Genomic DNA, 115,343 nt, shown 5'->3' with positions numbered 1-115,343 from the left:
ACCCAGCTCCGGGTGGGGCAGCCGGACGTGGTGACCGAGGTGGGCGAGCTGCGGGTCGCGCGCCAGGTCCCGGCTCGATGCGGACACGTGCGCCGCGATGCCCACGTCCTGGAGCGCGCGCTCGGCCTCCTCCGCGGTGCGGCAACCGGTCCACGCCGCGACCGCCGTGTCGAGTTCCTCGAGGTGGGCGATCCGGCCGGGCAGGTCGCGCAACCGCGGGCAGGCCAGGTCCGGGCGGCCCATGAGCCGGACCAGCGCGGCCCACTCGCGATCGTCGCGCACCGCGACGGCGACGTAACGATCCTCGTCGTCCTCCGGCAGGCAGGGGTAGACGCCGTGCGGGGCCATCCCCTCGTCGCGGTTGCCACGGCGCTGCGGCACCACCCCGGTGCGGTCGTGCGCGGCGAGCTCGGCGGACAGGAACCACACACCGGCCTCCACCTGACTGACGTCGACGTACCGGCCCCGGCCGGTACGTCGACGGTCGTCCAGCGCCGCCAGCAGCGCCACGAGCGAGAGCCGCGGGCCCACGAAGTCGGTGTAGGGCCCGAACGGCCCGAGCGGTGGCAGGTCCGGCCACCCGGTGAGGTGCATGAAGCCGGCGAGCGACGCGCCGATGTTGCCGTAGCCGGCCGTGCGCGCCAGCGGCCCCGTGTGGCCCGCGATCGAGGTGCTGAGCATGATCAGGTCGGGGTTGTGCTCGCGGAGCGCGTCGTAGCCGAGCCCCCACTTCTCCATGGTCCCCGGGGAGTAGGACTCGATCACGACGTCGGCCTGTGCCGCCAGCGCGCGCACCACCTCGCGGCCCTCGGCGCGGCCGAGGTCGAGGCTCACGCCCAGCTTGCCGGCATTGCCGTTGCCGTAGACGACCGAGCGCTCCACCCCCTCCAGGCCGTCGTAGTAGGGACCCATGGCGCGCGCCGTCTCGATCCGCCCGCCGGACTCGACCCGGACGACCGTCGCTCCGCAGTCGGCCAGCGCCCGGCCGATCATCGGCCCGGCGACGACCCACGACAGGTCGAGCACGCGCAGGCCCGCGAGCGCACCGTCGGACGCGACGCGTCCGGGCGGGGCGACGGTGCGCCACGGGTCGGCGGCCGCGGAGTCGGCCGCACCCCACCCCGGCGCGACGGGTTCGCGGCGGCCTCGCGGTGGGCCGGACAGCCACTCGTCGACCACCTCGGCCGTGTGCTCGCCGCAGAGCGGAGCCGGGCGGTCGTGCCGGAAGGCGTCGTCACCCATCGCGGCGATCGGACCGGGCACCCGCACCCGGCGCTCCCCCGCTCCGAGATCCGCCCAGAAGCCGCGCGCAGCCAGTTGCGGCGACCCGACGATGTCGCTCAGGTCGCAGATCCCGGCCGCCAGCACCCGGTGCGTGACCGCGGCCTCGGCGATCTGGGCCTTCGTCCGGGTGGCGATCCCGGCGGCCACGGCGTCGCGGACCGCCTCGACGTCGGCGTCGTCGATCGCGCCTTCGGCGAGCAGACGCGGGATCTCCCGCCAGTCGAGCGCGACGGCGTCGTCCCCCACCACCCCCTCGGCGTGCAACCAACCGACCAGTGCGTTCGCGAACTTGCCGGAGGCGGGCCCCATGCCGAGGTGCATCTCGACCATCCCGTCACGGCAGACCCACTTCTTGCGGCGCGGGGATGTCGCCGACCCGCTGCCGCTCAGGTCGACCCGCCGCCTGGACGTCGACTGCCACATCGACACCGCGAAGTCGCCGGCGGCGTGGGAGAGCGCGACCCCGATCGTCGCCAACCCCAGGGAGACCTGCGCGGACACCTCCACCGCCTGGCCCCGCCCGGTACGCACCCGGTACAGGTGGGCGAGCAGAGCCCCGCCCGCGGCATCCGCGCCGGCGTGCAGGAACGCCTGGGCGGAGCTGATCCGCACGGGTGGGCGGTCCTCGTCCCGGTGCGGATCGAGCGCCCCACCCGCAGCCCACACGACGAGGTCGCTGTCCTGGTAATCGGCCTTGGGGCCGTCGGCACCGAACGCGCTGACGTGCACGTGGACCAGGCCGGGGTCGGCCGCCAGCAGGCTGCGGGCGTCGAGCCCCCAGCGGCGCAGGGTGGCGGGCGGCGACGATGTGAGCACGATGTCGCTGCGCGCGGCCAGATCCCGGGTGAGCCGACGCCCCGCGTCGGACTCCAGATCCGCCTCGACACCGCGGCGGCCCGCGGCGAACGCCTCCCAGTACGCCGACCCCGATCCCGCGACGAGCGGTGGAACCCGGCGGGCCGTCGACCCACCGGGGGGTTCGAGGATCACGACATCGGCGCCCAGGTCGGCGAGCAACCGCCCGGCCACCAGACCACGTTCGTCGGTCAGGTCCAGAACGCGACAGCCGCCGAACAGTGCCATGGGTTCTCCCTCGTCGCGACTTCGTTGTCCGCAGATTGTCGACGGTATTGTTGCTAATATTGGTTGCGATCGCTAACGTGACGAAACCGGACACCGCGACGTGCCGAGGTGATCAATGCGACCGGTCCGCAGGTCGTTCGCCCGAGCCGCCGTGGCGGTCCTGGCCGTCGCGGCGATCGCGGCGTGCGGACAAGCCGTCGCGCCGGGCACGTCCTCGCCGGTCGGCGCCCGTGATCCCTACGGCGCGCCGTCCGACTCCGAGGGCGCACCCGTCCGGGGTGGATCGCTGGTGCTGGCCATGGACCGTGACGTCGTCAGCTTCGACCCGACGGTCCAGAACTCGAACATGGTCGCGACCGCGGTGTACGACCTGCTGATGCGGTTCGACGAGAACGGCGTGGTGAAGCCCTATCTCGCCGAAGGGATGAGCACGCCCGACGGCGGGTCGACCTGGCTGCTCCACCTGCGCGACGGCGTCCGCTTCCACGACGGCACGCCGCTCGATGCCGCCGCGGTGATCGTCAATACCCAACGGCACGTCGACATCGCGTCGTCGCCTGCCAACCGCTTCGCGCGTCAGATCACCACGATGCGCGCGAGCGATCCGCTGACCGTGGAGTTCACGCTCGTCGAACCCCTCGGCGACTTCCCGGTGGCCTTCGCGCAGCCCCTCACCTCCGGCACGCTCGGCATGATCGCCTCACCGACCGAGCTGGCCCGGCCCGGATCGGACATCGCCCGCAACCCGGTCGGCGCCGGTCCGTTCCGGTTCGTCGGGTGGCAGCCGGGTGCGAGTGTGCTGGTGGAGCGGTACGACGACTACTGGCAGGAGGGCATGCCCTATCTCGACGCCCTCGAGTTCCGTCCCTTGACCGACACCGAGTCCCGCTTCGCGTCGGTGGCCAACGGCGACGTCGACGTGTCGTTCGGCGCCTACAACCAGGAGCTGGTGCGCGCGGCCGAGGACCCCGCGCTGCGGGTCTACTACGGCCCGGGCAACGGTGGGGAGTTCCTCTACTTCAACCACACCCGCGCGCCCTTCGACGACCGGCGGATGCGAGAGGCATTCATCCGCGCGATCGACTTGAACGCCATGGCCGTTGCCGAGTACCGGGGCAGCATGTCCCGGGCGGTCACGATGTTCGCTCCGGGCAGTGCCTACGCCAACCCCGAGGCGGAGCAGGCCTGGCCGGCGTTCGACCAGGCGCGGTCGCGCGCTCTCATCGACGAGTACCGCGCCGACGGCGGGAACCCGGACTTCCTGTTCGTCACCAGCCAGAACCGGGTTCCGCTCGCCGAGTTCATGCAGGCCCAGCTCGCTGCCGTCGGGGTGGACATGCAGGTGCAGTTCTTCGACCTGGCCCAGTTCTCCTCAGCCGTCGGCCAGAGCCGGGACTTCCAGCTGGCCCAGTGGGTCGGCACCTTCGACAACCCTTACCCGGCGGTCCAGCGCCTGCTGCGCAGCGACGGCAACTCCAACTACGGGAACTACTCCAATCCCCGAGTGGACGAGCTGCTCGACATCGCCGAGACCTCCACCGACGGTGGGGAGCGGGCGCAGGCCTACCAGGAGGTGGAGCTGCTGGCCGCGCAGGACCTCTCGCACATGTGGTTCAGCCGCAGCTACCTGTCGACGATCACCAACCGGCGCGTCCACGGGATGGATCGCTACACCACCCGGGACATGTTCTTCGCCACCACCTGGCTCGAACGGTGATGGCGGGGAACGCAGCGAAGGCCACCAGCTGTCCGCCGACGTGGTCGGCGGCGGGCTGAGCGAGGATCGTGCGCACCGCGGCGGCCACCACGCTCGAAGCAGCTGGGCTCGACGTCATCGTGGACCGGCGGGTGCAGGACTGACATCCGAGCCCTATCGCGCGGCGATCTCCGCCGAGATCGCCTCGGCGTGTTCGATCACCATCGGCGCGCACCGCTCGCGCAGCTCCTCCGCCGAGAGCCGGGCCGCGTTCGCCGACACGTTCAGCGCGGCGATCACCCGGCCGCGGTAGCGGACGCCGGCGGCGACCGAGCGGACGCCGATCTCCCGCTCCTGGTCGATCAGCGCGTATCCGTCGCGACGGATGCCGTGGAGGATCGTCCGCAGCTGGTCCCGGTCGGTGATGGTGTACGGCGTGAGCGGTGCGAGATCCACCGTCGCCAGGTAGGCGTCGAGCTCGCCCTCGGGCAGCGCGGCCAGGAGGACCCGGCCCAGCGACGTCGGGTAGGCGGGCAGCCGGGAACCGATGTTGAGCGTGATCGCGACGCTGCGCGGGCTCGGCACCCGGGCCACGTACACGATCTCCCCGCCGTCGAGGGTGGCCAGCGACGAGGACTCCTGCAGCTCGGCCGACAGGCTGCGCATGTGCGGTTCGGCCGACTCCCACCACGGCGCCGACGACAGGTAGCCGTAGCCGAGGCGCAGCACCTTCGGGGTGAGGCGGAAGCGGCGGTCGCGCATCTCGGCGAACCCGAGCCGCTCGAAGGTCAGCAGGAGCCGCCGGACCGTGGCCCTGGTGAGGCCGGTCAGCTCCGCGACCCGGCTGACCCCGAGCTCCGGGTTCTCAGCGGAGAAGACCATCAGAACCTGGAAGGCCTTGTCGACCGAGTCGATGAAGTCCGGATCCTCTCTGGACACCGGGGCAGTCTCCCATCGCGCTTGACATCCGGACTTCAAGGCCCGAAGGTCTGTACGTCCGTCGAGCAAGTGTACGTCAGTCGCACAAAATCTGGAGACACTGATGTCCGTCCGCTCCCTGCTCCGCAGTGCCTTCACGACGAAGCTGTACGTCACCGTGCTCGTCGCGATCGTGGCCGGGGGCGTCCTCGGCCTCGCCGCACCCGGGGTGGGGGCATCCCTGGAGCCGGTCGGCACCGGGTTCATCGGCCTGATCCAGATGCTGATCGCGCCTGTCGTCTTCTGCACGATCGTCACGGGGATCGCGTCAGCCGGCGAGCTGACCTCAGTGGGCCGCGTCGGGGTGAAGGCGCTGGTCTACTTCGAGGTGGTCACCACCATCGCGCTCATCGCCGGCCTCGTGGTGATGGACGTCTTCCGGCCCGGCTCGACGCTGCACGCCGACCCCGCGTCGCTCACGATCTCCGGCTCGGCGGAGCAGTACGTGCAGCGGGCCGAGAGCACCCACTGGTACGACTTCCTGCTGAACATCATCCCGAACGGCGTGGTCAGCGCGTTCACCGAGGGCAACGTGCTCCAGGTGCTGCTGGTCTCGATCCTGTTCGCCGTCGCGTTCAAGGTCATGGGGCCGGCGGGCGAGCCGATCGTGCGCGGCGTGGCCCGGGTCGGCGACGCCACCTTCGTCGTGATCAAGCTCGTCATGTACCTGGCTCCCCTCGGCGCGTTCGGGGCCATGGCCTACACCACCGGGAAGTTCGGCGTCACCACGCTGGTGAGCCTCGGGAGCTTCGTGCTGCTGTTCTGGACCAGCGGCATCGTGTTCTGCCTGCTCGTCTTCGGGGTGGTCGCCCGCATCTGCGGTCTGCGGATCCTCAAGCTCTACCGGTACTTCAAGGACGAGCTGCTGATCACGCTGGGCACCTCGAACTACGAGGTGGTCATGCCGGCCCTCATGCGCAAGCTCACCCACCTCGGCGCGCCGAAGCAGATCGTCGGCCTCGTCGTCCCGTCAGGCTACGCGTTCAACGGCGACGGGGTCTGCCTCTACCTCGGGTTCGCCTCGCTGTTCATCGCCCAGGCCTTCGACGTCGAGATGTCGCTGTGGCAGCAGATCGGCCTCCTCGCCGTCTTCATGATCACGTCGAAGGGCAGCGCCGGCGTCGCGGGTGCGGGCTTCGTGATCCTCGCGGCCACCTTGAACACCACCGCCGTGGTGCCGGTCGTCGGGATCATGCTGATCATCGGCGTCGACCGGTTCATGTCGATCATGCGCGGCCTCGTGAGCCTGTCCGGCCAGATCATGGGCAGCCTCATCGTCTCCCGCTGGGAGCGGCGGCTCGACGTCGACCGCGCCCGCGCCGTCCTCGACGGCGCCGACCTGCCCGACCCCGCCGACGCGCGACCCGACGCCGTGCCGACCGCCTGACGGCGCTCGCCCGACACCGACCGACCCCAACCGGCAAGGAGATCCATTGGCCCGCCTCGATTACGCCGCGTCCGACCTCACGGGCCCGGACGGCGACATCGCCGAGCGGATCCGCGCCCGCCGCGGCGGCGGCCTCACCCCGCTGGACCGGATGCTGCTGCACAGCCCGCCGCTGGCCGAGGGCTGGAACGGCCTGCTCGGCGCCGTGCGCACGGCCTCGACGCTTGCCGCCGACGTCCGCGAGCTCGCCATCCTGCGGATCGCCGCCCTCAACGGCGCGGACTACGAGTGGCGCGCCCACGAGCCGATCGGGCGCGACGGTGGGCTCACCGACGACGACCTCGCCGTGCTGCGCGGCGAGCGGGAGCCCGACGCGCTCGCCCCGCGCCTCGCCGCCGTGCTCGCCTACACCGACGCGATGACCACCCGGGTCACCGTGCCCGACGACGTGTTCGCCGAACTCCGCGACCACTTCAGCGACCGGGAGGTCGTCGAGCTGACCGTGACGGTCGGCACGTACAACCTGGTGTCGCGGTTCCTCGTCGCGCTCGAGGTCGGCAGCGAGCGGGATCGCGAGGCCGCGTGATGGCGGGTCGGCTGGAGGGCAAGGTCGCCATCGTCACCGGGGCCGGCAGCGTCGGCGACGGTTGGGGCAACGGCCGCGCCACCGCGGTGGTGTTCGCCCGGGAGGGCGCCCGCGTGCTCGCCGTCGACCGCGATCCGGCGTCGCTGCAGTCCACCCTCGACCTGATCAGCGCGGAGGGCGGTACCGCCACCGGGCACACCTGCGACGTCACGGACGCGGCCGACGTCCGTGCGATGGTCGCCGCCGCGGTGGACGCGTTCGGCGGGCTGGACGTGCAGGTGAACAACGTCGGCGGCTCCCGCCAAGGCGGCCCCACCGAGCTCGACGAGGCCGGCTGGCGGGCCCAGCTCGACCTCAACCTCACGAGCGTGTACCTCGGCTGCCGCCACGCCATCCCGGCGATGCGCGCCCGCGGCGGCGGCGCGATCGTCAACATCGCGTCCACCTCGGGGATGCGGTTCACCGGCTCCCCGCAGGTCGGCTACGCCTCGGCGAAGGCCGGGGTGATCCAGCTGTCCCGGGTGACCGCGGTGCAGCACGCTCCGGAGGGGATCCGGGTGAACACCGTCGTACCCGGCCAGCTGCACACCCCGATGGTGGAGGCGCGCCTGGCCCATCAGCGCGCGGGAGGCGACGTGGAGGCACTCCTCGCGCAGCGGCAGGCCCGGATCCCGCTCGGCTTCATGGGAGACGGCCGCGACACCGCGTACGCGGCGCTGTTCCTGGCCTCCGACGAGGCCCGCTTCGTGACCGGCACCGAGATCGTCGTGGACGGCGGCATGACCGCCCGCTGCGACTGAGGAGGAGACGTGACCGGCCCCCAGAACCCCGGACCGCACCCGAACCCGCACCGCCCCGCGCTCGCGCTCCCGGCCGGCGCCTGCGACGCGCACTGCCACATCTTCGGCCCGACCGCGCGGTTCCCCTACGCCCCCGACCGGACGTTCACGCCGCCCGAGGCGCCCCTGGCCGACCTGCAGGCGCTGCACCGGCTGCTCGGCCTGGAACGGGCGGTGATCGTGCAGTCGGCCGCCCACGGCGTCGACCACGCGTCGCTCGAGGCCGCACTGGCCGAGGGCGCCGGGCGGTACCGGGGCGTCGCGCTGATCCGCCCGGACACCCCGCCGGCCGAGGTGGCCCGTCTGCACGCCGCCGGGGTGCGCGGCGCCCGGCTGCACTTCACCCCGCACCTCGGGAAGGCGCCATCGCCCGAGGAGATCGACGCCGTCGTGCGGCTGGTCGCCCCGCACGGGTGGCACATCGCCCTGCACGTGGCGGGCGACGGCATCGCCGAGCACACCGACGTCGTCCGCTCACTGCCGTTGCGCGTGGTGATCGACCACATGGCCCGGGTGGACCTGCGCCAGGGGCTCGACTCGCCCGCCGTCACCGCGCTGCGCGAGCTGCTGGACACCGGCGACGTCTGGGTGAAGGTCTCCGCAGCCGACCGCCTGGCGGTCGCGCCGCCATCGATGGCCGACTCGGCCGCCCTCGCGGCCCTGCTCGTGCGCAGCGCGCCCGAGCGGGTGGTCTGGGGCACGGACTTCCCGCACCCCAACACCTACGGCTTCGTGCCGGACGACGGTGACCTCGTCGACCTGCTCGCAGGGATCGCCCCCGACCCGGCGGTCCGGAAGCGACTCCTGGTCGACAACCCGACGACCTGCTTCGAGTTCCCGTGAGCGCCCGCGGAGACGGCTTGCTCTTCGTCCTGTCCGAGCCGGGCGGGGTGCCGCTCGACGAGTTCCACCACTGGTACGACACCGAGCACGCGCCCGCCCGGCTGCGGGTGCCCGGGATACACGGCGGGCACCGGTTCCGGGCAGCCGACGACCGCTCGCCCGGCTGGCTCGCCGTCTACCCCCTCGACCTGGCGGCCCTGGACTCCCCCGAGTACGCGGTGGCCCGGGTGCGCAGCCCCTACGAGCAGACGGTCGTCGACCGGCTCGCGGTGCTCGATCGCCGCGTGTACGCGCGCATCGACGATCCCGGTGATACCGACGATCTCGCTCCCGGCGCCTGCCCGCTGCTGCTCACCGTGGGGCTGACCAGCACGGATCCTGCGAGCCTCGACGCCTGGTACTCGGGTGAGCACGTGCCCATGCTCCGGCACGTTCCCGGCTGGCGGCGCACTGTGCGTTACCGCCTGGTCGAGGGCGCGGGGCCGGACCGGCTCGCGGTGCACGAGCTGGACGACCGAGCGGCCTTCGACTCCCCGGAGTACGCGCGAGCGGTGTCGACCCCGTGGCGGGAGGCCGTGATGCGCACCATCAGCGCCCGGGAGCGCCGCCTGTTCACCCACCACCGGACGCTCGGCTGAGCGGGATCACCGCCCCGCGCCTCGGCAGGCCCCAGCGGCCGCGCGCCGTTGCCTGTTCAGCACACGCCGCAGCCGACGCGCGCCGCCTGCAGCCTTGCCACCGCTCCCGCCACTCCGACGAAGGACGTGCATGCCCGGACGACGACGCGCAGTCCGCCCGGCGGCTGCCACCTCCGTGATCTTCGCGATCCTCCTGACCACGCTCGGGTGCGCGCAGGGCCCCGCCGGCAGCCCGTCGAGCCGGTGGCCGAGCCGGCAGCGGCGGCCGAGCCGCACTCCGGTCATGCCGCGGTCCCCGGGGCCCGGATCCGGTACAGCGACACCGGGGGCAGCGAGGTGCCGATCGTGCTCCAGCTCAGCACCCCGAATACCTACACCAAGCTCGGCCGGATCACCGCCCCGCTGCTCATCGTCGCGGGCGGCGCGGACCTCACCGCACCACCGGAGCTCATGCGCACCTGGGCCCGGCACGCGCCCCCTCACGACTTCGCCGTCGTCCCGGACGCCGGGCACTCGCTCTCCTACGAACGACCCGCCGAGTTCAACCGGATCGTCCTCGAGTTCCTCAGCGGGCGTTGACCGCCGAAGCGCTGCCGGTCCGCCGAGCATCCGACAGGCATCGGATGTTCTCCCGCCGCCACCCCGGCCCGTACGCCGGCAACACGTCCTGCTCGGCGAAGGCCGCCTGGTCCCTCACACGGCTGCTCCCTGGTCGGCGCCTGCGGCCTCCTCCATGCGGATGAAGTCGCGGGTGACCTGCTTCTCGATCTCGAAGAGGCGGTCGTCCTCCGGCACCCGCGGGTACGGGACGTCGATCGTGATGTCCATGTGCGTGGTGCACGGCCGCGCGGTGACGACGAGCATGCGCGTGGACAGGAACACCGCCTCGCGGATGTTGTGGGTGACGAACAGGACGGTGCGGCCGGTCGCGCGCCAGATGTCGGTGAACTCCTGGCGCAACTTGCGGGCGGTGATCTCGTCGAGCGCGGAGAACGGCTCGTCGGCGAGCAGCAGGTCGGGCTCGATCGCGAGTCCGCGGGCGAGCGCGACGCGCTGCTGCATACCGCCCGACAGCCGCAGCGGGTAGTAGTCACCGAAGTCACCCAGGCCGACGAGGTCGAGGTAGCGCTGCACGCGCCGGTCGGCCTCCTCGCGTGGGACGTCGAGCTCGTCCAACGGCAGGCGCACGTTGTCGCGGACGGTGCGCCACGGCAGGAGCCGCGGCTCCTGGAACACCACGCCGATGCGCACGGCCGAACGCGACCGGACGCCCACGGTGTGCCCGTTGATCACGATGCGCCCGGATGTGACGTCGTCCAGGCCGTTGATCATGTTGAGGAGGGTGGACTTCCCACAGCCCGACGGGCCGAGGATGGACAGCAGGGAGCCGTGCTCCACTGCCACGTTCAGCCCGTCGATCACGGTGAGCGGTGGCTCGCCGCGCCGCGGGAACTGCTTGCGGACGTTGTCGATGACGAGGTAGGGCTCGGCCACGTCGCCTGCTCCTTGGGAGGTTTTTCAGTTCTGCATGGAGGGACGCCACCGGGTGAGCCAGTACTCGGTGGGCTTGAGGATCACGAACTCGATGAGCAGCAGGACGATCGTGAACATGAGCGTCCACGCGAGGACCTGGGTCATGTTGAACAGCCCGAACCAGTAGCCGAGCTGGTAGCCCACACCGCTGGACAGCCCGATCAGCTCGACGACCGTGGCGATCTTCCAGGCCAGGCCGAGCGCGTAACGCAGCGCGGCGAGCAGGAACGGGATCACCTGGGGCACCACGAGCTTGCGCAGGATCGACGCGCGGGAGAAGTGGAAGGCCCGGCCCATGCGGATCAACGAGAGGTCGATGGCCTTCACGCCCTGCCACATGTTGATCGCGACCGCGGGGGTGGCGGTGACGCCGATGGCGACGACCGCGGCGACGTCGTTCAGCCCGAACCAGAGGATCGCGAGGATGCCGTAGACCACCGACGGCACCGTGAAGGCGACGAGCACCCAGCTGTCGAGGAACTCCTCGCCGAACTTCGACAGGCCCATGATCAGGCCGATCACCAGCCCGGCGGCGACGGCGATGAGCATGCCTGCCACCACGCGGTACACGGTGGTGCCCAGGTCGACGTAGGTCTCTGGCTCACCGAGGTTGTCGATCATCGTCGCGACCACCGTCACCGGGCCGGGCAGCACGTTCGGCGACAGGAACAGCGATGCGACGAACCAGACGACGACGAGGGACAGCAGCGACAGCGCGCGCAACCACACCCCGCGCCACGAGCGGCGCTCCGGGGTCACGAGGTCGGCCTTCCCCGCCACCTGTACGACGGGCGCCACGTCGCCCGCGGTGACCTCGCCGGTGCCGGTCGTTCCCGTGCTCATGCCGCTCCCGTCCGCAGGTCCGTGCGGAAGAGCCCATCGGGCACGGCCGGCACGAAGTTGTCGGCGCCGAGCACCGGGATGAGCTGCTCGATGAGCGCGGCCTCGGCGTCGGCCTGGTCCTCGTTCCAGTCGGCGATGTAGCGCGAGGCCACCCGCTCCTGCATCAGCTGTGGCGCTCGTGGGTCGGTGAGCTCGATCTTCTTCGCGTAGTCGGCCCACACGGTCTGATCTGTCTGGATGAACGCGACGGTGTCGTCGAGCGCCGCGCTGAACGCGTTGAGCACGCCGCAGTGCGACTCGGCGTAGTCGTCGGTGGTCGCGGCCATCACGTGCCCGGGGGGCTTGCCGAACGTCGCCTGGTAGTCCTCGGAGATGTCGCTCAGCACGCGGTACTCGTCCGACAGCATCGCCTTGACGGTGGCTGTGGTGCCGATCAACGCGGCGTCGATCTTGCCCTCGTCCAGCAGCCCGAGCACCGCCGCGTCGGGGCCCTCGATGATGTCGACGTCGTCCTCGAGGCTGTCGATGCCGTACTTGCCCTTCGCGACGATCGACATGATCGCGAACGTCGCGCTGGACCGGCCGCCGAAGATTCCCAGCTTGCGTCCGCGCAGGTCGGCGAGGGTCTCGAGGTCGGAGTCGGCACGCGTGACGACGACGTTGGACGGGCCGGTCAGTACGTCGAAGATCATGGCGCCGCGGCCCTGCTGACGCGCCGTGGCCATGGCGGTGAGGCCGCCGAAGCCGACGTCAACGGCCTTCTGGCCGATGGCGGCGTGCAGGGCGGCCGGGTTCTGGAACGACTTGACCTCCAGCTGGAGCTTGTGTTTCTCGGCGAAGCCCTGCTCCTGCATGACGTACGTGACGAGGTCCTGGGCGCCCGGATTCACCCCCAGGTTCAGGGTCTGCGGCTCGGTCAGCGGTCCGCAGCTCGCCGCCGCGCCCGACGCCTCGGGCTCTCCCCCGCCACCGCACGCGGCGAGTGCGAGGCCTACGACCCCCAGCAGAGCCACCCGCCGGCGCCACCCTCTGATCCCGTTGGACAGCGAACACTTCATCGTGATCTCCTCTCGGGCCGCAGCTGCCGGGCAGGGCCTCAGGTCTCGGTGGGGCGAGCCGCGCCCGCCGCGGCGGGCGCGATGGCGTCCGGTTGCCGGAAGGCCTCGGTGGCCGCGCCGTAGAGCGACGCCAACGACTCCTCGAGCACCTGCCGGTGCTCGTCGGGGACGGCGCGGAGCAGGCGGCCGTTCACACCCTCGAGCGCCACGTCGCCCGCCTCCTTCGCCCTGCGCCCCTCCGCCGTCAGGCTCAGCACCATCTGTCGCCGGTTCTGTGGGTTCACCTGCCGGTCCAGCAGGCCACGCCGAACGAGGCCCTCGACGCTCTCCGACACCGTCGGGACCGTCAGGTTGCCGATCTCCGCGAGCACCGCCATCGACGTGTGCCCCTCGGACACGCGGCGCAGGAGGCGGTGCTGGCGGTAGGTGAGCGAGATGTCGAGCTGCCCGAGCACCCGCCCGTACAGGCGGCTGAGCCGGGCGGACACCGAGACGAGCAGCTCGCCGAGATCCTGCTCGCGCTGATCGTCCATGTCGCTCCTCAGCTAAGGGTCCTAACTGTTAGGATCCCATGCTGTGTAGCGTGGCCTGCTCTCGTCAAGAGGGCATCGAGCCGCCGGTGCGGGCTCGTCGCATCCATCGAGATCCCTGATCGATCGATCGGCCGCGGCCCGTTGTCCTGCACCGGGAGGGCTTCCTACGGTCGGGGGGACGGGTCCGGGGCCGCCAACGGGGCGCCCCGGCACCGCGAGGCGGGAGCGACGATGGTGTTCCGGATTCAGCCCCACGTGCGGTTACACGAGTGGGTGGCGCATGAGCTGGGCTTCTTCACGCAGGAGGGGCTCGAGTACGAGTTCGACGCCGGTTTCGCCGGCGGCTCGGCGCCGGGGGTGAGCGCGGCGAGCGACGCGCCGCTGCAGGTGCGCACGGGCGCGTTCGAGGACATGGAGGCCGGGCGGTCCTCGGACGTGTCCTGCGCGTGCCACTGGGCGGTCAACGCGGCCGCCACCGGGCAACACGGGAAGATGTACGGCCGCGCGTACTCGGTGTGCCCCGCCGGGATCTACGTCGCAGCCGACTCACCGCTGCTCGACCCGGCCGACCTCGCCGGTGTCGAGGTGGGCGTGGGGTACCACTCGGGCAGCCACTACTCCGCGCTGCAGGCCCTCGAGGCGTTCATGCCCCGTGAGCGGATCACGCTCGGGTTCTACGGTTTCCCGTTCGACCGCACCCGGTTGCTTCTGGAGGGCAAGGCGCCGGCCGTCAACGCCTGGGGCGCGTCGGCCTACGTGCTGGAGCAGCGCGGCTTCCGCAAGCTCGTGGACACCACGTTCGTGATGGGGTTCCTGCTCTCCGCCGACGTCGACCCCGAGGACGTGGAGCGCTACTTCAGGGCGCTACTGCGCGCCCAGCAGGAGATCGATCTCGAGCCGCACCGCTACACGCGACACTGGGCGCAGGAGATGCCCGCGGACCTGCTGGATTTGGTGGACGTGCGCCGCTTCGGACCTGGCGAGCGGATCGTGCCGCAGCCCTACACGCGGGAGATGTTCGACCGGACCCAGGGCTGGATGCGGGAGTGGGAGCTCCTCGACGTCGCGGGACCCGTCCGGTACGAGGCGGCCGTCCTGCACTGACCGCGGCCCGCCGCAGACCTTCGCACCGAACCCGCTCAGGGCGAGCGCCTCGGCGCGTCCCGTCCCGCTGGACGCACACGGCGTCTCGGCCGTCGTCCCCGGCGGCCGCGAAGGCGCGCTCGCCAGCATCGGCGTGTCGGCGTTCCAGGTCGACGACGAGGTCGCGCTGGCATCGTGCACCCCTCCGGCGGCGCGGGCGCTCGGGACCTGCGACCCCACGACCTGCGCATGCACCCGGAGCTCGGGGTGACGCCACTGCGGAGCGGTGAGCCGCCGGCTCACGCCGCGGCCTGAGCGTGATCAGCGGACAGGCGCGTTTCCCGACGTCAGGTGTCGGATTTCGCTCCAGGCCGGTGATCATGGGGACGTCTCTGGCCCACAGCTCTCTCACATGTCCTGCTGACCGGCCACACAGACCTCTCGCCTGTACTCGGCCCTGTCGATCAGCTGTGGTGGGTGAGGAGTCGTGGATGCGCTTCCGGCGTCGACGGGCGCCGAGCTCGCCGCCCGCAACCGGATCCTCGACGAGGCGGCCGAGGCCGCCGGGCGCGCCCCGAGTGAGGTGCGCCGGCAGCGGCCATCGCGGCGATCCTCGGCGGCGTCGCGGACGGCCGCACCAGGCCGCGAGGTTGACGACCATCGCTGAGCCGCGCCGCGTCTGTGCTGACCGCCTGGCACGCCTGCTCGGCACCCTCGAGGAGCTAGGCCGTGTTTAAGAAGTCTGGGCGGCGAGGGCGCGTAGCCAGATGTTGATCGTGGCGATGTGCAGGGTGGCTTCGTAGCGGAGGGCGAGTTTGTCGTAGCGAGTGGCGAGTGCGCGGTGCTGTTTGAGCAGGTTGATGCCGCATTCGACGGCGTGGCGCTGCCGGTAGATCTGCTCGTCGAACGCCGGTGGGCGTCCACCGGTTGAGCCTCGTCTGCGTCGGTGGGCTTGCTGGTCGACCTTGACCGGGATCGTCGCGGCGATCTTGCGGTCGCGCAGGTGGGCGCGGTTGGCACGCGAGGAGTAGGCCTTGTCGGCGAGGACCCGGTCGGGTCGGGTGCGTGGGCGTCCCGGCCCGAGCCTGGGCACTCGCAACGCCTGCAGGACGGGGATGAACTGCGGCGAGTCACCACGATGACCTGCGGTGATGAGCGCGGCGAGCGGTCGGCTGCCCTGTTCGCAGGCTAGGTGGATCTTGGTGGTCCAGCCGCCGCGGGAGCGTCCGAGTCCGTGGTCGAGTGGCTCGTCGCCGGGCGGTTCGATCTGCTCGTGCGGGCGACGTCGGGCTCCGGCAGCGTGCTGGTGGGCGCGGTTGATCGTGGAGTCGACCGAGACGTCCCATCGGATCAACCCGCCGGCATCAGCCCAGGCCAGCAGCGTGGACCACACCAGCGCCCACACGTTCTGGCGCTGCCAGCGGCGGAACAGCGAGTAGATCGACTGCCAGTGGCCGTAGCGCTCGGGCACGTCGCGCCACGGGGCGCCGACCCGGGTGCGCCACCGGATTCCGTCGATCAGCTGGCGATGGGGCCACTTTCGGGGCCGGCCTCGGCCCGTCGGGGCCGGGAGCAGCGGTTTCAGGATCCGCCACTGCCGGTCTGTCAGGTCCTTACGTGCTCCGATCGATAGGCTGCTCGACGAGGTCTCCGGGCGGGCGGTCTTCTTGGTCGTTGATCACCTACCGGAGACCTCCCTCATGCCCGGGCACCGACACGCGTCCGCCGCGACCCACCTCGCCGACTTCGTAAACAGCTCCTAGCTCGATCGGTCCGAGTCTCGCGCCTCCCGAGCCTCGGCCTCGTCGTCGAGCGCATCGTCGATGAGCGCCTCGAGCGCTGCAAGGCTGTGACGCTTCCCATCGGTACGGAGTAGAACCGCGCCGTCGTCGTCCACACCGGCCTCGGCCAGCGCCTCCGTGATGCCGTGGGCGGCGAGCAACGCCTCCTTGCCGAAGCGGTCACGTGCCAGGTGCTTCGGGTGGACGGAGGGGCGCTCCGGGTTGTCGTCAGCCATCGACCGACCTCCGTTTCAGCCCCCGTTACGTCCTCCGATTGTCACCCATGCGTGGACCGCACGCACCGGGCCGGCACACGGGTCCGCGCCTCCGCGCAGAGCGACGCCGCCGTGGTCGGCCGACGGTCGCCCCGGGGTCGGCGAGGTCGGCCGGGCCTGTGCGGCCGACGGCGTGGCCACGGCCTCGCTCGGGGCGATCTGGTCGGCCGCGGCTCCGGAAATCGCGTTCGCCTCCGTGGTGGTGGCCCGGCTGCACCAGCTCGGTCCGGACCCCGGCAAGGTCAATCCCCCGCGGCGGCGCGACCGCCCTCGGCCACCCGCTCGGCGCGCCTCGGGTGCCCGTCTGATCTTGCCCGGGGTGAGCGAGCCGGTGACGTGACTGCGTGACCTGCAGCAGGGCCTGACCCGCCTGCTCCTGCAGGATGTGGGGCCTCTCGGCATCGCGGACTCCCTCGACCCTCACAGCGGCCATACAGCCAGTCGACCCACGACGCCGTCGACCCGCGACGCCGACCCGCCAGCCGAGTCGTCAGGGCTGAATGCGGGAGTGGGAGCTCCTATGAGGCCGATCCCCGTGTACGTGGCGCACTGATCGCGGAACCTCCCCGGCGAGACCCGGATCGCTGTTCCACCGCTCCGGTGACCGGTTCATCCGCTGCCCCCGAAGGGTGGAGACGCGGCCGGAAATCATCACCTGCCAGGCGCAGGTCATACGACCGACGATGGGTCACAGTGGGCATCGGTCGCAGGCACAACACGGAGACGGTGGCGTGGTTGTGAGCGCCACGGGAGACGCCACGTTCGACACCGCCCTGGAGAAGCGGACGACATCCTGAAGCAGATCGAGCAGGCCTACGACTGGCCGGAGGAGCGCCGCGACCAGTCCTGCACCGCCCTGTCGACCGGGGGTGGGACCGAGCGCGCGAGGAAGTCCAGCCATCACCTCATGTGGCCGACCCTGGCCCACGAGTGGCGCTCGGGACGGGGGCGAACTCCCACCACGCGAGGGGCAGCCAGTCACCGCCCACGAACGCGTCGACCGCCGCTCCCCGACCAGGGACGACCACCTGCGTCCCGGCAGGGTAGGTGGTGCCGGACAGTCCGGAGACGGGGACGAGCAACGTCCCGAGGCGCCTTCCCACGTCACGTCCTCCAGGAGGCGAGCGGTCGACGTGACCTCTGACATGCATGAGAGACCAGGCCATGGATCGGAGGCGGTCGCACGTGAAAGCAGTTGTGTACGAAGAGCCGTTCAAGGTGGCCGTCGAGGACGTCCCCGACCCGCGGATCCAGCACCCGAACGACGTCCTCGTTCGAATCACGTCCACCGCGATCTGTGGATCCGACCTGCACATGTACGAAGGGCGCACAGCAGCGGAGCCCGGGATCGTGTTCGGGCACGAGAACATGGGGATCGTCGAGGACGTCGGCGGAGGGGTCACGTCGATCGAACGGGGCGACCGCGTGGTGATGCCCTTCAACGTTGCGTGCGGGTTCTGCAAGAATTGCGTGGCGGGCAACACCGGCTTCTGCCTGACCGTGAATCCCGGCTTCGCCGGCGGCGCCTACGGCTACGTCGCCATGGGCCCCTACACCGGCGGGCAGGCCGAGCGGCTACGCGTCCCCTATGCGGACTTCAACTGCCTGAAACTGCCCCCGGGGACCGAGCACGAGACCGACTTCATCCTTCTGGCCGACATCTTCCCGACCGGATACCACGGCTGTGAACTCGCCCGGGTGTCCCCTGGCGAAAGCGTCGCGGTCTACGGCGGCGGTCCCGTCGGTCTGATGGCGGCTTACTCCGCCCTGCTGCGCGGCGCCTCGAAGGTCTTCGTGGTCGACCGGATACCCGAGCGCCTGCAGAAGGCCGAGCAGATCGGCGCGATCCCGATCAACTTCGCCGAGCGCAACGCGGTCGAGCAGATCCAGGAGCAGACCGCCGGCGAGGGCACGGACAAGGGCGTCGACGCCGTCGGGTACCAGGCGCAGGCGGGGCGAGAACACCGCGAGGAGCCCGCGGTCGTGCTGAACTCGCTCATCGACACGGTGCGTCCGACCGGCACGCTCGGCGTGCCCGGCCTCTACGTCCCAGCCGATCCGGGCGCGCCGGACGAGAACGCCAAACGCGGGATGCTACTGGTCTCGATCGGGCGAATGTTCGAGAAGGGCCTGGGCATGGGCACGGGGCAATGCAATGTGAAGAGGTACAACCGGCAGCTGCGCGACCTCATCATCGAGGGCAGGGCGACGCCGAGCTTCGTCGTCTCCCACGAGCTGCCCCTCGATCAAGCCCCGGCGGCGTACGAGAAGTTCGACAAACGGGTCGAGGGATACACCAAGGTCGTGCTGCACCCATAGCAGCAGGCGGCGGACTCGGGAGGACGGGCGATCGACCGCCGTGGTCGACCGCCGGCCGAGCCTCGCGCGTTGCGGGAACGTGGCGGCACGCATCGCGACGGTCGTCCTGCCCAGCGCCACCCGGGGTGTGAAGGAGGTCACCCGAACCAGCGATCCGCTTCACCCTGTCATGCCGACGTGAGTGGACCTGCGGGGCCGAGGCCCAGTCGTCGGACACGCATAGCCTGGGTACACGCGCCTCGGGATCCTTCGCAAACGAGGCCGTGGGGGCCATACCCCACCGATCCGCACCGCACCTGGAGGCGGCAGTGGCTGACCAGGACAGAACGCGGTCCGACGGCCCGGGCGGGACGCCATCGGAGCGCCCCTTGCGCGAGGTGCCCAACCGGCCGTGGCGTACCGAAGGGCTGCCGAGGCAGGGGCTACCCGGGCAGGGCGACGGTGGGCGTCGAAGGCGCCCGGACTGGGGGCGGCTGGCGCCGTGGTTGGCCCTCGGCTTCCTCGGCATGTTCCTACTGCTCAGCGCGCAGGACAGCCAGTCGCGGCTGCCCTCCGTCCCCTATACGGAGTTCACGGCGCAGGTGCAGGCGGGCAACGTGGCAGAAGTGTTCGCCCAGGGTGAGACGATCGACGGGACGCTGCGCCAGCCGCAACCCCTTCCCGACCAGCCCGACCGCACCTACCGGGCGTTCTCCACCGTGCGCCCTGCCTTCGCCCACGACGATCTGCTCGCCGACCTGCAGCGGACCGGGGTGATCGTGCGCGCCACGCCGGTGAACCAGCAGCGCGGCGTGCTCGCCAACCTGCTGATCTCCCTCGCGCCGATCCTGCTGCTGCTCCTCCTCTACTCCTGGATGTTCCGCCGCCAGGAGCAGCTGATGGGCGGTGGCCTGCTGGGTAGCGGACGACGCAAACCGGTTGATCCTGAAACCGTCCGCGTCACGTTCGACGACGTCGCGGGCATCGACGAGGTCGAGGAGGAGATCTCCGAGGTCGTCGACTTCCTGCGCGACCCGGGCAAGTACCGCCGCCTCGGCGCCCGCGTACCGAAGGGGGTGCTGCTCGCCGGGCCGCCGGGAACGGGCAAGACGCTCCTGGCCAGGGCCACCGCGGGCGAGGCCCGCGTGCCGTTCTTCTCCGCGAGCGCTTCGGAGTTCATCGAGATGATCGTCGGGGTCGGCGCCCAACGAGTCCGGGAGCTCTTCAGCGAGGCGCGCAAGGTCGCACCGGCGATCATCTTCATCGACGAGATCGACACCATCGGCCGCGCCCGCGGCCGCGCGACCGCCGTCGGAGGCCACGACGAGCGGGAGCAGACGCTCAACCAGATCCTCACCGAGATGGACGGGTTCTCCGGCGCCGAGGGCGTCGTCGTGCTCGCCGCGACCAACCGCCCCGACGTCCTCGACCCAGCGCTGCTGCGGCCCGGCCGCTTCGACCGGACGATCATGGTGCACCCGCCGGACCAGGCGGGCCGCGAGGCGATCCTGCGCGTGCACACCCGCAAGGTTCCACTCGCCGACGACGTCGACCTCGCCCAGCTCGCCCGGGCGACCCCCGGCATGACCGGGGCCGACCTCGCCAACCTCGTCAACGAGGCGGCGATCCTCGCGGCGCGGCGCAACCTCCCGGCCGTGGGAAGCACGGAGTTCGATCAGGCGCTCGAGAAGGTGCAGCTCGGCAGGGCACGCAGCGTCGTCGTCCCGCCAGAGGAACGCCGCCGCACCGCCTACCACGAATCCGGCCACGCCCTGCTGGGAATGCTCCAACCCGGCGCCGACCCGGTACGCAAGGTGTCGATCATCCCGCGTGGTCGGGCCCTGGGGGCGACCCTGTCCGTTCCCGAGTCGGACCGCTACGGCTACGACGAGCACTACCTGCGCGGACGGATCATCGGTGCCCTCGGCGGAATGGCCGCCGAGGAGATCGTCTTCGGGGTCGTCACGACCGGCTCCGAGAACGACCTGGAGGTCGCCACCCGGACGGCCCGCGCCATGGCCGGCCGCTGGGGCATGTCCGACCGCATCGGCCCCCTCTCCGTCCTGCCTCAGGAGGGCGACCCACGCACCGTCGCCTCGGACGCCCTGCTCGACGCCGTCGACGCCGAGGTGCGACGCATCATCGAGGAGTGCTACACCCAAGCCCGGCGGACGCTGACCGAGCACCGCACCAAGCTCGACGCGATCGTCGAACTGCTCCTCGAACGCGAGACACTCGACGAGACCGAGGTGTACGCGGCCGCCGGGATCCCCCGCGGCGGTGACACCGCGGCCGGGGACCGCCGGCAGCTCGGCCCATCCGAGTCGAGCGCTGCGGCGGTGCCTGCGTCGACCCCGGGTGACGAACCCGGCCGCTAGCGGGCACCACAGAGGTCGCGCGAGTAGGCGGGTCGTCGCAGCGTCGTGGGGCTACGGACGGCGAGGTCCGCGTCGATTCCGCTCAGCCGAAGCCGAATGTGGCGGCGATCGCGATGATGGCGGTGGTCACCACGAGGAGGACGACGAGCAGTGGCCAGACGAACTTGAGGTAGCGGTCGTAAGGCACCCCGGCCAGGGCCAGGCCACCCATGACGACTGCTGACGTCGGGGTGAAGAGGTTGACCCACCCGGAGGCCGACTGGTAGGCGGTGACCACGAGCGATCCGCTGACGCCCGCGAAGTCCCCGAGGGGTGCGAGGATCGGCATTGCGAGCGTCGCGTGCCCCGAGCTCGAGGGCACGAGGAACGCCAGCGGGATGTTGAAGATGAACATCAACGCGCCGAACAGTCCTGCCGACGTTCCCGCAATCGCGATCTCCAGCCCGTTCAGGACCGTGTCGATGATCGTCGCGTTGTTCATGATCACGGTTATTCCGCGCGCGAGAACGATGATCAGGGCGGCACCGAGGAAGTCACCCGCGCCCGACACGAGGGTTCCGGTGAGTTCCTTCTCTCGCATACCGGCGACGATTCCGACCACGACCGCCATCACGATGAAGAGTGCGGCCAACTCGGGGAAGTACCAGCCGAGCTCCCACGGGAAGGGTTCGGAATCCGGTCCGCGGAAGATCTGGGACCAAGGCACGATCGCAAAGATCATGAAGGCGAAGGTCAGACCCACCAGCCCCAGCACCGCACGGCGCCGGGGGGTGAGCTCGGGGGCCTGGGCCGGCCCCGCCGCGGCGCCGGGCGCCTGCTGCGAGCCGACGGCAGATCGGCCGGCAGCGCCGACCCCGACGAGCGAGGTCTCCGGGCGCGTCCTGACCCTGTTGGCGTAGCGCAGCACGTAGGCGATCGCGATGGCGGTGAGTACGACGTACAAGATCAGGCGCAGCCCGAGCCCGTCGACGATGCCGATCTCGGCGACGCCCGAGGCGACGCCCGTGGCGAAGGGGTTCACCGTCGAGCCCATGGTCCCGCTGCCCGCGCCGAGCAGGATGACGGCCGCCCCCACCAGCCGGTCGTACTTGAGGCTCAGCAGGAGGGGGACGATGAGGCCGTAGAAGCCGAGTGTCTCCTCGGCCATACCGTAGGTCGTGCCCCCCAGCGAGAAGATCGCCATCAGAATGATGATCAGGGGGACCCCGCGTCCCCCGTACCGCTCCGCGATACGGGCGATGACGGCGTCGAGAGCGCCCGATCTCATCGTCATCGTGATGAACATCCCGATGGCCAGGACGAACAGGAACACGCTGGCAGCACCGAACAGCTCGCCCACCTCGTCGGGGCCGACGTACCCCGTCTCGGCGGACCGGATGCCGTACAGACCGTTGACCGGCGCCAGGAACAGCTCGTAGAGCCGGTCGCCGAACGAGAGGTCGGCGGGAACCCGCTGGTACGTGCCCGCGATCGGTCGTCCCTCGGGGTCGAGGGCGTACCTGCCGGACGGGATGACGAACGCGAGCAGCCACACGGCGAGGGTGACGATGAGGAGCACCGTGAAGGCGCTCGGGAACCGCGAGGTGACTGGCTGTGTGTCCGGCCGGCCGGTGGTGTCGTCGCTGGTCATCCGGGACTCCTCTCCGTGCCGGGCCCCATCGGGTGCCCGCCGCGATCTCGTTGCAGATGGCCGTCAGATCGTTCTGGAAGATCACGTGCAGCGGGTCCATCGCTGGACCGGCGATCGCGGCGCGCGCACAACGGCGTCACGTCCGGGGACTCATTCAGATCGGGGTGGGACCGGGCCGATCGACCCGCATGGTTTCGTGTTCGACATCATCGGGAGTCCAGGGCCTCTGACGGCTTGGCGGTGATGACCGCGGCTCCCTCGAAGGTGGTGAACAGGGGATGTAGGCCGACACGTCGTTGGCCTTCGTCTCGACGATCGGGAGACCGGTCATGTCTGCAGCGGCTCGCGGACCCCCTGCCGCTGCACCACCGGCGCCGCCGGCAGCTCCAGCACGCGGTCGGTCTCGGCCTCGATGTCGCCGAGCCCGTCGATCGGCTTGCCCAGCGGGTCGACGACCCGGCCGAGGAAGTTGTCGCCGACCGGCAGGATGAGACGTAGCCGGAGATCGCGCGTCGGATCTCCTCGGGCGAAATGGTCAGCTCAACCATGGCTCTCCTTCCGGCGCCACCGTTCCTGCGGCCGCAGCAGGTGTCTTTCACGACGCAACTCGGACGACCATGACGAGGTCAGCTGGTGGCCGCGTCGACCTGCCCGCCTGAAACTCGCGCTCCGGCTCGACACGCTGGGTTCAGATGCGTCGGTGTCGTCGAGCGCGCCACTCACGGCCGACCGCAGAACAGTTGCGATCCGCCTCCGCCCCCGCAGCACGCTCCAGTTACCGGAGCCACTGGCGTCGTCCGCAGAAAATGAGGGCGACCGGCCTGGCGGGCCCGTACAGGCCCTCCCGCTTCGTACGAGAAGGACGAGGCTCTGCGATTCCGACACCGTGCACGATGACCGCACACGGACGGCCGTGATCGATCGCCGCCCCCCGGTCAGCACCGCCTCGGTCTCGGCCGAGTGCGACGGGCCCGGGACGACGAGGAGTGAGCGAATGAGCTACCGGGTCGACTCGGAAGTGGGAACGCTTCGGCAGGTGATCGTGCACCGGCCAGGTCTCGAGCTGAAGCGCCTGACCCCGAGCAACAAGGACGAGTTGCTGTTCGACGACGTGCTCTGGGTGAAGCAGGCCCGCATCGAGCACGATGCTTTCGTGGAGTCACTGCGGGAGAAGGGCGTGCAGGTCCACCACTTCGGCAACCTGCTCCGCGAGACCGTCACGCAACCGGAGGCGAAGAAGTACATCCTCGACAGCGTGTTCGACGAGCGGGTCTACGGTCCGTCGGCCGTGGATCCGCTGCGCAACCTGTTCGACTCGATGAGCGACGACGACCTCACGACGTACCTGATGGGTGGCATCTCGAAGCGCGAGGTGCTCGAGCGGATCGACGAGCCGAAGTCGATCCCGTTCCGGGTGACGGACATGGACGCGCTGGTCGTCACGCCGTTGCCCAACCTGCTCTTCGCGCGAGACACCTCATCATGGATCTACGACGGCGTGTCGATCAACTCGATGCGCAGGAAGGCGCGCGTTCGCGAGACCGTCCTCTACGAGGCGCTGTACCGCCACCACCCGGCGTTCGCGAGTGCGAGCTTCAACACGTGGTTGCCGGGCACCGCCAGCGGGGTCGCCACCACCGAGGGAGGCGACATCCTCGTGATCGGCCGCGGAGCCGTGCTCGTCGGCATGAGCGAGCGCACCCGGCCCGCAGGGGTCGAGCGGCTGGCGCAGAGCCTGTTCGCCAGAGGCGCCGCGCGGCGGATCGTCGCGATCCGCTTGCCGGAGGCCCGCAGTTTCATGCACCTCGACACGGTGATGACGATGGTGGACGCGGACACCTTCACGAAGTACGCGGGTATCGGCATGCTGCCCACCTACACGATCGAGCCGGGCGACACGGAGAAGGAGCTCGAGATCACCTCGCACGCGCCCGATGAGATGCACCGCGTCATCGCCGACGCGTTGGGGCTCGACAGCATCAACGTCCTGACCCCGACGCAGGACGTGTGGGAGGCCGAGCGCGAGCAGTGGGACGACGGCTGCAATGTGCTGGCGGTCTCCCCTGGCGTCGTCGTGGGGTACGACCGCAACGTCATGACGAACACGCACCTGCGCAAGAACGGCATCGAGGTCATCACCATCAGTGGACACGAACTGGGCCGCGGACGGGGTGGTCCGAGGTGCATGAGCTGCCCGATCCAACGGGACGGCATCTGATGTCGGGCTCAAGCCCGTTCCCCACAAGACCTGGAGCGTCGTCGGTGCCGTACAACCTGCGCAACCGCCACTTCTTGAAGGAGCTCGACTACACGCCGCAGGAGTGGAACCACCTGATCCGGTTGGCCTCCGATCTGAAGGTCGCCAAGTACGCCGGCACCGAGCGACCGCGGCTGCGCGGCAAGAACATCGCTCTTCTCTTCGAGAAGACCTCGACCCGCACCCGATGCGCGTTCGAGGTCGGCGCCTACGACCAGGGCGCCGCGGTGACCTACCTCGACCCATCCGGCTCGCAGATGGGGCACAAGGAGTCGATCGAGGACACCGCTCGGGTGCTCGGCCGGATGTACGACGGCATCGAGTTCCGCGGTGCCGAGCAGGCCACGGTCGAGACCCTTGCCGAGTACGCCGGCGTCCCGGTGTGGAACGGCCTCACCGACGACTGGCACCCGACTCAGACGCTGTGCGACACGATGACGATGCTCGAGCACAGCTCCAAGCCGCCCGGCGAGATCGCGTTCGCCTACTGCGGCGACGCCCGCAACAACATGGGTAACTCGCTGCTCGTGGCAGGGGCGATGATGGGCATGGACGTGCGCATCATCGGACCGCGCGCGCTGTGGAACAACGAGAGCGTCATCGCCGGGGCGAAGAGGCTTGCCGAGGCGACCGGCGCGCGGATCACCCACACCGACTCCGTGGCCGAAGGCGTGTGTGGCGTCGACTTCCTCTACACCGACGTGTGGGTGTCGATGGGCGAGCCCGACGATGTCTGGGACGAACGGATCGGCCTGCTGCGCGACTACCAGGTCAACATGAAGGTGATCGAAGCCACCGCCAACCCGAACGTGAAGTTCATGCACTGCCTGCCGTCGTTCCACAACCGCAAGACCACCGTCAGCGAAAAGATCTTCCAGCGGACGGGCATGGAGTCGCTGGAGGTCACCGAGGACGTGTTCGAGTCGGAGCGCTCGATCGTCTTCGACCAGGCCGAGAACCGGCTGCACACGATCAAGGCGGTCATGGTCGCCACCCTGGGCAACTGACGATGCGGATCGTCGCAGCCCTCGGTGGCAACGCTCTGCTGAAGCGCGGTCAGAAGCCCGAGGCGCAGGTGCAGGAGGTCAACGTGGCATCCGCCGTCCAGGCGCTCGCCCCGCTGGCCGAGGACCACGACCTCCTCGTGACGCACGGCAACGGGCCGCAGGTCGGCGTGCTGGCGTTGGAGCGCGCAGCCGACCCGAACTTGACCGAGCCTTATCCCTTCGACGTGCTCGGCGCCGAGACCCAGGGCATGATCGGCTATTGGCTGCTGCAGTCGCTGGAGAACCGGCTGCCCGACCGGCAGGTCGCGAGCGTGATCAACCAGACCCTGGTCTCGTCGGCGGACCCCGCGTTCGCCAACCCGACGAAGTTCATCGGACCCGTGTACGACGAAGCCGGCGCCCGTCGGCTGGCCGAGGAGCGGGGCTGGGTGATGAAGCCCGACGGCAGGTATTGGCGACGGGTCGTCCCGTCGCCCGAGCCGCTGCGAGTCGTCGAGACGGGCGTGATCCGGCTACTGCTCGAGAACGGCGTTGTCGCCGTGTGTGCCGGGGGAGGTGGTGTGCCCGTGGTTCACACCGACTCCGGGCTCGAAGGCGTGGAGGCGGTGGTCGACAAGGACCTGACCGCTGCCGTGCTCGCCCAGGCGCTCGACGCCGACGTGCTGCTCATCCTCACCGACGTGGAGTACGTGTATCGGGACTTCGGGACGCCCGAGCAGGAGCCGATCATCCGCGCGACGCCCGCGGAGATACGGCGTGCGAATTTGCCCGCGGGTTCGATGGGGCCGAAGGTCGAAGCGGCGGCTCGCTTCGCCGAGCTGACCGGAGGAATGGCGGCCATCGGCCGCCTCGAGGACGCGCAGGCCATCCTGGCCGGCACCGCCGGCACCCGGATCCGAACCTGAGCAGCCCTGCTGCCTGGACGACGCTCGAACACTCGGCCGACCTCAGCTGACGTGTACCGGCAGCGCAGGGCAGGGGGTCCCTGTTCGTCCTGCGGGGGTCAGGACCGAGGGCCGTGACGTGACGACAGTACGGCGGGAGCAGGATGTGTGGAGGTCGGTGACCCGTGACCAGGGAGTGGGGTCCGTGGCTGGTCGGTGGAGGACTGCTCCTGCTCGTCCTCGGCCTGCTCGCTTGGACCGGAGGGCTGTCCTGGTTGGGGCACCTCCCGGGCGACATCCGGATCAGCAGCGGGAACACCCGGATCTACATCCCGATCACGTCGATGCTGCTCGTCTCGCTCGCGTTGAACGTCCTCCTGTGGTTGTTCCTGTCGCTGTTCCGGGGCTGATCCGACGAAGCAACGCTGCGGCCCGACCACCGTCGGGGCGGGTCCACCGGCCTGGTGTTCCGCGACCCCCTTGACCCGGTACGGTCGGCGTGGATGCTCAATGCCGCAGGCCGGCTTGCGTGAGCAGTGGCATGACGTTCTCGCCGAAGTACTTCAGCTCCTCGTTGTAGTCGATGAGCCCGAAGATCATGCCCTCCATGCCCGCCTCGTTGAGCTTGCCGAGCTCTTCGGTGACCTGCTCCGGGGTGCCGACGATCGGATAGCCACCCCAGCCCGCGATGAACCGCTCCTGCATCTGCTTGACCGCGTGGTCGAAGGACTGGCTGGCCCCGGATCCGGCGATCTTGATGACGTTGCCGGCGGCACCCCAGTCGCCCTCGTCGACGACCTGCTGGAAGGCGCGCTTGGCCTCCTTCTCGGTGTCCCGGCAGACGACCAGGCCGTAGGTCATGACGTGGATGTCGCGCTGGTAGTCGTCGCGGGCCTTGTTCCTGACCTTGTCGGTGTAGGCCTTGATGTTCTCGAGCGTGTCGAGCGAGGCGAAGTTGAAGTCCACGTTGCGGGCCGAGAACTCGATCCCGGACGGCGAGTTGCCTGCGTTGAGCAGTGCGGGCCGCGGGCCCTGGTGGGGTTTCGGGTAGGCCTCGAGCAGTTCCGCGTCGAAGTACTTCGTGTGCATGCTGAAGGTGCCGGGTTCGGTCCAGAGCCGGGTCACGAAGTCCAGCCACTCCTGGCCGAAGGCGTAGCGCTCGTCGTGCTCGCGTTGCTCGGAGCCGAACATCTCCATCTCCGGTGGCACCCAGCCCATCACCAGGTTCAGCGCGAACCGGCCGCCGGAGATGCGGTCGATCGTGGTTGCCTGCTTCGCGGCGACGATCGGGTGGATCGTGGGCAGGTGGGAGGTCGCGGCGATCGCGATCCGCTCGGTCGCCTCGGCGATCCCGGCTGCCCAGGTGTAGGTCTCGAAGCAGTTGCCGTTGAAGTTCGTGGAGCCGCCGAAGCCCTTCCAGCGGGCGACGGGCACCAGCACGTCGAACCCGAGCCGGTCGGCGCGCTGGGCGATCTCCTTGGTGTGCTCCCAGGTGATCTCGTAGGTCGACGGGGCGTGGCTCATGATCAGCCCGTACGAGCAGTTGGTGCCGAACAGGCCCAGCTTCATCTTTTGGTCGCCGAACAGCGGGTTGGTCTCGGTGCGGTCGGCCGCGGGCCGGGTCTCGCTCGCGGGGCGGGGGTCGGTGGGGGCGAGGCCGAGGCGCTCGTTGGCGGTCACGGTCATGGCTGGTCGTCTCCTTCGACGGGGTCGGGGCAGGCGCGATCGGCCCGCCTGCCGTGGGCGGGCCGGATCGCGGGGAGGTGGGTGGCTAGCCGAGCTGGAAGGGGTCCCGGGTGCCCCCGGTCAGCTCGACGAACACGGACTTGTTCTCGGTGTACTCGTTGACGGCGTCGACGCCGTTCTCGCGGCCGATGCCGGAGGCCCCGAAGCCGCCGAAGGGCATGTTGGGGGCGATGACGCGGTAGGCGTTGATCCACACCGTGCCGGCGCGGAGTTTGCCTGCGACCCGGTGGGCGCGGTGCACGTCCTTGGTCCAGACCGCGCCCGCGAGGCCGTACGGGGTGTCGTTGGCGAGCTTGAGCGCCTCGTCCTCGTCGGTGAAGGTGTAGGCGGCCAGCACCGGCCCGAACACCTCCTCGCGGACGATCGTGTTCTCCGGGGTGACGTCGGTGACCACGGTGGGCTTGACGAACAGGCCGCCGCGCTCGGCGTCGGGCTCGCCACCGCAGGCGAAGGTGGCGCCCTCCGCGGCGGCGCCCTGCAGGTAGCCGAGGACCTTCTCGTACTGCGGCCGGTTGGCGACGGGGCCCATCTCGGTGTCGGCCTCGGTGGGGTCGCCGAGCACGATGGAGTTCGCGCGTGCGACGACCTTCTCGATCAACGCGTCGTGGACGTCGGCGTGCACGATCAGCCGGGAGCCGGCCATGCAGGTCTGCCCGGTGGCTGCGAACACGCCGGCGACCAGGCCGTTCGCGGCGGCGTCGAGGTCGGCGTCCGGGAACACGATCTGCGGGGACTTGCCGCCGAGCTCGAGGGTGACGCGGTTGAAGTTCGACACCGCGGCTTGGGCGACCTTGGCGCCGGTGGCCGACGAGCCGGTGAACGCGATCTTGTCGACACCGGGGTGGGCGGCCAGGGCCTCGCCGGTGGAGCGATCCCAGCCGGTGACGACGTTCAGCACACCGGCGGGCAGCCCGGCCTCGTGGAGCACCTCGGCGAAGGCCACCGTGGAGGCCGGGGCGTGCTCGGACGGCTTGACGACCATGGTGCAGCCCGCGGCGAGGGCGGGAGCGAGCTTGAAGGTCAGCAGCAGCAGCGGCGAGTTCCACGGCGTGATCGCGCCGACGACGCCGACCGGCTCGCGGGTGGTGTAGCCGAAGTAGTTCGGGTTGACCGGGGGCACGGTGCGACCCTCGATCTTGTCCGCCAGCCCGGAGAAGTAGTGGTACCACTGCGGGAGGCCGGTGAGCTGGCCGCGCATCTCGCGCAGCAGCTTGCCGGAGTCGTTGACCTCGAGGCGGGCGAGCCGCTCGGCGTTGGCGGCGATGGCGTCCCCGCAGCGGCGCATGATCGCGGCGCGCTGGAAGCCGGTCATCGCGCCCCACTCGCCCTCTAACGCGGCGCGGGCGGCGGCCACGGCCTCGTCGACGTCCTCCGGGCCGCCGTCGGCGATCCTGGCCCAGGGCTGCCCCGTGTACGGGTTGAGCGACTCGAAGGTCCGTCCCGAACGGGCGCCCACCGACCTGCCGCCGATGAACAGCGTGAACTCCTCCAGGGGCGTCGTCATCGACCTCTCCTTCGTCGGATCGCACATGGCCGCGGTCACGCAGCGAACGAGGGCGAGACTATGCGCGGGCGAGACCACCTCATATCCGCGACGTGCAGCGGTCCGATCCGTTCCGTGCAACGGATCGCCGCCCAGCACGGCTGCGCCGGGCGAAGCGCTGCACGGAGCGGATAGACGTCCGCACTGCGCGGCTGGTGGGGCCGCCCGACGACGCCTAGGGTTCGTCCGCGACGGTGCGTCGTTCGTGCGGTGCTACCCGGGTGGCACCGGCGGAGCGCGCGGGGTTCGACTCACGACGGCACGAGGAGGTGTCGGGATGCTGCGAAACCCTCCCGGAGAGGGGCCGGGGTCCGCGCCCGCCCGCCTGTCGCGGTATCCGGTGCTGGACACGCGCAGCCTGGAGCGGGCCCGTGACGCCGTCACCAAGGTCTACCTCGACCACGAGCTGACCGCTCCGAACGACCAACTCGACATGACCCTGAACGCGACGTCGGACCGTCTGTTCACCCTGGGCTACCTGACCTACAAGTCCAGCGCGAAGCTGGTGATGCCCCCGACCGAGGACTGCTACCACATCAACCTCACGGTGGAGGGCCGCACGGACGCCGACCGCAGCGACGGCGACCGGGCGACGACGCACGCCCGGAGGAGCGGCATCGTGCTGCTCCCCGATCAGGAGAACACCGTGCGCTGGTCCTCGGACGCCGAGCAGCTGATCCTCAAGATCCCGCGGCGCAGCCTGGAGACGCACCTGAGCGAGCATCTCAACCGCCCGGTCCACGATGTGCTCGACTTCGACTTCGGCATCGACCTCACCACCCCCGCGGGGCACACACTGCTGTCGTCGGTGGAGTTCTTCGTCCGCGAGCTGGACCGGCCGGGTGGACTGGCCGACATGCCGGTGGCGCGTGAGCAGCTCGAGGCGTTCGTGATGACTCAACTGCTGCTCACCGGTCGTCACCAGTACCTCGACGAGCTGCTCGCGCCGGCTGACACGGTGCGTCGTGGTCGGCTGGGCCCGGTCATCGACTACATCGAGCAGCACGCCGACGAACCGCTCAGCCCGCAGGAGCTGGCCCGGGTGGGCTGCATGAGCGTGCGGACGCTGCACGCCACCTTCCAGGCCGAGCTCGGCGAGTCCCCGATGGGCTACCTGCGCCGCGTCCGCCTCGACCACGTCCGAGCCGAACTGCTGCGCTGCGACCCGACGCAGACGCGCATCGTCGACGTGGCCTTGCGGTGGGGCTTCATCCACCAGAGCCGGTTCGCCCAGCAGTACCGGGAACGCTTCGGTGAGCTGCCGCGGGAGACGCTCCGCCACGGCGCGGGCCTCGACGCCGGCACGGCCTGATCGGCACGGCTCGATCGACACCGCCCGATCGACGATCGGTGTCAGGTTCCGCTCGTGATGCCGTAGGCGCCCCTGTGGAACAGCAGCGGGGCCCGTGAGGCGTCCGCACCCAGGTGCTGCACCCGGCCGACCACGATCGTGTGGTCACCCCCGGGGAACTCGTGCTCCAACCGGCAGTCGATCCACGCGGCAACGCCACTCAGCACCGGCGCTCCGGACGGAGCGGGCTCCCATTCGACGCCTGCGAACTTGTCGGTCCCCGACCGCGCGAACGCCCTGCTGGTCTCCACGTGGTGGGCCGCCAGGACGTTGACGCAGAAACTGCCGACTGCACGCAAACGGGGCCAGGTCGATGACGTACGTGCCGGGGAGAAGGACACCAGCGGCGGTTCGAGCGACAAGGAGGTGAACGACTGACAGGTGAATCCGGCCGGTCCGTCGGGCGTCATCGCCGTGATCACGACGACTCCCGACGCGAAGTGCCCCAACACATCGCGCATCCGCTCTTCGTTGACCGGGGGCACCTCGACGTGCTGCCGCTCGCTCATGTCGCGCCATGCTAGGACCGCGAGCGGTCCACGGATATCCGCCGACCGCCGAGGCAATATCCGTCCGGCGAACCTCGCCGCAATTCTGCATCGTACGGATATTCGTCCTCCGGCAACGGATACCACTCCTGCCGGCCGCTTCCTACCGTTCCCATGTGCTCGACGACCACCCATCTCCCGCTGTCGACGTCGCCTCGCCCGGAGCGCTCGCGGGGGTCCGTGTGCTGGAGCTGGGCACGCTGATCGCGGGGCCGTTCTGCGGCCGCCTGCTCGCCGACCACGGCGCCGACGTGATCAAGGTCGAGGCCCCGGACCGCCCCGACCCGCTGCGCGTGTGGGGCCAGGCCGCGCAGGACGGCCATCACTTCTTCTGGACCGTGCACGCGCGCAACAAGCGATGCATCACCCTCGACCTGCGCCGTGACGAAGGCCGCCACCTGTTCCTGAAGCTGGTCGACACCGCTGACGTGGTGGTCGAGAGCTTCCGCCCCGGCACCCTGGAACGCTGGGGCCTCGGGTACGACGTGCTCGCCGAGAGCAACCCGGGTCTGATCCTGGCGCGGGTGTCCGGTTACGGGCAGACCGGCCCGCACGCCGAACGTCCCGGGTACGCCTCGGTCGCCGAAGCCGTCAGCGGGATGCGGCACCTCAACGGGTTCCCAGGAGGCCCACCGCCGCGCGCAGCCCTGTCCATCGGGGACTCGTTGGGTGGGATGTTCGCCATGCAGGGCGTGCTCACCGCTCTTCACGCTCGTGGACAGAGGGGCGGCCCGCACGAGGGCCGCGGCCAGGTCGTCGACGTCGCGCTCACCGAGGCATGCCTGGCCATGCTGGAGTCGGTCATCCCCGACTACGACGCCACCGGCCTGGTCCGCCAGCCCTCCGGAACCCGGTTGGACAAGTTGGCTCCCTCGAACCTCTACCGGTGCGCCGACGACCGATGGTTGATCATCGCCGCCAACCAGGACACGGTCTTCGCCCGGCTCTGCGAGGCGATGCAGCGCGAGGACCTGATCACCGACCCCCGGTTCGCCACCCACGTGGCCCGGGGCGACAACCAGGACGAGATCGATGCGATCGTCGCCGAGTGGGCGGCCGGCCACGACGCCGACAGCCTCACCACGCTCCTCGAAGACGCCGGCGTCGTCGTCGGCCCCGTCGACACCGTTGCCGAGGTCGTGCAGAACCCGCAGTTCCGGGCCCGCAACATGCTGGTTCCGCATCATGACCCGGCCATCGACCGCGACATCCTCGGCCCCGGTGTCGTCCCGGTGCTCGACGGCACACCCGGGTCGATCCGCTGGGCCGGACCCGCACGCCCCGGCACCCACAACGCCGACGTCTACACCGGCCTGCTCGGGCTGTCCGGCCCCGAGCTCGCCGCGCTGACCGACGCCGGCGTCATCTGACCACGGCTACATCGACCCGATCCGGAGGTGCTGCATGACGACGACGCCCGCATCCATCGATCTCCGTGAGGTGGGAATGCGTGACGGACTGCAGCTCGAGGCACCGATCCCGCTCGAGACGAAGCTGGAGATCCTCGACGCGATCGCGGCGACCGGCGTGCGGCGCGTCGAGGTCACCTCCTTCGTCTCGCCTGCGGCGGTTCCTGCTCTCGCCGACGCCGAGCAGGTCGTCGCCGAACTCCAACGGTGGCCTGACCTGCACTTCTCGGCACTCGTCGCCGGCCGCGGCGGAGCACGGCGCGCGGTCGCCGCAGGGATGCCGCACCTGGAGTACGTCATCTCCGCCTCCGACGGCCACAGCCTGGCCAACGCCAGGCGCACCACGGACGAGGCTGTCGACGGCGTCGCGGACATCGCCGCGCTGGCCCACGACGCGGGCGGCCGGCTCGAAGCCATCATCGCGGTGGCCTGGGACTGTCCGTTCGACGGGCGTACCCCGCTGCGCCGCACCGTCGACATCGCCCGTCGGGCCGTCGAGCTCGGGGCTGACCAGCTCTGCTTCGGCGACACGATCGGCACGACCGTTCCGGGCCGGGTCACCGACCTGGTCGCCGCCGTGCGCGACGCCGTACCCGAGGTGCCGATCGGGGTGCACTTCCACAACACCCGCGGTTCCGGCATCGCCTGTGTCCTCGCGGCCGTCCAGGCCGGCGTCGTCCAGATCGACGCGTCCGTCGGTGGGCTCGGCGGTTGCCCGTTCGCGCCGGGCGCGAGCGGCAACATCGCCACCGAAGAGGTCGTCTACCTCCTCGAAGAGTCCGGGATCGCCACCGGGATCGACCTGAGCCGGGTGCTCGACGCCGCCGCGCTGGTCGAACGAGCCGTCGGGCACGAGCTGCCCAGCAACCTCTACCGAGCCGGTGGGCCGAACCAGCCTCGTGGACGGCGGGACGCGAGTGCTCAGAACGGCGCAACGACGAGGAGCTGACGATGCCCCTTCACACTCCCACCAGCCGGGTCGGCGGCCTGCCCGCGACGATCGCCGTGCAGCGCGCCGCCACCGCTCTCGCGGACGGCCGGATGGTGGTCGTGACCGACGACGCGGACCGCGAGGACGAGGGCGACCTGGTCCTGCCCGCCGCCACCGCGACTCCCGAGCAGATCGCGTTCATGGTCCGGCACACCACCGGCATCCTGTGCGCCCCGATGCCCGCCGACCGGGTGGACGCCCTCGGCCTGCCGCAGATGGTCAGCGACAACACCGACGCCCACGGCACGGCCTTCACCGTGACCGTCGACCACCGGGACGCCGGTACCGGCGTGTCCGCCGCGGACCGCACCCGCACGCTGCGCGCGCTCGCCGACCCGGCCACCCGGCCCACGGACCTGCGCCGACCAGGGCACGTCTTCCCGCTGCGCGCCCGCGACGGCGGCGTCCTGGTCCGCGCCGGGCACACCGAGGCCGCCGTGGACCTGTTGCGGCTGGCCGGGCAGGAGCCCGTCGGCGTGATCGGCGAGATCGTCGACACCGACGGCTCCATGGCCCGCGGCGACCGGCTGCGCGCGTTCGCCGCCGCGCACGAACTCCCGGTGCTCGCGATCGCCGATCTCGTCCGTTACCGACGGGCGTACGAGCAGGTCGTGGAACACGTCGCCACGTCGGCGATGCCGACGGTGTTCGGCGAGTTCCGGGCCGTCGCCTACCGGTCCACCACCGACGGCATCGAGCACCTCGCCCTCGTGCACGGCGACGTCGCGGCTGCGAGCCGCACCGAGCGCGGCGCGCTGGTGCGGGTGCACAGCGAGTGCCTGACCGGCGACATCATCGGCTCGCTGCGCTGTGACTGCGGCGCCCAACTCGAACAGGCCCTGCACGCGATCGCCACCGAGGGTGCGGGCGCGGTGGTCTACCTGCGCGGCCACGAGGGCCGCGGGATCGGGCTGGCCCACAAGATCAGCGCCTACGCGCTGCAGGAACGCGGGCTGGACACCGTGGACGCGAACACCGCGCAGGGCCTGCCGGTGGACTCCCGCTCCTACGGCACCGGGGCACAGATCCTGGCCGACCTGGGCATCACCCGGCTGCGGCTGATCACCAACAACCCGGCGAAGTACGGCGGGCTGGACGGGTACGGCCTCGAGGTCGTCGGGCGGGTCAGCCTGCCCGCAGCGCCCTCCCCGCACAACCTGCGCTACCTGCGAACCAAGCAGGAGCGAATGGGACACGTGCTCACACTCGACGAGGGCGCCGGCTGAGCGACGCCAAGAACCCACCAGTGCCCACCACCTGATCACGACCGATGACCAGGAGGTGATCGCACCTCGGCCGGATCGCGGGACCTACCGGGCGCCCGCGCGGGTAGGTGCACCACACCCTCGGTCGGGACGTGCGACGTCCTTAGCGTCGATCTGGTCAGGAACGCGGGAACCTCGGCCCGCCGGGATCATCCGAGGAGACGGGAAGCGTCATGTCACGCAGGTGGCTCATCACCGGATGTTCGGGCGGGCTCGGGCGGGTCCTCTCCGAGGCGGTCCTCGACCGCGGTGACCAGGTCGTGGTCACCGCGCGCGATCCGCGCTCGCTGGAGGACCTCGTCGCGGGCCACCCGGAGACGTGCCGGGCGACCGCACTCGACGTCACCAGGGCCGGGGACGCCGCAGCCGCAGCCGAACTGGCGGAGCAGGAGTTCGGCGGCGTCGACGTGCTGGTGAACAACGCCGGGCACGGCATGATCGGCGCGATCGAGGAGGGCACGCCGGAGGAGTACCGGCCGCTGTTCGAGTCCAACGTGTTCGGGCTGATCGAGACGACCCGAGCCGTCCTTCCGTTCCTGCGCCGGGCCGATGGCGGGCGGATCGTCATGATGTCCTCCGGCGCCGGGATCGCCGGCGACGGCTACTACAACGCGACGAAGTTCGCCGTGGAAGGTCTGTCCGAGGCGCTCGCCCAGGAGGTCGCGCCGTTCGGGATCGCGACGATCATCGTGGAGCCCGGCCCGTTCCGCACCGAGTTCCTCGGTCGGTCCATGCGGATGGCCGCTGCGGAAATGCCGGAGTACGCCGGGACCGCTGGGGTCCGCCGCCGGTATCGCGTCGAGCACGACGGGCAGCAGGCCGGGGATCCGCACAAGGCGGTCGACGTCGTCCTCCAGGCGGTCGACGCCGAGCGTCCGCCGCTGCACCTCCCCCTCGGCGAGCGGGCCTACGCGCTCGCCCGCACGAAGTTCACAGCCTTCCTGAAGTCGATGGACCAGTGGGAGCCCCTCGCCCTGAAGACCGGCTTCGACGACCCCTCCTGAGAATGCAGCGGCACTCAGAAGATCGAGGACTTGACGGCGGCGGAGACCGCCTGATTCGAGGGACAGCAATGACGAATGGACGTTTCGCCGGCAAGGTCGTGATCGTGACCGGGGCCGGTGTGGGGATTGGCGCAGCGACTGCGCAGCGTTTCGCGGCCGAGGGCGCGACGGTGGTCGGCGTCGGGCGGACCGAGGAGACGTTGAAGCGGACGGCTGCGAACGCCGACGGTGTCGTCGAGGTCGCGGTCGGCGACGTCACGGACCAGGAGGCCATCACCGCGATCATCGACGGGGTGGCGGCGCGCCACGGGCGGCTCGACGTGATCGTCAACAACGCCGGCATCGCGGCGCCCGGGACCGTCGAGCAGCTCGACGCCGCGACGTGGCATCAGGTCATGGCGACCAACGTCGACGGTGTCTTCTTCTGCTCCCGGGCCGCGCTTCCACACCTGCGCGCCGTGGGCGGCTGCATCGTGAACGTCGGGTCGGTGTGCGGGCTCGGCGGGGACTGGGACCTGGCCGCCTACAACACGTCGAAGGGTGCGGTCACCAATCTGACGAACGCGATGGCGCTCGACCACGCAGCCGAGGGCGTACGGGTCAACGCCGTGCACCCGTCACTGACCGTCACCGACATGGCGGCGCCGCACCTGGAGCGGCCGGAGGTCTTCGAGGACTTCATGGAGCGGATCTCGATGGGCCGTCCGGCCCAGCCCTCGGAGATCGCGGGTGTCATCGCCTTCCTGGCCAGCGACGACGCGTCATTCGTGACCGGCGCGCACATCGCGGTCGACGGCGGGCTCCGCGCCTCCAGCGGGCAGCCGAACATGCGCATCCCTTCGCTCCTGGGATGAGTCGACGGCACCCGGGCGTTCATCCGCGGCGCCGAGGACGGCGCGTTCGACCGGGAGCGCCGACGAGGCGGATCACGGAGTCACGGCCGGGGAAGACCCCGAGTTGCCCTGAAGACCGGTCGGAGCTTTCGGAACTGCGGGAGACGGTGCTGTTCGAGGACTGGGCGGAGTTCGTCGGGTCCGGGTCAGCGACGCAAGACCTGCCCGTCGTCCGCCCGGCGGATCCCGCGCAGATCCGGTACATGTCCGGCGAAGGTGTAGAACAACGCCTGCATGGGGAGCTGAACCGAGAGCAGGATCCCGCCGTCGAGCGGACCGAGGATCCCACCCAGCCGCCCGACCGCGAGCGCCGTGCCGATGGCGGTCGCGCGGATGCGGGTCGGGTACCGGCTCGCGATGAAGACGTTGATCAGGATCTGGGTGCCGACCGTGCCGATGCCGGCGAGGACGACGGCGAGGTAGAGCACGACGAGGGCTGCCAGGCTGCCGAGCACACCGGCCTGGGCGACCGTCGGGTTCCAGCCCGGTCGGCGAGCTCAGGTCGGCGGGGCGAGGGGGAAGCGCTTGTCCAGCCAGCCGCGGATCTCGTCGGCGGCGAGCTGGTTGCCCGTGGGCTCGCCCTCGGCGATGGCGCCGCCGAAGTGCGTGCCGCGGACGGTCGCGGTGGTGAGGTCGTCGGTGCCGAGGGCGCCGGTCATGCGCCGGCTGTCGGCGGGGAATGCGGCCTGATCCCCCGTGAGCTCGACGAACAGCGTCGGCACGGTGACCCCGGGAGCGCAGCGGACGAGGTCGGCGTTCGAGCTGAGCCCGGACCAGGTCGACAGCCAGGCCTCGGGGGTGGTGAGCCGGCCGAAGCCGACCTGCCCGTAGTCGATCAGGTCCGGCCGCTGGCCGAACAGCGAACCGTACGGCCGCTCGCTCGGGTCGAGCGAGAGGTCGACCGTGCGCGGATCGGCATCCGTCCGGAAGATCGTCATGATCGTGGGCGCGAGGCTGCGGCGCCGATCGGCGGCCGCGCCGCTCTTCTTGAACGCCGCACGCGCCTCCGCGGTCCGCGCCAGCGCCTCCCGGGCGACCGCGTCGATCCGGGCGACCCGGTCACGCTGCGCGGCGCGGTAGCGCGCCAGGAACTCCGCCGAGTAGGAGGAGCTCTGCGGCGGCTCCGCGAACCCGTTCGCCGGGTTCCACGGGTCGAGCTCGGGCACGACGGACAGGGGGTCGGCCTCGTCGGCCACCGAGGGGTCTATGCAGGCCAGCAGCAGCTGGCCCTGACCGGGGTGCGGGGCCAGGAAGACTGCGGCGTCGGCCACCGGCATGCGGGCGTCGGCGAGTTTCGTCGGCCGGCCGCCGGGGGTGGTGGCGATCCGGTCGGGAGGCGCGAGCGCGGTCTGCTCCAGGTAGTAGGCGAAGAGCGTGCCGCCGCCGGAGTGCCCGAGGACGACCACGTGCTCGAACCCGAGGTCACGCAGGAAGACCTGGCCCGCGGCGACGTCGTGCAGGGCCTGCTCGTGGATCAGGTTCAGGTCGTTGTTCACCGAGCGGGTGTGCTGGGTCCACACCGCGACCCCGGCGTGGAGCAGCAGCGGGACCAGCGGGTGGTGGGTGACGTCCTGGCGCGGGTGCATCAGGCAGACCACCGTCTGCGCGCCCGGCACGGTGGCCAGCACGCCGCGCACCGTCGCGCCGTCGGCGGTGGTCAGCTCGTGCACGGAGGTCGCCGTGGCGGCGGGCCGCTCCCCCGCCGCCAGGTAGCGGCCCGCCCCCAAGCGGCCCGTCACGCGGGCTCCACCTTCAGCGCGTCCTTGTCGTGCTGGGTGATCCGGCCATCCCGGCCCACCCCGGCGATGCACGAGTACCAGACGGCGTGCCGGCACCCGGTGGCGCGGCGGTCGATCACGATCGGCCCGGCCGCGCTGATCGCGAAGTACGGCCCGATCTGCCCCACGGTCACCGTCGGGTCCTCGGCCGCCACCTTCGCCACGGCGGTGTTCTCCGGGACGTCCAGGACGTAGAGCGTGGTCACGGCGCCACCTGCTCCCAGTCCGCGGCCCGCTCGACGATCAGCTCGGCCTTGCGCGCCAGCAGCTTGCCGAAGCTCGGTTCCGGCTCGGCGACGACGTCGAGCAGGGCGTCGATCGTGAGGTTCGCGTCGAGGTCCTCCTGCGGGGTGACCGGCCGCATGGCCCGCGTGATCTCGAAGAAGTAGCCGTTGGGGTCGTGGGTGTAGATCGACTCGATCGTCTCGTGCTGGATCTGCATCTCCACGGGCCAGTCGCTCGCGTCCAGGCGACGGCGGTACTCCAGCAGGTCCTCCTCGTTGTCCACGTGGATGGCGAGGTGGCGGGACCGGACGAAGTACTCCGGCACCTCCCCGCCGAAGCGCGCGTAGACGTCGCCCTTCTCCCCGGACGCACCGCCGACCTCGGGCGTGGTGCCGAAGTAGTAGAAGAACGCGATCCGGTCGTCGTTGCCGATGTCGAAGAAGAAGTGGATGAAGTCCGGGTGGTCCTCGGGGCCCCAGCCGGCCGCGCAGATCGAGTGCACCACCGGGAAGCCCAGGACGTCCCGGTAGAACCGCACCGTCGCGGCCGGGTCGAAGGTCGGGAACGCGACGTGGTCGACCCCTCGCACCCGGTGGTCCTGCTCTGTCATCACTTACCTCCATGGCGTCTTCCGGTGTCACCTCCGACCATACGCCGTGATTGACACATGAGTCCAGAGTTTGACTATAGAGACGATTCATTGGGCGTGCGCGAGCCCGGACGCGGGTCGGGTGGCAGATCAGATGTCGAGGATGCGTTCCAGGTGGTCGAGGTCCTGGCGCAGGAGCTTGATCGCCGCCGCCGGGCCGTTACCGCCGGGAACATGGTGGTCGGGCCGTACCAGAGCGGCGACCGCCATGTCGGCGAGCTGCTCGATCACGCCCTCGGCGCTGTAGCGGCCGCCGGGGTGGAACCACCAGGCCACCCAGTTGCACATGCCGAGCACGCCGAGGGCCGCGACCCTCGCGTCGACGGGCCGGAACACCCCGGCGTGCGCGCCGTCGTCGATCACGCCGGCGATGGTCTTCAGCACGGCGCGGCGCCCCTGGTCGTACGCCTCGGCCAGCTCCTCGGGCAGCTCGGCCTCGGAGCGGATGAGCAGCCGGAACCGCTCGGGCTGACCGGCCCTGCGCCCCACGAGGACCTCGACTATCCCCCGCAGCGTCGCGACCGGATCCAGCCCGCGCGCGACCAGCGCGGTGAGCTCGTCGAGCGGCCCGTTGGTCACCTCGGTGACCAGCCTGGCCAGCAACTCGTCCTTGCTCTTGACGTAGTAGTAGAGCGCGGGTCGGGTGATCCCCAATGCGTCGGCGATGTCCTGCAGGCTGGTGCCGGCGAACCCGCGCTCGGCGAACAACCGCGTCGCCTGCTCGTAGAGCTCGTTCTCCACCAGTTCCCGACGTGCGGTACTCGCCGCGCCGCGCTTGCGCCCGGTCCCGTTGCCGCTCATGCGCTGATGGTAGGGGCCGGGGTCACCTGTCCCCGGCGAGCAGCCGGCCCGCGCCGGGCAGCGCCGCCTCGAGGCCGAGACCGGTCCAGCAGCGCGTACGCTCCCGCGGTGGCCGCGGAGAGCACCGGCAGCCCGAACTCCTCCTCGGCCGGCGCGACCAGGTCGAGCGAGGGCATCTGCACGCAGGCCGAGATGACGAGGGCGTCCACGCCGGAGAGGTCGAGCCCACGGGCGGCGTCCATTACCCGCTCGCCGGGGATGCAGCCGACCTCAGTGTTGTCCCCGACCTCGAGCGCCACCCAGTCGACGACGGTGAACCCCTCGGCCTCCAGGTACGCCACGACCTGTTCGGCGAGCGGGCGCACGTACGGCGTCACCAGCGCGATCCGGCGGGCACCGAGCGCGGTCAGCCCGTCGACCAGCGCACCGGCGCTGGAGAGGACCGCGGCGTCCGGCAGCTGCTCGCGGACGGCCTTCTCCACGCGCTGGTGCTCGCCGGGGCCCTGCGCCATCAGGGCGACGAGGCAGGCGTAGAGCAGGGCGTCGACGTGGGCGTCGGCGAGCTCGTCGACGCAGCGCTCGCGCTGGGAGTTCATCGCCTTCAGCTCCTCCGGGGACACCTGGTGCATCCGCATCCGGCTGGAGTGGAAGGAGAAGCTGTCGGGATGCCGCGCGAGCAGGGCCGGGATCTCGGTCTCGACGGTCACGTTGGAGCTGGGGACGACCAGCCCGATCCGATGGGTCACGAGGTGCTCACCTTCCGGGCGATGTCGGCGGCCAGGCGCTTCTTGTCCGTCTTGCCGACGAGCGTGCGGGGGATCTCGGGGAGGTGTTCGATGCGTTCTGGCCATTTGAACTTGGCAACCTCGAGCGCGGCGAAGTGCTCCTGCACCTCCGGCAGGGTCAGCTCCGCCCCGTCGACCACGACGTAGGCGCAGGTCCGTTCACCGAGTCGCGGATCGGGCATCGGCACGACCGCTGCCGCCGCGACCCGCGGGTGGCGCAGCAGCAGCAGCTCCACCTCCTCGGTGTTGATCTTCTCGCCACCGCGGTTGATCAGGTCCTTGATCCGACCCTCGATCGAGACGTACCGCTGGCCCTCGATCCTCCCGTACGCGGCCAGGTCGCCGGTGCGGTAGAAGCCGTCAGCGGTGAAGGCGCGGGCGTTGTGCTCGGGCGCGTCGTAGTAGCCGTGCAGCGTGTACGGACCACGGGCGCACAGCTCGCCGACCTCGCCGTCCGCGACATCGGTCTCGGACCCGGGCTCGAGGATCCGCACCTCGTCCAGCGGCGAGAGCGGAGTTCCCACCGTCGTCAGTCGCGCCTCGCGTGGCGCGCCCGGCCGGGTCGTCAGGAACAGCCCCTCACCCATCCCGAACAGCTGTCCCGACCAGAGCCCGCGGGCCTCCAGGGCCTCGAACAGCGCGGGCGGGACCTTCGCCCCGGACAGGACGATCTGAGTGACGGCCTTGGTGGCGGCGTCGAAGTCGGGGTGGTCGACGGCGCGGTAGTGCCCGTGCCCGATCAGGACGTGCGTGGCGGCCTCGCGAGCCAGCAGCGGGAGCGACTCGTCGAGGTCGGGGGTGCCGAGGACCAGGCAGGCACCCACGCTGTGCGGGGCGTGGACCGCGCAGACGATGCCGGCGTTGTGGATGATCGGAATCAGGTGCGCGACCCGGGTCTCGGCGGTCCAGCCCCAGGACCGGGCGTACTCCGCGCCGTTGTACCAGTACTCCGCGTGCAGCCGCGGGATCACCTTGGGCACGCCGGTGGTGCCCCCGGAGAGCTGGTGGACCGCGACGTCGTCGGGATCGATGCCCGCCTGGATCTTCTCGACCAGAGCGCGGGCCTCGGCCGGGTCCGTGTCACCGCCGAGCGCGGCGAGCGAATGGCCCCGCGGGTCGTCGCCTACCACGAGCACGTGCCGCAGCGTCGGGTGGCCGCGTCGCTGCTCCTCCGCGAAACCGACGAGGTCGAAACCGCGCAGCCCCGCTTCGACCAGGTGCGCGACCGCACCGACGCGGCGGCTGATCTCGCCGATCTCGTGCCCGCGGTGCGCGGCGAGCGTGGCGACGGGAACCAGCCCCGCCTTCAGCACGCCGTACCAGGTGACCACGGAATCGAGCCGGTTGGTGACCTGGAACAGGACGGGATCACCGGGGCGCAGCCCGAGCCCGGCCAGGCCCGCGGCCAGCAGGTCGGTCCGCGCGTCGAGCTCGGCGAAGGTGAGCCGCCCCTCGAGCGCGACGACGGCGTCGCGGTCCGGGTGGGCGCGCGCGACCCGGTGGAACTCGGTCGCGATCGTTGCGGTGCCCCACAGGCCCGCCTCGCGGTAGCGGCGGACGGCGTCCGGAGGATACGGGACGAGTGTCATACAGGCTCCTCGATGAGCGCTACCAGGTCCGTGCGGCCGCTGACCAACCCGGCCACGAGATCGTCGCGCAGCGCGGCCGCACCTTCCACCGCGGTCAGGACGCCGGTCTCCAACCGGACTCGTTCGGCCAGGTCGAGCCGGGTGAGCAGGGCGGGGCGGGCCGCCGGTCCGGTGACCAGCACCCCGCCCGTCCCCCGGGCCCGTGCGACCAGCGCGTCCCCCTCGGGTGACCAGGGGTCGCGCAGGTCCACCTCCAGCCGCTCCAGTTCGGGAACGGCGGTGCGGTCGGGGAACGTCCGGTCGCCGTGGACGAGCTGCCGGTCGAGCACCCAGTCGGCGAGCTCGCCCTCGGGTGCGGGTTCGCCTCCGAACTGCCGCAGGGCAGCCTCGACCACGTCCGGGCTCGTCTGGGCGAACCGGTCCAGCAGCACGTTCCCGGCCCGGGACATGTAGGCCACCATCAGCCGCTCCACCGGCAGCCCGGTCCGTGACGGGAAGGACTCCCACCACAGCTGGCTGCGCCGGGCCAGCTCCTGCAGCCGCTCGACGGCGGGCCGGCGGACCCCCTCGTAGCGGGCGAACGCGGTGGTGGCGTCCGGCGCCTCGCGCAGGGCGTCCACCAGCGCGATCGCGTCCTCCATCGCCAGCTTGGTGCCCGAGCCGATGGAGAAGTGGGCGGTGTGCGCGGCGTCGCCCAGCAGGACCGTGTTGCCGTCCGCCCAGCGATCGCAGCGGACGGTGCGGAAGCGCAGCCAGCGGGTCCGGTTGCCGATCAGCGGGTGGCCGCGCAGCTGCTGCGCGAATACCTGCTCCAGGAACCGCAGGGAGGTCTCGTCGGAGGCGTCGAACGGCGTGCCCGCCGTTTCCAGCGCCGCGGTGGTGGCATCGAACCCGGCCCGTCGCCACGTCTCCTCGTCGGTCTCGATCAGGAAGGTCGACCGGCCTCCCGAGTAGGGGTAGGCATGGGTGACGAACACCCCGTACTCGGTCTCCACCGGCGCGAACATCGCGTCCTCGAGCGCGAACTCGGTGCCGCACCACAGGTAGAGGCCCTTGCCCACCTCGACCCGGCCCCCGAACGCGCCGCTCTCGCGGGTCGCGCTGCTGACCCCGTCCGCGGCGACCACCAGGTCCGCGTCGAGCTCGTCGGCGGTGCGCCGGACGCCGAACTCGAGCTCGACTCCGGCCTTCTCGGCGTGCCGTTGCAGCACCGCGAGGAGATCGGTGCGCGCGACGCCGATCAGCCGGCTGTTGTGCACCCGGGCGACCGCGTCGCCGACCCGCATCGTCATATCGTGGCGGAGGCCGGTGACGGCCAGGTCGTGCAGCGTGTCGGGGTCGGCGGCCTCGAGCTTGCGCTGCGTGCCGCCGGCGAGCCCGACCCCGAACCCGAAGGTCGCGTCGGGATAGCCCTGCTCGTACACACGGACCTCACAGGCGGGGTTCGCGAGCTTGAGCAGGCGCGCGGCGTACAGCCCACCTGGGCCCCCGCCCAGCACAGCAACCCGTCGTGGCTGCATCACCGGACCTCCGATGGCATGGATTGACTAGTTCGTTGAGTATTCGACGGCATGGCAAGCCGGAAGTCAAGGTTGACTGTCATCGGCTCTGTTGAATAGTCTACGCATCCGTTAGCCACCTCCGTGCGCGAAGGAGCGCCTGCCATGGCCTATGTCATCGGCGTGGACGTGGGAGGCACGTTCACCGACGCCGTGCTCGACGACGACGCCGGGACCGTGCTCGCCGCGAAGTCCCCGTCCACACCGCCGGACTACTCCCGGGGTGTGCTCGACGTCCTGGAACTGCTGGCCGAGCAGCTGAGCAAGACGCTGCCGGAGCTGCTCGCGGAAACCCACCACATCGCGCACGGGACGACTTCGTCGCTCAACGCCCTGGTCATGGGCAACGTGCCCCCGGTCGGGTTCCTCACCACCAAGGGGCACCGCGACTCGATCTTCATCATGAACGTGGAGGGCCGCTACCTCGGCCGCTCGCCGCACGAGCTGCAGCACGTGCTCGGGCAGAGCAAGGACCACGCCCTGCTGCCCAAGCGGCACGCGCTCGAGGTCACCGAGCGGATCGACCGGGACGGCACCGTGGTCGTCGGACTGGACGAGGACGAAGCCCGCCGCGCGATCCGGGCCCTGCTCGCAGACGGCGTGCAGGCCATCGCGGTGTCACTGCTGTGGTCGTTCCGCAACCCGGTCCACGAGCGGCGCCTGCGCGAGCTGATCGCCGAGGAGGACCCGTCGGTCTTCGTGGCGCTCTCCAGCGAGGTCAGCCCCCGGATCCGGGAGTTCGCACGCAACGCGACCACGATCATGAGCACCCAGATCGGCCCGGGTCTGCGGGACTACCTCGGCACGCTGGAGGCCTCGCTGCGGGACAACGGCCTCACCGGCCCGCTGCTCGTCATGCAGTCCAACGGCGGCGCCGTGGCCGCGAAGGAGGCTCCGGCGGCGGCCATCAGCACCGTCGGTTCCGTGCTCACCGGCGGCGTCGTCGGTTCGGTCGCCCTGGGTCGCCAACTCGGCCACCGCAACATCATCTCCACCGACGTCGGCGGCACGACCTTCCTCGCCGGCCTGATCGTGGACGGCGAACCCGTCCGCGACACCAGCACGGTGATCAACCACCACCCGATCAACGTGCCCACGCTCCGGGTGGACGCCATCGGCTCCGGCGGCGGCGCCATCGCCTGGCTCGATGCGGGCGGCAACCTGCGGATCGGCCCGCGCTCCGCGCAGGCCGTGCCCGGCCCCGCCTGCTACGGCAACGGGGGCACCGAGCCCACCAACACCGACGCCAACCTCGTGCTCGGCATCCTGCCGGAGAAGGGGTTGCTCGGCGGGCGCAAGCCGCTCTCGCTGGAGCCGGCGCGCCAGGCCATCGACACCCAGATCGCCAAGCCACTGGGGCTGTCGGTGGAGGAGGCCGCCGCCGCGATCTACACCGTGCAGAACGCCCAGACCGGGGACCTGCTGCGCAAGACCGTCGTCGAGGCCGGGCACGACCCTCGCAACTTCGTGCTCTACGCGTTCGGCGGTGCGGGCCCCGCCCACTGCGCCGGCTACGCCGCCGAGGTGGGCTGCGACGAGGTCGTCGTCCCGCTCGGCCCGGTGGCCAGCGCGTTCTCGGCCTTCGGGCTGGCCTCCTCGGACATCGTGCTGGCCGCGGAGCTCTCCGACCCGACGACGGTGCCGTTCGACCCCGCGCGGGCCGAGCGGAACTTCGCCGAGCTGGAGCAGCGGGTCCGCGCGGGCCTCGAGCGCCAGGGCGTCAAGTTCGAGACCGTCGAACTGTACCGCGAGATCGACATGCGGTACGCGATGCAGCTCGCCGAGGTCACCGCCCCGGTCGCCGCCGGCCCGTTGGGCACGGCCGAGATCGAGACCGCAGCCTCCGCGTTCGAGAAGCGCTACGCCGAGCTGTTCGGCAAGGACGCGGGCTTCCGCGAGGCCGGCATCCAGGCGATCACGTTCCGGGTGCGCGGGATCGGGGTGCTGCCGTTCAGCCCCGAGCTGCCGGAGGTGCCACCGGCGACCGGGCCGGCCGAGCCCGTCACCACCCGTCCGGTGCAGCTCGACGCCCGCCTCGGCTACGTCGACACGCCGGTCTACGACTACCGCGAGCTCCGGGCGGGCCACGAGCTCGTGGGCCCGGCGATCGTCGAGGTGCCGACCACCACGGTCGTCGTCCCCGGCGGGAGCACCGGCACCGTCGATCACCTGGGCAACCTCACGATCAGGAGGACCGCATGACCATGTCGATCCCCGGCTCGGAGGTCTTCTCCAGCCGTCCCGTCGACCCCGACGAGCTGGCTCGCTCGCTGCCCTCGTCCCTCGAGGTCCACACCGTCACCCAGGAGCAGATCGACGGCCTCGACCCGCTCACCTACGAGGTCATCCGGCACCGGCTCTGGTCGGTGACCGACGAGATGGGCGAGGCGCTCAAGCGCATGTCCGGCTCGCCGATCGTCACCGACGCCAACGACTTCGACTTCGCCATCTCCGACGAGCTCGGTCAGGAGGTGCAGGTCGGCCTCTACAACACCATGCTCGTCGGGGCCGTCGACCTCGCCATCTACTGGACGCTGCGCCACCGCGCCGAGAACCCCGGCATCGAGCAGGGCGACATGTTCCTGTGCAACGACCCCTGGGTCGGCGGCGGGCTGCACCAGAACGACGTGATCGTCTACCAGCCGGTGTTCCACGACGGCAAGCTGTTCGCCTGGACCAGCGCGATCGCCCACCAGCCCGACCTCGGCGGCGTCGGCCTCGGCTCCTTCTCCCCCGCCGCGCAGGACGTCTTCTCCGAGTCCCTGCCGACGCCACCGATCAAGGTCGTCCGCGGCGGGCAGCTGCAACGCGACGTCGCCGACGCCTGGGTGCGCCGCTCGCGGGTCCCCATGCTGGTGGGCCTGGACCTGCGCGCCAAGATCGGCGCGAACAACGTCGGCGGCGAGCGCCTGCAGGCGCTGATCGCCCAGTACGGCGCGGACACGGTCAAGGCCGTGATGAAGCGGATGATGTCCGACGCGGAGTCCCGGCTGCGCAGCAAGCTCCGATCGCTCCCGGACGGCAGCTGGACCGCCACCGGCTACCAGGACCAGTCCCACGAGGGTGACCGGGACCTGCACAAGATCACCGTGCGCACCACGAAGACCGGTGACCGGCTCACCTTCGACTTCACCGGCACCGACCCGCAAGCCGGCGTCATCAACTGCACCTACGCCGGCATGCGCGGCGGGGTCATGCTCGCGCTGCTGCCGATCCTGGCCCACGACATCCCGTGGTCGGCAGGCGGGCTGATGCGCTGCTTCGACCTGATCACCGAGGAGGGCACCCTCAACAACGCGACCTTCCCCGCCGCCGTCGGACGCGGGCCGATCGGCCCGGCCTGGCTCACCGGCAACCTCATCGCCGAGTGCCTGTCGCAGATTCTCGACCGCGACCTGGAGCTGGGCGAGAACGTACAGGCAACCTGCTGCGGCACCTGGGACACCGCCGTCATCGCCGGGCTCGACGAGCGCGGCGAGCAGCCCGCCCCGTTCCTGTCGATCATGATGGAGCCGATGGCCGGCGGGTACGGCGCCCGACCGCACGCCGACGGCGTCGACACCGGCGGGCTGTTCTGCATCCCGATGGGCCGGGTCCCCGACGTCGAGATGACCGAGTTCCTCTACCCGCTGCTCACCTTGTGGCGGCGTGAGGAGCCCGACTCCGGCGGGCCCGGCCGGCACCGCGGCGGGCTCGGCGCGTCCATCGCCTTCACCCCGCACGGCACGTCTCTGCCGATGGGACTTGTGCTCGCGAGCGCGGGCAAGGCCGTGGCCCAGAACGCCGGGCTGGCCGGCGGACATCCGGGCAACAGCGGGCTCGACGTGGTCGCGCGACAGAGCCGGGTCACCGAGATCCTCGCGTCCGGACGGATGCCGTCCTCGCTCGAGGAGGTCAGCGACACCCTCGAACCGGGGCAGAACTACGCGTCGAGCTACCTGGCCCCCGGCGAGGTCTTCGCAATGACCTGGCAGGGCGGCGGCGGTTACGGTGACCCGCTGACCCGCGATCCCGAGGCCGTGGCCCGGGACGTGCGGGAGGAGAAGATCACCGAGGCCGCGGCGAAGTCCGTCTACGGCGTCGTCCTGGGAGACGAGGCCGCCACCGAGGCCGAGCGGTCGCGGCTGCGGAACGCGCGTCGCGACCGTTCCCGGGTCGCCGGCGAGACCCGCGGCAAGGCGGACCTGGCTTCGATGAGGCGCATCGACGACAACCTCGTCGAGGTGGGGTCGGACATCGCGTGCAGGCACTGCGGCGAGGTCCTCGGTGACACCGGCGACGGCGCGCTGGCCCTCGCGGTTTACGACGGCGCCCCCACCGACGCCGGTCCGCAGATCATCGCCACCGCGTGCGACTACGTCGACACGCCGGTGGTGTTCCGGCAGTACAGCTGCCCGTCCTGCTGGACGGCCCTGTCCTCCGCGGTCGTCCCCGCCGACCACCCGGACGTCGCCACCAGTCTCGGACGGTCGACCGTGACCGCCGGCTAGCGCGGTCGACCACATACGTTCGCCGGGTTTGATCATGCGGCTGCTCGGGGGCGGCCCCAGCGCTGCCGGCGCTCACTGCGGACACGGGCCTGTTCTCGGCGTTCTCCGGCCAGGACGTCGGGCCGTGCGTCGGCCGCGGCACGCACGGTGGCGCCGAGCTCGTCGAACGCGCTCTCCGGGAGGCGGACGACCGGCCCCTGGACCTCCACCCCCATGCGCACGTGCCCCCTGGCGCCGAAGACCGGCGCCGCCACGCCGCGCAGCGCAGGGTCGTGGGGGTCGTCGCGCACCGCGTACCCGCGGAACTGGGTGGCGAGCAGATCGATCTCCGCGGCCCACGTGCCCACCCCGTCGGTGTCGATGCTGAGCACGGCGGCGGCCTCCGCGATCGGATCGGGCCCGAACGCCACGATCGCGCACCCGATCGCCGAGTCCAGCAGCGGCACGCGGGCGCCGGGCTGCCCCGTGTACCGCAGCGGGCGGGTCGAGGGCCCCGTCGCTGGTCACCAGCTCGACCCCGGCGCCGGATCATCCATCCGTTGCGCCGCTTCAGCAACAGCTGACATCGACCCTCCGGGCAACCCTGCCGAACGTTGCGGACGCCACCGATACCCCTCGTCGGCCCTTTCCGCTAGAGCCTTGTCTCAACGCCGGCGTCGTACTGCGCCCGTCTATTCGTTGCCCGCCAAGAACCGGTAGCACGCGCAATGAAGGTCTTGGTCCACAGGTGCGAAGGAGCCGGCTTGAACAGGTCTGAAGGCCGGTCGTCAGGACGTGGGGGTATCTGCACCGGAGCTCGTTCCCGCTTCAGCCCGCGGCCAGGGACCGTGAAGCGGATCGAGATGGGTGCGCAGGGTCGGACGACGGCTGTCGAGGTCGGCTGTCGAGGTCGATCTGGCGGCGCGGATGCGCGGGTGCGTGCGCTCGCGGACATGGCGCCGGCGGAGGCCGCGTCCGTCGGGGGCAAGGCGCCGACCTCGGGGAGCTGATCCGCTTCAACGCGCCTCCGGCCCGCAGCGCGAGGGGACCCTTGCTGCGCAGGGTGGTGATCACTTCGACCTACTGGTGCCGACCAGGCGCTTCGCGATGAGCCAATCGACCTGGTGCAGCTTCCACATCACCCACCAACGCAGGCACGGACGTCGCCGGCGTCGCAGGCAGGTGGCGGGATGCGCCAGTGGCGGTCCCCATGCGGGGGACAGGGCGCAGCCCCTGACCGACCGCTGCGCCGTCCCGACGCACACGGAACGCGATGGCCGGCGCCAACAGCACCTGCACCGGTGCTGCCCGCTTGACCGTTCGAGCCATCGCGCTTACCGTCCTGGGCGTTAATCGCATGACTGTGCGTTTTACGCCCACCCCCCTCAATCTGGAGTGTGATGGACCCGAGGAATGGAGAGTGGTCCGCGTCCGAGGCCGCGTCGACGCTTCCCGAGCTGCTCGAGCGCAGCGCCCAGCGGTGGCCGGATCGGGTCGCCGTGGTCGACGAGCGCGGCGCGTGGACCTACCGGGGTCTGCTCCTGGCCGCGACCCGGATGGCCGGTGGGCTCGCCGCAGCAGGCGTCCGCGAAGCCGATGTGGTCGGTCTGTGGTTGCCGAACTCCGCGTTCTGGCTTCAGACGCACGTCGCGCTCGCGCATCTCGGTGCGGTCGCGGTCGGGATCAACTCCCGCTACCCGGTTGCTGAGACCGCGCGGATCCTGTCTGCGGCGGACGTGCGCACCCTCGTCGTGGATCCGGGGAGCACGGGAGTCGCGGACTCGGAGACGGTCGCCGAGCTTGTCGCAATGCCCGAGGTCGAGTTGGCCACGGTGATCTCGCGCGCCGGCCGGCTCGCGCTGCCGGACGGGGTCGCGTCCCTCGACGCGAACACGCTGCCGACCCGCACGGCGCCCCTCCGGGCGACGCCGGAGACACCGAGCACCGTCTTCACCTCGTCGGGCTCGACCGGGACCCCCAAGCTCATCCTGCACAGTCAGGGCGGCGTCAGCCTGCACAGCGACGCCATCGCCGCGTCTTTCGGATACACCGCGCCGGATGCCGTCGTCCTCGGCCAGTTGCCGCTGTGCGGGGTGTGGGGTTTCAACACCGTGTACGCCGCACTGGCGGGCGGAGCGACCGTCGTGCTGATGCAGCGGTTCGACGCCGCAGCGGCGGTCCAGCTGGTCGAACGGCACCGCGTGACCCACGCCAACGGGCCTGACCTGTTCGTGCGCCAACTACTCGCTGCCGCGGAATCCGACCGGCAGTCGGTCGGCTCGCTACGGGCCATCGGCTTCTCAACCTTCAGCAACGACTCGCGGGAGCTGGTCGACCTCGGCGACCGGTTCGGGGTCACGCTCTTCCAGGTCTACGGGTCCAGCGAGCAGCAGGCGTTGATGGTCCACCAGCCCCTCGACGCCGACCCGGAACGGCGCGCGGTCCCGGGCGGTCCGCCGACCAACCCCGCCACCCGGATGCGGGTCCGGGACGCGGACTCGGGCGAGCTGCTCGGCTTCGATGCGCCCGGCCTGCTGGAGACCACCGGCCCGAACGTGATGCTGGGCTACCTCGGCCGGGACGGCATCGACACCTCGGCGTTCACCGACGACGGCTGGCTGCGGACCGGGGACATCGCGATGACGACGCAGGCCGGTCTGCACTACCTGTCCCGCGCGAAGGACGTGCTGCGGCTCTCCGGGTTCCTCGTGGACCCGGCAGAGATCGAGCAACGCATCGAGGAGTTCCCCGCCGTCGTCGAGGCGAAGGTCGTCGGAATCGACACCGCCCGCGGATCCCGATGCGTCGCCTTCGTCCGCACCGCCGACCCGAACCGGTTCGACGAGGAGCAGCTACTCACCGCCTGCCGGCGCTCCCTCGCCTCGTTCAAGGTCCCGGTCCGGATCTTCCCCGTCGCGGAGTTCCCCCGCGTAGACGGAGCGAACGGGCCCCGTATCCAGCGCCTGGCCCTGCGCACGATGGCAGCAGAGAGGTTGACGGCATGACCGCATCGACGGTGCCCGCGACGAGTCCCCGCGATCCGCGCCTGGATGACGACCTGCTGCGGGCGGTCTTCGCGCCGGCGTCGATCGCCCTGATCGGGGCATCGGACAACCCGGAAAAGCTCATCACCTTCCGCCCGATCCAGTACCTGCAGCGCTTCGGCTTCCGTGGTGCGATCTATCCGATCAACCCGAAGTACCGGACGGTGCAAGGACTGCCCTGCTACCCCTCGGTCCGCGACACCCCCACCCCGGCAGAGCTGGTCGTCGTCGCGCTCCCGCGGGAACGGGTGTTGTCCGCGCTGCAGGAGTGCGCCGACGCCGGTGCGAAGGTCGCGATCGTCTACTCCTCCGGGTTCGCCGAGGTCTCCGACGGCGCCGGGCTCCAGCGTGAGCTCACGGCGCTCGCAGCGAGGACCGGGATGCACGTCGTCGGCCCGAACTGCCAGGGCGTGGCGAACCTGGCCACGGGCTTCTACCCGTGTTTCTCCACAGCCTTCGCGACCGACTCCCCGGAACCGGGGCGGGCCGCGATCATCTCGCAGTCCGGCGCGGTAGCCGCGATGATCTACAACAGTTGGACGGCCGCCGGCGGGGGCGCGAAGTACTGGGCGTCAACCGGCAACGAGGCGGACGTCACCGTGGCCCGACTTGCCCGCGCCGCCGTCGAGGACCCCGACATCGACACGCTGCTGCTCTACCTGGAGAGCGTCCGAGACGCCGACGTCCTCGCCGCACTCGCCGAGCGCGCCGCGCAGCTCGGAAAACAAGTGGTCGCATACCGCTCCACCCACAGCGGCGACGCATGGTCAGCCGCGTCGCGACACACCGGCGCGGGCACCGCCGCCGAGGATGCCTTGTCTACGGCGGTGCCGACCGGACCGCACCTGCACTCGGTCTCCTCAATCGCACAGCTGGTCGGTGTGGGGCAGCTGGCCCGGTCGAGCAAGGCGCTCGCTGGTCCGAGGCTCGGGGTGATCAGCAACTCCGGTGGTCTCGGAGTGATGGTGGCGGAGGCCGCGGCCGCCGCGGGCTTCGATCTCGGCGCGCTCGCCCCGGACACGCGGAATGCGCTGGTCGACGTCCTACCGGGCTTCGCATCCGTCCAGAACCCGGTGGACGTCACCGCACAGCTGCTCAACGATCCCGCGCTGCTCGCCACCGCACTACCCGCCATGCTCGCCGACACCGAGGTCGACGCACTCGTCGTCGCGCTCGGCGCGGTCGGCGACGGCTACGACCTAGACCGCATCCGCGCCGACGTGCTGCGCGCCCATCAGGCGTCGACGAAACCGATCGTCGTCATCTGGGTGGGAAGCCGCATCGATGTGCGACGGGACCTCGGCGCGACAGGCGTTCCCGTGTTCACCGGCGTCGACGACGCGCTCACCGCGCTGGCGGCCGTCCGAGTGGGCCCGGCCGCGCCAACGCCACGGCCGGGGCCGGAACGACCCACGTTCGACGACCTGTTCGTCGGCGCCAACTACACATCAGCGCCGGTCGTGGTCACCGCAGCCGCGCTCGACCACTACGCCGCAGCCGCGCACCAGACCGACGACTGCGACAACGTCCACGTGAACCTCGATGCGGCCCGGGCTGCTGGACACCCCCGCCGGGTCGTGGCGGGCCTGCACACCCTCACCCAGATCACGATCATCGGGCAGCGTCTCGGGCTCTGGACGCACTCCTCGGCCGTCGCGGGCTTCCGGTCCGTGCGGTTCGCCGCACCGGTCTACGAAGGCGACCCGATCGCCCTGACTCTCACCGTCGACGAGCTCAAACCGCTGCGGCGTCGACGTGGCTTGGTGACGTTCCGGTTCGAGCTGATCCGAGACGCCTCGCCTGTGGCGACCGGTTCGGTCGACTACGTCTTCGACGCGCGGGGGCGGTGAGTCACGGTGCGTCCCTACGAGCCGTACTTCCTCGAGGACCTGGCCGTGGGTCAGGAGTTCGAGACCGCCCGCCGAACGGTGACCGAGACCGACCTGGTGACTTTCGCGATGCTGTCCGCTGACTGGAACGGGGTGCACACAGACGCGCTCGCGACTGCGGACTCCGAGTTCGGTGGGCGCATCGTCCACGGCGCGCTCGGCCTGGCCATCACGACCGGACTCGTGCAGCGCACCGGGATGTTCGAGGGCTCGGCCGTCGCCCTGCTCGGCTTCAGTGACTGGCGATTCGATCGACCGCTGCGCGTCGGTGACACGGTCTTCACCCGGCTGCGGATCGCCGAGCTGCGCCGAACGCGGCGCGGCGACCGGGGGGTCGTCACCCGCGAGCTCGAGCTGATCAACCAGCACGACGAGATCGTCCAACACGGACGCAGCGATTTCATGGTGCGCTGCAGGAAGGTGGGCTGAGCTGTGCAGACCCGAATCACCGAGCTGCTCGGGATCGAGCACCCCGTCGTACAGGGCGGAATGCAGTGGGTCGCGACCGCCGAGCTCGCGGCCGCCGTGTCCGAGGCCGGCGGCCTGGGGATCATCAGTGCGCTGACCCAGCCGACCCCTGAAGCGCTCGCCGCCGAGATTCAGCGCTGCCGCCGGCTGACCGACCGGCCGTTCGGGGTGAACCTCACCATCCTCCCCGCGATCGACCCGCCGCCGTACGAGCGCTACCGCGACGTCATCATCGCCGAGCACGTACCCGTCGTGGAAACCGCAGGCGCCAACCCCGCCGACCACATCGCCGCCTTCCGCGCAGCAGGGATCACCACGATCCACAAGTGCACGAGTGTGCGACACGCCCTGAAGGCCCAATCGGTCGGCGCGGACATCGTCACGATCGACGGGTTCGAATGCGCCGGTCACCCCGGCGAGGACGACGTGCCGGGCCTGGTGCTGCTCCCGGCCGCCGCCCGTCAGCTCGAGGTGCCGCTGCTCGCCTGCGGCGGTTTCGCCGACGGGCGCGGGCTGATGGCAGCGCTGGCGCTCGGCGCGGACGGCATCAGCATGGGCACCCGGTTCATGTGCACGGTCGAATCACCCGTCCACCCCGACGTGAAAGCCGCGATCGTGGCCGCATCCGAACGCGACACCGAGCTCATCCTGCGACCACTGCGCAACACCTCCCGCGTCGCGTCCAACACGGTGAGCCGGGAGGTCGTCGCCGTCCTGACCGACGGCGGGACGTTCGACGACGTGCGGGAGCTCGTCGCCGGCGCCCGAGGCCGCAAGGTCTACGAGCTCGGCGACACCGAGCACGGCATCTGGACCGTCGGCATGGTGCAAGGCCTCATCGACGACATCGCGACCTGTCGCGACCTGCTCACACGCATCGTCGACGAGGCAGCGGTAATCGCTCACCGCCAGCTGGCGGCCTTCCCGCTCTCCCAGGCCGGCTGACGGCCCGCCCTCAGCCGGTCTCCACACACGAAGGAGTGTGCGAACAGTGCAATCGGCACACGCAGTTCCCGGTCATCGCCCCCTCGGGCGGGTCGTCGGCGCTTCCCTGGTCGGCTCCTCCATGGAGTGGTACGACTTCTTCCTCTACGCGACGGCCTCAGCCCTCGTGTTCAACAAGATCTTCTTCGCCGCCGACGACCCCGCGGTCGGCACCCTGCTGTCGCTGGGCACGTTCGGGGTGGGCTTTCTCGCGCGGCCGATCGGCGCGGTGCTCTTCGGCAGCCTGGGCGACCGGCTCGGTCGCAAGCCCTCCCTCGTCGCCACGCTGATCCTCATGGGTGTGGCCACGACGGGCATCGGCCTCGTCCCCGACTACCACACGATCGGGGTGTGGGCACCGGTGCTGCTCGTGATCCTGCGCTTGCTCCAAGGCCTGGGAGCGGGCGCCGAGCACGCCGGTGCGACCGTCTTCGCCGCCGAGTACGCATCCCCCCGACGGCGGGGCCTGTTCGGCGCGATCCCAGGCTCCGGACTCTACGTAGGTGTGCTGCTCTCGTCGGGCATCTTCGGGCTCTTCGCCAGCATGCCCGACGAGGCGTTCCTGGCGTGGGGGTGGCGGATCCCGTTCCTCATCAGCGTGGCGCTGGTGGCCGTCGGGCTCTTCATCCGGCTGCGGCTCGACGAGACCCCCGAGTTCAAGGAGGCCGAGGAACACCACGAGATCGTCGGTTCGCCCCTGCTCACCACGTTCCGCAGCCAGTGGCGAAGCGTCCTGATCGTGATCGGTGTCGTCGCCGGGCCGTTCACCGCGACCTACGCGTACCAGACCTACTCACTCAGCTACCTGACCCAGCAGCTGGGTGGCTCCGGATCCACCGGCACTCTCGCACTCACCATCGCCTCCGTGGTGGCGATCGTCGCGGTCCCGCTCGCGGGAGGACTGTCGGACCGGATCGGCCGACGCCCCGTGATCATCGGCGGCTCGGTGTTCTCCGCAGCGTTCGCGTTCCCATTCTTCTGGCTGCTCCACTCGGGACCGGTCGGCGTCATCCTCGCGATGGTCGGCGGCGTCGGGATCGGTGTGCCGCTGATGCTGGGTGCGCAGGGCGCGCTTCTGGCGGAGCTGTTCAACGCCCGCAACCGGTTCACCGGGTTCTCGGTCAGCCGCGAGCTCGGCTCGGTCCTGTTCGCCGGCATGACCCCGTTGGTCGCTGCCGCACTGGTCGTCGCCGCCGGCGGTGCGTCCTGGCCGGTCTCGAGCTACGTGGTCGGCGCGTGCCTGCTGACCCTGGTCGTCGGAATCGCGATCCGCGAGACACGCCCCACCGATACCGCACCCACACCACCGCGGAGCACCTCCGTGGTGCCATGAGCCCGAGCGGGTCTCGCCTATCCTGCGGATCGCTCAAGACACGACGCCAGACACTGACGCCGTGCCGACACAGCGGAACGCGAAGGTAGGAGACTGCGGTGGTGGAGCAAGCCGCGCCGAGCATGCGCGCACTCGAGCGCGGGCTCGCAGTGCTCAAATCTTTCACCAGCACCGAAGGCCCGGTCTCCATCTCCGAGCTCGCACGTAGGACCGGCTTCGACCGCGCGGTGATACGCCGGATCCTCGGCACCCTCGAGTCGCTCGGATACGTGACCCGCCGCAACGGCGGGTTCATGCTGCTGCCGTCCGTCCTCGAGCTCGGCTACGCCTACCTGTCTTCAGACCCACTACCGGGGCTGGTCGAGCCACGGCTCGAACCGCTCGCCCAGAAGCTGCAGGAGTCCTGCTCCTTCGGGGTGTTGGAGCACAACCGAGTCGTCTACCTGGTGCGCGCTCAGATCAAGCGCATCAGCGGGCCGTCACTAGCCGTCGGCTCGGTGATGGAGCCGCACCTGACATCGATCGGACAAACGCTGCTGGCACACCTCGACGAGCACGCCGTTGACGCCTACCTCGCCGAGGTCCCCCTGGAGCCGATCACGCCACGAACGATCACCACCCCCAAGGCGCTGCGGCAGCGGCTCGCGCGGGTGCGCCAACAGGGCTGGTGCCTCGTCGACCAAGAGCTGGAGCTGGGCCTTCTGGCGCTCGCCGCCCCGGTGCGCGCCAGCGACGGTCGCATCATCGGAGCAGTCAACATCACCTCGCACACGTCCCGGACCACCCCTGACGATTTCGTCGAGAAGATGCTCCCCGAGCTCCACGAGACCGCGGCCCAGATCGAGACCGACCTCCGCCACGCCCACATGTAGCGGGGCACGCCGTTGTACCGTCGCTCGTCGGACCAAGCCATACCTCGGATGGCCCCGCTGCTCGCGACCCCTTCACTCCGGCGATTCGTCACGAACGAGTGGCCGGCCGACCCTTGCCGGCCGAGTTGTACCGACCCGAGCCGACCTGTAGCGACCGAAACCACACCGTCGACCTGGAGCAGTACGCGACCCCATTTCGCCCCGCCCGACACCGTGATCCAGATTTGCTCCAGGTAGGCCTGAACCGGCGCTGGTCAGGGAACCGGCGGACCACCTCGGCGATGCTCGCGACGTTGCTGCGGTCGCGGATCGACGAGTCCCCGATGCCGACCGCCACTTGGCGGCGAATTGGTCGAACGCACGCACGTTCCACGTGCCCACCGGAAGGTTGGTCGGAGTCTTGGCGGGGATCTGCCGGTCCAGCGCGCCAGACAGCTCAGCGAGCTGCTTGGCCACATCAGCAGGCATAGCCGCATCGGCCAAGTCAGGCATCCCAGTCCTCCTCGACCCCTCCCGGCGGAACTCTCAACCTCGCGCCGGGACAGCCGCCGGCGACGCGTAATGGTGTTCACTCTGAGTGAGCAGGTCGTTACAGTACCGCTATACGGCTCCGCACTATGTGCGGTCTTCAACCGCGTCGACCGGCCGACGCCTTGGATGCGCTGATCCGGGGCACGACCAGGTCGAGGACCGTGCGCAAGTCGCCGCGGCCCAGGCGACGACGATGTCCCGGCCGAGCGCGAGGCTCATCCCGGCCCCGACCGCGGGGCCGTCGACCGCCGCCACGCACGGCGGGGCAACCGGTGCAGCGCCCGGGCCGCCTCGTTGATCTGCCCCATCAGGCCGAGCACGGACTCCTCGGGCACCCCGCCCGAGAGGTCCGCCACCCGCCTGCCCGGCAACGCCGGCGGCGGTAACGTGACGTTCGTGGAGGTGGTACGCCCGGGCCCGCTGCGCTGGTTCTGGTACGCGCTGGGTGGCGGCCTTCCTCCCCGTTTCCGGGCCTGGGTGCTGCACGACGCGACCTGCCGGACGTGGCAGCTGCGCCACTTCGCCCGGGCCTTCGCACAGATGAGCCTGGTCGCGGCACCGGTGCTGCTGCTCGTCCCCGGGCCGCTCTGGGTGCGGCTGCTGGCGGTGCTGCTCGGGTGGCTGGTCGCGTTGCAGTACGCGCTGTTCACCATGGAGGAGGCCGTCGAGCACCGGGTGCGGAAGGCGGGATTCCCGCCGGGCGCGGCGCAGGCGGGACGCCACGAGCTGCACGCCGACGAGCGCGCGGCGGCAGCGGCGCGGTACGCGGCCCGCTACCGCGCGCCGGAGGCCTGAGGACCCCCCGTCACCACCACACGACCAGCCACTCCTGCTGGGCACCCGTAGCCGCTCGAACACGTCCCACCGGGTCGCGGCCATCGCCCGGAACACGTCGAGCGCCTCCGGTCGACGGCCTCGAGGGATTCGCCGGCGACCCTACCCGCCGAGTGTCACCCGGTCCCCGACCCGTACCGTGCCGGCCCGCACGACCTCGGCGTAGCAGCCGGCGCAGGGGCGGACCCCGAACCCGGGGACCTCGACCCGGTTGTTCGCCATCACCGTGCGCACCGCGTGCGGCGCCCGCGGCAGCTCCCCGTGCTCGAGGGTGGGCACGGAGCAGCGCGGGGTCGGCAACGCGATCCGCAGCACGGTCGGGCCGTCGGCGCCGTCCGGGTCGCCGACCTGCAGCGTGCGGCCGATCCAGTCGTTCTCGACGAACGCCGGTGTGCCGGGCGGTGTCTCCACGACGAGGTTGGGGCGGTAGCGGACCTGCTCGGCGCCCACCGCCTCGAGGGTCGCACTCGTGATCAGGTGCACCGGCGCGTAGTCGACGAACGAGGCTCCCGGCGTGCCCTGCCCGATCTCCAGCGTCGCCGCCGGCACGACCGCCTCGACCCCGTGGTCGAGCACGTCCTCCGGGTCGGGCCGCTCGACCGACGCCCCGTCCGGGCGGTCCGAGGCGACCCGGACAGGCCGGGCGAGCGCCTCGGAGAGCAGCTCGTCCACGTCTGCCGCGGTGGCCTCGCGCGTCCACCCCGCCGGCGAGGTGACCAGAACCTGCCCGTCCCGGACCGCGGCGGAGTACGTGAGCAGCGACCGCCACAGGCGCGGGTGCTTGGCCGTCGCGACGATGCCCGTCGTCGAGTCGATCAGCGCGAGGCCGCGGTCGTGGGCGAACCCCGCCGCGTCCAGGCGCGCCTCGTCGACCCGCTCCCCCAGCATCGACTTCACCGGGTAGCGCCACATCGTCGCGATCCGCACGGGTAGGACGCCATCAGACGCCGGGTCGCCCGTCAAGCGTCAAGCATCGACCCCCAGGTCACGGGCGTGCCGGCCGCTCACGTTCCCGCCGTCCACACAGATCACCTCCGGTGACGTACCCCGCGGCCGGGCTGCCCAGGAAGACGAGCACGGCCGCCTGCTCGGCGGGCTCCGCGACCCGCCCCAGCGGTTTGGGCATCCGGTCCAGGAAGTCCTGGCCGAGCCCGGCGCGGGAGTCCTCGAGGATCGGCTTCTCGTCACGCCCCGACAGGTGCAGTTGACGCGGATGCCCCGGGCGGCGACGGTCGCGGCGGTGGCCAGCATGTGGAGGACGGTCGCCGCCTTGGACACCCGGTAGCCGCCGTCCGCCAGGGCGTCCGGATGGGCATCGCACCACGCGAGGCCCTCCGGGACGGACGCGGTCGCCACGAGCCCCCGGGTGATGGCGGCGTTCTCCCGGTAGCCGGCCGCGGCAAGCGACGAGACGTCGACGACGGCCTCTGCGCCGAAGCAGTTGCGCGCGAGTGGGGAGACGGAGAGCTCGGGGGAGTCGGTCATGACCGGCTCGGCTCCCCTTCCAGGTGTCTTGCCTTCTCCCCTCCCAGGCCAGTCCTTCTCCGGGTCTCGACCGGAGAAGTAGCGCAGATCACAGCCGCGAGGCTGGCTCTCCACGATCAGCCTCCCCGGTCCCCCGACAGCACGCCCCACCGGCCCTCCAGGGAGCAGCAGCCACACCGGTCGAGACGCACGAGCCGCCGAGCAATGCGGGACCAGGTCGAGGACTGCGCGGAGATCGCGGCCCGACCGCTGAGGAACAGCCGATACTTCGACACCTCGGGCGACGCCGACACCGCCGTACTCCGATGCCGCGTCCTACGCAGTGAACCGCCGGCGGCGGCGACCGCGCCGGGCACGAGCTACTGCCGCCGAGTTGCCTGCGCGAGCTGCTGGCGCGCAGCGACTTCGTCGTGGTCACCGCCCCGCTGACACCGGAGACCAGGGGGATGCTCGGCGAGGAAGAGTTTCGGGCGATGAAGCCCACGGCGTTCTTCATCGTGTTCTCTCGCGGCGGGATCGCCGACGACGCCGCCCTGCTCCGGGCCGTCGACGAGGGTTGGATCGCGGGCGCCGGTCTCGACAACTTCGGCGAGGAGCCGCTCCCCGCCGACAGCCCGTTCTGGACGGCGCGCAACACCATCTGCACGCCGCACAACGGCGCCACCACCGAGGCCACCCTGCGCCGCGGCGCCGACATCTTCATCGACAACCTCGGGCGGTTCGCGCACGGCGAGGAGCTGGTCAACATCGTCGACAAGGCCGCGGGGTACTAGGCCGCCCTCGGGCCGAGACCGCCGGCCGGACACCTCCTTCTCGCCTGATAGATTCTGCATACCGCGAATTCTTTTCCGTCTACCCGAATTCATTCGAAGGAGAATCATGGAGTATCGCCCTCTTGGCAGCACGAACGTGCTGGTCAGCAGCCTGTGCCTGGGTACAGGCAACTTCGGCCGGAGCGACGCCGCCCCGGGCAACTGGGGGGCGACCGACGAGAAAGAGGCGTTCCGAATCATGGACGCCGCATTGTCGTACGGCATCAACTTTTTCGACACCGCGAACGTGTACGGCAATTTCGGGCCCGGCACGACAGGCGACAGCGAGCGGATCATCGGGCGCTGGTTCGCCCAGGGCGGCAACCGTCGTGAACGCGTCTTCCTCGCGACGAAGGTCAGCCGCGTCATGCTCGACAACGACTTCGACGGACCGAACACCCGCGATGGACTCTCGCTCTGGAAGATCCGGCGTCACGTGGAGGGCTCGCTCGAACGCCTGCAGACCGATCACATCGAGCTGATCCAGATGCACTACGTCGAGCACCGCACCCAGTGGGATCAGATCTGGGAAGCCTTCGAGGGCCTCGTGCGCACCGGCAAGGTCGACTACGTCGGCGGGAGCCAGTTCTACGCGTGGGAGCTCATGAAGGCTCAGGCATCGGCGCAGAAGCGCCACTTCATGGGCCTGATCAGCACGCAGCACCGGTACGACATGACCAGCCGCGAGGCGGAGCTGGAGGCCTTCCCCTGCGCCATCGATCAGGGGATCGGCATCCTCCTCTTCAGTCCGCTGCGTCGCGGCGCGCTCGCGGTCGACGTGCTCGAACCGGACGATCGTCCCCTCAACGACGAGACCGTGCAGTTCATCGAGACGCACCGCCCGCAGATGACGGAGTACGCGACGCTGTGCCACGACCTCGGCCACCGGGTCGGCAACGTGACGCTCGCCTGGCAGCTGGCGCATCCTGCCGTCACGGCACCGGTCATCGGGCCGGCGACGGTCCGTGATCTCGAGGAGCTCGTCGAGAGCGTCGAGATCTCGCTCTCGGACGAGGTGATGGCGGAAATCGATCGAATCTTCCCAGCCCCGGTCGGCCACTTCTACGGCGGTCCGGCTCCGGAGATGCGGCCGCTTTCGTGGGCGTGAGATTCGGTGTCAGCCGCAGGTTCCGCGTGGTCGGCCGGCTGCCGGCGGATTGACCGGCGTCACGCCGCTCGATGATGTCCTGCCTGTCTCGGTGACCAATCGTCGACCGAGCGCCTGCCCTCGTCGTCTACGCGCGCGCGAACGGGATCACCCCGCACAGCGTCGAGACGAGCCGGCGCAAGGCGCAGATGGCCGCCTCGACCCGGCGCGCGACGGGATACATGCGGGGCGAGCTCGCCGTGGCGCTGCCGGCCGGGACGGTGATCTGCTCGCGAATATCAAGGGTGGCGTGCCGATCCGCTTCGACAGGAAGCTGCTCAGCGGTCTCGGCATCGCCGGGGGCGCATCCGACCATGATGCCGAGGTGGCCCGGGCCGTCGGCGCTGACCCGGTCGACCGACCCCGCACCGCCGCACGGCCCGTCGCCGGCCGGAGCCGGAGCGGGTACCGGGTCACCTGTGCGGCGACCACCTGCCCGTTGCGTCCGGGTGGTCGACGAGCACGTAGGGCCGGTCGGCGAGCGAACCGCGCAGTCCGGGCATGACCCACGCCGCCCCGCCGTCGGCGGCGCGCACGGTGGCGAACAGGACAAGCGGGTAGGGCGAGCGCGTGTAGTCGGCCGGGATCGTCGCGGTGAACCCGCCGGGGCCCTCCGTCATCGGCGTCTCGACGAAGTCCTCGCCCTGGTTCAGGTGCCGGTAGTGGAGCGTGATGTGCGCGCCCGACTCGGCGCCCTCGATCCGCACCGGGAGCTCGTGCCCCGGGCGCAGCACGGACGCGACGTCGACGACGATCGAGGGCGCAGCGGGTGTCGCGGCCGGCTCCGGCGCCGGTGCGGCCGCACTCGAGGCCGACCGCGGAGCAGCGGCCGCCAGCTCGGCGAGGCCGCGCGCGTCGGCGTCGATGGCCGGTACGCGATCGCGCCAGTGCCCGTATTGGGGCCGGCGGAGACCGAACCCGAGATCGTCGGCGTACACCCCGTCGACGATCTCGAGGATGCGCTCGTACGCGTCGGAGGCGGAGGCGGCGTGCCGCGCCGCCGAGCTCCGACGCCGGGGGTCGTCCGTCCGCATCGCGATGCCGTGATCGACCCCGGCACGCAACTTCGCGGCGAAGAACCGCGCCAGCTGGATCAGCACCTTCACGTCGATCGTGACCCGGCGCGTCTCGAGGGCGTCGCCCGTGACCGCGATTCGGTCGAGCGCGGCCGCGGCCGTCGCCGCGAGCTCGTCGAACCACCCCGCGACGTCGATCGGCGTGTGCTTGCCGGTGGCGCAGCCGGCGAGCAGGCCTGCGATGTACTCGTCGGTGGTGTCGAACATGGCCGGGTCGAGGGGGCTGACGGACCCCCAGGCGTGCGGGGCCGGGACCTCGGAGCTCGCCCAGTCCTCGTCGGCGATCCCGAGCAGCGGGATGTCGAGGAACACCTCGGGCCAGTACGACTGGTTGTCCGCGGCGATGTCGAACGCGACCGTCATGAGGGGCAGGATGCGCCCGGCCGTCCCGACGGCCTCCTCGACGTGCGCCGCATCGTCGGCGAACATCGAGCGCAGCCACCGCCGCCACGTCTCGGGCGACGCGTCGGGGTCGTAGAGCAGGCGACCCCACAGCCGGTACTCGTAGCGGTACTTCTTCCAGTCCGCGGTGCCCATGGCGAGCTCCGGGTCCGCGTAGAGGTCGCGCGGGCCGTTGCCCGCCGTGTCCTTCCGCCCCCGGAACGTGAGCGGCTCGCACAGCTCCACGCCCAGCGCGCCGGCGATCGTGCTCTCGCGCGCGTAGCCGGCGAACAGGACCGGATCAGCCCACAGCAGGAGCCGCTGGGTGCCGGGCCAGATGCGGAAGAGCAGATCGTGCTCGCGGTCCGCCGGGAGGAAGTCGCCGTACCCGTAGCGCGTGAAGCGGCGCGCCCCCTGGGTCACCTGCCGGAGGTCGTCGTCGCTCGGGCGGGCCCGCTCGAGGTCGCGGATGGTTGTCTGGTGATACGGCAGACCCTGGTGCTCGGCCGCGTACTTGGCGCTCAGCATGACCGCCTGGCCGGTGCCGGCGGCGATCTCCTGAAGCTCGGCGTCGACGCCCTTGGCGTGCATGTCGATCAGGATCGGCCGCCCGACATCGCGGAGGCCCTCCATGACGGTGCGCCAGAACGACCCGCGGATGTCCTCGGCAACGCCGCCCTCGTAGTGGACCCGGAAGGTCACCCCCGCGATGCTCGGGCACGCGGCGAGCACGGTCGACAGCGCCTGGGCGGAGTACGCCGCGACGTCATCGCCGGTCAGACCGTGGATGGGGTAGCGCAGATGGGGGCTCGGCACGATGTCGGGCTCGGCCGCGTGCATCCACAGACCGAGTTGGAAGTGGATGCCGCGCCGCGCCGCCTCGTCGCTGGCGAAGCGCAGGGCCCGGAGGTTCGCCTCGCGCTCCTCGGCGGACAGGCCCTCGACCGTGACGTTCCAGTCGGGGACGTCGACGAGGAACGGGTACGCGAAGCAGAGGTAGTTGTCGCGGATGTCGATCTCGTGCGAGTAGTTGTACTGCATCCCGAGAGCGAGCTGGAACCAGTTGATGCGCTGGGTGGCGAGCTCGTCGAGGTACTCCGTCCAGAAGGCCTCGTCGCGGAACCAGTCCTGGTCGAGCCGGTCGCTCGAGAAGGATCGGAGGATCCCGCGCACGGGGACGGCAGGCTCCTCGTCGACGTCGTCGAGGGCATCGAGCGCCGCGGAGGGGTCCGGGGCCGTCCGGATGCGGTCGGCGATGTCGCTGACCGCGTAGGCAGCGCCGACAGGGCCCCCCGCCGAGATCGTCACAGCGCCGTCGTGAGCGCGCCGCAGCCGGAACCCCTCCGGGTGGAGGTCGCGGTCCAGGCCGAGGACGATCGCCGCCGACGGCCCGGGGCCCGATGCCGCGAGGAGGTCGCGAGCCCAGGCGACGACCGGGGACGCAGCGAGTTCGTCATCGGTCACGGTGAAGGAGGTCGGCATTGATTCCCTTTCCGCTGAGCGAGGCAGTCCGATGCGCCGCACGATCTCGAGCACCTTGTCGTCCTGAGAGGAGCGATGATCGCCTTCCCGGCGCCGGCGGCGTGCGGTAGCACGCGCCGCCCCACCTCCGTGAACATGCGCATCCGGTCACGACGGTCGCGGCGGCCGCTCCCCGACCACGAGCACGCAGGTCGGTCCGGAGACCGCATGCGAGGCACGGACCGCATGCTCGCCCGCGTCGAGGATGTTCACCGCGTCGGCGCGATTGTCGGCGACGAGCAGCAGGTCGTCGTCGAGCACGAGATCGCGCGGCCAGGTGCCGCCGAGCTCCGACTCGCGCGGATCGACGAGGCCGTCGGGCGTGCGCGCCGCCTTGAGCACCGTGCCCGGACCGCGATTCGCGACGAGGATGGTGTCGCGCCCCGCCCGGATCGCCGAGGGCATGACCTCGTCGGCCCCCGTGAGCGACGACGCGATGACGCGCTCGAAGCCGGCCGGCCGGCCGAGGTCGTCCCACCGGATCTCGCCGGAGAGCTCGCATGCGACATAGAGCAGACCATCCGCCGCGATCGCGTGCCGAGGTCCGCTCCCCGCGGGGCAGGAGAACCGATCCGTCTCCCGCAGCACGCCCTCGGCCGTGACCTCGATCCGCCGCACGACGTCGGCGCCGAGGTCCGGCACGAGGAACGCGCCCTCGACCTCGAGCACCTGGTGGGGGTGCGAACTCTCCTGGCGCGGCGACGGTCCGGAACCCTCGAAGCGCAGCTCGTCGACCCGGCCGGCGATCGTCCCGTCCGGGTCGAGCCGGTACAGGGTCACGGAGCTGGTGCCGTAGTCCGCCGTCAGCAGGTGGCTCCCATCGCCCGACACGGCGAGGTGAGCCGGGCCGCCGGCCGCTCGCCCCACGCTCTGCTCGCGCAGCACGCCCGGCTCCGACAGCGCATACCCGGTCACGACACCCTCGCCCGTACCCTGGCTCGCCGCGTAGACGATCGGCAGGGCGGGGTGCTCGGCGACGAAGGCGACCGGACCGGCCGCGACGGTGTCGGTCAGGGCGACCGCGACCGATCCGTCGTCCCCCGTCGTCACGGCCAGCACCTCGAGTCGTCCGCCGCCGGCCGGTGTCCGGTCGGCGGACCCCACGACGACCCGGCGGGTCCGCGCGGCGCTCACGCGCTCGCCCCACTCGGCTCGAGGCTGTCGAGGAGCTGGCGGCGTTGACGACGGCGCTCGGCCTGCCGGTCGGGATCGGCCACCGGCGACGCCAGGATCAGCCGTTGCGTGTACGCGTGCTCGGGGTGCGAGATCACCTGCCCCACGGGCCCGGTCTCGACGATGTCGCCTCGGTAGAGCACGCACGCCCGGTCGCTGATGTGCCGCACCACCGCGAGGTCGTGCGAGATGAAGAGGTAGGCGACCTTCGTGCGTTGCTGGATCTCCCGGAAGAGGTCGAGCACTCGCGCCTGCGTGGTGAGGTCGAGCGCGGAGACCGGCTCGTCGCAGACGATGAGCCGCGGCTCGGGCGCCAGCGCGCGGGCGATGGCGATGCGCTGGCGCTGGCCGCCGGAGAACTCCTGCGGCCGACGATCCGCCGCGTCGACGGGGAGACCGACCTGGTCGAGCAGCGTCCGCACCCGGGCACGCGCGTCGCGCCGCGAGACCCCCTGCAGCAGGAGCGGCTCGGAGAGGATGTCACCGATCGCCATGGCGGGATTGAGGGAGCTGTACGGATCCTGGAAGACGACCTGGATCTCCTTCGCCAGCTCTCGGCGGTCGCGACGGCTCGCCGACGTGATGTCGCGCCCGTCGAAGCGGATGCTCCCGCCGCTCGCCTTCACGAGTCCGAGCACGGCCCGCCCGATCGTCGTCTTGCCGGAGCCGGACTCACCGACGAGTCCGAGCGTCTCCGCCTCGGCGATCTCGAAGCCGACGCCGTGCAGCACCTCGGTGCCCCGGCGGCGGGTGCCGAACCGCACCCGCAGCTGATCGACCGCCAGCAGCGCGCTCATCGCGCGGCGCCGATCGTGCGCGCGCTGTCACCGTCGGGGGCGCTCTCGTCGAGGATGGCGTCGAGCAGCCCGCGTGTGTACGGATGCTTCGGTGTGTGGAAGACCTCCCGCGTCGTGCCGGTCTCGACGATCTCGCCGCCCTGCATGACCGCGATCCGGTCGCAGATGTCGGCGACGACGCCGAAGTTGTGGGTGACGAGCAGGATCGCCATGCCGAACTCCTTCTGCAGGCCGCGCAGCAGGTCGAGGATCTCGGCCTGCACCGTGACGTCGAGCGCGGTGGTCGGCTCGTCGGCGATGAGCAGCCGCGGCCGGCTCGCGACGGCGCCGGCGATCAGCACGCGCTGCGCCATGCCGCCCGAGATCTGGTGCGGGTACGAGCTGAAGACGCGCTGCGGATCGGGGATCTCGACGCGCGCGAGCAGGTCGAGCACCGTCTGCCGGGCCTCCTGCCGTGACACCTTCAGGGTGCGCCGCACCCGCTCGGTGAGCTGCGCCCCGACGGTGAACGACGGGTCGAGGTTCGACATGGGCTCCTGGGGGATGTACGACACGACCCGCCCGCGCAGCGACCGGAGCTCCGACTCGGAGAGGCCGACCAGCTCGCGCCCCTCGATGCGGACGGAGCCCCGGGTGACGCGCGCCTCGGGGGCGAGCACGCCCAGCACGGCGAACGCGGTCTGGGTCTTGCCGGAGCCCGACTCTCCGACGAGACCGACGACCTCGCCCGGGTCGACGGTCAGGCTGACGCCCTTGACGACCTCGCGCGGGCCCGTCGAGCCCGGGAACGAGATGCCGAGGTCCTCGACCGCGAGCATCGGCTCGTCGACGCGCTCGCCGTCCACCACGGCCGACGTCGGCGCCGCGGTCGCGGCGAGCCGGAGGCCCTGCGCCGGCTTCTGGCGCTTCGGGCGCGGGCCGCTGAAGGCGTCGCGGAGGGAGTTCCCGAACAGGACCATGCATCCCGTGTAGACCCCGAGCGCCACGCACGGCCACACGAACTGCAGCGGCGCCGCGTCGATGTTGTTGAAGCCGGAGTGGATCATCAGGCCGAAGCTCGGCACGTCCTTCGCCCCGACGCCCAGGAAGGCAAGACCGGACTGCGAGGCGATGGCCGTTCCCATGAGGAATGCCGTGTTGACGATGATCGGGCCGCGAACGGCATACAGCACGTGGCGGCCGAGGATGCGGATGTCGCTCAGACCCGACACACGCGCGGCGTCGATGTAGAGCTCCTTCTTGACCCCCAGCACGAGGTTCCGCACGATCCGATACGTGCCCGGGCTGAGGAGCACGCCGAGCACGAGCATCGTCCAGCGGTAGTCACCGTGCGTGAGCGGGAGCAGCACGATCAGCGTGATGAGGCCGGGGAAGGTCAGGATCAGGCTGAAAAGCCACTCGGTCCCGCTGCGCACCGCGTTGCCGAAGTACCCGCCGACGAGTCCCGCGATGACGCCGACCGCGAGGGCGACGCCCGCGCCGATGACCGCCGAGACGACGCTCGTCTGCAGCGAGTAGAACAGCTGCGACAGGATGTCGCGCCCGCTCTCGTCGCCGCCGAGCAGGTACCCGGCCGTGCCGGGTGACGCGTTGATCGCGTCGAGGCTCGCCCCATTCGGATCGTGCGGCGAGATGAGCGGGCTCAGCAGGCCGAAGAGGGACAGCAGCACGATGATGACGCCCGTCATGATCGCCTGCGGGTCGCGGAGCAGCTGCCGCCACACCGATCGGCGCGGCACCGACGAGATCTGCTGGTCGGCCGGATCCGGGATCAGCGTGGTCAATGCAGCCTCGCTTTGGGGTTGAGGTAGCCGTTGACGATGTCGGCGATCAGGTTGACCACGGTCACGAGCACGACGCTCACGATCGTGACGCCCATGATCACGGGCACGTCGATGCTCTGCGCCGAGGTGAAGGCGAACGAGCCGAAGCCCGGCAGGGCGAAGACGTTCTCGATGATGACGGAGTGGCTGAACAGCTGGATGAACTGCAGCGAGGTCACCGTCAGGGCCGGGCTCCCCGCATTGCGCAGCGCGTGCTTCAGCACGATCGACCACGAGGGCAGACCGGCGGTGCGGAGCGTCCGCACGTAGTCCTTGCCGAGCTCGTCGATCATCGAGCCGCGGACCTGCGCCGTTATGGCCGCCATGCCCGCGACGACCAGCACGACGACCGGGAGCGTCGTGCTGCGCAGCCAGCCGACCGGACTGTCGCCGAACTGGACGTAGCCGGTGGCCGGGAAGATCTTGAGCTCGACGGCGAAGACGACCACGAGCACGATCGCGGTCAGCAGCGCGGGAACCACGTGCCCCACGAGCGAGATGCCCTGCGCGATCCGGTCGGGCGCGCCGCTGCGCGATGCCGCCCAGACACCCAGGATCACGCTGAGGATCAGCGCGATGGCGAGGCCCGGCAGGACGATCGACATCGTGACGACCATGTGCGACAGGACGGCGGGCGCGACCGCCTGGCTGGTGAACAGCGACGTACCCAGGTCGCCGCGCACCGCGTGAGCGAGCCAGTCACCGTACTGCACCACCAGGGGCCGGTCGTAGCCGAGGTCGTGCAGCCGCCCGGTCACGGAGTCGGGGGTCGCGTCGGGCCCGAGCAGCGTCGAGACCATGTCTCGGAAGGAGGTGCTGAGCAGCAGGTAGGTGATGAACGTCACCAGGACCGCGAGTACGACGCCGATGCCGAGTCGCCGGAGCGCATAGAGAAGCACGGGGGAACTCCTTCTTCCCGACGGGCCGTCGCACGTCGCGACGGCCCGTCGGCGTGTCACTTGCCGGCGACGCCGAACTGTCGGATGTCGGAGGGGAGCCCGGCTCGGTCGACGAAGGTGACGCCCTGGGAGGTCGCCCACAGCGCAGCAGTCATCGTCACCGGAGCTGCGAGTGCCTGATCGACCGCGTAGTTGTTCAGTTCCTTGTAGACCTCGATCGACTGCTTCGGATCGACAGTCGTCGTGATCTTGTCGTATATCGACGTGATGGTCGGGTCCGTGTACTTCTCCGGATTGACCGTGCCGCCATCCGGCGTGAAGTACAGCGCCGCCGTGTACGGGTCGGAGACGATGCCGGACTGCTTCAGGTAGAGCTGGTACTGGCCGGTCAGGATGATGCTGGCGGTCTGGCTCTCCGGGATCGGCACCCACTTCAGCGTGATGCCGACCGCTCCGAGCTCCTGCGACAGCGTCGGCTCGAACTGCTGGGTGGCCTGGCTGCTCGGGATCTCGATGGTGAAGCCGTTCGGGTAGCCGGCCTGAGCCAGCAACTCCTTCGCCTTCGCGGGGTCGTACGGGTACTTCTGCTCCAGGTCCTTGTCGAAAACGTCTCGCGAGGGGAAGAAGACCTGGTCGGTCGGGGTCGCATGCCCCTGCAGGAGCTTGTTGGCGATGCCGTCGCGGTCGAGCGCGTAGTTGACGGCCTGCCGCACCCGCACGTCCTTGAACTCCGGGTTCGAGGACTTGCCGTACTTGTCGAGGAACAGCAGCCAGTACACCGTCGTCGCGTCGACCTGCGTGACCGTGGCGCCCTCCACCGCCTTCGCTCCCGACACCTGCTGCGACGTGACGATGGTGGCGTTCGCCTGACCGGCCTTGAAGGCGTTGAGCTGGGCGGTCGGATCGTTGACGATGTTGACGTTGATCGTCGAGAAGGGGAACGACTCGGCGTCCCAGTAGTCCTTGCGCTTGCGCAGGACGTACTTGGTGCCGGGGACGCTCGCCTGGGTGTCGAGGGTGTACGGGCCGGATCCGATGGGGTTCGTGGCGATGTCCGGGCTGTTCAGATTCGAGGCCTTGGCGATCACGCCCACCTCGCGACCCATGAGCGAGACCCACTTGGGGTCGTAGTACTTGAAGTGGACGAGGACCGTCTTGTCGTCCGACGCCTCCGCCGACGCCACCGCGGTGTCGACCGACTGGATGTAGCCCGACGTGTTGACGCTTCGGTTGATCGTCGCCGCGACGTCCGACGCCAGCACCGCGCTGCCGTCGCTGAACGTCAGACCGTCACGCAGCTGGATCGTGAGCGTCTTGCCGTCGGGCGAGTACGCCCAACCCTTGGCGGCCCAGGGCGTCACGGCGCCCGTCTGCGGATCCCAGTAGGCGAGGGATTCGTAGATCGACCCCCAGATGTACCGGCTGTTGGTCGGCTGCATCTGAGCCGGATCCAACGTGAGCGCGCTCGGCGGGATGGCGAGGTTCAGCGTGTCGGTGGCCTCCGACGACGAACCGGAGTCGGAGGAGCCGCCGCCTGTGGAGCAGGCCGCCAGGGGAAGCGCGACAGCGATCGCGGCCACGACGGCCCCGATCCGGAACCGTCGCAGAACGGGCAAGCGGAACAATTCATACCCCTTCGTATGGATGCAGTCAGGACCGTTGGGGTGCGGTCGCGGGGGGTGCCCGGATCGTCGGCGCGTCCGTCCGTCGCGCGAGTTGCCTGGTGGCGCGCGGGTTGCCTGGTGGACGTGCCGGGCCACGACGATCGACAGTCTCGGGAGACTAGCGCCGCCGTGCTAACGTCCACAATACGTAATCTTGTTTCCGCATCATGGAATTTGTGAGGTGCACGTGAAGTATCGAGCGCTCGGCAGCACCAACGTCCTGGTGAGCCGGCTCTGCCTCGGAACGGGGGCCTTCGGATTCAACGAATCGTGGGCCGGGGACCTTGCCGCCACGCCCGAGGCCGAGGCCTTCCGCATCATGGATGCCGCGCTCGACCTGGGCATCACCTTCTTCGACACCGCGAACGTGTACGGAAACCACGGCCGCGGCACCAGCGGCGACACGGAGCGCATCATCGGTCGATGGTTCGCACAGGGGGGCGGCCGGCGCGAGAAGGTCCTCCTCGGCACCAAGGTCGGCCGGACCATGTTCGACAACGACTACGACGGCCCGAACACCAAGGACGGTCTCTCACTCTGGAAGATCCGCCGTCACGTGGAGGAGTCCCTCCGCCGGCTCGGCACCGACCACATCGAACTCCTCGCCATGCACCGCATTGACCGCAACGCGCAGTGGGACCAGCTCTGGGAGGCGTTCGAGGGCCTCGTCCGCGCCGGCAAGGTCGACTACATCGGCAGCAGCCAGTCCTACGCTTGGGAGCTGATGAAGGCGCAGGAGGTCGCACGCCGCCGCAACTTCATGGGCCTCGTGAGCACGCAGCACCGGTATGACATGCTGACCCGCGCCGCCGAGATCGAGGCGTTCCCGTGCGCGATCGACCAGGGCATCGGCGTCCTGCTGTTCAGCCCGCTGCGGCGCGGCGTCTTCGCGGTGGACCTGCTGAAGCCCGACGATCACCCGATCCACGAGTCCGACGCCTGGTACGTCGAGGCGTACCGTCCGCAGCTGACCGAGTTCGCGAAGCTCTGCCACGACCTCGGCCACAAGCCCGCAGTGGTCCACACGGCCTGGCAGCTGGCCCAGCCGGCAATCACCGCACCGATCATCGGCCCCGCCACCGTGCAGGAGCTCGAGGAGCTCGTCCAGAGCGTCGATGTCGAGCTCACCCCCGACGTGCTCGCCGAGATCGACCGGATCTTCCCGGCGCCGGAGGACCACTTCTATCCGAACCAGGATCCGCGGGTGATCCGTCCGGTGTCGTGGGCGTAGCCGGCTCGACAGGCTGACGGACCCCATGCGCATCACGATCGCCGACGACGAGGTCGCCTTCGTCTCCGACAGCCACGGAGCCGAGTTGCACTCCCTGCGCTTCGCGGACGAGGAGCTCGACTACCTCTGGATGCCGGAGGAGCCGGGTCCTGCGCGGACCTCCACGTGCTTCCCGCTGCTCGGAACCGTGCCGGGCGGCCGTTACGAGTTCGAGGGCCGCTCCTACGAGATCCCGATGCACGGGTTCGCGCGGGAGACCGACTTCGACGTCGTCGACCGCACCGACGACAGCGTGACGTACGAAATGACGGACACAGCGGAGACTCTCGCGGTCTACCCGTTCCGGTTCCGGCTGCGTGTGCGCTACGCCTTGGAGGGGCCGACCCTGGTCACCGAGTACGTCGTCGACAATCCCGGCGACACTCCGCTCCTCTACTCGGTCGGATCGCATCCGCGGTTCGCCTGCCCCGTCGACCCCGCGCAAGGCACCGGGTTCGCCGGCCATCACCTCGCGTTCGAGGCGCCTGAGGGGCCGGAGAAGCTGGTGCGAACGTTCGGACCACGCGAGCCGGTCGAGGCGGCGTTCACCCCCGACGGGCGCCGGCTGAGGCTCGAGGACGGGCTCTTCCCGGACGGTGCCTTCTGCCTCGGGTCATTGAACTCCGACCGCGTCGTCCTCGCGGGAGACGGGAGCACGCGCGCGCTCGCACTCGACATCCCGGGGGCCTCGTACCTCCAGGTCTGGAGCGTGCCCGGCTCGCCGTTCGTCGCGCTCGAGCCCTGGTACGGCGCCATCACCCGCAACCCGCCTCGCGAGGAAGACGGGCACTGGGGTCGGCGCCCTGGAACGCTGGCGCTCGCCCCCTGCGCGACGGCGAGGCATGCGTTCTGCATTACGCCGCTCCGCTAGCGAACGAGCCGTCTGCGCCGATCAGCTTCGCCCCGGAGCGCCCCTGGCCCCGGGCGCCGCGAACAACACTTGACCGGCTGCACGCCAACGCTCTACCGTCCTCCGAAAGTAACTTTCCGTCAGGCGGAAGGATGACCTGGTGTTCGGCGTCGAGCACATCTTTGCCCGCTTCGAAAACGTTTTCGAACCGTACGTTCTGCCAACCCGTCCCGAGCCGCGCCGCGGATGACCACCGGCACCGAGCTCACCGGCCGACTCGCGCCTCCGGCCGGTCCCACCCCCGACGGCGCAGCGGTCGAACCTCCCAGGTGCAAACGTGGCGACCGGGTGGCTTACCTCTTCCTCGCGCCCTGGTTCGTCGGTCTCGCCCTGCTGACTGCCGGCCCGCTGATCGGGTCGCTGTACCTGTCGTTCACGAACTTCAACCTGCTCCAGGCGCCGACGTGGGTCGGGTTCGCGAACTACGTGCGGATGTTCACCGACGACCCGCGATACCTGCAGTCGGTGAAGGTCACGTTCGTGTACGTGCTGCTCACGGTGCCGCTTCAGCTCGGCTTCGCCCTTGCCGTGGCGATGCTGCTCAACCGGCGGCTGCGCGGGATCGCCTGGTACCGGTCCGTGTACTACATCCCGTCACTGCTCGGCGGGAGCGTGGCGATCGCCGTGATCTGGTCGCAGATCTTCGACGACGACGGCGTCCTCAACGTGTTCCTGGCGTTCTTCGGGATCGCCGGTCGGAGCTGGATCTCCAGCCCCGACACCGCGCTGTACACGCTCGTACTGCTCAACATCTGGCAGTTCGGATCACCGATGGTGATCTTCCTCGCCGGGCTCAAGCAGGTGCCGCAGGAGCTGTACGACGCGGCCGCCGTGGACGGCGCGGGCGCGTGGCGGAAGTTCCGCTCCATCACGTTCCCGATGCTCACGCCGATCATCTTCTTCAACGTCGTGCTGCAGATCATCCAGGCCTTCCAAGCGTTCACGCCCGCGTACGTGGTCAGCGGCGGAACCGGCGGCCCGTCGGACTCCACGCTGTTCTACACGCTCTACCTGTACCAACAGGGCTTCACGAACCTGAACATGGGCTACGCCTCGGCCATGGCGTGGGTCCTGCTCCTGATCATCGCGACGTTCACCTTGATCAACTTCGGGCTGGCCCGTCGATGGGTCTACTACGAGGAGAAGTGATCCGATGACGACCGCGGCTCCGCCCCGATCGCGCCGCCGACCCCGCTGGCACGTCCACCTCGCGCTCCTCGCCGGGGCGGTGGTGATGGTCTACCCGCTGGTCTGGATGGTCGGCGGCTCCTTCAAACCCGAGAGCGAGATCTTCTCCGCCCTGAACCCGCTGCCCAGCTCGCTGGACCCGCGCAACTACGTCACGGGGTGGACGGCGACCGATCCCTCCTTCACGCAGTTCTACCTGAACTCGTTCGCGATCACGGCCACCTGCGTCGTGGGCAACGTCGTCGCCTGCAGCCTGACCGCCTACGCGTTCGCCCGCCTGGAGTTCCGGTTCAAGAAGGTGTGGTTCGCGATCATGCTGGGCTCGGTGATGCTGCCGGCCCACGCGCTGCTCATCCCGCAGTACGTCGTGTTCTTCAACCTGGGCTGGGTCAACTCGTTCCTGCCGCTCGTGGTGCCGAAGTTCCTCGCCACCGACGCGTTCTTCATCTTCCTCATGGTCCAGTTCATCCGGACGATCCCGAGGACGCTGGACGAGGCCGCGATGATCGACGGCTGCGGGAAGATCCGCATCTTCACCCGGATCATCCTGCCGCTGCTGGGGCCGGTGCTGATCACAACCGTGATCTTCACGTTCATCTGGACCTACAACGACTTCTTCTCGCAGCTGATCTACCTGTCCTACCCGGAGACGGAGACGGTGCCGGTCGCCCTGCGCCGGTTCGTCGACGCCACCGGCGACTCGTCCTACGGCCAGCTGCTCGCGATGTCAGTGCTCTCCCTGGTCCCGACGTTCGTCGTCTTCCTCATCGCGCAGAAGCGCATCGTCGAGGGCATCGCGACGACCGGGCTCAAGGGCTGACCTCGGATCACCGGTGATCGACACCACGAGAGGTACCGACGACATGAGCTCCACTTTCAGCCGACGGCGGCTCCTGCAGGCCGGCGCCGTGCTCGGCGTCGCCGCGCCCGTGCTCGCCGCCTGCGGCTTCGCGCCCCGGCAGCAGTCCGACGGCATCCGCTTCAGCAGCTACGGCGACCAGAAGAAGCTCGGGCTGCGCGGCCAGCTCGCCGACCTCTACACGCAGGGCCACCCGGACGTGAAGGTCACCTTCGAGGGGTCGGCCACGGCGGAGTACTGGGACAAGCTCGCCACGCAGATGGCGGGCGGGAACGCGCCGGACGTCATCAACATCGACATCGCCCGGATCGGCCAGTACAGCGCGGGAGGCGCGCTGGCCCCGGTCGACGAGTTCATCCCCGCGATGATCAAGACCGAGTTCTTCGACGAGAACCTGTTGGTGCAGGGCCGCGTCGACGGCAAGCAGTACGGCGTGCCCGTGGCGATGAGCACCTACAGCATGGCCTACGACGTGACCGCCCTCGACTCCATCGGGGTGGCACACCCGGACGGCACGTGGACGTGGGAGGACTACGCGGCGCTCTGCAACGAGATCCGCCGCGCGTCCGGCAACACCCTCTACGGATCCGAGGACCCCAGCGGCGACCCCCAGTCGCTCGAGATCTTCCTGCGCTCCAAGGGCGAAGCGCTCTACCGCGACCGGACGGACCTCGGGTTCACCGAGGACAGCCTGGCCGAGTGGTTCGAGTACTGGGCGGCGCTGCGCTCGTCGGGGGGCGTGATCCCCGCCGACATCGCTGCCCAGTCGCAGTACGGGGACTGGCCGACGATGCCGATCGTCAAGAAGATCGCCCCGCTCGGGCACATCTACACCGCGAACCTCCAGGGCGGGATGCAGAGCCTCACCGACCACACCATCGACATCACCCTGCCGCCGAGGTACACGAAGGACGGCAAGGCACCCCAGTTCCCGGCGCCGAGCAGCTACCTGTCGCTGAACGCCCGCTGCACCCGCAAGGCGGACGCCGCCGACTTCATCAACTGGTTCGCCAACGGCGAGGAGGCCGCGCACACGCTGCGGCTGATCAGCGGCCCGCCGGCGTCGTCGGCCGCCCGCGACGTCCTGCTGGCGGGCCAGCTCGAACCCAGCGAGAAGCAGGTCCTCGACTACACCAACCTCGCGCTCGAGAACACCCTCCCTCCCCCGCCCCCTGCCCCGCCCAGCTCCACTGCGGTCGCCGACCTGCTGCTGAAGACCAGTCAGGACATCGCCTTCGGCTCCACGTCCGTGCAGGACGGTGTCCGCACGTTCTTCACCGACGCCCGCAAGTCCCTCGCGGCCTGACCACCTCAGATGGGAACTGATCGCTGAAATGTCGAACCTGGAAGCCGGCCGGACCTCCGTGCAGCTCGTGTGGAACGACGGGAACGCAGGCGGCGCCGGGCGGCCCGTCGCGTGGGCCCTCGGGGAGCTGAGCGCAGCGCTCACGCAGAAGGGCGTGCACTGCACGACCTCTCCCACCCCCACCGGCCCCGCCTCGCTCACCGTGGAGGTGCTGACCGCGCAGGAGGCGCAGGGGCGCATCGGCGGCGCTGAGCCACCGGCCGCCGCTGAGTCGTACCTCGTCCACCCGGACGGCGAGCGCATCACCGTCGTCGGCGCCGATGCGACCGGCACCGTATACGCCCTGCTCGAGCTCGCCGCCCGCGTCACCCACGCCGAGGACCCGCTCCCGGCCCTCGCCGCCACCCGTGTCGAGAGCGGCGCACCCGCCGTACCCGTTCGCGGGATCGTGCGGTCGTTCTCGAGCGTCGACGAGGACCTGCCCTGGTTCCACGACCGCACCTTCTGGACCGAGTACCTCACCTGGATCGCCGCGGCCCGCTTCAACCGGTTCCACCTCGCGCTCGGGATGCAGTACAACTACGGCGCCGACAAGAACGGGGCCACGGACAACTACCTGTGCTTCGCCTACCCGTTCCTGCTCGACGTGGACGGCTTCGAGGTGCGGGCGGAGGGCGTCGACGCCGCGGAGCGCGACCGCAACCTGGAGACGCTCCGGTTCATCGCAGCCGAGACGAAGCGGCGGGGCCTGCGTTTCCAGCTCGGTCTGTGGAACCACGCCTACGACTACGGCCGCGACTCGGTCCACCGGTACCCGATCGTGGGGATCGGTCCGGACAACCACGCCGACTACTGCCGGGCCGCCATCGCACAGCTGCTGCGCGCGGTACCGGAGATCGACGGCCTGACCTTCCGGGTGCACTACGAGGGCGGCATCCACGACGAGAACCACGAGGTGTTCTGGAGTGCGGTGTTCGAGGGCGCCGACTCCGTCGGCCGCCCCTTGGAGATCGACATGCACGCCAAAGGCGTGGATCAGGCGCTGCTCGACGCGGTCGACCGGCCGATGCTCTCGCCGGTGCTGTCGGCGAAGTACTGGGCCGAGCACCTGGGCCTGCCCTACCACCAGGCCTCGATCCGTGCCCGGGAGGCGGCGAAGCCCATTCCCCCCGGTCACTCCATGAAGGGCATCACCGAGTTCTCCCGCCGCTTCACCCGCTACGGCTACGGCGACTTCCTCCGCGACGACCGCAAGGTCGACCTGATGTTCCGGGTCTGGCCGGGCACGCAGAAGCTCTTGCTGTGGGGCGACCCGGCGATCGCCGCAGGCTACGGCCGGCTCGCCACCTTCGGCGGGTCGCGTGGCGTCGACGTCTGCGAACCGCTGTTCTTCAAGGGCCGCAAGGGCAGCGGCGAGCCCGGCAAGCGCGACCCCTACATCGACCCCGAACTGCAGCTCGGTGGCCACGAGTGGATCAAGTACCGCTACACCTACCTGCTGTGGGGCCGGTTGCTGTTCGACCCCGAGTCGGACCCGGAGGTGTGGCGGCGCCACCTGCGCGCCACCTACGGCACGGCCGCGGGTGACGTCGAGACCGCCCTGAGTTCGCTGAGCCGCATCCTCCCGCTCGTCACGGTGGTGCACGGCGTGGGCGGGTCGAACAACGGCTACTGGCCCGAGGTGTACGTCAACCTGGCGACCTCCGCGCGGGTGCAGGCCACCCACTACGCGTTCGACACCGACGACCCGAAGAACTGGGGCGGGGTCAGCCCGTTCGACCCGACGACGTTCTACGCCATCGACGAGTACGTGGCGGACGCCGCCCGGGGCGCGGTCAGCGGCAAGTACACGCCGCTCGAGGTCGCCGGCTGGATCGAGGACCTCGTCACCGAGGGGCGCAAGGCGCTCGACCGGGCCAGGGCAGCGAGCGACCCGACCGACGCCCAGGTTCGCCGCACGCTGATCGACCTGGAGGTGCTCGTCCGCCTGGGCACGTTCTTCGCCGGCAAGTTCCGCAGCGCGGTGGACTACTCGACGTTTCGCGCCACCGGCGACCCGCGCCACCTCGAGTCGGCGCTCGCGCACTACCGGCCGGCCCGGGACGCCTACGCGTCGATCCTCGACGTGGTCGACGGGGTCTACCAGCCGGACATGCGGTTCGGGGTGGAGCGCTCCGAGCACGGGCACTGGTCGGACCGGCTGCCGGAGATCGACGCCGACGTCGCGGCGCTGGCCGAGGAACTCGCCGAGGCCTCCCCGGACGCGGCACGCAGCGACCTGCCGCCAGTGCCGCCCCGGCCCGTCGAGCCGGGCGTGGCGCACGTCCAGCCGCCGCACTTCGAGCGGGGCGCGCCGCTGTCGTTGACGCTCGAGGTGCTCGCACCCGACTCGGTGACGGGCGCCACCCTGCACTACCGCCACGTCGACCAGTCCGAGTCGTTCCGCACGACCGCGATGCAGCCGAGCGGCGACGGAGGGCTGATCGGCACGATCGACGCGGAGTACACCGCATCGTCGTACCCGTTGATGTACTTCTTCGACGTCGAGCACCGCGACGGGGGGCGCGCGATGCTTCCGGGGCTGGCGCCGGACCTGTCCAACCAGCCGTACCTGACGCTGAGCGCGTTGCCCGGCGCCGCTGGGTAAGCCTCGGTCCCGAACGCTCCCACCGCACGAACGGCACCCCCGTCCCGCTCTATCGGACGGGGGTGCCGTTCGCATCGGACGGGCTGGGGCTCAGTCGGTGCGCAGCACCACGAACTGGAACCGGCCCTCCACGGAGTAGCTGCGGCTACGCCTGAAGTTGATCATGTCAGGGTGGGTCACGGCGAGCTGACCGACAAAGCCTGGGCGCGCATCGAGCCGCTGCTGCCGCCGGTCGCCGGCCGGGGGCGGTACTGGCGCGATCACCGGCAGGTGATCCGTCACCACGAGCGACTCGTCCACTTCGGCGCCGTACGCGCCAGGCGCCGCGCCCCGGTCACAGACCTTCCTTGTCCGGCGTTGGCGGCGGTCACCTGATGGGTATGCGCCAGCGACTACCGCGTGTCAGCGACGGCAGCGCCGCCAAGCGGCGTTCTTCCGTAGTTGGGACCCCACACACTCGGCTTACTGAGGATCAGGCGCCGCCACAAGCACACAACCGGCATGACCGGCATGGTTGCGCAGCCGTTCGTGGATCTCCCGTACTCGAGTCGCCGGCCTGCGTTCGCGTCCTGCGACGACCGGGTGTCGCGTACCTCGACCTCGACGGCGACTCGATGGAGGTCGAGACCGCGGTGTGCTGGCGCGCCGAGGACGGCTCACCGACCATCCGCGCCTTCCTCCGTTCGGTGACAGCGGTGACCGAACGCACTACCCCCACCTGCCCCACGGGGTCGGCAAAGTTGGATGATCTTGAGTATGCGGGGTGGCTGGGGTCTCCGTGCACCACACAGGGGGTCGGCAAAGTCGCGTTGAGTAGGCGCTGAGTTGCGGTGTCACGTGCTCGCGGGAGTCCCTTACCCCTCGCTCCCTCGCTGCGCAACACGGTCAGCGCCTCACGGGTGAGCCGGATCCCGCCCTCCTTGATCGTGGCGCGTCCGGAGTGTCCAGCGCCGCACCCACGAGCCGAAGACGAACTCCTCCAGACGCGGCGGGTCTGATCTGCTGGGACGTGTCGGTGGACTCCACGATCGTGCGGGCACACCAGCACGCCGCGGGCGCCCGCCGCGACCCGGCCGGCCAAGTCGAGCCACCCGGTGTCGAGCTGGCCGACCATGCGCTGGGCCGGTCCCGTGGTGGGTGGACCACCACGCTGCATCTGGCCTGCGAGCAGGGGCGCAGGCCGCTGTCGATGGCTGCTCACCGCCGACACCGCGCAGACAGCCCGCAGTTCGTGCCGGTCCTGGAACGCATCCGGGTCCTGCGGGTGGGGCGGGGTGACCAGCAGGCCCACCGGCGGAAGCGTGGGTCGCGTGGGGCCGGCCGCCCCGGTTCGACCCCGAGGCCTACCGCCAGAGCCATGCCTCAGCTCCTCGATGCGGATGCCGGTGTGGCGCAGGGTCTGGGACGTGACGTTAGCCGGCTCCGGAAGACGCGGACCGCGTGATACGGCGGTGGTGCGATCGAGGTCCCGGGTCGAAAGGTCGCGCGCTCTTGCGCGCATCCGACTCGGGTCCGGCCTCTCGCGAGCGCGCCGTGCTGCCGGCGGCGCCTTCGGGACTCTGCCGCGCCGCCGCAACGAAGGGCCGCTCCCCCGCCGCAACGTGCCCCTGGGTCACCTGTCTTTCTGCCTCCTCGACAACGTTCGTCAGCAGCATCGCGCGCGTCAACGGTCCGACGCCGCCGGGTATCGGAGACACGAAGGCGGCCACATGCTGCACGTCGCGGTGCACATCCCCGACGAGCCCGTTCACCGTCCGCGTGATCCGGGGCTGCCCAGACTTTGGTTGACCCGGGTTGGGTGGGTGTTCAGGCCGCGTGAGCGGTGGAGACGAGTATCTCGAATTGGACGGGGGTGAGCCTGCCGAGGGTGTCCTGGCGTCGTCGGCGGTGGTAGGTGGTTTCGATGCAGGACACGATCGCCAGGCGGAGCTCGGTGCGGGTGCGCCAGCGGCGGCGGTCGAGGACGTTTCTGCAGGAGGCTGAAGAACGATTCCATCGCGGCGTTGTCCGCGCAGGTCCCGACCCGCCCCATCGATCCACGGAGCTGCGCTTCACGCAGAACCCGCTGGTAGGCGTGGGAGCGGAACTGGCTGCCTCGGTCGGAGTGCACGATCGCGGTCGCGTTCGGGGCGCGCAGCGCGATGGCGTTGCGCAGCGCGTGGACGGCGAGCTGGGAGGTCATGCGGGTGTCGATGGAGTAGCCCACGATCCGCTTGGAACAGGCGTCTTTGACCGCGCAGAGGTAGAGCTTGCCCTCGGCGGTGGGGTGCTCGGTTGGTGGCCAACCTCATCCAGCACCCCAAGTCCGTCGGCATCCGGTGCGGCCTCGGCCGCGCGGGGCAGAGCGAACTGAGTCGCGGTACGTCCGATCATGACAGGCTGAGGCCCTGAGGGGAACGCGCGCCGTCGCCAGCATCTGGGGGATGGTGTCGTCCCGATGCTGCTCGTCGCAGTAGCCGTCGATCTTCGTGGCGAACTCGACGAACCTGGCGTTGCCGACGCCGGTGAGCAGCACAGGTCGCGCTGACGCGATGCCGCCACGCGAATCGGGCAGGTGATCGACGAGCAGCGGATGCCCAGGCAGCTGCAAGATCGCGACGCCGCGCGACCTGCGACCCCTTTACCTCGACGGGTTCGCCACGAACGGTATGGCTTGCTGAACCTGCCGGCCGACTTGTACCGACCCGAACCGACCACTAGTGACCGAAACCACACCGTCATCCTGGAGCGGAACGCGACCCCATTTCACCCCGCCCGACGCGGTGCTCCAGTTTTGCTCCGGTTGGGCATGAACATGCGCCTACCAAACCAAGCCGCAAGATCACTAGCAGCGGCCGTCAAGATCACTAGAAGGCGCGGTTTCCACAGGTAGAAACGCCGACGGGCGGCTCCCCCGCCGAAGGGAACCGCCCGTCTGTGCCGTCGGGACGACAGGATTTGAACCTGCGACCCCTTGACCCCCAGTCAAGTGCGCTACCAAGCTGCGCCACGTCCCGGCCACCCCCCGAAGGGAGCGGGATCAGCCTACCGCATCGCCGATCCGCCCCGACCGGCCGGTCGTGACTCCCCCCAACGCGCCTGGTAGTCGCACCTGACCGTCCGCGCGCGCCGGTGGCCCAGCGCGGCGAAGGCATCAGTCTCCGGGGTGAGCGGCGCGGGCACCACCGTCGTCGGTAGCACTTGGACGGCGACTTTGGTGGGTACTCGCCAGTAGGCAGCCGGTTACGTCCTGTTCGCCCGTTCAAGGCAGGGCGGGCTCTTCCGCGCGTACCGGGTTCGCGGCGGTCGGCGGTGGTGGGTCGAGGGGGAAAGTGCCGCGCACGGCGAACCCGCCGTCGGGTTGCGGGCCGGCGGTGAGCTCGCCCCCAGCCGCCCGGACGCGCTCGGTGAGCCCGGTGAGACCTGCACCACCACCGGTGTCCACCCGCCGTCCGGTCCGCGGGCCGCGGCCGTTGCGCACCTCCACGGCGAGTTCGGTGCCCCGCCAGCGCAGCCGCACCGTCACCCGAGCACCCGGGGCGTGCCGGGCGGCGTTGGTGAGCGACTCCTGCACCACCCGGTAGACGGCGCGGCCCGTGCCCGGCGCGACCTCCACGGGGTCACCGCACTCGTCGAGGTCGACGGCCACGCCGGCGGCGCGGGAGCCGGCCACGAGCGCGGGGATCTCGGTGAGGCCCGCGACGTGCTCGCTACCGTCGAGCAGGCCGAGCGCCGCCCGCATCTCGGCGAGCGCGCGCTTGGCCAGCCCGCGCAGCTGCTCGGCGCCCTGCCGGGTCTCCTCCTCGGACGTGGACGCGGCGATCGCGGCGGCGCCCACCGCGATGAGCGTGGCGTGGTGGCCGACGGCGTCGTGGATCTCGCGGCCGATCCGGGCCCGCTCCTGCGCCCGCGCGGCATCCCGCGACGCCGCCAGCGCCTCCTCGCGGGCCTGCTCGAGCTGGCGCAGGCTCTCCGTGAGCCGTGCGCGCGTGCTCACCAGCAGCCCGAGGGCGGCGGGGGCCCCGGCGTACAGGGCCACGAACGCGAACGTGAGAACGATCTGGCCGGGGTCGAGGTCCTGCGTGAGCAGCACCGGGACGACCGCGACGACGATGGTGACCAGGAGCCACGGCACGAGCGCCGCCACGCGGTGGCACCGCCTGCCGAGCGTGTAGAGCGCGACGATCGCGGGCGGCCAGCCCAGCCCGCCCGCGAGCGCCGCGAACGAACCGAGCAGCCCCAGCGGGGGCCACAGGTGGCGCACCGGCAGCAGCGCGCACGCCACGAGCGCCGCGGGCACCGACCACTCGAAGGGCGCCACACCGAGCAGCACCGCGATCGCCGGGAGCACGACGGCGGCCGTCTCGACGAACAACCGGCGGCTCGGCAGCGCGGCGACCGACGGGATCCGGATCCTCGTCACGGCAACCCCCAACCCTGCGCCAGCAACGCGGCCTGGACGCGGTTCTCGGCGCCGAGCTTGATCAGCAACGCCGACACGTACTTCTTGACGGTGGCTTCGGCCAGACCGAGCCGCCCCCCGATCACCGCGTTGGAGTCGCCCGCGGCGAGGCCGCGCAGCACCTGCCGTTCGCGCGAGGTCAGCTCGTCCAGCCGGGACGGGCCGGTGCGGGCCGACCCGGCGGCCAGGCGCGGCAGCAGCCGCGCGGTGATCCGCGGGTCGAGCACGGCGCCGCCAGCGGCGAGGTCGAGCACCGCCCGCACCAGCGTGTCCGGGTCGGCGTCCTTGAGCAGGAACCCCTGCACGCCCAGCCGCAGCGCCTCTGTCACGTAGTCGTCGAGGTCGAACGTGGTGAGCACGGCCGCAGCGGGCGCGTCCGGGCGCGAACGCAGCACGCGCAGCGCCTCCAGCCCGCCGACGCCGGGCATCTGGACGTCGACCAGCACGACGTCGGGCCGGTGGGCGTCGACCGCGGCGAGCATGGCGGCGCCGTCCTCGGCCTGCCCGACCACCTCGACGGAGCCACCCGCTTCGAGCACCGTGCGCAGCCCGGCCCGCATCAGTGGCTCGTCATCGGCGAGCACGACCCGGACCGTCACCCGTCGAGGGTAACGCGAGGGCTCCGATCAGCCCTTTTTGTTCCGCTTCTCGCGCACCCGGACGTTGATGCGGACCGGTGAGCCGGTGAACCCGAACTCCTCGCGCAGCCGCCGCTCCAGGAACCGGCGGTATCCCGCCTCCAGGAACCCGGTGCTGAACAGCACGAACGTCGGCGGCCGGTTCTGCGCCTGGGTGGCGAAGAGGACCTTCGGCTGCTTCCCACCCCGCACGGGCGGCGGCGTGGCCGCGATGACATCGGCCAGCCAGCCGTTGAGCCGGCCGGTGGGGATCCGCTGGTCCCACGAATCGAGCGCGGTGCGCAACGCGGGCGCGATCTTGCGGACGGCGCGGCCCGTGAGGGCCGAGACGTTCACCCGCTCCGCCCACGGCACGCGCACGAGGTCGCGCTCCAGCTCGCGCTTCATGGCGTGGCGGCGGTCCTCGTCGACGAGGTCCCACTTGTTGAACACCAGCACCAGCGCGCGCCCGGCCTCCTCGACCATGGAGATCACGCGCTGGTCCTGCTCGGCGATCGGCTCGCTCGCGTCGATCAGCACGACGGCCACCTCGGCGGCCTCGATCGCGGCGCGCGTGCGGAGGCTCGCGTAGTACTCCATGCCGCTCGCGGTCTGCACGCGCTTGCGCAGCCCCGCGGTGTCGACGAACCTCCAGACCTCACCGTCGAGCTCGACGAGCGAGTCGACGGGGTCCACCGTGGTGCCCGCGACGTCGTGCACGACCGAGCGCACCTCGCCCGAGACGCGGTTGAGCAGGCTCGACTTGCCGACGTTCGGCTTCCCGACGAGCGCGACCCGGCGCGGGCCCCCGGCGCCGGCGCCGACGTCGTCGCGCGGGCTCTCCGGGAGCGCCTCGAGGATCGCGTCCAGCAGGTCGCCGGACCCGCGCCCGTGCAGGCCGCTGACGGGGCGCGGCTCGCCCAGCCCGAGCCGCCAGAGCGACGCGGTGTCGGCGACGAGCCGCTCGTCGTCCACCTTGGTGGCCGCGAGCAGGACGGGACGGTCCGAGCGGCGCAGCACCCGCGCCACGGCCTCGTCGGTGGCGGTGGCGCCGACGGTGGCGTCGACGACGAGCAGCACCGCGTCGGCGGTCTTCATCGCGAGGTCCGCCTGGGCCGCGACGGCGGCCTGCAGGCCGGTGGCGTCGGGTTCCCAGCCGCCGGTGTCGACGAGGGTGAACCGCCGCCCGTTCCACAGCGCGTCGTAGGCGACGCGGTCGCGGGTGACGCCGGGGATGTCCTGCACCACGGCCTCGCGGCGCCCGAGCAGCCGGTTGACCAGCGTGGACTTCCCGACGTTCGGACGCCCGACGACGGCGAGCACCGGTGCGGACAGTGCCGCCTCGACGTCCTCGTCGGGCGCGGAGGGGCCGTCGGGCGCCCCGAACTCGTCGGGGTCGATCCCGAGCGCGGCCATGGCAGCGCGGTCGTCGGTTCCGTTCACGTGGTGCCCACTCAGTTCTGTGTCCGTAGTTCGTCCAGTTCGCGGACCATGCCTGCCAGCTCGGCCCGCAATGTCTCGGTGGCGGCGCCCAGTCCGGCGCGCCCACCGCCGCCGGGGACGGTCAGCGGCTCCCCCACCACCACGTCGACGCGTGGCCGCCACCGGCGGCCCGACCCCTCCGGGCGCCGGGTGCCCCGCGCCACGACCGGCAGCACCGCTGCCCCGCTGGTGCGCGCCAGCCAGGCCGCCCCGTGCTGCGCCGCCGCGACGTCTCCGCTGCCGCGCGTGCCTTCCGGGAAGACCCCGACCAGCCCGCCGCCGCGGAGCACCGCGACCGCCGCCGTGAGCGGCCGCCGGTCGGCTTCCCCACGGCGCACGGGCAGCTGCCCGATGCGCCGCAGACCCCAGCCGGCGACCCCGCTGAACATCTCCTGCTTCACCCAGAACACCGTGCGGCGCCCGAGTAGTCCGAACAGCAGCGGTCCGTCGACGAACGCGCTGTGGTTGGCGACGACGACCACCGGCCCGCGCTCCGGGATCCGCTCCCGGTGGTGGACCTGCACCCGGTAGAAGGGCCGGAACAGCCAGGACGCGACCCAGCGGCCCAGGTCGTGCATCCACGGCCAGGCGCCTGGCGGCAGGTCCGCAGAGCTCACGTGACCATCCCACGGTCCTCCACCAGCCGCAGGAGCTCGGTCAGGACGTCGTCGACGGACAGGTGGTCGGTGTCGAGCACGAGTGCGTCCGGGGCGGCGTGCAGCGGCGAGGTCTTGCGGGTGGAGTCGAGCCGGTCGCGGCGGCGGACGTCGGCGAGCACCGCCCCGTGGTCGGCCAGCCGGCCCGCCTTGCGGTCCTGGGCCTCGCGGCGCGCGGCCCGGACCTCCTCGGACGCGGTGAGGTAGACCTTCAACGGCGCGTCGGGCACCACGACGCTGCCGATGTCGCGGCCCTCGACCACGATGCCGCCGCGGGTGGCGACCGCCTTCTCGATGAGGGCGCGCTGGCGTTCGACCAGTGCCGAGCGCACGGCGGGCATCGCGGAGACCGCGCTGACGGCACCGGTGACGGCGGCACCGCGGATCTCGGCCTCGACGTCCTCGCCCGCCAGCAGGATCGCGGGCGCCGCCGGGTCGGTCACCGACTCCAGGTCGCCGACCGCGGCCACCGCGACCTTCTCGGCCTCCGCCTCGGTGCCGTCGAGCCCGGCGCGCAGCACGGCGAGGGTGATCGCCCGGTACATCGCCCCGGTGTCGAGGTAGGCGGCATCGCACGCGGCGGCCAGCCGCCGTGACACGGTCGATTTCCCCGTGCCCGACGGTCCGTCCATCGCCACGACCCCGTGCAGCCGCCCGGTCGTCACCCGCAAGCCCCCTCGTCCTCGGGCCGCGCCGGCCCGTGTCCTGCCGCGCGCCGATCGCGGGCCGCCGACCATCATGCCTTGCCGCCCGACGGGCCCGGCGTTCGGCTACTGGGGCAGGTCGGTGCGCAGGGCGGCCGCGCCCCGCAGGTAGACGTGGCGCAGCTCGGCGCGGGCCCGCGGGGTGTCGACGTGGGCGAGCAGCCGCAGCGTGCGCGGCATCGCGCCCGGCACCGCGATCTCGGTGGCGCACATCAGCGGCACGTCGGTGAGCCCGAGCAGCCGCGCGGCGTAGGCGGGGAACTCCGCGGTGAGGTCCGGGGTGGCGGTGAAGAGGATCGAGATGATGTCGTCGGCGGTGAGCCCGTTGCGCTCCAGCACCGCTGTGACGAGCTCGGCGGAGCCCTCGAGGATCTCCTCGCGGGTGTCGCCGCCGACCTGGATGGCGCCCCGGATCGCGCGCACCGCCACTACATCCCGACCGATCGGTAGAGCGAGCCGACCTCGGGGCGGGTGAGCGGCCGGAACCGGCCGGGCCGCTGGTCGCCCAGCCGCACGTCGCCGACCGCGGTGCGCACCAGCCGCTGCACCGGGTGGCCGACCTCGTCGAGGAGACGGCGGACGACGTGCTTGCGGCCCTCGTGGATCACGAGCTCCACCAGCGAGCGCCCCGGCGTGGAGTCGACCAGCTTGAACGAGTGCACCTGCACCGGACCGTCGTCCAGGTCGACCCCGTCGCGCAGCCGCTTGCCCAGGTCGCGCGGGACCTGGCCGATCACCTCGGCGAGGTAGGTCTTCTCGATCTCGTACGAGGGGTGCATCAGCCGGTGGCCCAGCTCGCCGTCGTTGGTGAGCAGCAGCAGGCCCTCGGTGTCGGCGTCGAGCCTGCCGACGTGGAACAGGCGCGCCCGGGGCGAGCCGGTGAAGTGCTCGTCGACGATGCCGCGCTCCACCACCAGGTCGCCGACGCAGGGGCGGCCCCGGTCGTCGTGCATGGTGGAGAGGATGCCGCGCGGCTTGTTGAGCGCCAGGTGCACCAGATCGTCCTGCAGGACGATGCGGGACCCGTCGACGTGCACCACGGCCGTGTCGGGGTCGATGCGCCGCCCCATCTCGCGCACGACCTTGCCGTCGACGCTCACGCGGCCTGCCGCGATCATCTCCTCGGCCGCTCGGCGCGAGGCGACGCCGGCCTGGGCCAGCACCTTCTGCAGGCGGACGCCCTCGGGGCGCGCACCTGTGGTCATCTCATTCATCAGGGGTGTTCTCATGTCGTGTCGTCAGAAGTCGTCGATCGCGTCGACGTCGGGCAGGAGGGGAGCCAGCGGGGGCAGGTCCTCGAGGGACGTGAGCCCCAGCCGTTCGAGGAACAGCTCGGTGGTGCGGAACAACGTGCCCTGCGTGGCCGGGTCGACGCCCGCCTCCTGCACGAGACCGCGGGTGAGCAGGGTGCGCAGCACGCCGTCGCAGTTGACGCCGCGGACGGCCGAGACGCGGGCCCGCGTGACCGGCTGCCGGTAGGCCACCACGGCGAGGGTTTCGAGGGCCGCACGCGTGAGCCGGGCCCGCTGCCCGTCGAGCAGGAGGCGCTCGACGTGGTGGGCGTAGGCGTCGCGGGTGTAGAAGCGCCACCCGCCACCGGTGCGGCGCAGGTCGATGCCGCGGCGCTGCGCCGTGTAGGCCTCGGAGAGCCGGTGCACGGCAGTGCGGACGCGCGCGACCGGCTGGTCGAGCGCCTGGGCGAGCGTCTCCTCGTCGGTGGGGGCGTCGACCACCAGCAGCAGCGCCTCCAGCGCGGCCTCGAGCTCGGCGTCGTCGGCCAGCTCGTCGGGCGCCGGGTCGTTCTCGGCCTCGTCGGTGCCGGGCGCGTCGGGCACGAGGCCGAGCACGGCGGCGGCCAGGTCGGAGGGGGTGTCAGTCATCAGTGGGTGTGGCGTGCTCTGTGCGATCGTGAGCGGACGGTGTCCAGCGTACTGTCAACTCGCCGAACGGCTCCGGCTGCTGCAGGTCGATCACCGCGCTGCGGAACAGGTCGAGCACCGCAAGGAACCGGGCCACCACCTCGAGCGGGTTGGCGCAGTCGGTGGTGAGCTCGGCGAACGTGGCCGAACCCAGCTCGGCCAGCCGTTCCCGCAGGATCGCGGCGTGCTCGGCCACCGACACCGGCACCCCGTGCAGGTGGTCGAGCCCCACCGTGGGCGGCGGCTTGGGCCGGAACACCGAGGCCGCGAGCTCGGCGAACGCCTCGGGGTCGACGCCGAGCAGCACCTCCGGCAGGAGCGCGGAGAACCGCTCCTCGAGGGCGACCGACCGCGGGAACCGGCGCTGCGCCCCGGCCTCCAGCTCGACGAAGAGGCCTGCCACCTGCTTGTACGCGCGGTACTGCAGCAGGCGGGCGAACAGCAGGTCGCGCGCCTCGAGCAGCGCCAGGTCCTCGGCGTCCTCCACCTCGGCGTCTGGCAGCAGCCGGGCCGCCTTGAGGTCCAGCAGGGTGGCGGCCACCACGAGGAACTCGGTGGTCTCGTCCAGGTCGGCGTCGTCGCCCAGCGCCGCGAGGTGGGCGATGAAGTCGTCGGTGACGGTGTGCAGCGCCATCTCGGTGATGTCGAGCTCGTGCTTGCCGATGAGCTGCAGGAGCAGGTCGAACGGACCCTCGAAGTTGTGCAGCCGCACCTGGAAGCGCGGGCGCGCCGGTGCCACCACCGGCGCGTCGTCATCGACAACTGTCACGGGCTCACCGCGCCAGGACCTCGCGGGCGAGCAGCCGGTACGCGTTCGCCCCGTTCGACGTCGGCGCCCAGGTGGTGATCGGCTCCCCGGCCACTGTGGTCTCGGGGAAGCGCACCGTGCGGTTGATCACGGACTCGAACACGAGGTCGCCGAACGCCTCCACGACGCGCTGGCGCACCTCCTTCGTGTGCAGGGTGCGCGGGTCGAACATCGTGGCGAGGATGCCGAGGATCTTCAGATCCGGGTTGAGGCGCTGCTGCACCTTGTCGATGGTGTCCATCAGCAGCGCAACCCCGCGCAGCGAGAAGAACTCGCACGCCAGCGGGATGAGGATCGAGTCGGCGCAGGCCAGCGCGTTGATCGTGAGCAGGCCGAGCGAGGGCTGGCAGTCGATCAGGATGACGTCGTAGCGGTCGAGCACCGGCTTGATGGCCCGCCCCAGCGCCTGCTCGCGCCCCACCTCGGTGACGAGCTGCACCTCGGCGGCCGACAGGTCGATGTTGCTGGGCAGCAGGTCCATGCCCTCCACACCGGTGGGCCGGATGACCTCGTCGATCTCCGCTCCCCGCTCCATGAGCAGGTTGTAGATCGTGGTCTCCAGCTCGTGCGCCTGCACCCCGAGGCCGACCGACAGCGCACCCTGCGGGTCGAAGTCGACCAGCAACACCCTGCGGTCGTACTCGGCGAGCGCCGCGCCGAGGTTGATGGTCGACGTCGTCTTGCCGACGCCGCCCTTCTGGTTCGCGACGGCGATGACCCGCGCCGGACCGTGCTCGGTCAGCGGGGCCGGTTCCGGCACCATCAGGCGGTGCCTCCCCGCGGGGTCGGTGGCGGCGTCCAGCTCGCCACCCTCGTAGTCGCCATACGCTTCCTCGCCGTTCGTGTCCGTGTCGAGCGGCTCCGGGCGGGGGGTGAAGGGCCGCGGCGTGTCCATGCGGTCTCCGGTCTCTGGCGGGCGACCCGGGAGGGGCCGATTCGCGCAGCGTAGGAGTCCGGGTGGACGACCGGCAACGCGCCCCGCCGCGTGTCGGCCGACCTATCGGCCGGATGTGGCCGACCTGTCCGCAACGTTACCGGCTGATGACGCAACGCCGGTGGGCGCCCACTGTCCGTGGGCGTGTCGGGCCGTGCTCTCAGCGCAGCGCGCGCGGATGCGTGGTGGCGTAGACCTCCCGCAGCGTGTCGACCGTGACGTGGGTGTAGACCTGGGTCGTGGTGACCGAGGCGTGGCCGAGCAGCTCCTGCACCACCCGCACGTCCGCGCCGCCCGCGAGCAGGTGCGTGGCGAAGCAGTGCCGCAGCGTGTGCGGCGACACCTCGGCGGTGAGCCCGGACACCTCCGCCGCCCCGCGCAGCACGTGCCACGCGCTCTGCCGCGACAGGCGTGCCCCCCGCGCGTTGAGAAGCAGCGCCGCTCCCCCGCGACCACGGGCGGCGAGCGCCGGACGGGCCCGCACCAGGTATGCGTCCACCGCCGCCAGCGCGGGCCGCCCGACGGGCACCACCCGCTGCTTGCCACCCTTGCCGCGCAGCAGCACCGTGCGGGCGGCGGTGTCGAGCTCGTCCAGGTCGATCCCGACGGCCTCGGAGATCCGGGCGCCCGTGGAGTAGAGGAGCTCCAGCAGCGCGCGGTCCCGCAGCGCGCCGGGGCCGTCGCCGATGCAGCCGGCCAGCAGCTGCTCGACCTGGTCCACCGACAGTGCCCGCGGCAGCTTCGCCGGCAGCGCAGGCGGCGTGACGTCCCGGGCGACGTCCACCGGCACGAGGTCCTCACGCACCGCGAACCGGTGCAGCCCCCGCACCGCGGCGAGCGCCCGCGCCGCCGACGACGCCGCGAGGTTCAGCGGCGGGCTGCGCAACGCGGGGACGAACGCGGCGACGTCTGCTTCCTGCACCGCGGCCAGGTCGTCGACGCCCCTGGCGGCCAGGTGGTCGACGTAGCGGGCGAGGTCGGCGCGGTAGGCGGCGAGGGTGTTGGCCGCGCTCCCCCGCTCCACGGCGAGGTGGTGCAGGAAGGCCTCGACGACGTCGGACGGCCGGGTGCCCACGGGCCCATCCTCTCCCCGCGGCGACTGCGGGGGTGGGTGCGACACCCGCTCCGCGAGTGCAGGAAAGCCACATTCAGGGCCTCTCCGGCCCTGAATGTGGCTTTCCTGAACCTCGGGGGGACCGGGCCTCAGCGCAGCGCCGGGATCACCTCGCGCTCGAAGAGCTCGATACCCGACTGGTCGTACGCCGCCTCGTGGAAGTTGACGATCGCGTAGCTCATCCCCAGGTCGCGGTACTTCCCGAGCTTCTCCACGATCTGGGCGGGGGTGCCGACGGTGGGGCTCTCGCCGTTCAGCGTCCAGTTGGCGATGGTGGTCTCCGCCTTCTCCGCGCCGACGTACGGCTCGAGGCGGGCCTTGGCGGCGTCGATCCGCTTCTGCACGTCCGCCTCGGTCTCGCCGATGAGGACGTTGAAGTTGGCGGTGCGGGTGATCGCGTCGTAGTCGGTGCCGACGGTGTCGCAGTGCCCCCTGAGGATCTCCGACTTCTGCGTGAAGACCTCGGGGCTCCCCATGAAGTTGGTGTACTGCGCGTACTTCGCGGCGATCTTCAGGGTGACCTTCTCCCCGCCGCCGGCGATCCACAGCGGGATGCCGCCCTCCTGCAGCGGCAGCGGGCGCACGATCGCGCCGTCGACCTGGTAGTGCTTGCCCTCGAGGGTGGCGGTGCCCTCGGTCCAGGCCTGCCGCATGATCTGCACGCCCTCGTCGAGCATCCGCAGGCGCTCCCGGGCCGCCGGGAAGCCGTAGCCGTACGCGCGCCACTCGTGCTCGTACCAGCCTGCGCCGATGCCCATCTCGATCCGCCCGCCGGAGACGTGGTCGGCGGTGGCGGCGACCTTGGCCAGGTAGGCGGGGTTGCGGTAGCTCATGCAGGTGCACATCTGGCCGAGCCGCACGCGCTCGGTGACCGCGCCGAACGCGGTCATGAGGGTCCAGGCCTCGTGCGTGGCCTCGTCGGTGGGGACGGGGACGGTGTGGAAGTGGTCGTAGACCCAGATCGACTCCCACGGGCCGGCGTCGGCCCGCTGAGCGAGGGACTTCATGGTGGGCCACTGGTCCTTGGCGTCGATACCGACGAGGTCGAGGCGCCAGCCTTGGGGAACGAAGATTCCGAAGCGCATTCCGGTCACGGACCACCAGCGTAGTCCACTTGTATGACGAGTGCGCCACTGTGCGCATCGCACAGCCACACCGGTCGAACGCAGCAGAACGCCTCGTGACGATGCTCTGACCAGGCCCTACGGTTCCCGAAACGGTCGAGGAGGGTGCCATGGCAGGTCACGTGGGAGTCGACGACTACGCACTCACCCGTGTGCCCGCGGAGGCGCGGTACTCCTGGTGGACCGTGGCGGTGCAGCGGTTCGGCCAGGTCTCCGCGCTCAGCCAGTTCCTGCTGGGGTCCACGCTCGGGTTCGGGATGGGCTTCTGGGAGGCGTTCCTCGCGTTCACGCTCGGCGCGGTGATCCTCGAGATCGTCTCGATCGGGGTCGGGATCATCGGCAGCCGCGAGGGCCTGCAGACCTCGATGCTCACCCGCTGGACCGGCTTCGGCCAGGGCGGCAGCGCCGTGGTCGGCGTCGCGATCGGGATCTCGTTGATCGGCTGGTTCGGCATCCAGTCCGGCGTCTCGGCCGAGGGGCTGGTCAGCCTGATCGGCGTGCTGCCGGTGTGGGTGTGGTCGCTGCTGTTCGGGCTCGCGGTCACGTTCATCGTGCTGTGGGGCTTCGCCTCCATGAAGTGGGTGGCCTACCTGACGGTGCCCGCGTTCCTCGTGCTGGTCGCCTGGTCGATCGGCAGCGAGCTGCTCGCCCACGACTTCGGCGCGCTCGTCGCCTCCGCGCCGGCCGGGCCGAGCCTCTCGCTGCTGGAGGGCACCACGCTCGTGGCGGGCGGCTTCATCGTCGGCGCGGTGATCACGCCGGACATGACGCGGTTCAACCGCAGCGCCGCCGACGTGGTGAAGCAGACGGTCATCGGGTTCACGCTCGGCGAGTACCTGATCGGCATGTCGGGTGTGCTGCTGGCCCACGCCATCCGCTCCGACGACATCATCACGATCGTGACGTCCTCGGTGGGCTGGGTCGGCACGCTCGTGATCATCCTCGGCACGCTCAAGATCAACGACTGGAACCTGTACAGCTCCGGGCTCGGCGTCGTGAACTTCGTCGGCACGGTGTTCGGCAAGCACGTCAACCGGGCGGTGGTGACGCTGGTCCTCGGCGTCGTCGGCAGCGTCCTCGCGGCGGGCGGGATCCTGGACAGCTTCATCGGCTTCCTCACCGTGCTCGGCGTCGCGTTCCCGCCGATCGCCGGGATCATGGTGGCCGAGTACTTCGTGGTGAAGACGTGGCGCCCGGAGCTGGAGCGCTCCCGCGCGGCGGGCACCGTGCCCGAGACGGCGCCGACGTGGGTGCCCGCCACGCTCGTGATCTGGGTCGGCGCCGCGCTGATCGGGCACTTCGTCAGCTGGGGGCTGCCCAGCATCAACTCGCTCGTCGCCGCGTTCGTGCTCTACGTCGTGGCAGGCAAGCTCGGCCTCGTCCGCGGCGTCGGGGTCAGCCGCACGGTCGACAGCTTCGACCCCGAGGACCAGAAGGAGAGCGTCTGAATGCGGATCGGGATCGACGTCGGAGGCACCAACACCGATGCGGTGCTCATGGACGGCGACCGGGTGCTCGCCGCGGTCAAGGCGGCGACCACCCCCGACGTCACGTCCGGGATCGTCACGGCGCTGGACGGACTGCAGGCCCAGCACCCGTTCCCGCCCACCGACGTGCGGGCGGTGATGATCGGCACCACGCACTTCATCAACGCGCTGGTGCAGGCCCGTGACCTCGCCCCGACGGCGGCGCTGCGCCTCGGGCTGCCGGCCACGGCGTCGCTGCCGCCGATGGTCGACTGGCCGGGCCGCCTGGTGGACGCGATCGCCGGGCGCGCCTACCTCGCGCACGGCGGCCACGAGTTCGACGGCCGCCCGATCTCCCCGCTCGACGAGGACGAGCTGCGCCGCCACGCCGACGACATGGCCGCGAACGGCGTGCGGTCGGTGGCGATCTCGTCGGTGTTCTCGCCGGTCAACACCGAGTTCGAGGTGCGCGCCGCCGAGGTGCTCGCGGACGTGCTCGGCCCGGACGTCCCGGTGTCGCTCTCGCACGAGATCGGCCGCGTCGGCCTCCTCGAACGCGAGAACGCCACGATCATCAACGCCGCGCTGCGCGAGCTGGCAGCGGGCATCGTCGACGGGCTCGCCGCCTCGATCGCGGGCCACGGCATCAGCGCGCCCCTCTACCTCAGCCAGAACGACGGCACGCTGATGGACGTCGAGTTCGCCCGCCGCTACCCGGTGGCGACGTTCGCGTCCGGGCCCACCAACTCGATGCGCGGCGCCGCCGTGCTTTCCGGGCTCGGCACCTGCGCGGTCGTCGACGTCGGCGGCACCACCACCGACGTCGGTGTGCTCACCGGCGGCTTCCCGCGCGAGGCCACGGTGGAGGTGAGTGTGGCCGGCATCCGCACGAACTTCCGCATGCCCGACGTGCTCTCGGTCGGGCTGGGCGGTGGCAGCCGGGTCCGCGGATCCGGCACCGACACGACCGTCGGCCCGGACTCCGTCGGCTACCGGCTGACCGAGCAGGCGCTCGTGTTCGGCGGCGACGTCCTGACAGCCACCGACGTCGCGGTCGCCGCGGGCCGGGTGGAGATCGGCGACGGCTCCCTGGTTGCCGGCCTCGACCCGGCTGCGGTCGCGGCCGCGCTGGACCGGATCGCCGCCGACGTCGCCGACGTCGTGGACCGGATGCGGATCTCCGCCGATCCCCTGCCGGTGGTAGCGGTCGGCGGCGGGTCGGTGCTGCTGCCGGACTCGTTCCCCGGCCTCGGCACCGTGCACCGGCCGGAGCACTTCGCCGTGGCCAACGCCATCGGCGCGGCGATCGCCCAGGTCGGAGGGGAGGTCGACCGCGTGTTCGCGATCGCCCCCGGGCAGCGCGACTCCGCCGTCGACGAGGCACGCCAGGAGGCCGTCGACCGCGCGGTGGTGGCGGGCGCCGACCCGGCCACCGTCGAGATCGTCGACTTCGACGAGGTGCCGATCCCGTACCTGCCCGGCAACGCCACCCGGATCCGCTGCAAGGCGGTCGGCGACCTGCGGATCGAGCAGCCGGCGGCCCAGGCGTGACCAGCACGGTGGAGCAGACCCTGACGACGATCGGCCCGGACGACGTGGAGGCGCTCGCCCGCGGCGCCGCGGTGCTCGGCACCGGCGGCGGCGGCGACCCCTACATCGGCCGGCTGCTCGCCACGCAGGCGCTGCGCGAGCACGGCCCCGTCCCGCTCGTCGCGCCCGCGGACCTGCCCGACGACGCCACGGTCATGCCGGTCGCGATGATGGGCGCGCCCACCGTGATGGTGGAGAAGACGCCCTCCACCGAGCGGATCGGGGCCGCCGTCGCCGCGCTCGCGGAGTACCTCGACGTCACCCCCACGCACATCGCCTGCATCGAGGCGGGCGGGGTCAACTCCACGTTCCCGCTGGTGGCGGCCGCGCAGCTGGGGCTGCCGGTCGTCGACGGCGACGGGATGGGCCGCGCGTTCCCCGAGCTGCAGATGGTGCTGCCCACCCTCGCGGGCATCGCGTGCAGCCCGATGTCGATCGCCGACGAGAAGGGCAACGTCGGCGTGCTCACCACCGTGGACAACCACGCGGCGGAGGCCCTCGCCCGGTCGCTGACCATCACGATGGGCTGCGCGGCGATCATCTCCAACTACGTGATGACCGGCGCCCAGGCCCGCGACGCTCTCGTGCCCGGCACGCTGGGCCTCTGCGCGCGGATCGGCCACCGCCTCGCCCGGGTGCGGGCCGAGCACGGCGACCCCGTCGCCGCCGTGGCCGAGGAGCTCGGCGGGCGGGTGCTGCACACCGGCAAGGTCACCGACGTCTCGCGCCGCACGGTGACCGGTTTCGCCCGCGGCACCGCGATCGTCTCCGGCCCGGCGGGCGAGCTGACGCTGGAGTTCCAGAACGAGCACCTGATGGCCGTGTGCGACGGCGTGGTGCAGGTGACCACACCGGACCTGATCGTCGTGCTCGACACCGACACCGGCGAGCCCGTCACCACCGAGGCGCTGCGCTTCGGCCACCGCGTCACCGTGCTGGCCGCGCCCACCGACGAGCGCTGGCACTCCCCCGGTGGCATCGCGCTCGTCGGCCCCCGCTACTTCGGCTACGACACCGACCCCGTCCGCTTCGACGCCCGGGAGAGCGCATGACCTGGCTCTTGACGCCGGAGGACCTCCCCGACCTCGCCCGCGGCGCCGCGCTGCTGGGCACCGGTGGCGGGGGCGACCCGCACATCGGCAGGCTCATGGTCGAGGCCGCGATGCGCGAGCACGGGCCGGTGACCGTGCTCGACCCCGACGAGGTCGCCGACGACGCGTTCGTGATCCCCACCGCCATGATGGGCGCGCCCACCGTGATGGTGGAGAAGATCCCCCGCGGCGACGAGGCCGTGCGGGCGCTGCGCACGCTCGAGGCCCACCTGGGGCGGCGGGCCGACGCCACGATGCCGATCGAGTGCGGCGGCATCAACTCGATGATCCCACTGGTGGTGGCGGCCACCGCCGGGCTGCCCGTCGTCGACGCCGACGGGATGGGCCGCGCGTTCCCGGAGCTGCAGATGGAGACGTTCGGGGTCTACGGGGTGCCCGGCTCGCCCATGGTCGTGTCCGGCGACCACGGCGAGACCGTCACCATCGACACCGGCGCGGACAACAAGCGGATGGAGTGGCTCGCGCGAGGCGCCACCATCCGGATGGGCGGCGCCGCGCTCATCGCGGACTACGCGATGTCCGGCGCGGACGTCAAGCGCACGGCCATCCCCCGCACCCTCTCCCTGGGCGTCACGGTCGGGCGGGCCCTGCGCGAGGCACGCGAGCAGCTGCGCGACCCGATCTCCGCGCTCACCGAGGTGCTCGCCCCCACCCTGTACCGGCACCTGCGCGTGCTGTTCGCGGGCAAGGTTGCCGACGTGGAGCGCCGCACCGTCGACGGGTTCGCCCGCGGCAGCGCCCGCTTCGTCTCCTTCGACGGCTCCTCGACCCTGCGCACCGCCTTCCAGAACGAGACGCTCGTGGCCGAGGTCGACGGGGTGGTGCGCTGCATCGTGCCGGACCTGATCTGCGTGCTGGAGGCGGAGTCGGGCGAACCGATCACCACCGAGAGCTTGCGGTACGGCCAGCGCGTGGTCGTCGTCGGGATCTCGACGCCGGACATCATGCGCACGCCCGAGGCGCTCGCCGTCTTCGGGCCGGCCTGCTTCGGGCTCACCGAGGAGTTCCGGCCGGTGGAGGACGAGGTCCCCGTCGGCTGAGGGCGGATCGGTAGCTCTCGTCGGGTGGGTGTCTGGGATCATTCGCCGATGACGGGTGTGCGACTCGGAGCAGCCGACGTCGACCCGCTCGTCGTCGGGCTCCAGCTGCTCGGCTCGGGCGGGGGCGGCGACCCGGTGGCGTTCCGGCACGGGCTGCGCCGCGCACTCGAGGCGGGCGGGGTGGAGCTGCACGACCCCGCCGACCTCGGCGACGCCCCGGTCGTCGCGGTCGGGATGCTCGGCGCCACCCGGGTCTTCGCGGAGAAGCTGCCGAGCGGGCAGGAGATCACGCGGGCGGTGCGGGCGCTGGCCCGCTGGACCGGCATCACGCCCGCCGCCCTGATGCCCTACGAGGCGGCCGGCCTCAACGGGGCGCTCGCCGTGGCCGCCGCCGGCGAGCTCGGGCTCCCCCTGGTGGACGCGGACCTGATGGGCCGGGCGCTCCCCCGCCTCGACCAGCTCACGCGCGCCGTGGCCGGGCACCCGCTCACCCCGTACGCGCTGGCCGAGGCGGGCGACCAGGTGGTGCTGGTCGACGGCGCCGACCCGGTGGCGCTGGAGCGGGTGGCGCGCACGGTGGTGGCGCAGGGCGGCGGCTGGGCGGGCGGGGCGCTCTCGCCGGTGCCGGCCCGGACGCTCGCCACCGACGCCTGCCTGGGCACCCTCGCGCGGGCGCTGCGGCTGGGCCGTGCCCACGCGCAGCTGGTGCGCCCCGGCCCGGCCGAGGTGGCCGACGCCCTCGGCGGCCGGGTGCTCGCCGCGGGCCGCATCGTGGAGATCGCCCGCCACCCCTCGGCGTCGTTCGGGCGGGCCGGTGTCACGCTCGTCGACGACCGCGGCGGCGTGCTGCGCGTCGAGGCCGAGAACGAGTACCTGCTCGCGATCCTCGACGGCGAACCGGTCGCCAGCTGCCCGGACCTGCTGTGCCTGCTCGACCGGCGCACGGCGGCCCCGATCGCGGTGGACGCGCTGCGCCCCGGCGACGACGTCCTCGCGGTGACGCTGCCCGGCCCGCCGTGGTGGCGCGCCACCCCGGAGCGGCTGCGCCACGTGGACCCGCACGCGTTCGGTCTCGGCTGCGACGCCGTGCTCCTCCCGGCGGGGAGCACCCCGTGACCGACGCACCGCTCGCCCTCGCCGCGCTGCTGCGCCACCCGGACTGGTCCGCGGTGAGCGTGCTGGCCGCCCCCGGCGACGAGCCGGCCACCGGGTCCGTCCGCGACGTGCTCACCGTGGCCGACCTGCGCGCCGACGTCACGGCCGCCGACGGCGCCCTGCTCGCCGTGGCGTTGACCGGCGACCGCGAGGACTGGCACCTCGACGCCCTGCTGCGCCGGGCCGCCGCGGCCCGGGCCACCGCGGTGCTGCTGCCCGGCGACGAGCCGCTGCGGCTGGCGAGCAGGCTGCTGGCCGAACGCGTGCGGCTCACCGTGCTCGGCACCCCCGACCCGCTCGCGGCCGCGATGATCGCCACCCGCCTGCTGCGCGAGTCCGAGCAGGTCGTGGCCGGGTTGGTGGCCACCACGGCGGCGGTGTGCGCGGCCACCGGCGGCGGCGTCGACGAGCTGGTGGCCGAGCTCGCCACGGCGTGGCGCCGCCCGGTCTGGCTGCTCGACGGCGCCGGTGACCGGCTCGCCGGCCCCACCCCCGGCCCGGCTGACCCCGACGCCCTGCTCACCCGCCCGGTGGGCGCCGGGCGCCGGCCCACCGTGCTGGCGGCCGCCGTGCCACCCGGGATCCCCGCCGAACTCGCCGCCGTCCGTGCCGCACTGGGCGTCGCCGCCGGCGCGATCGGGCAGCGCCTCGCCGAGAAGCGCCTGGCCGTCGAGCGCGACGCTCGGCTGCGCACGTCGCTGCTGGCCGAACTCGTGCAGGCGGGCGCCGAACCGGACCCCGGCACCCGCCGCCGCGCCCTGGACGCCGGCTGGCAGCTCGACGGCTGGCACGTGGGCATCCGCATCGATGTCCCCGACTCGGTCGACCCCGTCGCCACGCGCCCCGAGGTGCTGCGGGCGTTCGAAACCGCCCAGCTGCACGCGCTGGTCGTGGAGCAGGGCCGCGGGTGGGGCGCCTGGACGACGTTCCCCGAGGAGCCGTCGACCACCGAGCTGAACCGCCACGCCTCCGCGGCCCGCCGCGCGCAGTGGCTGCTGCGCTCCACCGTGCCCAGCGCGATGGGCGTGGGGCGGCTCTACCGCGAGGCCACCGGGCTCGCCCGCACGCTCGGCGAGGCGGGCGACGCCGCCCGGCTGGCCGCCACCCGCTCCGCGAGCGGGTACTTCGTGCACGTCGACCGCCTGGGCCTGGGCCGCCTCCTGCTCGCCTGGACCCGCACCGACACCTTCCTCCCGGCCGCCCGCTCGATGCTCGAACCGCTGCGCGACCAGCCCGGCGATCTGCTCGCCACCCTCACCGCATACCTCGACGCCGAGTCCTCGCTCACGGAGACGGCCGCTGTTCTCGGGGTGCACCGCAACACCGTCGCCGCCCGCATGGCCCGAGCCCAGGAGCTGCTCGGCGTGGAGCTCACCGACCCCGACGAGCGGCTGGCGCTGCACCTGGCCTGCCGGAGCGTGCTGTTCCACAGCTGACGGTCCCCACCTGAGATCCACTGCAGGCGCGGATCGGCGACAGGGGCGACGGGCGCCGCAGGAACGTCTTCGTCCTCGGCTTCGGCTGCCTGCCCTTCCCCTCGATGGTGTGGCTCTCGACCGAGGACCTGAGCAACTGGCCCCTCTCCGCCCTGGGATTCGGGATGGTCAGCGACCAGCTGGACGCATGCCGCCGGCACCGCCGCACCACGCGCCTGCAGACGGGCACCGACGCCTGATCGAGCACGCGTTCGGGCGCGTCAACACCGGATGAACCACCGCGTGAGGATCTCGTCGACCGCCTTCGCGGTGGGCAGCTGGGGAGCCGGCTGCAGGCCGGGTTCGTCGGCGAGCGGGTGCGCCAGGCCCGGCACGGACACCAGTTCGACGTCGTCCGGTCGCGCCGAGCGCGCACGCAGTGCCGCCACCAGGTCGGCCGCGTCCGCACGCAAAGCCGGGTGGTCGCATTCACCGCTGACCAGCAGCACCGGCGGGGGCTCCGCGATCGCCCCGGCGCGGGCGACGAGGTCGAGCTCGTCGGCCACCCGCTCGGCCTCCGCGGTCCACCGGTACGGGTGCCCGGCGATGCCTTGGAGGAGCGGGACGACCGACCGGATCCGCACCGCGGGGTTCACCAGCGCCACCGCCCGTACGGCGCCCGGAGACGCGGTCAGCACCTGCAGCGCCACCATCCCGCCGAGCGAGGCGCCGAGGAGCGCGACCGGCCCGTCGTCCACCGGCAGCCGGGCGCGCAGCGCGGCGAGCGCGGCGGGGAACTCCTCGGCCGCCTGACGCGCGATCGGGGCGAGGAAGGCCAGCAGCGCGTCCTCGCTGGCGAGCGCGAGGGCGGCATCGACGGCGCCGTCGACCATCCGCGCCCCGCACATCGGCATCCCCAGGTGCACCCGCCAGGCGGGCACGCCCGCCATCGGCAACGCGGCCGCGAACGCCGCGTCGGTGCGGGGCGCATCGAGCATGTGCCAGGTGACGATCAGCGGCGCGGGCTCCGGAGCGCTCCCGGTCGGCGGGAGCGCCGTGAACGGCACCCCGGCAGCGGTGCCCGTGATCGTCTCCGTGTGGTTCACGGCTCGAGACGCTAGCCGGGCCGACGGGGCGCGCGCCCGGATTCCGCCCAGAGCGCAACGGCGGGCCGACCGCCGCCGGGTTCCGCGGAACCCGCGGCACCGAACCCATGATCACCGGCCGGGAGCGAAACCCGACACCTGGCGACGGGAACGCGCCAATCCGCCGATCAAACCCCGACATGGCGCGCCACACGGTCATCCACACGGACGAGATCGACCTGACGGTCCGCCGGCCAAGATCGAACAGCAGTGGATGCAACGTCGAGCGTGTGGACAACGCCCCCGGCCTCTGGACCACCGGATAGTCCCCCGCATCCCACGGGACGTGCTCGCCCCCAAGCCCGGAAGGCCGCGACGAGCATCTCGCAAAGCGCCCACCGGATCGGTTGATCTCCCACCCGGCCCGGCAGGCCACCGCAGCGCGCGAAGCGCGGCCCTCCCACCTGAGGACCGGCGGTCACACCCCGCGGCCGGCGGTGAGGCCGGCCTGGTGCAGCACCGACAGCCCGATGCGAGTCGCGGTCGAGGATCGCGCCATCCCACCCGAGCCGCGTTCCGCGGAACCCAGCGGACGCAGGCCCCATGATCACCGGCCGGGAGCGAAACCCGACACCTGACGTCGGGAAACGGGCCACTCCAATGATCAAGCTCCGGGTGGCGCGGCCAGTCGGATCAGCGCTCCTGACCGGCGATCCGCTCGGCGAACCGCGTGGGCCGGTCCGGCCACGGCGCGTCGGCCGGGCGGGCGGCCGTCGGCGCGACGGCCAGCGCGTGGGCGGCCAGGACGCCGGCCACCGTCGTGGCGTTCACGATGGTGCCCGACAGCGCCATGCGCACGGCCACCGGCAGCGAGACCCAGCGGGTGGCGAGGTCGGCCTCCTCGTCGTCGACCTGCTCGGGGCGCCCCACCTCGGTGAGGCCGCGGGCGAGGTAGACGCGCACCGCCTCGTCCGTGAAGCCGGGCGAGGGGGTGACGTCGACCAGCACCGACCACTCCGACGCCGCGAGGCCGGTCTCCTCCGCCAGCTCCCGCTGCGCCGTGTTGAGCGGGTCCTCGCCACGCACGTCGAGGAGGCCGGCGGGCAGCTCCCACAGCCGGCGGCCGACGGCGTGCCGGTACTGGTGGATCATCATGAGCCGGTCGTCGGCGTCGAGGGCGGCGATCGCGACGGCGCCGGGGTGCTCCACGATCTCCCGCACGGCCACGCGGCCCGACGGCATGAGAACGTCGTCCGCGCGCAGCGCCATCACGCGGCCGGTGTAGATGTCCTTGCTGGCCTGCACCGTGAACTCGTGGCGCGAACCGGTCACGACGCCGCCCCGTTGACGGCGGCCTTCGCGGTGGCGGCGGCGGGCTCGCGGGCGGGCAGCTCCACCGGCAGCCGGTCGGCCGCCCGGTAGGCCAGCGCCGCCTTCACGAACGCCGCGAACAGCGGGTGCGGGCGGGTGGGCCTGCTCTTCAGCTCGGGGTGGGCCTGCGTGCCCACGAAGAACGGGTGCACGTCGGTGGGCAGCTCGATGAACTCGACGAGCTTGCCATCGGGCGAGGTGCCGCCGAACACGAGCCCGACCTCCTCCAGGCGGTCCCGGTAGGCGTTGTTGACCTCGTAGCGGTGCCGGTGGCGCTCCGACACCTCGTGCGCGCCGTAGGCGGCCGCCACCGCCGACCCCTTCTTCAGCACGGCCGGATAGGCGCCCAGGCGCATCGTGCCGCCCATGTCGCGCTCGCCCGCCACCACGTCGCGCTGGTCGGCCATCGTGGAGATCACCGGGTGCGGGGTGCGCTCGTCGAACTCGGAGGAGTTGGCGTCACCGAGGCCGCCGAGGGAGCGCGCCGCCTCGATCACCATGCACTGCAGGCCCAGGCACAGGCCCAGCGTCGGGATCCCCCGGGTGCGGGCGTGCCGGATCGCGCCGAGCTTGCCCTCGATCCCGCGCACGCCGAACCCGCCGGGGACCAGCACGCCGTCCATCCCCTCCAGGCTCGCGGCGGCGCCTGCCGGGGTGCGGCACTCGTCCGACTGCACCCACGCGATCTCCACGCGCGCCCGGTGGGCGAAGCCGCCCGCCCGCAGCGCCTCGGTGACGGACAGGTACGCGTCGGGCAGGTCGACGTACTTGCCGACGAGCGCGATGCGCACCGTCTCGTCCGGGTGGTGCACGCGGTCGAGCAGGTCGCCCCACACGGCCCAGTCGACGTCGCGGAACGGCAGCCCGAGCCGGCGCACGACGTACGCGTCGAGGCCCTCGCGGTGCAGCACCCGCGGGATGTCGTAGATCGACGGGGCGTCCGGGGCGGCGACGACGCCGTCGGTGTCGACGTCGCACATGAGGCTGATCTTGCGCTTCATGCCGTCCGGGATCTCCCGGTCGGCGCGCAGCACGAGCGCGTCGGGCTGGATGCCGATGTTGCGCAGCGCGGCGACGGAGTGCTGCGTCGGTTTGGTCTTGAGCTCCCCGGACGGCGCGAGATAGGGCACGAGCGAGACGTGCAGGAAGAAGCAGTTGTCCCGGCCCACGTCGTGGCGGACCTGGCGGACCGCCTCCAGGAACGGCAGTGATTCGATGTCGCCGACCGTGCCGCCCACCTCGGTGATGACGACGTCGGGGACGACACCGTCCTCGTCGGGCTCCGCCATCGCGTGGATGCGGTCCTTGATCTCGTTGGTGATGTGCGGGATGACCTGGACGGTGTCGCCGAGGTACTCGCCCCGGCGCTCCTTCGCGATCACCGACGAGTACACCTGACCCGTGGTGACGTTGGCCCGGCCGTGCAGGTTCCGATCGAGGAACCGCTCGTAGTGGCCGATGTCGAGGTCGGTCTCCGCCCCGTCCTCGGTGACGAAGACCTCACCGTGCTGGAACGGGTTCATCGTGCCCGGATCCACGTTCAGGTACGGATCCAGCTTCTGCATGATGACCCGCAAACCGCGGGAGGTGAGGAGCTGGCCGAGGCTCGAAGCCGTCAGACCCTTGCCCAGCGAGGACGCAACCCCGCCGGTGACGAACAGATGACGCGTCGCGCGAGGCTGCACGGGTCTTCAGGGTACATACGAACCCCGGTCGTCGGCCAACTCCCCCACGTGTCGGCGCGCCGGGGCACCCGATCAGGCGGCCGGCGCCGCTCCGCCGCTGGCCGTGGGTGCGGTGCCGTAGCTCCCGGCGCGGCCGTCGATCTGCTCGCGCACCGCCAGCACCGCCGACACCTGCCCGGCGCCGCTCTGCACGTCGTCCACGGTGGAGAGCCGCTCGACGACGTCCGGGTCGGCGCGCGCGACGCCGACCGCGCCGGTGGCCTCCGCCGACCCAGTGCGGCCCGCCAGCACCGCGCCGCCGCCGACGAGGTCCAGCTGGGCGGCCAGCCGCGCCACGACCGCCGCGGCGTCCCCGGCGTCGACGCCCTCGAGGGCGCCGCCGGTGAGCACGAGCACGACGTTGCCGGGCTGCGGCCGTTGCCCGGGCTCGACGAACCCGGCCGCGGCGAGCCCGGCGAGCACGGCGTCGGCCTGCTGCGCGGCGATGGGCTGCCCGGCCTGCTGCCCCGCCGGGGCCAGCACGATGCCGCCGAGCAGGCCGCCGACGAGGCTCCCGGTGTCGGCCGCCGCCGGCAGCTGGGCGCCCGCGGGCAGGAGCTCGGCGGTGAGCGCGCGCAGCTGGTCGGCGCGAGCCGGGTCGCCGACGGCAGGCGTGAGCGCCACCTCGCCCCCGACGGTGGCCCCGGCCTGCTGCAGGAGCGCCCGCACGGCGTCGCGGTCGGCCGGGTCGGCACCCGAGGTCACGAGCGTGACGGTGCTGCCCGGGAGCAGGCCGCGCACCGCCGCGGGCCCAACGCGGTGCGCGAACTCGTCGGACGCGCGCTGCCCCGCGGCGAGGGCGTCGCGTTCGGCGCGCAACGTCTGCACCTGGCCCGCGAGGTCCTCGGCCTCGTGGGAGACCGCCGACAGCAGCCGGTCCGACACCCCGGCCGACCCCAGCACGACACCGACGGCGAGCGCCAGGAACACCGCGGCGATCGACACCACGTGGTAGCGGAACGAGATCACCCGAAAAGTCCCCCGGTCACATCCCTGACTTGCTGCACGAGCCCCACCCACAGCTGCGAGATCCACGCCAGCACGGCCTCGCCCGCGTCCGACACGAGCAGCGCGGCGAGCACCGCGACCAGCGCGGACGCCGCCATCAGCAGGATCGCCCCCACCGAGATGCGGCTGCGGTAGAGCGAGGCGATCACGCGCCCGTCCACGAGCAGGCCACCCAGCTGCAGGCGCGTGAGGAACGTCGAGGCGATGCTGCCCGAGCGCCCCCGGTCGAGGAACTCCACCATGCTCGCCGAGAGCCCCACCGTCACCACGAGAGACGCGCCCCCGTGCGCGGCGATGAGCAGCGCGAGGTCCTCCGGGTTGGCCGAGCTCGGGAACGTCACCGCACCCACGCCGAGGTCCTGCACCCGGTGCAGGCCGGGCGCGTGCCCGTCGGCGAACGCCGGGACCACGACGTCGGCGCCGCAGGTGAGGGCCTCACTGGAGATCTCGTTCGGGTCGCCGACGATGAGCTGCGGCGTGTGCCCGGCCTTCATCAGCGCGTCGGCGCCCGCGCCCACGCCGACCAGCACCGGCCGGTACTCGCGGATGAAGTTCGCCAGCCGCTTGAGCTCGGCGTCGTGGTCGTAGCCGGTGCCGACGACGAGCACCTGGCGGTCGGCCAGCCGGACCTCGACCTCGGGCACCCCCGCCCCGTCGAGCAACATCGAGCGTTCCCGGCGCATGAACTCGATGGTGTTGGCCGCGAACGCCTCCAGCTGGTGGGTGAGGCCGGACTTCGCCTCCACCATCGCGTCGGCCACCGAGTCGGCGTCCTGCTCGACGCCCTTGGCGAGCTCCAGCTCACCGGCGTAGATCACGCCCTCGTGGATCCGGATCCGGCTCCCGTCCTTGATCACCCGGAGGGCCTCGTCGCCGACGTCGTCCACGAGCAGGACTCCGGCGGCCACGAGCACCTCGGGCCCGAGGTTCGGGTACCGCCCCGAGATCGAGGGCGCCGCGTTCACGACGGCGGCCACCTGCGCCGAGACGAGCGCCTCAGCGGTGGCACGGTCCAGGTCGACTTGATCGATGACGGCGATCTCGCCCGCCTTGACGCGGCGGAGCAGGCCGTCGGTGCGCCGGTCGACCCGGGCAACGCCAGCCAGCCCGGGCAGCGCCGTACGCGAGCGGTGCAACAGGCCGGACAGCTTCATGCACGCACTGTGACACCAGCGGGGCGAGATGCCGGGAAGGCACGCCGCAGGGTCACCGTCGGTTCACCCTGCCCCGCGGCACCGACTGCAACCGATGCGCCGGACGCAGTGCGCGCACGTCGCGGCCTCACACACCACCTCTGGTGCCGGCACACCGACTGCAACCGATGTGCCAGCACCACAACCGATGTGCGAGCAGCCCGGGGCCTCAGCCGGCCGGGGCGGCCGCCCGTCGGCGGCCCTTCCGCCGGCGGGAGCCGGCGCCGTTCTCCTCGGCGCGGTCGGCCTCCCGGTGGGCACGGGCGGCGGCGAGGAGCTCCTCGGCGTGGGCGCGGCCGGTGTCGGTGTGGTCGAGGCCGGCGAGCATGCGGGCGAGCTCGACGATTCGGTCCGACTCGGGCAGCGTGCGCACGCTGCTGCGGGTGGCGCCGTTCTGCCCGGTGGCGGACTTGTCGACCACCAGGTGGCGGTCGGCGTAGGCGGCCACCTGGGGCAGGTGGGTCACGACGATCACCTGGTGGCGCGCGGCGAGGCGGGCGAGCCTGCGGCCGATCTCGACGGCGGCACGCCCGCCGACCCCGGCGTCGACCTCGTCGAACACCATCGTGGGCACCGGATCGGCGCCGGCGAGCGCCACCTCGAGGGCGAGCATCACGCGCGAGAGCTCGCCGCCGGAGGCGCCCTTGTGCAGCGGCTGCGGGGCGGCGCCCTGGTGGGCGATGAGGCGCAGCTCGACCTCGTCGACGCCGTCGGTGCCCGCCGCGAGCACCCGGCGCCCGACCTGCAGCGCGTCGGGGGCGTCGGGGCCGGCCTCGCGCGGGGTGACGGACACCTGCAGGCGCGCGTCGCGCATGGCGAGGCCCGCGAGCTCGGCGGTGGCGCCCTGGGCGAGGCGCGTGGCGGCCTCGGTGCGGGCGGCCGTGACCGCGGCCGCGTGTCCGGCCAGTTCCGCGGCGAGCTCGTCGCGGCGGGCGGCCAGGGCGGAGAGGGCCTCGTCGGAGGTGTCGAGACCGGCGAGACGTTCGCGCGCCGCGTCGGCCCAGGCGATGACGCCGTCGATGTCAGCGGCGTACTTGCGGGTGAGCGCCTTCAGCTCGGCCTGGCGGGCGAGCACCTGGGCGAGCCGCTCCGGGTCGGCGTCGAGCCGGTCGAGGTAGGCCGTGAGCTCGGTGCCGACGTCACCGAGCAGCGCGAGCGCCTCGCCGAGGCGCGCGTCCAGCCCGGCCAGCTCGGGATCGCCCGACGAGGCGAGCCGGTGGCGGGCGTCGCCGATCAGGGCGAGCGCGGCCGGCGCGTCGGGGTCGAGCTCGTCGGCTCCGACGAGCGCGGTGTGCGCGGCCGCGGCGGCCTCGCGCAGGTCGTCGGCGGCGGCCAGGCGGCGGGCGAGCTCGACCAGCTCGACGTCCTCGCCGGGCTGCGGGTCGACGGCGCCGATCTCGGTGAGGCCGTGGCGCAGCATGTCGGCCTCCTGCGCGAGGCGGCGGGCGCCGTCGCGGCGTTCCACCAGCTCGGAGGCGATCCGCTGCCACTCGGCCCGCACCGCCCGGTAGCGCTCCAGCGGCGTGGCCACGGCGTCGCCGGCGAACCGGTCGAGCAGGGCGCGCTGCTCGGCGGGGCGCAGCAGCCGCAGCTGGTCGTTCTGCCCGTGGACGGCGAGGGTGGCCTCGGCGAGCCGGGACAGCACCCCGACCGGGACGGAGCGGCCCCCGAGGTGCGCCCGCGACCGCCCGTCGGCCGACACGGTGCGCACGGCGATGAGCGTGCCGTCCTCGTCGGCGTCGGCGCCCACCTCGTCGGCCACGGCGAGCGCCGCGGCGTGTGCGCTGAACCGCCCCTCGACGACGGCGCGGCCGGCGCCGCCCGCCACGCGGGACGCCTCGGCACGGCCGCCGCCGAGCAGGGAGAGCCCGGTGACCACCATGGTCTTGCCCGCACCGGTCTCGCCGGTGAGCACCGTGAGCCCCGGGTCCAGCTCGAGCGTCGCGTCGTCGATCACGCCGAGGCCTTGGATCCGCATCTCGGCCAGCATGGTCGTGAGGGTACGGCGCCGGGCGGACAGCCCGGGTCACTGCCTCCGGTGCGCCCCGCGCCAGCCCCGCACGGGGAGGTCGAACTTGCGGACGAGCCGGTCGGCGAACGGCTGGCCGTCCAGGCGCACCATCCGCACGGGGATGGCCCCGCGGGCCAGCTCGACCCGCGCCCCCGGCGGGAGCGTGAACGTGCGGCGCCCGTCGCACTCCAGCACGGCGGGTGGCCCGCTCGGGTCGACCTCGATCGCCACCTCGCTGTCCGGCGCGATCACCATGGGCCGCGCGAAGAGCGCGTGCGCGTTGCTCGGCACGAGCAGCAGGGCCTCGACCTGCGGCCACACCAACGGCCCGCCGGCCGAGAACGCGTAGGCGGTGGACCCGGTGGGCGTGGCGCAGAGGACCCCGTCGCAGCCGAAGGCGGACACGGGACGCCCGTCGACCTCGAGCACCATCTCGAGGATCCGCTCCCTGCTGCTCTTCTCGACGGTGGCCTCGTTGAGCGCCCACGTGCGCGCGATGACATCGCCGTTGGTGCGGGCGACCGCGTCGATCGTCATCCGCTCCTCGACCGAGTACCCGCCCTCGACGATCGCGTCGAGGGCCTCGCCGAGGGACTCCTGCTCGGCCTCGGCGAGGAAGCCGACGCGGCCCAGGTTGACCCCGAGCAGCGGCACCCCGACCGGGCGGGCCATCTCGGCGGCCCGCAGGAGCGTGCCGTCGCCGCCGAGCACCAGCACGACCTCAGCGCCCTCCGCGCACCCGGGCCTGCCCTCGACGAACCGCGGCGTGAGCTCGGCGGGCAGGTCGCCGTCCTGCACCTCCGCCCACTCCTCCCCCAGCACCCGCAGCCGCACACCCGAGGCGGCGAGCCGATGTGCGACGGCGGCGGCCGTGCGCAGGTTGGTGGCCCGGCCGGTGTGCAGCACGACCAGGATCTCGCGGGTCACGGTGCCTCCTCCACGGCGGCGGCCAGCGCGGCGTCGCCCACGTCGGCTCCCCCGCGGGCGAGCCGCAGGAAGTACTCCACGTTGCCGGACGGACCGGGCAGCGGGCTCGCGACGGCACCGCGCACGACGAGGCCGAGCTCCCGCGCGGCGGCCGCCACCTCGGTGAGCGCGGCCAGGCGCAGCTCCGCGCTGCGCACCACACCGCCCGCGCCGAGCCGCTGCCGTCCCACCTCGAACTGCGGCTTGACCATGGGAAGGAGTTCCCCGTCCCCCTCGGTGCAGGCCACGAGCGCGGGCAGCACGGTGCGCAGGGAGATGAACGACAGGTCGGCGACCGTCAGGGCGACCTGGCCCCCGATCTCCTCCGGGGTGAGCGCGCGGACGTTGGTGCGGTCGTGCACGCGCACCCGCTCGTCGCTGCGCAGCCGCCACACGAGCTGCCCGTAGCCGACGTCGACGGCCACGACCTCCGCTGCCCCACGGTCGAGCAGCACGTCGGTGAACCCGCCGGTGGAGGCGCCCGCGTCGAGGCAGCGCAGCCCGGCGACGTCCACGCCGAACGCGTCGAGCGCTCCGATCAGCTTGTGGGCGCCGCGCGAGGCCCACTCGCGCTCGTCGCCGCGCTGCACGGTGACCGGGGTGTCGCGGTCGACGACCGTGGCCGGCTTCCCCGCCGGGACGCCGCGCACGACGACCCGGCCCTGCGCGATCAGCTCGGCCGCCTGCTGCCGGGAACGCGCGAGCCCGCGGCGGACGAGCTCGGCGTCGAGTCGGGCTCGGGTGACCACCGCGGTCACGCGCCGCCCGAGGAACCGGCCGCGAGCGCGTCGGAGAGCGCCGCGTGCACGCGTTCGTACGCCTCGACGTGCTCGGCGAGCGGACGGTCGGAGAGCCCGTCGAGGGCGGCCACGGCCTGCTCGACCGCCTGGAGCGGGTCGGCCGGGCGCGGTGGCGGCCCTGGCGTGGGGACGGTCATGGGTTCGGTTGCCTCCGCTTCGCTCCGGCGGCTCGCAGGCCCTGCTCGAGCTCGGTGTGCTCCGCGCCCGTCGCCACGGTAGCCGAGGCGGGCGCGGTGAGGCCGAGGCCGCCCAGCGCGGCGCCGGCGGAGTGGCCGTCGCCGGTGACGCGCACCGGTCCGCCGCCCGCGGCCCAGTGGGCGGCGCACAGGGCCCGCAGCGCGTCCACGGGGTCGTTCCCGTCGCCGGCCAGGACCAGCTCCCCCGGCCCGGGCACCTCGACGTGCCAGCCCGGGCGCGGCCCGGGCGCGAGGTCCTCCGGGCGGGCGGTGAGGCCTGCGAGGTCGGCGGCGATGTGGTCGGGCCGCTGCGCGGGCGGCGCGGCCAGCAGCTCGGCGGCGTCGGAGATCCCGGTGAGCACGAGCAGGGTGGCCATCCCCGCGGCGCGACCGCCCTCGATGTCGGTGTCGAGCCGGTCACCGATCATGAGGGGCCGCTGCGCCCCGGACCGCCGGGCCGCCTCCTGCAGCAGCGCGGGCGCCGGCTTCCCGGCGACCTGCGGCTCCTGCCCGGTGGCGAGCCGCACGACGCCGACCATGGCCCCGTTGCCCGGCAGCGGCCCGCGTTCGGTGGGCAGGGTCGGGTCGAGGTTGCACGCGACCCACAACGCGCCCGCCCGCACCGCCACCGTGGCCTCGGCGAGCTGCGCCCACCCGGTTTCGGGGCTGTGCCCCTGCACCACGGCGTCCGCCTCGTCCGCCCGCGTGACGACCCGCAGCCCGCGCCCGGTGACCTCCACCGCGAGCGCCTCCGCCCCGACCACCAGCACCCGCGCCCCGGCGGGCAGCTGATCGGCGAGCATCGCGGCCGCGGCCTGCGAGCTCGCGACGACGTCCTCGGTGTGTGCGGCGAACCCCAGCTCGGCCAGGTGCTCGGCCACCGCCGACGGACGGCGGGAGGCGTTGTTGGTGACGTACACGGTGCGCACGCCGCGCTCCGCCGCCCCGCGCACCGCCTCCACCGCACCCGGCACCGCGGACGGCCCCCGGTAGAGCGTGCCGTCGAGGTCGGCGAGCAGGACGTCGTGGCGGCCGATCAGGTCGTCGCTCACCGGGACACCTCCGGGCCGGGCTCCTCCTCGCCCTCGCCGGACCCGTCGTCCTCCGCAGACGGACCGTCGACGCTGTCCGAGTCGACGCTGTCCGAGTCGACGTCGTCCGAGTCGAGGTCGGCGTCGTCGGTGTCGGCCTCGCCGTCGACGGCGGGAGGTTCGTCCTCCAGGCCGAAGTCGTACTCGTCCTCGGCCACGGGCTCGCCGGTGAGCTCCGCGATGCGGCGGGCGGCGTCGGTCTCGCCGTCCTCGTCGGCGTCGGCGGCGTGCACGAACCACTGCAGCGCATCCGCCTCGCGGCCGGCGGCCAGCAGGTTGTCGGCGTACGCGTAGAACAGCCGCGCGCTCCACGGGTCGCGACGCGTCGGCTCGAGCTCGGCGATCTGCAGGCTGACGACCGCGGCGTCCAGCTCGCCCATGTCCCGCCGCGCCCCGGCCGCCACGATGGCGAGCTCGATGCTCTCCGCCCGGTCGAGCTCACGTGCCTCCGGGCCCCGGCTGAGCTCGAGGGCCCGCTCGGGCCGGCCGAGGGCACGCTCGATGTCGGCCATGACCGCCAGATGCCCCGGCCCGCCGCCCATCCGCCGCGCGGCCCGGAGCTCGCCGAGGGCCTCGGCCCATTCACCCGCGTGGTAGGCGACGATGCCCGCCGCCTCACGCACGACCGCGATCCGCGACGCCCTGGCCCGCGCGAACCGGGCGTGCTCCAGGGCGCGCTCCGGCTCCTCGTCCACCAGCCGACCGGCGGCCACCAGGTGCTTGGCCACGGTGTCGGCGGTGTCGCGCTGCAGGCCGCGCAGGTCGCGGCGCACGCCCGGATCGAGCTCGGACGCGGTGATGTCCTCGCTCAGGGCCGGCTCGGGCACCCTCGGCGTGGCCGGTGCCTCGGCACCCTGGCGGCGCTCACCGCGACGAGCGCGATCAGCGCCGGCGGGCCCCCGCCGCTCGCCCCGGGCGCGGTCGTCCGACCGGCCGCGCGGCCGGTCGTCGTCACGGCGCCGGTCGCCACCGCGCGCGGCGCCCGCGTAGCGCTCGTTCGACCGCGCCTGCGGCCGCTTGTCGTCACCTCGCTGCTCGCTGCGGAACCGCTCACCGGACCGGCCGCGAGCCTGCTGGTCGTCACGACGCTGGTCGCCCCGGTACCCCTCGCCGGAGCGGCCCCGCGCCTGCTGGTCGTCACGACGCTGGTCGCCCCGGTACCGCTCACCGGAGCGGCCCCGCGCCTGCTGGTCGCCGCCACCGCGCCGATCCCCGCCCGCAGCCGGGCGCCGGTCGCCCGACCGCTCCCAGGGCCGGTCGTCGTCCCGGCGCCGCTCGCCGCCGGGACGCCCGCCCCGGTCGCCCCACGGCCGCTTGTCGCCCTCTCCGCGGCGGTCGCCGCGGGAGCGCTCGTCATCACGTCGCCGGTCAGCAGGACGCCCGCCCCGCTCGTCGCGACGGTCACTCCACGGCCGCCGCTCACCGGCCGGACGACCGCCCCGGTCGCGTTCGCGGTCGCCGCGATCCGGGCGCCCTCCGCCGTACGAGCGGCCGGTGCCTTCCTGGCGCGGGCCGCCCTGCCGGCGGAAGCCGCCGCGGTCCCGGTCACCACCCCGGTCCTTGCCCCGGTCACTACCCCGGTCGCTGCCCCGATCACTGTTCCAGCCGGAACCGACGCGGGGCGTGCCGCTCCCGCGACCACGCTCGTCGGGCCGCCGGCCACGCGACGCTCCACCGCGCTGACGGTCTTTACGATCATTGGTTCCGCGGCCGCTGTCGCGATCTTCTCGCGGGCGGTCATCGCCGGAACCATCCGCGATACTCACCTGTAGAGGATACAAAAAAGTGGGCCCCCGCCTGACGGCGGGGGCCCACTGAACACGTTGAATGTCGGCGGCGACCTACTCTCCCACACCCTGGCGAGTGCAGTACCATCGGCGCTGGAGGGCTTAGCTTCCGGGTTCGGGATGGGACCGGGCGTTCCCCCTC

Annotated in this window: 98 protein-coding genes, 1 tRNA gene, 1 rRNA gene and 5 pseudogenes (1 of these 105 running past the window's edge); 46 read left to right on the top strand and 59 right to left on the bottom strand. The window is 71.6% G+C overall.

The genetic code is table 11. From position 1 onward, the window contains the following. Window positions 1-2,367, bottom strand: the 5' portion of a protein-coding gene (locus ACFPL3_RS14715; RefSeq protein WP_343941795.1) for a CaiB/BaiF CoA-transferase family protein. It extends 165 nt beyond the left edge of the window; 2,367 of the gene's 2,532 nt are visible here — the first part of the coding sequence; it begins with the start codon at window positions 2,365-2,367; the stop codon falls past the left edge of the window. 115 nt (window positions 2,368-2,482) lie between these two features. On the opposite strand from ACFPL3_RS14715, the gene ACFPL3_RS14710 reads away from it, so the two are divergent. Then, on the top strand, window positions 2,483-4,084 hold the full coding sequence (locus ACFPL3_RS14710; protein ID WP_343941796.1) for an ABC transporter substrate-binding protein: 1,602 nt from the start codon (window positions 2,483-2,485) through the stop codon (window positions 4,082-4,084). Window positions 4,085-4,237: 153 nt separating this feature from the next. Here the strand turns inward: ACFPL3_RS14710 and ACFPL3_RS14705 are convergent, their stop codons facing one another. Then, window positions 4,238-5,002 (bottom strand): IclR family transcriptional regulator domain-containing protein, encoded by a 765-nt coding sequence (locus ACFPL3_RS14705; protein WP_343941797.1) that lies wholly within the window; start codon window positions 5,000-5,002, stop codon window positions 4,238-4,240. Between the two features lie 103 nt (window positions 5,003-5,105). On the opposite strand from ACFPL3_RS14705, the gene ACFPL3_RS14700 reads away from it, so the two are divergent. From ACFPL3_RS14700 to ACFPL3_RS14675, 6 genes are all read left to right on the top strand, one after another. Next, window positions 5,106-6,428, top strand: a complete 1,323-nt coding sequence (locus ACFPL3_RS14700; protein ID WP_343941798.1) for a cation:dicarboxylate symporter family transporter — start codon at window positions 5,106-5,108, stop codon at window positions 6,426-6,428. 46 nt (window positions 6,429-6,474) lie between these two features. Beyond that, a complete protein-coding gene (locus ACFPL3_RS14695; RefSeq protein WP_343941799.1) occupies window positions 6,475-7,014 on the top strand; it encodes a carboxymuconolactone decarboxylase family protein in 540 nt (179 codons plus the stop codon). Further along, complete coding sequence (locus ACFPL3_RS14690; RefSeq protein ID WP_343941800.1) at window positions 7,014-7,814, top strand: SDR family NAD(P)-dependent oxidoreductase; 801 nt, start codon at window positions 7,014-7,016, stop codon at window positions 7,812-7,814. The genes ACFPL3_RS14695 and ACFPL3_RS14690 overlap by 1 nt, the downstream gene beginning before the upstream one ends. Before the next feature lie 9 nt (window positions 7,815-7,823). Beyond that, window positions 7,824-8,696, top strand: a complete 873-nt coding sequence (locus ACFPL3_RS14685) for an amidohydrolase family protein (RefSeq protein ID WP_343941801.1) — start codon at window positions 7,824-7,826, stop codon at window positions 8,694-8,696. Beyond that, window positions 8,693-9,334, top strand: coding sequence for an EthD domain-containing protein (locus ACFPL3_RS14680; RefSeq protein ID WP_343941802.1), 642 nt, complete (start codon window positions 8,693-8,695; stop codon window positions 9,332-9,334). The genes ACFPL3_RS14685 and ACFPL3_RS14680 overlap by 4 nt, the downstream gene beginning before the upstream one ends. Before the next feature lie 207 nt (window positions 9,335-9,541). Further along, a complete protein-coding gene (locus ACFPL3_RS14675; RefSeq protein WP_343941803.1) occupies window positions 9,542-9,913 on the top strand; it encodes an alpha/beta fold hydrolase in 372 nt (123 codons plus the stop codon). 114 nt (window positions 9,914-10,027) lie between these two features. Here the strand turns inward: ACFPL3_RS14675 and ACFPL3_RS14670 are convergent, their stop codons facing one another. From ACFPL3_RS14670 to ACFPL3_RS14655, 4 genes are all read right to left on the bottom strand, one after another. Continuing rightward, window positions 10,028-10,828, bottom strand: coding sequence for an ABC transporter ATP-binding protein (locus ACFPL3_RS14670; protein ID WP_343941804.1), 801 nt, complete (start codon window positions 10,826-10,828; stop codon window positions 10,028-10,030). A gap of 24 nt (window positions 10,829-10,852) precedes the next feature. Then, on the bottom strand, window positions 10,853-11,710 hold the full coding sequence (locus ACFPL3_RS14665; RefSeq protein ID WP_343941805.1) for an ABC transporter permease: 858 nt from the start codon (window positions 11,708-11,710) through the stop codon (window positions 10,853-10,855). Beyond that, window positions 11,707-12,723 (bottom strand): ABC transporter substrate-binding protein, encoded by a 1,017-nt coding sequence (locus tag ACFPL3_RS14660; protein WP_343941806.1) that lies wholly within the window; start codon window positions 12,721-12,723, stop codon window positions 11,707-11,709. Before ACFPL3_RS14660 ends, ACFPL3_RS14665 begins: the two co-directional genes overlap by 4 nt. 83 nt (window positions 12,724-12,806) lie before the next feature. Further along, window positions 12,807-13,301, bottom strand: a complete 495-nt coding sequence (locus tag ACFPL3_RS14655; protein WP_343941807.1) for a MarR family winged helix-turn-helix transcriptional regulator — start codon at window positions 13,299-13,301, stop codon at window positions 12,807-12,809. A 273-nt stretch (window positions 13,302-13,574) separates the two neighbouring features. On the opposite strand from ACFPL3_RS14655, the gene ACFPL3_RS14650 reads away from it, so the two are divergent. After that, window positions 13,575-14,405 carry an ABC transporter substrate-binding protein gene (locus ACFPL3_RS14650; RefSeq protein ID WP_343941808.1) on the top strand — a complete coding sequence of 277 codons (831 nt, stop codon included), beginning with the start codon at window positions 13,575-13,577 and terminating at the stop codon, window positions 14,403-14,405. Window positions 14,406-15,117: 712 nt separating this feature from the next. Here ACFPL3_RS14650 and ACFPL3_RS14645 read toward each other — a convergent pair. Then, window positions 15,118-16,011, bottom strand: a complete 894-nt coding sequence (locus ACFPL3_RS14645) for an IS5 family transposase (RefSeq protein WP_343941877.1) — start codon at window positions 16,009-16,011, stop codon at window positions 15,118-15,120. A gap of 132 nt (window positions 16,012-16,143) precedes the next feature. Beyond that, window positions 16,144-16,401: a hypothetical protein gene (locus ACFPL3_RS14640; RefSeq protein WP_343941809.1), complete on the bottom strand. Its 258-nt coding sequence runs from the start codon at window positions 16,399-16,401 to the stop codon at window positions 16,144-16,146. 1,224 nt (window positions 16,402-17,625) lie between these two features. Between ACFPL3_RS14640 and ACFPL3_RS14635 the strand changes: the two genes are divergently transcribed. Both ACFPL3_RS14635 and ftsH read left to right on the top strand, forming a co-directional pair. Then, a complete protein-coding gene (locus tag ACFPL3_RS14635; protein ID WP_343941878.1) occupies window positions 17,626-18,759 on the top strand; it encodes a glutathione-independent formaldehyde dehydrogenase in 1,134 nt (377 codons plus the stop codon). A 263-nt stretch (window positions 18,760-19,022) separates the two neighbouring features. After that, window positions 19,023-21,116 (top strand): ATP-dependent zinc metalloprotease FtsH, encoded by a 2,094-nt coding sequence (ftsH, locus tag ACFPL3_RS14630; protein WP_379589126.1) that lies wholly within the window; start codon window positions 19,023-19,025, stop codon window positions 21,114-21,116. 82 nt (window positions 21,117-21,198) lie between these two features. Here ftsH and ACFPL3_RS14625 read toward each other — a convergent pair whose 3' ends face one another. Both ACFPL3_RS14625 and ACFPL3_RS14620 read right to left on the bottom strand, forming a co-directional pair. Then, window positions 21,199-22,746: a YfcC family protein gene (locus ACFPL3_RS14625; RefSeq protein WP_343941810.1), complete on the bottom strand. Its 1,548-nt coding sequence runs from the start codon at window positions 22,744-22,746 to the stop codon at window positions 21,199-21,201. A gap of 330 nt (window positions 22,747-23,076) precedes the next feature. Beyond that, window positions 23,077-23,238, bottom strand: a pseudogene (locus tag ACFPL3_RS14620) (F0F1 ATP synthase subunit alpha); the annotation flags it as partial. On the opposite strand from ACFPL3_RS14620, the gene ACFPL3_RS14615 reads away from it, so the two are divergent. The 4 genes from ACFPL3_RS14615 (at window position 23,159) to ACFPL3_RS14600 (ending at window position 27,304) form a co-directional block, all read left to right on the top strand. After that, entirely contained in the window at window positions 23,159-24,964 is a 1,806-nt protein-coding gene (locus ACFPL3_RS14615) for an arginine deiminase (protein ID WP_379589124.1), read from the top strand. The pseudogene ACFPL3_RS14620 and the gene ACFPL3_RS14615 sit on opposite strands and share 80 nt — an antisense overlap. Continuing rightward, window positions 24,928-26,010, top strand: coding sequence for an ornithine carbamoyltransferase (argF, locus tag ACFPL3_RS14610; protein ID WP_425564184.1), 1,083 nt, complete (start codon window positions 24,928-24,930; stop codon window positions 26,008-26,010). The genes ACFPL3_RS14615 and argF overlap by 37 nt, the downstream gene beginning before the upstream one ends. A 2-nt stretch (window positions 26,011-26,012) precedes the next feature. Next, window positions 26,013-26,915: a carbamate kinase gene (arcC, locus tag ACFPL3_RS14605; protein ID WP_343941811.1), complete on the top strand. Its 903-nt coding sequence runs from the start codon at window positions 26,013-26,015 to the stop codon at window positions 26,913-26,915. Between the two features lie 164 nt (window positions 26,916-27,079). Next, on the top strand, window positions 27,080-27,304 hold the full coding sequence (locus tag ACFPL3_RS14600) for a DUF2905 domain-containing protein (RefSeq protein WP_343941812.1): 225 nt from the start codon (window positions 27,080-27,082) through the stop codon (window positions 27,302-27,304). A gap of 97 nt (window positions 27,305-27,401) precedes the next feature. Here ACFPL3_RS14600 and ACFPL3_RS14595 read toward each other — a convergent pair whose 3' ends face one another. Next, window positions 27,402-28,580: an LLM class flavin-dependent oxidoreductase gene (locus ACFPL3_RS14595; RefSeq protein WP_343941813.1), complete on the bottom strand. Its 1,179-nt coding sequence runs from the start codon at window positions 28,578-28,580 to the stop codon at window positions 27,402-27,404. A gap of 85 nt (window positions 28,581-28,665) precedes the next feature. After that, complete coding sequence (locus tag ACFPL3_RS14590; protein WP_343941814.1) at window positions 28,666-30,144, bottom strand: aldehyde dehydrogenase; 1,479 nt, start codon at window positions 30,142-30,144, stop codon at window positions 28,666-28,668. A 316-nt stretch (window positions 30,145-30,460) separates the two neighbouring features. On the opposite strand from ACFPL3_RS14590, the gene ACFPL3_RS14585 reads away from it, so the two are divergent. After that, window positions 30,461-31,495: a helix-turn-helix transcriptional regulator gene (locus tag ACFPL3_RS14585; RefSeq protein ID WP_343941815.1), complete on the top strand. Its 1,035-nt coding sequence runs from the start codon at window positions 30,461-30,463 to the stop codon at window positions 31,493-31,495. A gap of 41 nt (window positions 31,496-31,536) precedes the next feature. Here the strand turns inward: ACFPL3_RS14585 and ACFPL3_RS14580 are convergent, their stop codons facing one another. Then, on the bottom strand, window positions 31,537-32,043 hold the full coding sequence (locus tag ACFPL3_RS14580; protein ID WP_343941816.1) for a flavin reductase family protein: 507 nt from the start codon (window positions 32,041-32,043) through the stop codon (window positions 31,537-31,539). A gap of 155 nt (window positions 32,044-32,198) precedes the next feature. Between ACFPL3_RS14580 and ACFPL3_RS14575 the strand changes: the two genes are divergently transcribed. The 5 genes from ACFPL3_RS14575 to budC all read left to right on the top strand — a co-directional run bounded on the left by ACFPL3_RS14575 (window position 32,199) and on the right by budC (window position 37,605). Continuing rightward, the gene (locus tag ACFPL3_RS14575; protein ID WP_343941817.1) at window positions 32,199-33,452 is read left to right on the top strand and encodes a CaiB/BaiF CoA transferase family protein; all 1,254 of its coding nucleotides are present in this window, start codon (window positions 32,199-32,201) and stop codon (window positions 33,450-33,452) included. A gap of 34 nt (window positions 33,453-33,486) precedes the next feature. Next, window positions 33,487-34,440 (top strand): hydroxymethylglutaryl-CoA lyase, encoded by a 954-nt coding sequence (locus tag ACFPL3_RS14570; RefSeq protein WP_343941818.1) that lies wholly within the window; start codon window positions 33,487-33,489, stop codon window positions 34,438-34,440. Window positions 34,441-34,442: 2 nt separating this feature from the next. Beyond that, complete coding sequence (locus ACFPL3_RS14565; protein ID WP_343941819.1) at window positions 34,443-35,708, top strand: bifunctional 3,4-dihydroxy-2-butanone-4-phosphate synthase/GTP cyclohydrolase II; 1,266 nt, start codon at window positions 34,443-34,445, stop codon at window positions 35,706-35,708. Window positions 35,709-35,920: 212 nt separating this feature from the next. Then, entirely contained in the window at window positions 35,921-36,751 is an 831-nt protein-coding gene (locus ACFPL3_RS14560) for an oxidoreductase (RefSeq protein ID WP_343941820.1), read from the top strand. A 2-nt stretch (window positions 36,752-36,753) separates the two neighbouring features. Then, a complete protein-coding gene (budC, locus tag ACFPL3_RS14555) occupies window positions 36,754-37,605 on the top strand; it encodes a meso-2,3-butanediol dehydrogenase (protein WP_379589119.1) in 852 nt (283 codons plus the stop codon). A 185-nt stretch (window positions 37,606-37,790) separates the two neighbouring features. Here the strand turns inward: budC and ACFPL3_RS14550 are convergent, their stop codons facing one another. The 8 genes and pseudogenes from ACFPL3_RS14550 to ACFPL3_RS14515 form a co-directional block, all read right to left on the bottom strand. Continuing rightward, window positions 37,791-38,099 (bottom strand): hypothetical protein, encoded by a 309-nt coding sequence (locus tag ACFPL3_RS14550; RefSeq protein WP_343941821.1) that lies wholly within the window; start codon window positions 38,097-38,099, stop codon window positions 37,791-37,793. 42 nt (window positions 38,100-38,141) lie between these two features. Then, window positions 38,142-39,383, bottom strand: a complete 1,242-nt coding sequence (locus tag ACFPL3_RS14545) for an alpha/beta hydrolase (protein WP_343941822.1) — start codon at window positions 39,381-39,383, stop codon at window positions 38,142-38,144. Further along, window positions 39,380-39,628 (bottom strand): hypothetical protein, encoded by a 249-nt coding sequence (locus ACFPL3_RS14540; RefSeq protein ID WP_343941823.1) that lies wholly within the window; start codon window positions 39,626-39,628, stop codon window positions 39,380-39,382. Before ACFPL3_RS14540 ends, ACFPL3_RS14545 begins: the two co-directional genes overlap by 4 nt. After that, window positions 39,625-40,257, bottom strand: a complete 633-nt coding sequence (locus tag ACFPL3_RS14535) for a VOC family protein (RefSeq protein ID WP_343941824.1) — start codon at window positions 40,255-40,257, stop codon at window positions 39,625-39,627. Before ACFPL3_RS14535 ends, ACFPL3_RS14540 begins: the two co-directional genes overlap by 4 nt. Window positions 40,258-40,386: 129 nt before the next feature. After that, the gene (locus tag ACFPL3_RS14530) at window positions 40,387-41,097 is read right to left on the bottom strand and encodes a TetR/AcrR family transcriptional regulator (protein ID WP_343941825.1); all 711 of its coding nucleotides are present in this window, start codon (window positions 41,095-41,097) and stop codon (window positions 40,387-40,389) included. Window positions 41,098-41,119: 22 nt separating this feature from the next. Further along, window positions 41,120-41,843: pseudogene (locus ACFPL3_RS14525) on the bottom strand (maleate cis-trans isomerase family protein). Next, the gene (locus ACFPL3_RS14520; protein ID WP_343941826.1) at window positions 41,840-43,471 is read right to left on the bottom strand and encodes a (2,3-dihydroxybenzoyl)adenylate synthase; all 1,632 of its coding nucleotides are present in this window, start codon (window positions 43,469-43,471) and stop codon (window positions 41,840-41,842) included. The pseudogene ACFPL3_RS14525 and the gene ACFPL3_RS14520 overlap by 4 nt, the downstream one beginning before the upstream one ends. Then, the gene (locus ACFPL3_RS14515) at window positions 43,468-44,991 is read right to left on the bottom strand and encodes an FAD-dependent monooxygenase (protein WP_343941827.1); all 1,524 of its coding nucleotides are present in this window, start codon (window positions 44,989-44,991) and stop codon (window positions 43,468-43,470) included. The genes ACFPL3_RS14520 and ACFPL3_RS14515 overlap by 4 nt, the downstream gene beginning before the upstream one ends. A gap of 144 nt (window positions 44,992-45,135) precedes the next feature. On the opposite strand from ACFPL3_RS14515, the gene ACFPL3_RS14510 reads away from it, so the two are divergent. Together ACFPL3_RS14510 and ACFPL3_RS14505 are read left to right on the top strand one after the other, a co-directional pair. After that, window positions 45,136-47,232, top strand: a complete 2,097-nt coding sequence (locus tag ACFPL3_RS14510) for a hydantoinase/oxoprolinase family protein (RefSeq protein WP_343941828.1) — start codon at window positions 45,136-45,138, stop codon at window positions 47,230-47,232. Further along, window positions 47,229-49,520 (top strand): hydantoinase B/oxoprolinase family protein, encoded by a 2,292-nt coding sequence (locus tag ACFPL3_RS14505; RefSeq protein WP_343941829.1) that lies wholly within the window; start codon window positions 47,229-47,231, stop codon window positions 49,518-49,520. The genes ACFPL3_RS14510 and ACFPL3_RS14505 overlap by 4 nt, the downstream gene beginning before the upstream one ends. A 32-nt stretch (window positions 49,521-49,552) precedes the next feature. Here ACFPL3_RS14505 and ACFPL3_RS14500 read toward each other — a convergent pair whose 3' ends face one another. After that, entirely contained in the window at window positions 49,553-49,996 is a 444-nt protein-coding gene (locus ACFPL3_RS14500; RefSeq protein WP_343941883.1) for an IclR family transcriptional regulator domain-containing protein, read from the bottom strand. Window positions 49,997-50,899: 903 nt separating this feature from the next. Between ACFPL3_RS14500 and ACFPL3_RS14495 the strand changes: the two genes are divergently transcribed. From ACFPL3_RS14495 to ACFPL3_RS14470, 6 genes are all read left to right on the top strand, one after another. Continuing rightward, window positions 50,900-52,504 carry an AMP-binding protein gene (locus ACFPL3_RS14495; RefSeq protein WP_343941830.1) on the top strand — a complete coding sequence of 535 codons (1,605 nt, stop codon included), beginning with the start codon at window positions 50,900-50,902 and terminating at the stop codon, window positions 52,502-52,504. Next, on the top strand, window positions 52,501-54,393 hold the full coding sequence (locus ACFPL3_RS14490; RefSeq protein ID WP_343941831.1) for a CoA-binding protein: 1,893 nt from the start codon (window positions 52,501-52,503) through the stop codon (window positions 54,391-54,393). Before ACFPL3_RS14495 ends, ACFPL3_RS14490 begins: the two co-directional genes overlap by 4 nt. Window positions 54,394-54,438: 45 nt before the next feature. Next, window positions 54,439-54,861, top strand: coding sequence for a MaoC/PaaZ C-terminal domain-containing protein (locus ACFPL3_RS14485; protein WP_343941832.1), 423 nt, complete (start codon window positions 54,439-54,441; stop codon window positions 54,859-54,861). A gap of 60 nt (window positions 54,862-54,921) precedes the next feature. Further along, a complete protein-coding gene (locus ACFPL3_RS14480) occupies window positions 54,922-55,845 on the top strand; it encodes an NAD(P)H-dependent flavin oxidoreductase (RefSeq protein WP_379589194.1) in 924 nt (307 codons plus the stop codon). Between the two features lie 121 nt (window positions 55,846-55,966). Further along, complete coding sequence (locus ACFPL3_RS14475; protein WP_343941834.1) at window positions 55,967-57,217, top strand: MFS transporter; 1,251 nt, start codon at window positions 55,967-55,969, stop codon at window positions 57,215-57,217. Window positions 57,218-57,315: 98 nt separating this feature from the next. Next, window positions 57,316-58,089, top strand: a complete 774-nt coding sequence (locus tag ACFPL3_RS14470) for an IclR family transcriptional regulator domain-containing protein (protein ID WP_343941835.1) — start codon at window positions 57,316-57,318, stop codon at window positions 58,087-58,089. A gap of 746 nt (window positions 58,090-58,835) precedes the next feature. Here the strand turns inward: ACFPL3_RS14470 and ACFPL3_RS14465 are convergent. Continuing rightward, window positions 58,836-58,976 (bottom strand): hypothetical protein, encoded by a 141-nt coding sequence (locus ACFPL3_RS14465; RefSeq protein WP_343941836.1) that lies wholly within the window; start codon window positions 58,974-58,976, stop codon window positions 58,836-58,838. 40 nt (window positions 58,977-59,016) lie between these two features. Between ACFPL3_RS14465 and ACFPL3_RS14460 the strand changes: the two genes are divergently transcribed. Next, complete coding sequence (locus tag ACFPL3_RS14460) at window positions 59,017-59,415, top strand: DUF5313 family protein (protein ID WP_343941837.1); 399 nt, start codon at window positions 59,017-59,019, stop codon at window positions 59,413-59,415. 141 nt (window positions 59,416-59,556) lie between these two features. Here the strand turns inward: ACFPL3_RS14460 and ACFPL3_RS14455 are convergent, their stop codons facing one another. Continuing rightward, entirely contained in the window at window positions 59,557-60,381 is an 825-nt protein-coding gene (locus ACFPL3_RS14455) for an MOSC domain-containing protein (RefSeq protein WP_343941838.1), read from the bottom strand. A 58-nt stretch (window positions 60,382-60,439) separates the two neighbouring features. Beyond that, window positions 60,440-60,580 (bottom strand): hypothetical protein, encoded by a 141-nt coding sequence (locus ACFPL3_RS14450; RefSeq protein ID WP_343941839.1) that lies wholly within the window; start codon window positions 60,578-60,580, stop codon window positions 60,440-60,442. 721 nt (window positions 60,581-61,301) lie between these two features. Here ACFPL3_RS14450 and ACFPL3_RS14445 point away from each other — a divergent pair. The 3 genes and pseudogenes from ACFPL3_RS14445 to ACFPL3_RS14435 all read left to right on the top strand — a co-directional run. Further along, the gene (locus ACFPL3_RS14445) at window positions 61,302-61,712 is read left to right on the top strand and encodes an NAD(P)-dependent oxidoreductase (RefSeq protein ID WP_379589193.1); all 411 of its coding nucleotides are present in this window, start codon (window positions 61,302-61,304) and stop codon (window positions 61,710-61,712) included. A 106-nt stretch (window positions 61,713-61,818) separates the two neighbouring features. After that, on the top strand, window positions 61,819-62,859 hold the full coding sequence (locus ACFPL3_RS14440; RefSeq protein WP_343941840.1) for an aldo/keto reductase: 1,041 nt from the start codon (window positions 61,819-61,821) through the stop codon (window positions 62,857-62,859). A 98-nt stretch (window positions 62,860-62,957) separates the two neighbouring features. Further along, a pseudogene (locus tag ACFPL3_RS14435) lies at window positions 62,958-63,038 on the top strand (hypothetical protein); the annotation flags it as partial. Window positions 63,039-63,311: 273 nt separating this feature from the next. On the opposite strand, the gene ACFPL3_RS14430 reads toward ACFPL3_RS14435, so the two are convergent. From ACFPL3_RS14430 to ACFPL3_RS14405, 6 genes are all read right to left on the bottom strand, one after another. Next, window positions 63,312-65,819 carry a hypothetical protein gene (locus ACFPL3_RS14430; RefSeq protein ID WP_379589114.1) on the bottom strand — a complete coding sequence of 836 codons (2,508 nt, stop codon included), beginning with the start codon at window positions 65,817-65,819 and terminating at the stop codon, window positions 63,312-63,314. Window positions 65,820-65,984: 165 nt separating this feature from the next. Then, window positions 65,985-67,010, bottom strand: a complete 1,026-nt coding sequence (locus ACFPL3_RS14425) for a lactonase family protein (RefSeq protein ID WP_343941843.1) — start codon at window positions 67,008-67,010, stop codon at window positions 65,985-65,987. Beyond that, window positions 67,007-67,846, bottom strand: coding sequence for an ABC transporter ATP-binding protein (locus ACFPL3_RS14420; protein WP_343941844.1), 840 nt, complete (start codon window positions 67,844-67,846; stop codon window positions 67,007-67,009). The genes ACFPL3_RS14425 and ACFPL3_RS14420 overlap by 4 nt, the downstream gene beginning before the upstream one ends. Continuing rightward, a complete protein-coding gene (locus tag ACFPL3_RS14415; RefSeq protein ID WP_343941845.1) occupies window positions 67,843-69,630 on the bottom strand; it encodes a dipeptide/oligopeptide/nickel ABC transporter permease/ATP-binding protein in 1,788 nt (595 codons plus the stop codon). Before ACFPL3_RS14415 ends, ACFPL3_RS14420 begins: the two co-directional genes overlap by 4 nt. Beyond that, the gene (locus ACFPL3_RS14410; protein WP_343941846.1) at window positions 69,627-70,568 is read right to left on the bottom strand and encodes an ABC transporter permease; all 942 of its coding nucleotides are present in this window, start codon (window positions 70,566-70,568) and stop codon (window positions 69,627-69,629) included. Before ACFPL3_RS14410 ends, ACFPL3_RS14415 begins: the two co-directional genes overlap by 4 nt. A gap of 56 nt (window positions 70,569-70,624) precedes the next feature. Next, entirely contained in the window at window positions 70,625-72,328 is a 1,704-nt protein-coding gene (locus ACFPL3_RS14405) for an ABC transporter substrate-binding protein (RefSeq protein ID WP_343941847.1), read from the bottom strand. A 127-nt stretch (window positions 72,329-72,455) separates the two neighbouring features. On the opposite strand from ACFPL3_RS14405, the gene ACFPL3_RS14400 reads away from it, so the two are divergent. From ACFPL3_RS14400 to ACFPL3_RS14375, 6 genes are all read left to right on the top strand, one after another. Beyond that, window positions 72,456-73,463, top strand: a complete 1,008-nt coding sequence (locus ACFPL3_RS14400; protein WP_343941848.1) for an aldo/keto reductase — start codon at window positions 72,456-72,458, stop codon at window positions 73,461-73,463. Window positions 73,464-73,488: 25 nt separating this feature from the next. Next, window positions 73,489-74,373: an aldose epimerase family protein gene (locus ACFPL3_RS14395; RefSeq protein ID WP_343941849.1), complete on the top strand. Its 885-nt coding sequence runs from the start codon at window positions 73,489-73,491 to the stop codon at window positions 74,371-74,373. A gap of 327 nt (window positions 74,374-74,700) precedes the next feature. Beyond that, window positions 74,701-75,561 (top strand): carbohydrate ABC transporter permease, encoded by an 861-nt coding sequence (locus ACFPL3_RS14390; RefSeq protein WP_343941850.1) that lies wholly within the window; start codon window positions 74,701-74,703, stop codon window positions 75,559-75,561. A 4-nt stretch (window positions 75,562-75,565) separates the two neighbouring features. Continuing rightward, window positions 75,566-76,420: a carbohydrate ABC transporter permease gene (locus ACFPL3_RS14385; protein WP_343941851.1), complete on the top strand. Its 855-nt coding sequence runs from the start codon at window positions 75,566-75,568 to the stop codon at window positions 76,418-76,420. A gap of 43 nt (window positions 76,421-76,463) precedes the next feature. Continuing rightward, the gene (locus ACFPL3_RS14380; protein WP_343941852.1) at window positions 76,464-77,765 is read left to right on the top strand and encodes an ABC transporter substrate-binding protein; all 1,302 of its coding nucleotides are present in this window, start codon (window positions 76,464-76,466) and stop codon (window positions 77,763-77,765) included. 28 nt (window positions 77,766-77,793) lie between these two features. Further along, window positions 77,794-80,412, top strand: a complete 2,619-nt coding sequence (locus ACFPL3_RS14375) for a hypothetical protein (protein WP_343941853.1) — start codon at window positions 77,794-77,796, stop codon at window positions 80,410-80,412. 90 nt (window positions 80,413-80,502) lie between these two features. On the opposite strand, the gene ACFPL3_RS14370 is transcribed toward ACFPL3_RS14375, so the two are convergent. From ACFPL3_RS14370 to ACFPL3_RS14295, 16 genes and pseudogenes are all read right to left on the bottom strand, one after another. Further along, window positions 80,503-80,712, bottom strand: a complete 210-nt coding sequence (locus tag ACFPL3_RS14370) for a hypothetical protein (RefSeq protein WP_343941854.1) — start codon at window positions 80,710-80,712, stop codon at window positions 80,503-80,505. 1,319 nt (window positions 80,713-82,031) lie between these two features. After that, a pseudogene (locus tag ACFPL3_RS14365) lies at window positions 82,032-82,175 on the bottom strand (bifunctional methylenetetrahydrofolate dehydrogenase/methenyltetrahydrofolate cyclohydrolase); the annotation flags it as partial. 43 nt (window positions 82,176-82,218) lie between these two features. Continuing rightward, window positions 82,219-82,687 (bottom strand): annotated as a pseudogene (locus ACFPL3_RS14360) (IS3 family transposase); the annotation flags it as partial. Between the two features lie 647 nt (window positions 82,688-83,334). Next, window positions 83,335-83,408: transfer RNA gene (locus ACFPL3_RS14355), tRNA-Pro, on the bottom strand. Between the two features lie 245 nt (window positions 83,409-83,653). Next, window positions 83,654-84,814: a sensor histidine kinase gene (locus tag ACFPL3_RS14350; protein ID WP_343941855.1), complete on the bottom strand. Its 1,161-nt coding sequence runs from the start codon at window positions 84,812-84,814 to the stop codon at window positions 83,654-83,656. Then, complete coding sequence (locus tag ACFPL3_RS14345) at window positions 84,811-85,452, bottom strand: response regulator transcription factor (RefSeq protein ID WP_343941856.1); 642 nt, start codon at window positions 85,450-85,452, stop codon at window positions 84,811-84,813. The genes ACFPL3_RS14350 and ACFPL3_RS14345 overlap by 4 nt, the downstream gene beginning before the upstream one ends. A gap of 27 nt (window positions 85,453-85,479) precedes the next feature. After that, the gene (gene der, locus ACFPL3_RS14340) at window positions 85,480-86,886 is read right to left on the bottom strand and encodes a ribosome biogenesis GTPase Der (RefSeq protein ID WP_343941885.1); all 1,407 of its coding nucleotides are present in this window, start codon (window positions 86,884-86,886) and stop codon (window positions 85,480-85,482) included. A 38-nt stretch (window positions 86,887-86,924) separates the two neighbouring features. Beyond that, window positions 86,925-87,569, bottom strand: a complete 645-nt coding sequence (locus tag ACFPL3_RS14335) for a lysophospholipid acyltransferase family protein (RefSeq protein ID WP_343941857.1) — start codon at window positions 87,567-87,569, stop codon at window positions 86,925-86,927. Continuing rightward, window positions 87,566-88,240 (bottom strand): (d)CMP kinase, encoded by a 675-nt coding sequence (gene cmk / locus ACFPL3_RS14330; RefSeq protein WP_343941886.1) that lies wholly within the window; start codon window positions 88,238-88,240, stop codon window positions 87,566-87,568. The genes ACFPL3_RS14335 and cmk overlap by 4 nt, the downstream gene beginning before the upstream one ends. 138 nt (window positions 88,241-88,378) lie before the next feature. Next, complete coding sequence (aroH, locus tag ACFPL3_RS14325; protein ID WP_343941858.1) at window positions 88,379-88,735, bottom strand: chorismate mutase; 357 nt, start codon at window positions 88,733-88,735, stop codon at window positions 88,379-88,381. 5 nt (window positions 88,736-88,740) lie between these two features. Continuing rightward, window positions 88,741-89,517: a pseudouridine synthase gene (locus tag ACFPL3_RS14320; RefSeq protein WP_343941859.1), complete on the bottom strand. Its 777-nt coding sequence runs from the start codon at window positions 89,515-89,517 to the stop codon at window positions 88,741-88,743. Window positions 89,518-89,550: 33 nt separating this feature from the next. Beyond that, window positions 89,551-90,192, bottom strand: a complete 642-nt coding sequence (gene scpB / locus ACFPL3_RS14315) for an SMC-Scp complex subunit ScpB (RefSeq protein ID WP_343941860.1) — start codon at window positions 90,190-90,192, stop codon at window positions 89,551-89,553. Beyond that, window positions 90,185-91,000, bottom strand: a complete 816-nt coding sequence (locus ACFPL3_RS14310) for a segregation and condensation protein A (RefSeq protein WP_343941861.1) — start codon at window positions 90,998-91,000, stop codon at window positions 90,185-90,187. The genes scpB and ACFPL3_RS14310 overlap by 8 nt, the downstream gene beginning before the upstream one ends. Before the next feature lie 4 nt (window positions 91,001-91,004). Continuing rightward, the gene (locus ACFPL3_RS14305; RefSeq protein ID WP_343941862.1) at window positions 91,005-91,934 is read right to left on the bottom strand and encodes a ParA family protein; all 930 of its coding nucleotides are present in this window, start codon (window positions 91,932-91,934) and stop codon (window positions 91,005-91,007) included. Between the two features lie 199 nt (window positions 91,935-92,133). Further along, complete coding sequence (gene xerD / locus ACFPL3_RS14300) at window positions 92,134-93,048, bottom strand: site-specific tyrosine recombinase XerD (RefSeq protein WP_343941863.1); 915 nt, start codon at window positions 93,046-93,048, stop codon at window positions 92,134-92,136. A 128-nt stretch (window positions 93,049-93,176) separates the two neighbouring features. Continuing rightward, window positions 93,177-94,172 (bottom strand): LLM class F420-dependent oxidoreductase, encoded by a 996-nt coding sequence (locus ACFPL3_RS14295; RefSeq protein WP_343941887.1) that lies wholly within the window; start codon window positions 94,170-94,172, stop codon window positions 93,177-93,179. 149 nt (window positions 94,173-94,321) lie between these two features. Here ACFPL3_RS14295 and ACFPL3_RS14290 point away from each other — a divergent pair, with 149 nt between their 5' ends. From ACFPL3_RS14290 to ACFPL3_RS14260, 7 genes are all read left to right on the top strand, one after another. Further along, window positions 94,322-95,659, top strand: coding sequence for a purine-cytosine permease family protein (locus ACFPL3_RS14290; RefSeq protein ID WP_343941864.1), 1,338 nt, complete (start codon window positions 94,322-94,324; stop codon window positions 95,657-95,659). Next, window positions 95,660-97,228: a hydantoinase/oxoprolinase family protein gene (locus tag ACFPL3_RS14285; protein WP_343941865.1), complete on the top strand. Its 1,569-nt coding sequence runs from the start codon at window positions 95,660-95,662 to the stop codon at window positions 97,226-97,228. After that, on the top strand, window positions 97,225-98,319 hold the full coding sequence (locus tag ACFPL3_RS14280; RefSeq protein WP_343941866.1) for a DUF917 domain-containing protein: 1,095 nt from the start codon (window positions 97,225-97,227) through the stop codon (window positions 98,317-98,319). The genes ACFPL3_RS14285 and ACFPL3_RS14280 overlap by 4 nt, the downstream gene beginning before the upstream one ends. Next, window positions 98,316-99,419, top strand: a complete 1,104-nt coding sequence (locus tag ACFPL3_RS14275) for a DUF917 domain-containing protein (RefSeq protein WP_343941867.1) — start codon at window positions 98,316-98,318, stop codon at window positions 99,417-99,419. The genes ACFPL3_RS14280 and ACFPL3_RS14275 overlap by 4 nt, the downstream gene beginning before the upstream one ends. Window positions 99,420-99,467: 48 nt before the next feature. Next, the gene (locus ACFPL3_RS14270; protein ID WP_379589108.1) at window positions 99,468-100,535 is read left to right on the top strand and encodes a DUF917 domain-containing protein; all 1,068 of its coding nucleotides are present in this window, start codon (window positions 99,468-99,470) and stop codon (window positions 100,533-100,535) included. Continuing rightward, a complete protein-coding gene (locus tag ACFPL3_RS14265; protein WP_379589106.1) occupies window positions 100,532-102,010 on the top strand; it encodes a PucR family transcriptional regulator in 1,479 nt (492 codons plus the stop codon). The genes ACFPL3_RS14270 and ACFPL3_RS14265 overlap by 4 nt, the downstream gene beginning before the upstream one ends. Window positions 102,011-102,114: 104 nt before the next feature. Then, entirely contained in the window at window positions 102,115-102,249 is a 135-nt protein-coding gene (locus ACFPL3_RS14260; RefSeq protein ID WP_343942017.1) for a hypothetical protein, read from the top strand. Between the two features lie 21 nt (window positions 102,250-102,270). Here the strand turns inward: ACFPL3_RS14260 and ACFPL3_RS14255 are convergent, their stop codons facing one another. The 11 genes from ACFPL3_RS14255 to ACFPL3_RS14205 all read right to left on the bottom strand — a co-directional run bounded on the left by ACFPL3_RS14255 (window position 102,271) and on the right by ACFPL3_RS14205 (window position 114,187). Beyond that, window positions 102,271-103,095: an alpha/beta hydrolase family protein gene (locus ACFPL3_RS14255; RefSeq protein ID WP_343942018.1), complete on the bottom strand. Its 825-nt coding sequence runs from the start codon at window positions 103,093-103,095 to the stop codon at window positions 102,271-102,273. Between the two features lie 672 nt (window positions 103,096-103,767). Continuing rightward, window positions 103,768-104,343 carry an NUDIX hydrolase gene (locus ACFPL3_RS14250; RefSeq protein ID WP_343942021.1) on the bottom strand — a complete coding sequence of 192 codons (576 nt, stop codon included), beginning with the start codon at window positions 104,341-104,343 and terminating at the stop codon, window positions 103,768-103,770. A gap of 59 nt (window positions 104,344-104,402) precedes the next feature. Then, the gene (locus ACFPL3_RS14245) at window positions 104,403-106,130 is read right to left on the bottom strand and encodes a CTP synthase (protein WP_343942019.1); all 1,728 of its coding nucleotides are present in this window, start codon (window positions 106,128-106,130) and stop codon (window positions 104,403-104,405) included. Window positions 106,131-106,202: 72 nt separating this feature from the next. Then, window positions 106,203-107,138 (bottom strand): copper transporter, encoded by a 936-nt coding sequence (locus ACFPL3_RS14240; protein ID WP_379589103.1) that lies wholly within the window; start codon window positions 107,136-107,138, stop codon window positions 106,203-106,205. Next, window positions 107,135-108,331, bottom strand: coding sequence for a putative cytokinetic ring protein SteA (steA, locus tag ACFPL3_RS14235; protein WP_343942078.1), 1,197 nt, complete (start codon window positions 108,329-108,331; stop codon window positions 107,135-107,137). Before steA ends, ACFPL3_RS14240 begins: the two co-directional genes overlap by 4 nt. Before the next feature lie 208 nt (window positions 108,332-108,539). Continuing rightward, window positions 108,540-110,360, bottom strand: coding sequence for a DNA repair protein RecN (recN, locus tag ACFPL3_RS14230; RefSeq protein ID WP_379589101.1), 1,821 nt, complete (start codon window positions 110,358-110,360; stop codon window positions 108,540-108,542). Window positions 110,361-110,396: 36 nt separating this feature from the next. Then, window positions 110,397-111,308 carry an NAD kinase gene (locus tag ACFPL3_RS14225; protein ID WP_343942076.1) on the bottom strand — a complete coding sequence of 304 codons (912 nt, stop codon included), beginning with the start codon at window positions 111,306-111,308 and terminating at the stop codon, window positions 110,397-110,399. Beyond that, window positions 111,305-112,096 carry a TlyA family RNA methyltransferase gene (locus ACFPL3_RS14220; RefSeq protein WP_343942080.1) on the bottom strand — a complete coding sequence of 264 codons (792 nt, stop codon included), beginning with the start codon at window positions 112,094-112,096 and terminating at the stop codon, window positions 111,305-111,307. Before ACFPL3_RS14220 ends, ACFPL3_RS14225 begins: the two co-directional genes overlap by 4 nt. Before the next feature lie 5 nt (window positions 112,097-112,101). Continuing rightward, complete coding sequence (locus tag ACFPL3_RS14215) at window positions 112,102-112,284, bottom strand: hypothetical protein (protein ID WP_343942075.1); 183 nt, start codon at window positions 112,282-112,284, stop codon at window positions 112,102-112,104. After that, window positions 112,281-113,375 carry an HAD-IIA family hydrolase gene (locus tag ACFPL3_RS14210; RefSeq protein WP_343942074.1) on the bottom strand — a complete coding sequence of 365 codons (1,095 nt, stop codon included), beginning with the start codon at window positions 113,373-113,375 and terminating at the stop codon, window positions 112,281-112,283. Before ACFPL3_RS14210 ends, ACFPL3_RS14215 begins: the two co-directional genes overlap by 4 nt. Continuing rightward, window positions 113,372-114,187: a tetratricopeptide repeat protein gene (locus tag ACFPL3_RS14205; protein WP_379589098.1), complete on the bottom strand. Its 816-nt coding sequence runs from the start codon at window positions 114,185-114,187 to the stop codon at window positions 113,372-113,374. The genes ACFPL3_RS14210 and ACFPL3_RS14205 overlap by 4 nt, the downstream gene beginning before the upstream one ends. Between ACFPL3_RS14205 and ACFPL3_RS14200 the strand changes: the two genes are divergently transcribed. Further along, on the top strand, window positions 114,131-115,186 hold the full coding sequence (locus tag ACFPL3_RS14200) for a hypothetical protein (protein WP_379589096.1): 1,056 nt from the start codon (window positions 114,131-114,133) through the stop codon (window positions 115,184-115,186). The genes ACFPL3_RS14205 and ACFPL3_RS14200 overlap by 57 nt on opposite strands. Window positions 115,187-115,242: 56 nt before the next feature. Here the strand turns inward: ACFPL3_RS14200 and rrf are convergent. Further along, a 5S ribosomal RNA gene (rrf, locus tag ACFPL3_RS14195) occupies window positions 115,243-115,343 on the bottom strand; the annotation flags it as partial.

This window comes from Pseudonocardia zijingensis, assembly GCF_042657305.1.
Lineage (GTDB): Bacteria > Actinomycetota > Actinomycetes > Mycobacteriales > Pseudonocardiaceae > Pseudonocardia > Pseudonocardia zijingensis.
The sequence above is the reverse complement of the archived record's forward strand: the minus strand, read 5'-3'. Positions and strand labels throughout refer to the sequence as shown.

Bases quoted from the DNA above. Each gene is read 5' to 3' on its own strand.
- ACFPL3_RS14295 (WP_343941887.1), bottom strand. From the start codon at position 94,172: ATGCGCTTCGGAATCTTCGTTCCCCAAGGCTGGCGCCTCGACCTCGTC.
- scpB (WP_343941860.1), bottom strand. From the start codon at position 90,192: ATGACTGACACCCCCTCCGACCTGGCCGCCGCCGTGCTCGGCCTCGTG.
- ACFPL3_RS14530 (WP_343941825.1), bottom strand. From the start codon at position 41,097: ATGAGCGGCAACGGGACCGGGCGCAAGCGCGGCGCGGCGAGTACCGCA.
- ACFPL3_RS14510 (WP_343941828.1), top strand. From the start codon at position 45,136: ATGGCCTATGTCATCGGCGTGGACGTGGGAGGCACGTTCACCGACGCC.
- ACFPL3_RS14515 (WP_343941827.1), bottom strand. From the start codon at position 44,991: ATGCAGCCACGACGGGTTGCTGTGCTGGGCGGGGGCCCAGGTGGGCTG.
- ACFPL3_RS14285 (WP_343941865.1), top strand. From the start codon at position 95,660: ATGCGGATCGGGATCGACGTCGGAGGCACCAACACCGATGCGGTGCTC.
- ACFPL3_RS14700 (WP_343941798.1), top strand. From the start codon at position 5,106: ATGTCCGTCCGCTCCCTGCTCCGCAGTGCCTTCACGACGAAGCTGTAC.
- ACFPL3_RS14440 (WP_343941840.1), top strand. From the start codon at position 61,819: ATGGAGTATCGCCCTCTTGGCAGCACGAACGTGCTGGTCAGCAGCCTG.
- ACFPL3_RS14615 (WP_379589124.1), top strand. From the start codon at position 23,159: ATGTCGCCGAGCCCGTCGATCGGCTTGCCCAGCGGGTCGACGACCCGG.
- der (WP_343941885.1), bottom strand. From the start codon at position 86,886: ATGGCCGCGCTCGGGATCGACCCCGACGAGTTCGGGGCGCCCGACGGC.
- ACFPL3_RS14655 (WP_343941807.1), bottom strand. From the start codon at position 13,301: ATGGACGATCAGCGCGAGCAGGATCTCGGCGAGCTGCTCGTCTCGGTG.
- ACFPL3_RS14250 (WP_343942021.1), bottom strand. From the start codon at position 104,343: ATGGCGCTGCGCGCGGACGACGTTCTCATGCCGTCGGGCCGCGTGGCC.
- ACFPL3_RS14385 (WP_343941851.1), top strand. From the start codon at position 75,566: ATGACGACCGCGGCTCCGCCCCGATCGCGCCGCCGACCCCGCTGGCAC.
- ACFPL3_RS14495 (WP_343941830.1), top strand. From the start codon at position 50,900: ATGGACCCGAGGAATGGAGAGTGGTCCGCGTCCGAGGCCGCGTCGACG.
- ACFPL3_RS14505 (WP_343941829.1), top strand. From the start codon at position 47,229: ATGACCATGTCGATCCCCGGCTCGGAGGTCTTCTCCAGCCGTCCCGTC.
- cmk (WP_343941886.1), bottom strand. From the start codon at position 88,240: ATGGACGGACCGTCGGGCACGGGGAAATCGACCGTGTCACGGCGGCTG.
- ACFPL3_RS14690 (WP_343941800.1), top strand. From the start codon at position 7,014: ATGGCGGGTCGGCTGGAGGGCAAGGTCGCCATCGTCACCGGGGCCGGC.
- ACFPL3_RS14420 (WP_343941844.1), bottom strand. From the start codon at position 67,846: ATGAGCGCGCTGCTGGCGGTCGATCAGCTGCGGGTGCGGTTCGGCACC.
- budC (WP_379589119.1), top strand. From the start codon at position 36,754: ATGCAGCGGCACTCAGAAGATCGAGGACTTGACGGCGGCGGAGACCGC.
- ACFPL3_RS14270 (WP_379589108.1), top strand. From the start codon at position 99,468: ATGACGGGTGTGCGACTCGGAGCAGCCGACGTCGACCCGCTCGTCGTC.
- ACFPL3_RS14590 (WP_343941814.1), bottom strand. From the start codon at position 30,144: ATGACGACGCCCCTGGAGGAGTTCACGCTGTTCATCGGCGGCAGGTCG.
- ACFPL3_RS14450 (WP_343941839.1), bottom strand. From the start codon at position 60,580: ATGCCCAAACCGCTGGGGCGGGTCGCGGAGCCCGCCGAGCAGGCGGCC.
- ACFPL3_RS14585 (WP_343941815.1), top strand. From the start codon at position 30,461: ATGCTGCGAAACCCTCCCGGAGAGGGGCCGGGGTCCGCGCCCGCCCGC.
- ACFPL3_RS14565 (WP_343941819.1), top strand. From the start codon at position 34,443: ATGCCCCTTCACACTCCCACCAGCCGGGTCGGCGGCCTGCCCGCGACG.
- ACFPL3_RS14710 (WP_343941796.1), top strand. From the start codon at position 2,483: ATGCGACCGGTCCGCAGGTCGTTCGCCCGAGCCGCCGTGGCGGTCCTG.
- steA (WP_343942078.1), bottom strand. From the start codon at position 108,331: ATGAAGCTGTCCGGCCTGTTGCACCGCTCGCGTACGGCGCTGCCCGGG.
- ACFPL3_RS14395 (WP_343941849.1), top strand. From the start codon at position 73,489: ATGCGCATCACGATCGCCGACGACGAGGTCGCCTTCGTCTCCGACAGC.
- ACFPL3_RS14560 (WP_343941820.1), top strand. From the start codon at position 35,921: ATGTCACGCAGGTGGCTCATCACCGGATGTTCGGGCGGGCTCGGGCGG.
- ACFPL3_RS14595 (WP_343941813.1), bottom strand. From the start codon at position 28,580: ATGACCGTGACCGCCAACGAGCGCCTCGGCCTCGCCCCCACCGACCCC.
- ACFPL3_RS14580 (WP_343941816.1), bottom strand. From the start codon at position 32,043: ATGAGCGAGCGGCAGCACGTCGAGGTGCCCCCGGTCAACGAAGAGCGG.
- ACFPL3_RS14475 (WP_343941834.1), top strand. From the start codon at position 55,967: ATGGAGTGGTACGACTTCTTCCTCTACGCGACGGCCTCAGCCCTCGTG.
- ACFPL3_RS14480 (WP_379589194.1), top strand. From the start codon at position 54,922: ATGCAGTGGGTCGCGACCGCCGAGCTCGCGGCCGCCGTGTCCGAGGCC.
- ACFPL3_RS14375 (WP_343941853.1), top strand. From the start codon at position 77,794: ATGTCGAACCTGGAAGCCGGCCGGACCTCCGTGCAGCTCGTGTGGAAC.
- ACFPL3_RS14320 (WP_343941859.1), bottom strand. From the start codon at position 89,517: ATGACCACAGGTGCGCGCCCCGAGGGCGTCCGCCTGCAGAAGGTGCTG.
- ACFPL3_RS14305 (WP_343941862.1), bottom strand. From the start codon at position 91,934: ATGGACACGCCGCGGCCCTTCACCCCCCGCCCGGAGCCGCTCGACACG.
- ACFPL3_RS14260 (WP_343942017.1), top strand. From the start codon at position 102,115: ATGGTGTGGCTCTCGACCGAGGACCTGAGCAACTGGCCCCTCTCCGCC.
- arcC (WP_343941811.1), top strand. From the start codon at position 26,013: ATGCGGATCGTCGCAGCCCTCGGTGGCAACGCTCTGCTGAAGCGCGGT.
- recN (WP_379589101.1), bottom strand. From the start codon at position 110,360: ATGCTGGCCGAGATGCGGATCCAAGGCCTCGGCGTGATCGACGACGCG.
- ACFPL3_RS14380 (WP_343941852.1), top strand. From the start codon at position 76,464: ATGAGCTCCACTTTCAGCCGACGGCGGCTCCTGCAGGCCGGCGCCGTG.
- ACFPL3_RS14640 (WP_343941809.1), bottom strand. From the start codon at position 16,401: ATGGCTGACGACAACCCGGAGCGCCCCTCCGTCCACCCGAAGCACCTG.
- ACFPL3_RS14570 (WP_343941818.1), top strand. From the start codon at position 33,487: ATGACGACGACGCCCGCATCCATCGATCTCCGTGAGGTGGGAATGCGT.
- ACFPL3_RS14520 (WP_343941826.1), bottom strand. From the start codon at position 43,471: ATGACACTCGTCCCGTATCCTCCGGACGCCGTCCGCCGCTACCGCGAG.
- ACFPL3_RS14490 (WP_343941831.1), top strand. From the start codon at position 52,501: ATGACCGCATCGACGGTGCCCGCGACGAGTCCCCGCGATCCGCGCCTG.
- ACFPL3_RS14665 (WP_343941805.1), bottom strand. From the start codon at position 11,710: ATGAGCACGGGAACGACCGGCACCGGCGAGGTCACCGCGGGCGACGTG.
- ACFPL3_RS14215 (WP_343942075.1), bottom strand. From the start codon at position 112,284: ATGACCGTCCCCACGCCAGGGCCGCCACCGCGCCCGGCCGACCCGCTC.
- ACFPL3_RS14275 (WP_343941867.1), top strand. From the start codon at position 98,316: ATGACCTGGCTCTTGACGCCGGAGGACCTCCCCGACCTCGCCCGCGGC.
- ACFPL3_RS14290 (WP_343941864.1), top strand. From the start codon at position 94,322: ATGGCAGGTCACGTGGGAGTCGACGACTACGCACTCACCCGTGTGCCC.
- ACFPL3_RS14625 (WP_343941810.1), bottom strand. From the start codon at position 22,746: ATGACCAGCGACGACACCACCGGCCGGCCGGACACACAGCCAGTCACC.
- ACFPL3_RS14535 (WP_343941824.1), bottom strand. From the start codon at position 40,257: ATGACAGAGCAGGACCACCGGGTGCGAGGGGTCGACCACGTCGCGTTC.